Source organism: Lebetimonas sp. JS032 (assembly GCF_000523315.1).
GTDB lineage: Bacteria > Campylobacterota > Campylobacteria > Campylobacterales > Nautiliaceae > Lebetimonas.
Map to the genome: position 1 here is coordinate 439202 of NZ_ATHS01000001.1, position 115343 is coordinate 554544.

The 115343-nt window shown below is 31.5% G+C and carries 133 protein-coding genes, 1 tRNA gene, 1 other RNA gene and 3 pseudogenes (2 of these 138 running past the window's edge); 24 read left to right on the forward strand and 114 right to left on the reverse strand.

Annotated elements, in window-relative coordinates:
- The 7 genes from lpxB to thiC form a co-directional block, all read right to left on the reverse strand.
- Positions 1-241: the start of a lipid-A-disaccharide synthase gene (gene lpxB, locus DZ65_RS0102330; protein ID WP_024790659.1), read on the reverse strand. 791 nt of this gene lie to the left of the window's left edge; the window shows 241 of its 1032 coding nt (coding positions 1-241); it begins with the start codon at positions 239-241; its stop codon lies beyond the left edge, outside the window.
- Positions 216-374, reverse strand: a complete 159-nt coding sequence (locus tag DZ65_RS10690; RefSeq protein WP_156920209.1) for a hypothetical protein — start codon at positions 372-374, stop codon at positions 216-218. The genes lpxB and DZ65_RS10690 overlap by 26 nt, the downstream gene beginning before the upstream one ends.
- Positions 375-522: 148 nt before the next feature.
- Positions 523-3195, reverse strand: coding sequence for a RecB-like helicase (locus DZ65_RS0102345; protein WP_024790660.1), 2673 nt, complete (start codon positions 3193-3195; stop codon positions 523-525).
- 54 nt (positions 3196-3249) lie between these two features.
- A complete protein-coding gene (locus DZ65_RS0102350; protein ID WP_024791140.1) occupies positions 3250-5511 on the reverse strand; it encodes a PD-(D/E)XK nuclease family protein in 2262 nt (753 codons plus the stop codon).
- A gap of 14 nt (positions 5512-5525) precedes the next feature.
- Entirely contained in the window at positions 5526-6290 is a 765-nt protein-coding gene (locus DZ65_RS0102355) for a GTP cyclohydrolase I (protein WP_024787080.1), read from the reverse strand.
- 49 nt (positions 6291-6339) lie between these two features.
- A complete protein-coding gene (locus tag DZ65_RS0102360) occupies positions 6340-7455 on the reverse strand; it encodes a P-loop NTPase (RefSeq protein WP_024787081.1) in 1116 nt (371 codons plus the stop codon).
- Positions 7456-7551: 96 nt separating this feature from the next.
- Entirely contained in the window at positions 7552-8937 is a 1386-nt protein-coding gene (gene thiC, locus DZ65_RS0102365) for a phosphomethylpyrimidine synthase ThiC (protein WP_024787082.1), read from the reverse strand.
- A gap of 183 nt (positions 8938-9120) precedes the next feature.
- Between thiC and DZ65_RS0102370 the strand changes: the two genes are divergently transcribed.
- The 4 genes from DZ65_RS0102370 to DZ65_RS0102385 are packed head-to-tail and all read left to right on the forward strand — an operon-like array spanning position 9121 to position 12781.
- Positions 9121-10242 carry a bifunctional 2-C-methyl-D-erythritol 4-phosphate cytidylyltransferase/2-C-methyl-D-erythritol 2,4-cyclodiphosphate synthase gene (locus tag DZ65_RS0102370; RefSeq protein WP_024790662.1) on the forward strand — a complete coding sequence of 374 codons (1122 nt, stop codon included), beginning with the start codon at positions 9121-9123 and terminating at the stop codon, positions 10240-10242.
- Positions 10217-11083 carry a response regulator gene (locus DZ65_RS0102375; RefSeq protein ID WP_024790663.1) on the forward strand — a complete coding sequence of 289 codons (867 nt, stop codon included), beginning with the start codon at positions 10217-10219 and terminating at the stop codon, positions 11081-11083. Before DZ65_RS0102370 ends, DZ65_RS0102375 begins: the two co-directional genes overlap by 26 nt.
- Positions 11061-12236 carry a sulfate adenylyltransferase gene (locus DZ65_RS0102380; protein WP_024790664.1) on the forward strand — a complete coding sequence of 392 codons (1176 nt, stop codon included), beginning with the start codon at positions 11061-11063 and terminating at the stop codon, positions 12234-12236. Before DZ65_RS0102375 ends, DZ65_RS0102380 begins: the two co-directional genes overlap by 23 nt.
- Positions 12237-12292: 56 nt before the next feature.
- Positions 12293-12781 (forward strand): phosphatidylglycerophosphatase A, encoded by a 489-nt coding sequence (locus DZ65_RS0102385; RefSeq protein WP_024790665.1) that lies wholly within the window; start codon positions 12293-12295, stop codon positions 12779-12781.
- Positions 12782-12789: 8 nt separating this feature from the next.
- Here DZ65_RS0102385 and DZ65_RS0102390 read toward each other — a convergent pair whose 3' ends face one another.
- The 31 genes from DZ65_RS0102390 to pstS form a co-directional block, all read right to left on the reverse strand.
- The gene (locus DZ65_RS0102390; protein ID WP_024790666.1) at positions 12790-13416 is read right to left on the reverse strand and encodes a ribonuclease T; all 627 of its coding nucleotides are present in this window, start codon (positions 13414-13416) and stop codon (positions 12790-12792) included.
- Positions 13413-13967 carry a YigZ family protein gene (locus tag DZ65_RS0102395; protein ID WP_024791141.1) on the reverse strand — a complete coding sequence of 185 codons (555 nt, stop codon included), beginning with the start codon at positions 13965-13967 and terminating at the stop codon, positions 13413-13415. Before DZ65_RS0102395 ends, DZ65_RS0102390 begins: the two co-directional genes overlap by 4 nt.
- Positions 13967-14893 (reverse strand): ribose-phosphate pyrophosphokinase, encoded by a 927-nt coding sequence (locus tag DZ65_RS0102400; RefSeq protein ID WP_024789317.1) that lies wholly within the window; start codon positions 14891-14893, stop codon positions 13967-13969. Before DZ65_RS0102400 ends, DZ65_RS0102395 begins: the two co-directional genes overlap by 1 nt.
- An 83-nt stretch (positions 14894-14976) precedes the next feature.
- Complete coding sequence (mnmA, locus tag DZ65_RS0102405) at positions 14977-15996, reverse strand: tRNA 2-thiouridine(34) synthase MnmA (protein WP_024790668.1); 1020 nt, start codon at positions 15994-15996, stop codon at positions 14977-14979.
- On the reverse strand, positions 15993-16766 hold the full coding sequence (locus DZ65_RS0102410; RefSeq protein ID WP_084021772.1) for an ATP-binding protein: 774 nt from the start codon (positions 16764-16766) through the stop codon (positions 15993-15995). Before DZ65_RS0102410 ends, mnmA begins: the two co-directional genes overlap by 4 nt.
- Positions 16763-17953 (reverse strand): hypothetical protein, encoded by a 1191-nt coding sequence (locus tag DZ65_RS0102415; RefSeq protein WP_024787092.1) that lies wholly within the window; start codon positions 17951-17953, stop codon positions 16763-16765. Before DZ65_RS0102415 ends, DZ65_RS0102410 begins: the two co-directional genes overlap by 4 nt.
- A 134-nt stretch (positions 17954-18087) precedes the next feature.
- Positions 18088-18777, reverse strand: a complete 690-nt coding sequence (locus DZ65_RS0102425) for a 5'-methylthioadenosine/adenosylhomocysteine nucleosidase (RefSeq protein WP_035908065.1) — start codon at positions 18775-18777, stop codon at positions 18088-18090.
- Positions 18777-19517 (reverse strand): nitrilase-related carbon-nitrogen hydrolase, encoded by a 741-nt coding sequence (locus DZ65_RS0102430; protein ID WP_024787094.1) that lies wholly within the window; start codon positions 19515-19517, stop codon positions 18777-18779. The genes DZ65_RS0102425 and DZ65_RS0102430 overlap by 1 nt, the downstream gene beginning before the upstream one ends.
- Positions 19514-20419, reverse strand: a complete 906-nt coding sequence (gene fabD / locus DZ65_RS0102435; protein ID WP_024787095.1) for an ACP S-malonyltransferase — start codon at positions 20417-20419, stop codon at positions 19514-19516. Before fabD ends, DZ65_RS0102430 begins: the two co-directional genes overlap by 4 nt.
- 213 nt (positions 20420-20632) lie before the next feature.
- Positions 20633-21121, reverse strand: a complete 489-nt coding sequence (locus DZ65_RS0102440) for a peptidylprolyl isomerase (RefSeq protein ID WP_024790670.1) — start codon at positions 21119-21121, stop codon at positions 20633-20635.
- 35 nt (positions 21122-21156) lie between these two features.
- Positions 21157-22023, reverse strand: coding sequence for a tetratricopeptide repeat protein (locus DZ65_RS0102445; protein WP_024787097.1), 867 nt, complete (start codon positions 22021-22023; stop codon positions 21157-21159).
- Between the two features lie 31 nt (positions 22024-22054).
- A complete protein-coding gene (locus tag DZ65_RS0102450) occupies positions 22055-22648 on the reverse strand; it encodes an OmpA family protein (RefSeq protein ID WP_024790671.1) in 594 nt (197 codons plus the stop codon).
- 10 nt (positions 22649-22658) lie between these two features.
- A complete protein-coding gene (locus tag DZ65_RS0102455) occupies positions 22659-23822 on the reverse strand; it encodes a translocation protein TolB (RefSeq protein WP_035908067.1) in 1164 nt (387 codons plus the stop codon).
- On the reverse strand, positions 23819-24502 hold the full coding sequence (locus DZ65_RS0102460) for a hypothetical protein (RefSeq protein ID WP_024790673.1): 684 nt from the start codon (positions 24500-24502) through the stop codon (positions 23819-23821). Before DZ65_RS0102460 ends, DZ65_RS0102455 begins: the two co-directional genes overlap by 4 nt.
- Positions 24499-24876 (reverse strand): biopolymer transporter ExbD, encoded by a 378-nt coding sequence (locus DZ65_RS0102465; RefSeq protein ID WP_024787101.1) that lies wholly within the window; start codon positions 24874-24876, stop codon positions 24499-24501. The genes DZ65_RS0102460 and DZ65_RS0102465 overlap by 4 nt, the downstream gene beginning before the upstream one ends.
- Positions 24863-25414 (reverse strand): MotA/TolQ/ExbB proton channel family protein, encoded by a 552-nt coding sequence (locus DZ65_RS0102470; protein WP_024790674.1) that lies wholly within the window; start codon positions 25412-25414, stop codon positions 24863-24865. Before DZ65_RS0102470 ends, DZ65_RS0102465 begins: the two co-directional genes overlap by 14 nt.
- A complete protein-coding gene (atpC, locus tag DZ65_RS0102475) occupies positions 25401-25775 on the reverse strand; it encodes an ATP synthase F1 subunit epsilon (RefSeq protein WP_024787103.1) in 375 nt (124 codons plus the stop codon). Before atpC ends, DZ65_RS0102470 begins: the two co-directional genes overlap by 14 nt.
- Before the next feature lie 9 nt (positions 25776-25784).
- Positions 25785-27188, reverse strand: coding sequence for a F0F1 ATP synthase subunit beta (atpD, locus tag DZ65_RS0102480; RefSeq protein WP_024787104.1), 1404 nt, complete (start codon positions 27186-27188; stop codon positions 25785-25787).
- A 9-nt stretch (positions 27189-27197) separates the two neighbouring features.
- Positions 27198-28073 (reverse strand): ATP synthase F1 subunit gamma, encoded by an 876-nt coding sequence (atpG, locus tag DZ65_RS0102485; RefSeq protein WP_024787105.1) that lies wholly within the window; start codon positions 28071-28073, stop codon positions 27198-27200.
- Positions 28074-28076: 3 nt separating this feature from the next.
- Positions 28077-29576: a F0F1 ATP synthase subunit alpha gene (gene atpA, locus DZ65_RS0102490; protein ID WP_024790675.1), complete on the reverse strand. Its 1500-nt coding sequence runs from the start codon at positions 29574-29576 to the stop codon at positions 28077-28079.
- A gap of 15 nt (positions 29577-29591) precedes the next feature.
- Positions 29592-30107, reverse strand: coding sequence for a F0F1 ATP synthase subunit delta (locus tag DZ65_RS0102495; protein WP_024787107.1), 516 nt, complete (start codon positions 30105-30107; stop codon positions 29592-29594).
- Positions 30107-30610 carry an ATP synthase F0F1 subunit B gene (locus DZ65_RS0102500; RefSeq protein WP_024787108.1) on the reverse strand — a complete coding sequence of 168 codons (504 nt, stop codon included), beginning with the start codon at positions 30608-30610 and terminating at the stop codon, positions 30107-30109. Before DZ65_RS0102500 ends, DZ65_RS0102495 begins: the two co-directional genes overlap by 1 nt.
- Entirely contained in the window at positions 30607-31032 is a 426-nt protein-coding gene (locus DZ65_RS0102505) for an ATPase (protein WP_024790676.1), read from the reverse strand. Before DZ65_RS0102505 ends, DZ65_RS0102500 begins: the two co-directional genes overlap by 4 nt.
- Positions 31033-31064: 32 nt before the next feature.
- Entirely contained in the window at positions 31065-31880 is an 816-nt protein-coding gene (locus tag DZ65_RS0102510; RefSeq protein WP_024791142.1) for a ParB/RepB/Spo0J family partition protein, read from the reverse strand.
- Complete coding sequence (locus DZ65_RS0102515; RefSeq protein ID WP_024791143.1) at positions 31877-32656, reverse strand: ParA family protein; 780 nt, start codon at positions 32654-32656, stop codon at positions 31877-31879. The genes DZ65_RS0102510 and DZ65_RS0102515 overlap by 4 nt, the downstream gene beginning before the upstream one ends.
- Positions 32653-33303, reverse strand: coding sequence for a biotin--[acetyl-CoA-carboxylase] ligase (locus DZ65_RS0102520; RefSeq protein WP_024787112.1), 651 nt, complete (start codon positions 33301-33303; stop codon positions 32653-32655). Before DZ65_RS0102520 ends, DZ65_RS0102515 begins: the two co-directional genes overlap by 4 nt.
- A 95-nt stretch (positions 33304-33398) precedes the next feature.
- Positions 33399-34292 carry a methionyl-tRNA formyltransferase gene (gene fmt, locus DZ65_RS0102525; RefSeq protein WP_024787113.1) on the reverse strand — a complete coding sequence of 298 codons (894 nt, stop codon included), beginning with the start codon at positions 34290-34292 and terminating at the stop codon, positions 33399-33401.
- A 51-nt stretch (positions 34293-34343) separates the two neighbouring features.
- Complete coding sequence (pstB, locus tag DZ65_RS0102530; protein ID WP_024791144.1) at positions 34344-35123, reverse strand: phosphate ABC transporter ATP-binding protein PstB; 780 nt, start codon at positions 35121-35123, stop codon at positions 34344-34346.
- Positions 35123-35932: a phosphate ABC transporter permease PstA gene (pstA, locus tag DZ65_RS0102535; RefSeq protein WP_024787115.1), complete on the reverse strand. Its 810-nt coding sequence runs from the start codon at positions 35930-35932 to the stop codon at positions 35123-35125. The genes pstB and pstA overlap by 1 nt, the downstream gene beginning before the upstream one ends.
- Entirely contained in the window at positions 35929-36963 is a 1035-nt protein-coding gene (pstC, locus tag DZ65_RS0102540) for a phosphate ABC transporter permease subunit PstC (RefSeq protein WP_024787116.1), read from the reverse strand. The genes pstA and pstC overlap by 4 nt, the downstream gene beginning before the upstream one ends.
- 58 nt (positions 36964-37021) lie before the next feature.
- Entirely contained in the window at positions 37022-38023 is a 1002-nt protein-coding gene (gene pstS, locus DZ65_RS0102545) for a phosphate ABC transporter substrate-binding protein PstS (RefSeq protein WP_024787117.1), read from the reverse strand.
- 117 nt (positions 38024-38140) lie between these two features.
- Between pstS and DZ65_RS0102550 the strand changes: the two genes are divergently transcribed.
- Genes DZ65_RS0102550 through DZ65_RS0102560 form a run of 3 tightly spaced genes read left to right on the forward strand, consistent with a single transcriptional unit; the run spans position 38141 to position 40121 of the window.
- Positions 38141-38701, forward strand: coding sequence for a PhoU domain-containing protein (locus DZ65_RS0102550; protein WP_024787118.1), 561 nt, complete (start codon positions 38141-38143; stop codon positions 38699-38701).
- Complete coding sequence (locus tag DZ65_RS0102555) at positions 38698-39330, forward strand: response regulator transcription factor (protein WP_024787119.1); 633 nt, start codon at positions 38698-38700, stop codon at positions 39328-39330. The genes DZ65_RS0102550 and DZ65_RS0102555 overlap by 4 nt, the downstream gene beginning before the upstream one ends.
- Before the next feature lie 20 nt (positions 39331-39350).
- Positions 39351-40121, forward strand: a complete 771-nt coding sequence (locus tag DZ65_RS0102560) for a sensor histidine kinase KdpD (RefSeq protein ID WP_024791145.1) — start codon at positions 39351-39353, stop codon at positions 40119-40121.
- On the opposite strand, the gene DZ65_RS0102565 is transcribed toward DZ65_RS0102560, so the two are convergent.
- From DZ65_RS0102565 to DZ65_RS0102590, 6 genes are read right to left on the reverse strand one after another with little or no spacing between them, the layout of a single operon-like run.
- Positions 40084-40197, reverse strand: a complete 114-nt coding sequence (locus DZ65_RS0102565) for a hypothetical protein (RefSeq protein WP_024791146.1) — start codon at positions 40195-40197, stop codon at positions 40084-40086. The genes DZ65_RS0102560 and DZ65_RS0102565 overlap by 38 nt on opposite strands.
- The gene (locus DZ65_RS0102570) at positions 40190-40474 is read right to left on the reverse strand and encodes a hypothetical protein (protein WP_024791147.1); all 285 of its coding nucleotides are present in this window, start codon (positions 40472-40474) and stop codon (positions 40190-40192) included. The genes DZ65_RS0102565 and DZ65_RS0102570 overlap by 8 nt, the downstream gene beginning before the upstream one ends.
- The gene (mnmG, locus tag DZ65_RS0102575) at positions 40471-42339 is read right to left on the reverse strand and encodes a tRNA uridine-5-carboxymethylaminomethyl(34) synthesis enzyme MnmG (protein WP_024791148.1); all 1869 of its coding nucleotides are present in this window, start codon (positions 42337-42339) and stop codon (positions 40471-40473) included. The genes DZ65_RS0102570 and mnmG overlap by 4 nt, the downstream gene beginning before the upstream one ends.
- Positions 42326-43072, reverse strand: a complete 747-nt coding sequence (locus tag DZ65_RS0102580) for a flagellar biosynthetic protein FliO (RefSeq protein WP_024791149.1) — start codon at positions 43070-43072, stop codon at positions 42326-42328. Before DZ65_RS0102580 ends, mnmG begins: the two co-directional genes overlap by 14 nt.
- A complete protein-coding gene (gene fliN, locus DZ65_RS0102585; protein ID WP_024787125.1) occupies positions 43072-43377 on the reverse strand; it encodes a flagellar motor switch protein FliN in 306 nt (101 codons plus the stop codon). Before fliN ends, DZ65_RS0102580 begins: the two co-directional genes overlap by 1 nt.
- Positions 43377-43775: a hypothetical protein gene (locus DZ65_RS0102590; RefSeq protein WP_024791150.1), complete on the reverse strand. Its 399-nt coding sequence runs from the start codon at positions 43773-43775 to the stop codon at positions 43377-43379. Before DZ65_RS0102590 ends, fliN begins: the two co-directional genes overlap by 1 nt.
- A gap of 43 nt (positions 43776-43818) precedes the next feature.
- Here DZ65_RS0102590 and DZ65_RS0102595 point away from each other — a divergent pair, with 43 nt between their 5' ends.
- The 5 genes and pseudogenes from DZ65_RS0102595 to DZ65_RS0102615 all read left to right on the forward strand — a co-directional run bounded on the left by DZ65_RS0102595 (position 43819) and on the right by DZ65_RS0102615 (position 48898).
- On the forward strand, positions 43819-44550 hold the full coding sequence (locus DZ65_RS0102595; RefSeq protein WP_024791151.1) for a sulfite exporter TauE/SafE family protein: 732 nt from the start codon (positions 43819-43821) through the stop codon (positions 44548-44550).
- An 8-nt stretch (positions 44551-44558) separates the two neighbouring features.
- The gene (locus tag DZ65_RS0102600; protein WP_024791152.1) at positions 44559-45014 is read left to right on the forward strand and encodes a hypothetical protein; all 456 of its coding nucleotides are present in this window, start codon (positions 44559-44561) and stop codon (positions 45012-45014) included.
- Positions 45015-45176: 162 nt separating this feature from the next.
- Positions 45177-47952, forward strand: a pseudogene (uvrA, locus tag DZ65_RS09740) (excinuclease ABC subunit UvrA).
- A gap of 66 nt (positions 47953-48018) precedes the next feature.
- On the forward strand, positions 48019-48294 hold the full coding sequence (locus DZ65_RS0102610; protein WP_024787129.1) for a DUF134 domain-containing protein: 276 nt from the start codon (positions 48019-48021) through the stop codon (positions 48292-48294).
- A 10-nt stretch (positions 48295-48304) separates the two neighbouring features.
- Positions 48305-48898 carry a NifB/NifX family molybdenum-iron cluster-binding protein gene (locus tag DZ65_RS0102615; RefSeq protein ID WP_024791153.1) on the forward strand — a complete coding sequence of 198 codons (594 nt, stop codon included), beginning with the start codon at positions 48305-48307 and terminating at the stop codon, positions 48896-48898.
- 10 nt (positions 48899-48908) lie between these two features.
- Here the strand turns inward: DZ65_RS0102615 and DZ65_RS10310 are convergent, their stop codons facing one another.
- The 5 genes from DZ65_RS10310 to DZ65_RS0102640 all read right to left on the reverse strand — a co-directional run bounded on the left by DZ65_RS10310 (position 48909) and on the right by DZ65_RS0102640 (position 52517).
- A complete protein-coding gene (locus tag DZ65_RS10310) occupies positions 48909-49220 on the reverse strand; it encodes a YfaZ family outer membrane protein (RefSeq protein WP_051428458.1) in 312 nt (103 codons plus the stop codon).
- A gap of 228 nt (positions 49221-49448) precedes the next feature.
- The gene (gene accA / locus DZ65_RS0102625; RefSeq protein WP_024787131.1) at positions 49449-50351 is read right to left on the reverse strand and encodes an acetyl-CoA carboxylase carboxyl transferase subunit alpha; all 903 of its coding nucleotides are present in this window, start codon (positions 50349-50351) and stop codon (positions 49449-49451) included.
- Positions 50352-50368: 17 nt separating this feature from the next.
- Entirely contained in the window at positions 50369-51586 is a 1218-nt protein-coding gene (locus DZ65_RS0102630; RefSeq protein ID WP_024787132.1) for a beta-ketoacyl-ACP synthase II, read from the reverse strand.
- Between the two features lie 76 nt (positions 51587-51662).
- Entirely contained in the window at positions 51663-51899 is a 237-nt protein-coding gene (gene acpP, locus DZ65_RS0102635) for an acyl carrier protein (protein ID WP_024787133.1), read from the reverse strand.
- 363 nt (positions 51900-52262) lie between these two features.
- The gene (locus DZ65_RS0102640) at positions 52263-52517 is read right to left on the reverse strand and encodes an RNA-binding protein (RefSeq protein ID WP_024787134.1); all 255 of its coding nucleotides are present in this window, start codon (positions 52515-52517) and stop codon (positions 52263-52265) included.
- 93 nt (positions 52518-52610) lie between these two features.
- Here DZ65_RS0102640 and DZ65_RS0102645 point away from each other — a divergent pair, with 93 nt between their 5' ends.
- Positions 52611-53039 carry a hypothetical protein gene (locus tag DZ65_RS0102645; protein WP_024787135.1) on the forward strand — a complete coding sequence of 143 codons (429 nt, stop codon included), beginning with the start codon at positions 52611-52613 and terminating at the stop codon, positions 53037-53039.
- Here the strand turns inward: DZ65_RS0102645 and DZ65_RS11265 are convergent.
- The 22 genes from DZ65_RS11265 to DZ65_RS0102775 form a co-directional block, all read right to left on the reverse strand.
- Entirely contained in the window at positions 53036-54409 is a 1374-nt protein-coding gene (locus DZ65_RS11265; protein WP_255327415.1) for a hypothetical protein, read from the reverse strand. The two genes, DZ65_RS0102645 and DZ65_RS11265, sit on opposite strands and share 4 nt — an antisense overlap.
- 28 nt (positions 54410-54437) lie before the next feature.
- On the reverse strand, positions 54438-56402 hold the full coding sequence (gene dnaE / locus DZ65_RS11270) for a DNA polymerase III subunit alpha (RefSeq protein WP_255327416.1): 1965 nt from the start codon (positions 56400-56402) through the stop codon (positions 54438-54440).
- Positions 56377-56997, reverse strand: a complete 621-nt coding sequence (locus tag DZ65_RS0102655; RefSeq protein ID WP_024791154.1) for a Crp/Fnr family transcriptional regulator — start codon at positions 56995-56997, stop codon at positions 56377-56379. The genes dnaE and DZ65_RS0102655 overlap by 26 nt, the downstream gene beginning before the upstream one ends.
- A complete protein-coding gene (locus tag DZ65_RS09755) occupies positions 56994-58109 on the reverse strand; it encodes a homoserine dehydrogenase (protein ID WP_328286461.1) in 1116 nt (371 codons plus the stop codon). The genes DZ65_RS0102655 and DZ65_RS09755 overlap by 4 nt, the downstream gene beginning before the upstream one ends.
- Before the next feature lie 79 nt (positions 58110-58188).
- Positions 58189-59358 (reverse strand): LL-diaminopimelate aminotransferase, encoded by a 1170-nt coding sequence (locus DZ65_RS09760; protein ID WP_035907035.1) that lies wholly within the window; start codon positions 59356-59358, stop codon positions 58189-58191.
- Positions 59359-59482: 124 nt separating this feature from the next.
- Positions 59483-59686, reverse strand: a complete 204-nt coding sequence (locus tag DZ65_RS0102670) for a hypothetical protein (protein WP_024787137.1) — start codon at positions 59684-59686, stop codon at positions 59483-59485.
- Complete coding sequence (locus DZ65_RS0102675) at positions 59644-60087, reverse strand: hypothetical protein (protein ID WP_024787138.1); 444 nt, start codon at positions 60085-60087, stop codon at positions 59644-59646. The genes DZ65_RS0102670 and DZ65_RS0102675 overlap by 43 nt, the downstream gene beginning before the upstream one ends.
- A gap of 713 nt (positions 60088-60800) precedes the next feature.
- On the reverse strand, positions 60801-61469 hold the full coding sequence (locus DZ65_RS0102700; protein WP_024791156.1) for an RNA methyltransferase: 669 nt from the start codon (positions 61467-61469) through the stop codon (positions 60801-60803).
- On the reverse strand, positions 61456-61890 hold the full coding sequence (locus tag DZ65_RS0102705; RefSeq protein WP_024787142.1) for a hypothetical protein: 435 nt from the start codon (positions 61888-61890) through the stop codon (positions 61456-61458). The genes DZ65_RS0102700 and DZ65_RS0102705 overlap by 14 nt, the downstream gene beginning before the upstream one ends.
- Positions 61887-62171 carry a nucleotidyltransferase domain-containing protein gene (locus DZ65_RS0102710; RefSeq protein ID WP_024789362.1) on the reverse strand — a complete coding sequence of 95 codons (285 nt, stop codon included), beginning with the start codon at positions 62169-62171 and terminating at the stop codon, positions 61887-61889. The genes DZ65_RS0102705 and DZ65_RS0102710 overlap by 4 nt, the downstream gene beginning before the upstream one ends.
- 203 nt (positions 62172-62374) lie before the next feature.
- Complete coding sequence (locus DZ65_RS0102720; protein WP_024787144.1) at positions 62375-62602, reverse strand: hypothetical protein; 228 nt, start codon at positions 62600-62602, stop codon at positions 62375-62377.
- A 73-nt stretch (positions 62603-62675) separates the two neighbouring features.
- Positions 62676-63896 carry a major outer membrane protein gene (locus DZ65_RS0102725; RefSeq protein WP_024787145.1) on the reverse strand — a complete coding sequence of 407 codons (1221 nt, stop codon included), beginning with the start codon at positions 63894-63896 and terminating at the stop codon, positions 62676-62678.
- A 169-nt stretch (positions 63897-64065) separates the two neighbouring features.
- On the reverse strand, positions 64066-64848 hold the full coding sequence (gene fabI / locus DZ65_RS0102730; protein ID WP_024787146.1) for an enoyl-ACP reductase FabI: 783 nt from the start codon (positions 64846-64848) through the stop codon (positions 64066-64068).
- On the reverse strand, positions 64845-65531 hold the full coding sequence (locus DZ65_RS0102735; protein ID WP_024787147.1) for a triose-phosphate isomerase: 687 nt from the start codon (positions 65529-65531) through the stop codon (positions 64845-64847). Before DZ65_RS0102735 ends, fabI begins: the two co-directional genes overlap by 4 nt.
- Positions 65528-66724, reverse strand: a complete 1197-nt coding sequence (gene pgk / locus DZ65_RS0102740) for a phosphoglycerate kinase (protein ID WP_024790688.1) — start codon at positions 66722-66724, stop codon at positions 65528-65530. The genes DZ65_RS0102735 and pgk overlap by 4 nt, the downstream gene beginning before the upstream one ends.
- 63 nt (positions 66725-66787) lie before the next feature.
- Entirely contained in the window at positions 66788-67771 is a 984-nt protein-coding gene (gap, locus tag DZ65_RS0102745) for a type I glyceraldehyde-3-phosphate dehydrogenase (RefSeq protein ID WP_024790689.1), read from the reverse strand.
- Positions 67772-68098: a ribosome silencing factor gene (rsfS, locus tag DZ65_RS0102750; protein ID WP_024789369.1), complete on the reverse strand. Its 327-nt coding sequence runs from the start codon at positions 68096-68098 to the stop codon at positions 67772-67774.
- Positions 68076-68618: a nicotinate (nicotinamide) nucleotide adenylyltransferase gene (gene nadD, locus DZ65_RS0102755; protein ID WP_024789370.1), complete on the reverse strand. Its 543-nt coding sequence runs from the start codon at positions 68616-68618 to the stop codon at positions 68076-68078. The genes rsfS and nadD overlap by 23 nt, the downstream gene beginning before the upstream one ends.
- Positions 68606-69028 (reverse strand): DUF523 domain-containing protein, encoded by a 423-nt coding sequence (locus DZ65_RS0102760; RefSeq protein ID WP_024790690.1) that lies wholly within the window; start codon positions 69026-69028, stop codon positions 68606-68608. Before DZ65_RS0102760 ends, nadD begins: the two co-directional genes overlap by 13 nt.
- Before the next feature lie 47 nt (positions 69029-69075).
- Positions 69076-70668, reverse strand: a complete 1593-nt coding sequence (argS, locus tag DZ65_RS0102765) for an arginine--tRNA ligase (protein ID WP_024790691.1) — start codon at positions 70666-70668, stop codon at positions 69076-69078.
- The gene (gene gmk / locus DZ65_RS0102770; protein WP_024790692.1) at positions 70665-71282 is read right to left on the reverse strand and encodes a guanylate kinase; all 618 of its coding nucleotides are present in this window, start codon (positions 71280-71282) and stop codon (positions 70665-70667) included. Before gmk ends, argS begins: the two co-directional genes overlap by 4 nt.
- Before the next feature lies 1 nt (position 71283).
- Positions 71284-72414 carry a response regulator transcription factor gene (locus DZ65_RS0102775; RefSeq protein ID WP_024790693.1) on the reverse strand — a complete coding sequence of 377 codons (1131 nt, stop codon included), beginning with the start codon at positions 72412-72414 and terminating at the stop codon, positions 71284-71286.
- 111 nt (positions 72415-72525) lie between these two features.
- Between DZ65_RS0102775 and DZ65_RS0102780 the strand changes: the two genes are divergently transcribed.
- Complete coding sequence (locus DZ65_RS0102780; RefSeq protein ID WP_236617337.1) at positions 72526-72987, forward strand: phospholipase D-like domain-containing protein; 462 nt, start codon at positions 72526-72528, stop codon at positions 72985-72987.
- Here the strand turns inward: DZ65_RS0102780 and fliR are convergent.
- The 4 genes from fliR to rpsB are packed head-to-tail and all read right to left on the reverse strand — an operon-like array spanning position 72977 to position 76246.
- Positions 72977-73744 carry a flagellar biosynthetic protein FliR gene (gene fliR, locus DZ65_RS0102785; protein WP_024790695.1) on the reverse strand — a complete coding sequence of 256 codons (768 nt, stop codon included), beginning with the start codon at positions 73742-73744 and terminating at the stop codon, positions 72977-72979. The two genes, DZ65_RS0102780 and fliR, sit on opposite strands and share 11 nt — an antisense overlap.
- A gap of 32 nt (positions 73745-73776) precedes the next feature.
- The gene (locus DZ65_RS0102790) at positions 73777-74433 is read right to left on the reverse strand and encodes an ABC transporter ATP-binding protein (protein WP_035908293.1); all 657 of its coding nucleotides are present in this window, start codon (positions 74431-74433) and stop codon (positions 73777-73779) included.
- 57 nt (positions 74434-74490) lie between these two features.
- Positions 74491-75414: a translation elongation factor Ts gene (gene tsf, locus DZ65_RS0102795; protein ID WP_024790697.1), complete on the reverse strand. Its 924-nt coding sequence runs from the start codon at positions 75412-75414 to the stop codon at positions 74491-74493.
- Position 75415: 1 nt separating this feature from the next.
- A complete protein-coding gene (gene rpsB, locus DZ65_RS0102800) occupies positions 75416-76246 on the reverse strand; it encodes a 30S ribosomal protein S2 (RefSeq protein ID WP_024790698.1) in 831 nt (276 codons plus the stop codon).
- 154 nt (positions 76247-76400) lie between these two features.
- On the opposite strand from rpsB, the gene luxS reads away from it, so the two are divergent.
- Positions 76401-76934, forward strand: a complete 534-nt coding sequence (gene luxS / locus DZ65_RS0102805; RefSeq protein ID WP_024790699.1) for an S-ribosylhomocysteine lyase — start codon at positions 76401-76403, stop codon at positions 76932-76934.
- 135 nt (positions 76935-77069) lie between these two features.
- Here the strand turns inward: luxS and ffs are convergent.
- Together ffs and DZ65_RS0102810 are read right to left on the reverse strand one after the other, a co-directional pair.
- Positions 77070-77167, reverse strand: an RNA gene (gene ffs, locus DZ65_RS10535) — signal recognition particle sRNA small type.
- A 13-nt stretch (positions 77168-77180) separates the two neighbouring features.
- A complete protein-coding gene (locus tag DZ65_RS0102810) occupies positions 77181-79094 on the reverse strand; it encodes a thioredoxin domain-containing protein (RefSeq protein ID WP_051428169.1) in 1914 nt (637 codons plus the stop codon).
- Positions 79095-79388: 294 nt separating this feature from the next.
- Here DZ65_RS0102810 and DZ65_RS0102815 point away from each other — a divergent pair, with 294 nt between their 5' ends.
- Positions 79389-80798 carry a SagB/ThcOx family dehydrogenase gene (locus DZ65_RS0102815; RefSeq protein ID WP_024791157.1) on the forward strand — a complete coding sequence of 470 codons (1410 nt, stop codon included), beginning with the start codon at positions 79389-79391 and terminating at the stop codon, positions 80796-80798.
- Here the strand turns inward: DZ65_RS0102815 and DZ65_RS0102820 are convergent.
- From DZ65_RS0102820 to DZ65_RS0102855, 8 genes are all read right to left on the reverse strand, one after another.
- A complete protein-coding gene (locus DZ65_RS0102820) occupies positions 80785-81678 on the reverse strand; it encodes a hypothetical protein (RefSeq protein ID WP_024789380.1) in 894 nt (297 codons plus the stop codon). The genes DZ65_RS0102815 and DZ65_RS0102820 overlap by 14 nt on opposite strands.
- 1 nt (position 81679) lies before the next feature.
- Positions 81680-83374: a mechanosensitive ion channel family protein gene (locus tag DZ65_RS10315; RefSeq protein WP_024791158.1), complete on the reverse strand. Its 1695-nt coding sequence runs from the start codon at positions 83372-83374 to the stop codon at positions 81680-81682.
- Positions 83375-83396: 22 nt separating this feature from the next.
- Entirely contained in the window at positions 83397-83993 is a 597-nt protein-coding gene (locus DZ65_RS0102830) for a MarC family protein (protein ID WP_024791159.1), read from the reverse strand.
- Between the two features lie 119 nt (positions 83994-84112).
- Positions 84113-85696 (reverse strand): EAL domain-containing protein, encoded by a 1584-nt coding sequence (locus tag DZ65_RS0102835; RefSeq protein WP_162147621.1) that lies wholly within the window; start codon positions 85694-85696, stop codon positions 84113-84115.
- A gap of 166 nt (positions 85697-85862) precedes the next feature.
- Positions 85863-86093, reverse strand: a complete 231-nt coding sequence (locus DZ65_RS0102840; RefSeq protein WP_024791161.1) for a hypothetical protein — start codon at positions 86091-86093, stop codon at positions 85863-85865.
- A gap of 2 nt (positions 86094-86095) precedes the next feature.
- Entirely contained in the window at positions 86096-86266 is a 171-nt protein-coding gene (locus DZ65_RS10695; RefSeq protein ID WP_156920211.1) for a hypothetical protein, read from the reverse strand.
- Positions 86263-86475: a hypothetical protein gene (locus tag DZ65_RS0102850; RefSeq protein ID WP_024791162.1), complete on the reverse strand. Its 213-nt coding sequence runs from the start codon at positions 86473-86475 to the stop codon at positions 86263-86265. Before DZ65_RS0102850 ends, DZ65_RS10695 begins: the two co-directional genes overlap by 4 nt.
- Entirely contained in the window at positions 86462-86899 is a 438-nt protein-coding gene (locus DZ65_RS0102855) for a type II toxin-antitoxin system HipA family toxin (RefSeq protein WP_024791163.1), read from the reverse strand. The genes DZ65_RS0102850 and DZ65_RS0102855 overlap by 14 nt, the downstream gene beginning before the upstream one ends.
- Here DZ65_RS0102855 and DZ65_RS0102860 point away from each other — a divergent pair.
- The 3 genes and pseudogenes from DZ65_RS0102860 (at position 86892) to DZ65_RS09770 (ending at position 88692) form a co-directional block, all read left to right on the forward strand.
- Complete coding sequence (locus DZ65_RS0102860) at positions 86892-87152, forward strand: hypothetical protein (RefSeq protein ID WP_024791164.1); 261 nt, start codon at positions 86892-86894, stop codon at positions 87150-87152. The genes DZ65_RS0102855 and DZ65_RS0102860 overlap by 8 nt on opposite strands.
- Positions 87153-87727: 575 nt before the next feature.
- Positions 87728-87928: pseudogene (gene tnpA / locus DZ65_RS0102870) on the forward strand (IS200/IS605 family transposase); the annotation flags it as partial.
- Positions 87929-87951: 23 nt separating this feature from the next.
- A complete protein-coding gene (locus DZ65_RS09770; RefSeq protein ID WP_236617389.1) occupies positions 87952-88692 on the forward strand; it encodes a transposase in 741 nt (246 codons plus the stop codon).
- 592 nt (positions 88693-89284) lie between these two features.
- Here the strand turns inward: DZ65_RS09770 and DZ65_RS11275 are convergent.
- The 5 genes from DZ65_RS11275 to DZ65_RS0102920 all read right to left on the reverse strand — a co-directional run bounded on the left by DZ65_RS11275 (position 89285) and on the right by DZ65_RS0102920 (position 91055).
- Positions 89285-89410: a hypothetical protein gene (locus DZ65_RS11275; RefSeq protein WP_255327417.1), complete on the reverse strand. Its 126-nt coding sequence runs from the start codon at positions 89408-89410 to the stop codon at positions 89285-89287.
- A gap of 55 nt (positions 89411-89465) precedes the next feature.
- A complete protein-coding gene (locus DZ65_RS0102900; RefSeq protein ID WP_162147622.1) occupies positions 89466-89930 on the reverse strand; it encodes a hypothetical protein in 465 nt (154 codons plus the stop codon).
- 152 nt (positions 89931-90082) lie between these two features.
- Positions 90083-90286 (reverse strand): DUF488 family protein, encoded by a 204-nt coding sequence (locus DZ65_RS11445; RefSeq protein WP_024791169.1) that lies wholly within the window; start codon positions 90284-90286, stop codon positions 90083-90085.
- 48 nt (positions 90287-90334) lie between these two features.
- Positions 90335-90622, reverse strand: a complete 288-nt coding sequence (locus DZ65_RS0102915) for a hypothetical protein (RefSeq protein WP_024791170.1) — start codon at positions 90620-90622, stop codon at positions 90335-90337.
- Positions 90600-91055, reverse strand: a complete 456-nt coding sequence (locus tag DZ65_RS0102920) for a hypothetical protein (RefSeq protein ID WP_024791171.1) — start codon at positions 91053-91055, stop codon at positions 90600-90602. Before DZ65_RS0102920 ends, DZ65_RS0102915 begins: the two co-directional genes overlap by 23 nt.
- Positions 91056-91825: 770 nt before the next feature.
- Here DZ65_RS0102920 and DZ65_RS0102925 point away from each other — a divergent pair.
- A complete protein-coding gene (locus DZ65_RS0102925) occupies positions 91826-92053 on the forward strand; it encodes a hypothetical protein (protein WP_024791172.1) in 228 nt (75 codons plus the stop codon).
- Positions 92054-92245: 192 nt separating this feature from the next.
- Here the strand turns inward: DZ65_RS0102925 and DZ65_RS0102935 are convergent, their stop codons facing one another.
- The 18 genes and pseudogenes from DZ65_RS0102935 to DZ65_RS0103030 form a co-directional block, all read right to left on the reverse strand.
- Complete coding sequence (locus tag DZ65_RS0102935) at positions 92246-92545, reverse strand: hypothetical protein (RefSeq protein ID WP_024791174.1); 300 nt, start codon at positions 92543-92545, stop codon at positions 92246-92248.
- Positions 92546-92742: 197 nt separating this feature from the next.
- Positions 92743-92901, reverse strand: a complete 159-nt coding sequence (locus tag DZ65_RS10700; RefSeq protein WP_156920213.1) for a hypothetical protein — start codon at positions 92899-92901, stop codon at positions 92743-92745.
- Positions 92902-93156 (reverse strand): type II toxin-antitoxin system RelB/DinJ family antitoxin, encoded by a 255-nt coding sequence (locus DZ65_RS0102945; protein WP_051433535.1) that lies wholly within the window; start codon positions 93154-93156, stop codon positions 92902-92904.
- Between the two features lie 149 nt (positions 93157-93305).
- Positions 93306-93470: a hypothetical protein gene (locus tag DZ65_RS10705; RefSeq protein ID WP_156920214.1), complete on the reverse strand. Its 165-nt coding sequence runs from the start codon at positions 93468-93470 to the stop codon at positions 93306-93308.
- A gap of 173 nt (positions 93471-93643) precedes the next feature.
- On the reverse strand, positions 93644-93850 hold the full coding sequence (locus DZ65_RS0102960; protein WP_156920215.1) for a hypothetical protein: 207 nt from the start codon (positions 93848-93850) through the stop codon (positions 93644-93646).
- Positions 93851-93978: 128 nt separating this feature from the next.
- Positions 93979-94428: pseudogene (locus DZ65_RS09775) on the reverse strand (IS256 family transposase); the annotation flags it as partial.
- 202 nt (positions 94429-94630) lie between these two features.
- Positions 94631-95812, reverse strand: coding sequence for a CHASE4 domain-containing protein (locus DZ65_RS0102970; RefSeq protein ID WP_024791178.1), 1182 nt, complete (start codon positions 95810-95812; stop codon positions 94631-94633).
- A gap of 136 nt (positions 95813-95948) precedes the next feature.
- Positions 95949-96039 (reverse strand) — tRNA-Ser (locus DZ65_RS0102975).
- Positions 96040-96121: 82 nt separating this feature from the next.
- The gene (locus DZ65_RS0102980; RefSeq protein WP_024787184.1) at positions 96122-96493 is read right to left on the reverse strand and encodes a NifB/NifX family molybdenum-iron cluster-binding protein; all 372 of its coding nucleotides are present in this window, start codon (positions 96491-96493) and stop codon (positions 96122-96124) included.
- On the reverse strand, positions 96490-96867 hold the full coding sequence (locus DZ65_RS0102985) for a NifB/NifX family molybdenum-iron cluster-binding protein (RefSeq protein WP_024790711.1): 378 nt from the start codon (positions 96865-96867) through the stop codon (positions 96490-96492). The genes DZ65_RS0102980 and DZ65_RS0102985 overlap by 4 nt, the downstream gene beginning before the upstream one ends.
- Positions 96868-96911: 44 nt before the next feature.
- Complete coding sequence (locus DZ65_RS0102990) at positions 96912-97502, reverse strand: 6-carboxytetrahydropterin synthase (protein WP_024787186.1); 591 nt, start codon at positions 97500-97502, stop codon at positions 96912-96914.
- Positions 97502-98209 carry a 7-carboxy-7-deazaguanine synthase QueE gene (locus DZ65_RS0102995; protein ID WP_024789397.1) on the reverse strand — a complete coding sequence of 236 codons (708 nt, stop codon included), beginning with the start codon at positions 98207-98209 and terminating at the stop codon, positions 97502-97504. Before DZ65_RS0102995 ends, DZ65_RS0102990 begins: the two co-directional genes overlap by 1 nt.
- Positions 98184-99161, reverse strand: coding sequence for a fumarylacetoacetate hydrolase family protein (locus tag DZ65_RS10960; protein ID WP_084021909.1), 978 nt, complete (start codon positions 99159-99161; stop codon positions 98184-98186). The genes DZ65_RS0102995 and DZ65_RS10960 overlap by 26 nt, the downstream gene beginning before the upstream one ends.
- A gap of 284 nt (positions 99162-99445) precedes the next feature.
- Entirely contained in the window at positions 99446-99862 is a 417-nt protein-coding gene (locus tag DZ65_RS0103010) for a secondary thiamine-phosphate synthase enzyme YjbQ (protein WP_024787191.1), read from the reverse strand.
- On the reverse strand, positions 99852-100892 hold the full coding sequence (locus DZ65_RS0103015; protein ID WP_024789400.1) for a ribonucleotide-diphosphate reductase subunit beta: 1041 nt from the start codon (positions 100890-100892) through the stop codon (positions 99852-99854). Before DZ65_RS0103015 ends, DZ65_RS0103010 begins: the two co-directional genes overlap by 11 nt.
- A gap of 71 nt (positions 100893-100963) precedes the next feature.
- Positions 100964-103393, reverse strand: coding sequence for a ribonucleoside-diphosphate reductase subunit alpha (locus tag DZ65_RS0103020; protein ID WP_024789401.1), 2430 nt, complete (start codon positions 103391-103393; stop codon positions 100964-100966).
- Between the two features lie 99 nt (positions 103394-103492).
- A complete protein-coding gene (gene feoB, locus DZ65_RS0103025; RefSeq protein ID WP_024787194.1) occupies positions 103493-105565 on the reverse strand; it encodes a ferrous iron transport protein B in 2073 nt (690 codons plus the stop codon).
- Positions 105552-105788, reverse strand: a complete 237-nt coding sequence (locus tag DZ65_RS0103030; protein ID WP_024787195.1) for a FeoA family protein — start codon at positions 105786-105788, stop codon at positions 105552-105554. Before DZ65_RS0103030 ends, feoB begins: the two co-directional genes overlap by 14 nt.
- Before the next feature lie 97 nt (positions 105789-105885).
- Between DZ65_RS0103030 and DZ65_RS0103035 the strand changes: the two genes are divergently transcribed.
- The 3 genes from DZ65_RS0103035 (at position 105886) to DZ65_RS0103045 (ending at position 108872) form a co-directional block, all read left to right on the forward strand.
- Positions 105886-106422: a Uma2 family endonuclease gene (locus tag DZ65_RS0103035; RefSeq protein WP_035003079.1), complete on the forward strand. Its 537-nt coding sequence runs from the start codon at positions 105886-105888 to the stop codon at positions 106420-106422.
- Between the two features lies 1 nt (position 106423).
- On the forward strand, positions 106424-107593 hold the full coding sequence (gene purT, locus DZ65_RS0103040) for a formate-dependent phosphoribosylglycinamide formyltransferase (protein ID WP_024791179.1): 1170 nt from the start codon (positions 106424-106426) through the stop codon (positions 107591-107593).
- A 109-nt stretch (positions 107594-107702) separates the two neighbouring features.
- Positions 107703-108872 carry an ammonium transporter gene (locus DZ65_RS0103045; protein WP_024787198.1) on the forward strand — a complete coding sequence of 390 codons (1170 nt, stop codon included), beginning with the start codon at positions 107703-107705 and terminating at the stop codon, positions 108870-108872.
- A 6-nt stretch (positions 108873-108878) separates the two neighbouring features.
- Here DZ65_RS0103045 and DZ65_RS0103050 read toward each other — a convergent pair whose 3' ends face one another.
- Positions 108879-110855, reverse strand: coding sequence for a methyl-accepting chemotaxis protein (locus DZ65_RS0103050; protein WP_024787199.1), 1977 nt, complete (start codon positions 110853-110855; stop codon positions 108879-108881).
- A gap of 52 nt (positions 110856-110907) precedes the next feature.
- On the opposite strand from DZ65_RS0103050, the gene bcp reads away from it, so the two are divergent.
- A complete protein-coding gene (gene bcp / locus DZ65_RS0103055) occupies positions 110908-111357 on the forward strand; it encodes a thioredoxin-dependent thiol peroxidase (protein WP_024787200.1) in 450 nt (149 codons plus the stop codon).
- Here bcp and DZ65_RS0103060 read toward each other — a convergent pair.
- The 5 genes from DZ65_RS0103060 to rpmA all read right to left on the reverse strand — a co-directional run.
- On the reverse strand, positions 111354-112487 hold the full coding sequence (locus DZ65_RS0103060; protein WP_024787201.1) for a CHAP domain-containing protein: 1134 nt from the start codon (positions 112485-112487) through the stop codon (positions 111354-111356). The two genes, bcp and DZ65_RS0103060, sit on opposite strands and share 4 nt — an antisense overlap.
- A gap of 20 nt (positions 112488-112507) precedes the next feature.
- Positions 112508-112963 carry an SsrA-binding protein SmpB gene (gene smpB, locus DZ65_RS0103065; RefSeq protein ID WP_024787202.1) on the reverse strand — a complete coding sequence of 152 codons (456 nt, stop codon included), beginning with the start codon at positions 112961-112963 and terminating at the stop codon, positions 112508-112510.
- Positions 112964-113189: 226 nt separating this feature from the next.
- A complete protein-coding gene (gene proB, locus DZ65_RS0103070) occupies positions 113190-113945 on the reverse strand; it encodes a glutamate 5-kinase (protein WP_024787203.1) in 756 nt (251 codons plus the stop codon).
- Positions 113926-114990: a GTPase ObgE gene (gene obgE / locus DZ65_RS0103075; protein ID WP_024791180.1), complete on the reverse strand. Its 1065-nt coding sequence runs from the start codon at positions 114988-114990 to the stop codon at positions 113926-113928. Before obgE ends, proB begins: the two co-directional genes overlap by 20 nt.
- A gap of 175 nt (positions 114991-115165) precedes the next feature.
- A protein-coding gene (rpmA, locus tag DZ65_RS0103080) for a 50S ribosomal protein L27 (protein ID WP_024787205.1) crosses the window boundary here: on the reverse strand, positions 115166-115343 show its 3' portion. The gene runs 80 nt beyond the window's last position; the window shows 178 of its 258 coding nt (coding positions 81-258); its start codon lies off the right edge, out of view; the stop codon is at positions 115166-115168.

Below are 115343 nucleotides of genomic sequence, written 5' to 3' on the forward strand. Positions count from 1 at the left end.
TATCAGCGCTTTCACTCATATCAGTTAATTTTTCAATTGTTTTTTTAGCTAACTTTATTTTTGGCAATACATCAAAAAACCCCATTACATTAAATTCATTGCTGTCAATTACTGGCTCTCCCAAACTTTTATCAAATACACCTTCTATTTCACAATTTATATTTTTTTCATCCAGTTTTTTTAAAACTTCTTTTAAATGAAGGTTTGCACTCGGCTCAATCGCGCTTGTCAGTATCTTCATCTTCAAATTCCACGCTTGCCTGATTTATATTTTTACTTTTTACATTCTTTTTTTCATTTTTTGCATTTTCTTTTTTCTTTTCTATGACTTTTCCGTCAACCGTTTTTTTTCCAAAATATCTGGGCATACACATCAAAACTCCTTAATCAATATGGATGTTTTTTATTATTTAAATTTTACAACTTTAATTCTTTTTTACTAACTTGCACCGTTTTTATATTTTTCAATAGCTTTTATTATATCATCTTTACTTATTTTCTTAATTTTCCATTTTTCCTTTTTCATTTTCCATTTTTATCCACCTCCCTAAATTCCTGCTCATCTACATAAAAAAGATACCCTTTTGCATTTTTGCCTGTAAATTTTTCTACAACTTCCATATAATGTCTTACCTGATTTAAATAACCGTTTTCATCTTTTGGTTTTGTGGATTTATAATCAATTATCTCAAACCCTTCATCTGTTTCAACTAATAAATCTATTCTTCCAACCTGTTTTTCATAAATAAAAGGCAACTCTTTTTTGCCGTTTTTTAGTTTTTCTTTTGATTTTTTATATAGTTTTTCAACTTCATCTATATCGCAAAAATCACCGTAAATATTATTTACCGCTTCAATATCACTGCATTCAAAAGAATAATGCAAAGCATTACCAAAAAATATAGCTTCATAATCGTTTGGTTTGTACTCTTCTTCATCTACTTTTAGTTCCTGTTTTCCGTAATTTTTTAAATTAATCCTCAGAGGTTTTATCTCATTTTGGTCTTTTTCATCATTTGAAGGAATAACTTCTCCTCTCACCTCTTTATTTAGTTCAGTTACAAATGCCGATTTTTCATTTTTTTTGAGAATTATTAATGAATTTTTAGCCCTTGTAAATGCCACATATTCCACATTTTTTTTATCTTCAAGAGTCAATCGGCTTTCTACGTTTTTTATTCTTTTATATTCATCATCAATATATTCCCTGTTTGCAATTTTAAGTTTAATATCTTTTAATTTCGCATTTTCGTAATAAAACAGAATATTGCTTCTGTCACTGTTTTCTTTTGATAGTCTGTCAAGCACTATTACATTGTCAAATTCAAGCCCTTTGCTTTTGTGAATAGTTATAACGGTAATCCCGTCAAATTCTTTATACGGAAGTTCGTCTTTATAATTATCAATCTCGCTCACAAAGTCTTCTAAAGTGTCATATTTCGAGGAGTGATATAAAAGTTTTAAACTTGCTTCATCTGTTAAATCATATTTATCAATAATTTTTTTTATCATTTTAATCGGCCTGTCTTTATCTATTTTTATCACTTCATCGCTGTATTTTTTTCCTATTAATGAGAGAAAATTTAATTTTTCTATTTTTTGGGTATTGTCATTTAGGTATTTCATAAGGGAAATTATTGCTTTTGCACTGGGTTGTGAAATTACTTTTGCTTTTTTTGCGGTAACTACTCTTTTACCTTTATCTTCTAAAAATTCAGATAAAGCTAAAATATCGTCATTTGTATATACGAGTACCGCTATATCTTTGTCCTTTACCCCGTTTTCATTTAAAAACTTTATTTTTTCATATACGCCCTCAAACGCATCTTCTTTAATTTCATCCACCTCCACATATCCCTTTTCATCTCTGTTTGCTTCTTCTCCCAAATTAAATTTGCTGTTTACAAAATCGACTATATTTTTTGCACTTCTGTAGTTTACTTTTAATTTTTCAACCTCAAGCCCGTTGGCTCTGTATCTTTTGGCAACCTCGCTAAAAAGCTCTTTTCTTCCGCCCCTGAACCTGTAAATGGCCTGTTTTATATCCCCCACATAAAAAAAACTTCTGTTTTCTTTCCTTCCAACCCCGCTTGCAATCTCATCCACAAGCGGCTCAAATATTTCCCACTGCGATGTTGATGTATCCTGAAATTCATCCATTAATATATGGTTTATTTTTGAATCGAGCCTGAAATACAAAAAATCTTTATCAACGGGATTTTCCCTTAAAAGAAAATATACCAAATGTTCAATATCTTTAAATGAAACAATGTTTTCCTCTTTTTTGATTTTGAATTTTAAATTTTTGTATTTCTCATAAAAATAAAACAGGTTTTTAAAAAAAATTTTTTCTTTTAAATTAAAATAATGTTTTATATTTTCTAATAATTTATTAAATTCATCATCCATCCAAGGTTCATAACATTTCTTAAATCCTCTTACTTTTTCTAAACTTCCAATATCCAAAAAAGAAGGAATTGTTTTTACTTTTAACATTTCGTAAATATTTTTTCTAAAAAAATTATTTACTTGTTTACACTCTTGTGTTGCTAAAATAAATTTATTTTTTATCTCTTCAATTTCTTTTAAAACCTCATCAATTTTCCATTCTCCATTTTCAATTTTTAATTTTTTTAATTCTTTGTCTTTTTCATACAAATCTTCAAAAAGATTTAATAATGAAGAAAATTTTTCCTCTTTTTTGGCTATATCGATTAATAACTTAAATTCATCTGTTTTTAAATCTTTTAAAAATTCTTTAAAAATTATCTCCCTGTCAATATCTCCCACATCGAAATTACTTCTAAATCCGGCAAAAAAGCTGAATTTTCTTAAGATTTTATTTATAAACGAATCAATTGTCTGAATATTTACATCGTTTGTAAGAAATTTTTTAATTAAAATATCTGTCTTACTTAACAAATCGTTTTCATTTATTCCCAACTCGTTACATATCATTTCAATAATATTTTTTTTCTCTTTTCTTTTTTTTTCATCTAATTTATCATCACTTTTTTTAAGCAGGTTTAAAAACTTAACAATCCTCTCTTTCATTTCATTGGCGGCTTTGTTTGTAAAAGTGATGGCAATAATATTTACAGGATTATCTAAATTAAGAAGTGCAATATATCTGTTTGCAAGCCTGAATGTCTTACCGCTTCCCGCACTCGCCTCAACACTTAATAATTTTTTCATTTCTTTTCCTTTCTTTCACCGTTCACCATTCACTATTCACCACTCACTTTTATTTTAATCTCTTCCGCAGGCTATTTTATAATCGCAGTATTTACAGATACTGAGTGCTTTTTTTGTTTTTTCTTTTCCGTTTTTATCTGTATAAATAATGTCCTCGGCGGCTTTTATTTTTTTAGGAAGATTATTTAAAACCTCCTTCAGTTCTTCCATTTTCACGACACCTTCAATTTTACCCGGTTTTTCGCTTCCCAAATCCCAAATTACAGTTTTTATATTTTTATCTGGATAGTTTTGTTTGGCCCAAAGAAAATAAAACGTTGTTTGAAAATCATAAATATATTCTTCATTTTCCCCTGCCTTGGAAGAAGTTTTATAGTCTATTAAAATTATTTCATTTTCTTTATAATCAATTCTGTCCACCCTGCAAGCCAGCTCTTTGCCTTCAAAAATAAATTTTTTTGTAGCCTCTGTTTCGTTTTTTGAATATTTCATCTGATCAAAATCTATTTTGCAAAAAGTTTTAATATTATCTTCCCATTTTACCAATACGTCAAAAAGCAATTTTTTATTGTTTATTCTTTTTGTAATTTCTTTCATTAAAATATCAAAATAATCTTTATCATTTTCCATTTTTAACTTTTTATTTCTAACAATGTCGGCAACCGCTTCATGAAAAATATTTCCAAAAAACTCCTCTTCATCTTTTTCGTTAAATATTCCCAGTATTTTGGAAAAATAATATTTTTTCGGACATTCCACAAGATTTTTCAACTGAGTCGGATATAAAGGATATAATATTTCAAATTCATCTGAATATTTTGTAATTTCTTTTGGTTTGGAATATTTAAAAGCAATTTCCCTGTATTTTTCATCTCCGTTTTTTCCCAAAGAAAATCCAAGCTCATATAAAAACCGGCTTGGCGATTTTTCTTCGTTTTTTACATAACTTATTGCCACTTTTTTTGCACTGTTTATTAATTGATAATAATAATGTTTTTGCAGATTTTCCCTGTCGTTTCTTGTGGGAAGTTTTGCCTGGCGTCTTATAAAAGTATTCAAGAACAGATCACTTTCATTTACCCTGGGTACAATATCTTCATTAAAATCAACTATTATCACCCCGTCAAATTCCATTCCTCTGCTCTCTAACACACCCATAGAGGTAACTTTTCCGCTGTAAACATCATCAATCTTTAAATTTTTAAATCTCTCCAGTACAAAAAACAAAAAGTCTTTTTTATTTTCAAACATATTTTTAAACTTTTCAAGTTTGAAAAGTTCTTCGTCTATAATCTTTAATTCTTTATTGGCAGCGGTTTTTTTTATAAAATCACTCAGCTCTTTTTTTTCAAAAGCCTCAAGGTAATCTTTGCATTTTTTAAAAGCAATATCACTATTTGAAGTTATAAATTCATAAATTGATTTTAATAATATATATAAATTGCTTTTTGTAAAACTCTCCCCCATTGCAAAATTGAGATTTTTATATTCATCAAACAGTTTCAAATATTCGCTGAATTCTTCATCAGGCAAAATTACTGCTATTTTTTCAGGTTCAATTCCCTCATTAACCATTTGAGAAATTTTTGCAAATACAAAATTCACCTGATTTAATCTTTCAGAAAAATAAGCAATTTCAATCTCAGGTGAATTGATTTTTTTATCCAGTTTTTGAAGTTTACTGTTATGAAAATCAAGTTTATAAATATAACCTTCAGGGGCTGCGATTTTTAATGATTTTTCAATCAGTATTTTATTGAATCTGTCTACACTGAAAGTAATTTCAACAGGAATTTTAATTTTTTCCAAAACTTTTAAATCAAACTTGCTAAGATAGCCGTCTAACACCATCTCAATTTTATCAATACCTTCAAGCAGGCCTTTGTTTATTCTAAAATCCTCAATTAAAAACTTATCTGTATATCCGTCTTTTTCAATTAAATTTTTATAATTTTTTCTAATTTCCTTTAAAATTTCCAAATGTTCGGCATAATCTAAATAAACATCGCTTAAAATTACATTATCAATATCCACATCTTCTAAAAACAGCTCGTTAAAAAAAGAAAAAATAAAACTGCTGTCATCAAAAAAATTTATAAATTCCCTGCTTATTCCGAGTTTTTCAATATCTACATTTTTAATTGCTTCAAAAAGATATTTTTTTCTTAAATCCTCATCAATGAATTTTCTACCCTCAACCACAACTATTTTACCTAAAAATTCCCCTAACGTATAAAATTTATCCAGAAACTGATTATCCTTATCTTCAAGCCATTTTCTTATTTGACGCGAGGTTGTGAAAATCTTGAGGTTCATCAATTGCCTTTATATTAATAATTTCTTACAAAATCCAAAAGTTCCCTATTTTTTCTGAATTTTCCCCCGAAATATTCCGTTGTAAATCCGTCCGCATCGCTTAGGGCACCTCTAAGGAATTCGCAGGAATGTTTTATGTTTTTCAGTTTTACATAAACATCCTCTGTTTTAGCCGTATCTGAAATTTCTTTATAGATTGCTTTTGTCAAATCTTCCTGAAGCCAGCCGCGCTGGGCAATAAACCTGACCACTCTTTGAAGTTTTGAAATTCCTAAAACATATTCTTTTGGAATGTAAGAAATTATTACCTTTGCATTATTAAATTTTGTAGAAAACGGGGCAAAATGATGACTGCAGACCGCCGTTAAATCAACTTCTTTTATTATTGGATTTTCAAAATCAGAACTTATTTCATTTGGAAATTTGGCAAGTCTGACGGGTTTATTGAATCTTCCGCCCATTAATTCCCTGTCGTCTTTTGTATCAGTCCCGCTCCACATTTTAATGATTCTTCCTGCCGTCCCAATATTTCCCTCTTTTAAATTTTCAGCGACATTCGGGTCGTTCACATCGATTTTAAGTGCGTCAAAAACCTCTTTTAATTTTTCGGTTGCTATAAGTCTCATCAAATAATGAACATCGTCATTCCAGTCATCGTTAAAATCATACACATTTTCATTTATTTTAAATTTAGGGGTTTTATTGTATATTTCGAGAGCTTTTTCAAAAGGCGTGGATAAATTTTTCGATTCATAAATTTTTTTTATTTTACTAAACAATTTTAAACCTTTTTTATAAATTTAAAAAGCCTTAAAAAGGCTAAAGAGTTTAATGCATACTGCAAGCACTTGGAGCCCCGTTTACTCCGTAAATAGGCTGAATCATTTCATTTCCGGCCATATCTTCCTCTAATACATAATCAATAAATTCAATAAGTTCTTTTGCTGCTTTTTGAAATCTTTTTGCACTTTCACTCTCAGGCCTGTTAATAAGTATAGGTTTCCCCATATCCCCGCCTTCTCTTATTTCCGGCTCAATCGGAATCTGGCCTAAAACTTTGGTATCATAATCTTTTGCTAAAGTAGCGGCCGCACCTTTTCCAAAAATATCATATTCCATTCCGCAGTTCGGACATATAAATCCGCTCATATTTTCAATAACACCTGCAATTGGAATATGAAGCTGTTTAAACATATCAAAACTTCTTTTTGCATCATCAACCGCCACTGTCTGAGGAGTAGTTACCGCTACACCTGCAGTTACAGGAACCTGCTGAGCCATAGTCATTTGAGCATCACCTGTTCCCGGAGGCATATCAATTACCACTATGTCAAGCTCTCCCCATGCCACATCTTCCATAAACTGCTGAAGCGCCTTAACAAGCATTGCACCTCTCCACATTAAAGCCTTTCCTTCCGGAAGCAGATTTGCCATAGACATAAATTCTATTCCGTATACATCAAAAGGTTTAACTTTATTTCCAACAACTTCCGGTTTTCTGTCCTGCATTCCAAGCATTCTTGCAACATTTGGGCCGTAAATATCACCATCGAGTATTCCTACTTTTTTCCCTTCTTTAGCCAAAGCCAAAGCTAAATTTACAGATGTGGTTGTTTTTCCCACACCTCCTTTTCCGGATGAAACCATTACAAAACTTTTGACGCTTGGCATTTTATTAACGCCCCTGCTTGATGTTTCCCTTGGTTTTTTAGGCCTTATTATCTGAGTTGTGGCTTCAATTCCTGCTTCTTTTAAAACCTCAACTGTTGCATCATTAAGTTTTTTTGCTATTTCATCATCGGTTGATGGTATCTGATATGTAATAATTGCTTTTTTATTATCATCACTGACTTCTATATCTTTTACAAATCCAAAATCAACAACCGATTTTTTAAAACCTGGATATACAACTTTTTTTAAAGCTTCTTTAATTTTTTCTTTCACTTCAACTCCTTAAATTATGATTTTTGATTGTTTATATTACTTTTTTTTAATTTTGTCAACCATATTTTACTATCACTACTCACTACTCACTACTCACTAATTACTATTCTCACTCTTTATTTTTTCCATCGCTTCTTTTTTAAACTCGTCCCAGTTAAATTCTCTCATTGCTTCCTGGGTTACTTTGTAAGAGCAAAATTTAGGCCCGCACATAGAACAGAATTCTGCTTCTTTAAATACCTCCTGCGGAAGTGTTTCATCGTGATATTCCCTCGCCCTTTCTGGATCAAGTGCTAATTCAAATTGTTTATTCCAATCAAAATGATATCTTGCATCGCTTATTGCATCGTCTTTTTTCCGTGCATAAGGTATTTTTCTTGCTATATCAGCCGAATGTGCTGCAATTTTATATGCCATCATTCCCTCACGCACATCTTTTTCATTCGGAAGTCCCAAATGTTCTTTTGGGGTTACATAACAGAGCATACTCACCCCATACCATGCAGCCATTGCGGCACCTATTGCACTTCCGATATGGTCATACCCCGCACCGATATCAAGCACAAGCGGCCCCAATACATAAAAAGGTGCTTCGTGGCAGTAAATCTGCTCCAATCTCACATTTCTTTCTATTTCATTAATAGGCACATGCCCGGGACCTTCTATCATAACCTGAACATCTTTATCCCAGGCTTTAAGTGTAAGCTCTCCCAATGTTTTAAGCTCTTCAAGCTGAGCTTCGTCGCTTGCGTCATACAGACATCCGGGTCTTAAACCGTCTCCCAAAGAAAGTGAAACGTCGTATTCACGGCAAATATCGAGTATTTCATCAAAAACGGTATAAAAAGGGTTTTCCTTATGGTGTTTTAACATCCATGATGCGGTTAAACTGCCGCCCCTGCTGACTATTCCCATTTTTCTTTTTGCAATAAGAGGCATATGCCTGAGAAGCAGCCCCGCATGAATGGTAAAATAACTGACCCCCTGCTTAGCCTGTTTTTCAAGCACTCTTAAAATATCATCGTAAGTCAGTTTTTCAACATCACCGATTTCATCAATAATCTGATACATAGGGACAGTTCCGATAGGAACCGGTGAGGCGTTAATAATGGCAACTCTAATTTCATCCATATTTTTAGCCCCCGCCGTCAAATCCATAACGGTATCAGCCCCGTATTTCACGGAAGTTTGAAGTTTTCTCACCTCTTCATTTACATCGCTTGCCAAGGCGCTCGCCCCGATATTTGAATTTACCTTTGTTTTGCTGACTCTTCCTATTGCCATAGGTTTTAAATGCTTATGATTTATATTTGAAGGGATTATCAGCCTTCCTCTTGCCACCTCGCTTCTTATTAATTCGGCGGGAAGATTTTCAATTTCGGCCACATATTCCATCTCTTCAGTTATAATGCCTTTTTTTGCGTAATACATTTGAGTTTTTATTTTATCTTTTTTTCGTTTTTCCAACCATTTTCTTCTCATAAATTTCCTTTATTTTATTTTAAATACTTTTTACAAAAAAAACCTTAAAATAAGCTTAATTTTTCAATTTTTCACTTGAAACTTGGCTTCTTGGCTTCTTGGAACTCACCACTCACTACTCACCATTTACCATTTGTAACATTTTTTTGTATAATTTCGTAACATATTTACAAAAGGAAACATTTGAGTGTTACTTTAATAATTTTAAGCGCAGGCAATTCCACAAGATTTAATTATACCGTAAAAAAACAGTGGATAAGAATTAATTCAAAACCCCTCTGGCTGTTTGTAGCTGAACGGTTAAACAGTTTTTATAATTTTAAAGACACGATTATTACGGCAAATCCTGATGAAATAAGGCTTTATAAAAAACTGAGCGATTATAAAATAGTAAAAGGAGATAAAGAAAGACAGTTAAGCCTTCAAAACGCTTTAAAAGAAGTAAAAACACCTTATGTAATGGTTACGGATGTGGCAAGAGCGTGTATTCCAAAAGAAATTATTTTAAATTTAATAAAAAACAAAGAAAAAGCCGATTGTATAGTGCCTTTTTTAAAACCGGTGGACACTGTTGTATTTGAAAATAAAACAATTGACAGAAACAGCATAAAACTTATTCAAACACCTCAGCTAAGTGTTAGCGAAATTTTAAAAAAGGCGATTCAGTGTGATAAAATATTCACAGACGAAAGAGCTTTGATAGAACATATAGGCGGAAAAATTTTATATATTGACGGAAGTGAAGAAAGCAGAAAAATCACATATTTTAAAGATTTAAATCTTCCATGTCTAAAACCTCCAAAAAAAGTTTTTTTAACAGGAAACGGGTATGATACCCATAAATTTATAAAAAATAAAAAAATGCTGCTTGGAGGAATTCCAATAGACGTAGATTACGGATTAAAAGCCCACAGTGACGGTGATGTGGTAATACATTCGCTTATTGATGCACTCCTTGGAGCTGCCGGATACGGAGATATCGGGGAATTTTTCCCGGACAATGATGAAAAATACAAAAACGCCTCTTCGGTTAATTTGTTAAAAGAAATAATTGAAATTTTAAATAAAACAGGTTTTGAAATTATAAATGCCGATATTTCCATCATAGCCGAAAAGCCGAAACTGCAAAATTATAAAACAAAAATAGCCAAAAATCTCTCAAAACTTTTAAGAGCGCCTGTAAACGTAAAAGCAACTACAAACGAAAAAATGGGATTTACCGGCAGAGGCGAAGGAATAGCCGTTATTTCTACAGCCACATTAACATATAAGGACTGGTATGAAGATTACAATTGTGGAAAATGAATTATACCTGGCTCAAAGTATTCAGAATAATTTAAGCGAAAAATTAAATGCAAAATGTGAAATTTTTGCTTCTTACGACGAAGCGGCAAATTCAAATGCCGATATATTTTTGGTAAACACCAATCTTCAGGGAAATTTAAAAAATTTTATTTCAAACCAGAAAGAAAAAATAATTATTCTTTTAGCCCCTTATGTAACTCATTCAAATGTTACCCAGCCAATTGAACTCGGTGCGGACGATTATATTCAAAAGCCTTTTTCAATAGAAGAGCTTATAAGAAAAATAAACCATTTAAAAGAATTTTATTACCTAAAAAGTAAAACAACATGTTATAGTAATTTTATTGAATATTTACTAAAAGATATTGAAATAACACTTCCCAAAAACATATCTTACCCGCTTCTTATAAAAACAAATTTTATCAGAGCCGTGGATAAAATAGTGTTTGAAATAGCAAAAAAAGAGAATCTTCCCATTAAAATAATTGATTTGAATAAAAGCGATGAAAAAGATTTCTTAAATACTAATACTATTTATTACTGTTTTAATATAGAAAAAAACTGGCAGAATTTACCTAATCTTTTTTTTAAAAGAAAAGTCATTATATCCGTCAGTAAAGATTTTGATAATATTTTGGACGAATTTAATGAATTGGATATCGATTATCCTAAAAAAATCTTTTTAAATGATGAAATTCTTTCCATAGAAGAATATATCAAATTTGTAATTAACAATCACCAGCATAAATTCCCCGATACGGAGCTCAGCAAAAAACTTGGAATAAGCAGAAAAAGTTTATGGGAAAAAAGGAAAAAATATGGCATTTTCAAACAAAAATAAAATTTTTATAGACAAAGAGGCATATTATACACTTGCAATGGTTCAGGCCCGATTGCTATCGCCTATAGATAAATTGATGAATAAAAAAGAAGCCGAAACTACAAATAATGAAAAAAAATATAAAGGGAAATCCGTTCCTTTTTCTTTTATACTCGCACCTGCGGGAAAAAGAAACGAAGAGGTTTTAAAAAATAATCCGAAAAAAATAGAACTTTTTTACAACAACAGAAAAATAGGAGAAATTAACGTTGAAGAAATTTATGAAATTGACCCGCTAAAAAGAGTAGAAATTATTTACGGAAGTAAAGATTATAAAAATTACCCGCAAATAGCAAAAACATTAAAAAGGCTCGGTAAATATGCAATTGCAGGAAAGTTTTGGGTCGAAGATTACGGAATAAAGAAAAAAATAGATTATGTAAAAGAATTTATAAAAAATAAAACAAATGTAGTAGGTATGACCATGCATGCAAAACCTGTTCACAGGGTGCACGAAAAAATAATGCGCCAGGCGATTGAAAGAAATGATTTATTAATAGTCTTTTTAGTAAAAAACATACAAGAAGAAGAGGTGCCTTATAAATTAAGGTTTGATACGTTAAAATATTTGGTGAAAACATACTTTCCAAAAGACAAAATAATAATTATTCCTTTGGTGAACACGTATATATTTTCCGGGGTAAACGAAGCGATACTGGATGCCATAATTGCAAAAAACTTCGGTTGCAATAAATTCATAATGGGCCAGACACACAAAGGACTTGGAATATATTATCAGGCAGACCATTTAAAAAGTATTTTTGATTCTATGAATTTGGAAATAGAAGCAAAAACTATTAACGAATATGTTTATTGTAATGTTTGCAAAACAATTGTAAGCGTAAATTCATGCCCGCACGGAAGTCATCACCATATCAGCTATCACAGTGATTCTATTTTTGAACTCTTGAAAACCGGTCTTATGCCTCCCACTATTCTTATGAGAAAAGAAATCAGCGCCAAATTTTTGGCGAATATGTTTCCAAACAGATTTAAAAACCTTGAAAAACTGTTTTACGACATTTCACCTAATAAAGGGCTTATTGAAGAGAGCAGCGATGAAGATTTTTATATTTCTTTAATGAAACTTTATCAGACAAGTTCACTTACATAATAGTAAATAGTGAATTGTGAGTAGTGAGTTGTAAAAAATAAATTAAAAGGAGTTTAATGAAATTTAATACATTTAAATGGTTTATGTTAACAGGTTTTTTTAGTGGACTTTTGCCAAAAGCGCCGGGAACCTGGGGAAGTTTTGCAGCTACAATTTTAGCGTATATAATAATAAAATTTTTTCCAAATCCTTACATAACAATTTGGCTTTTAATAATATTTTTTAGCATTACAGGAGTTAGATTTACAAACGATTATGAAAAAGCGGGCGGGATACACGATGACAAAAGAATTGTGATTGACGAATTTGCAGGAGTTTTGATTTCAATCGGGATGTTTGGGGATTTAGAAAAAGACACGTTAATTAAATTATTTTTAGCATTTGTTTCTTTTAGGTTATTGGATATAAGCAAGCCTTCCATTATAGGGAAGATAGATAAAAAAGCCCCCGGCGGACTCGGAGTAATGGGAGATGATATTGTCGCCGGAATTTTTGGGGGAATTATGGCTGGAATTTTATATATCGGATATATTAAATTGTTTTAACACTGTTTTTACGGAAAAGCTATAACACCTCTTTGACACTGCTTTTTATGCATATCTTTAGCATTGTCTATAAGTTCATATAAATCTTCCTTAACGGGATTGCCTCTTAAATTAATCCTGATTTCCGTAATAAATCCGTTTTTGCAAACAAGCTGAAATTTTCTTGAATTGCTTTTTCCGAAAACCTGCCCGAATATCCATCTTATTCTTGCCAAAGATACGCTGCTTCCCATATGCATTACAAAAAACTGCTGAATAAATGTTTCATTAAACTGCTGATCTAATTTAATGGCCGTAGTAAAATATGTTTTAGCATCGCTTCCAAAACAGGTTCCATGTTTTTTCCATTCATGCTTTGCAAGAGAAAATTCTGCCCCGGGCATATATTTAATCAAAATTTTCATAAAATTTTTATCCAGATTCATAGGTTTGTAAGAACAATATTCTTTTTTCGGCCAAAGCCCGTGCACACTAAAATGCGTCAGCGAATAATCCCCTCTTTTCCTTGTCAAACACACAGGATTTTTTGGATGAACCCTGCAAAATCCGTTTTGCCAACTGAGTGCCAAAATATTATTTTCAGAAATTGCAAAAAGGGAACTTAAAAATATTAACAGTAAAAATAATTTTTTCACAGGTTTTCCTTTATAAGATTAATTTTTTCAATATCGTCTCTTATTATATATTCAATCCCCTCTGTTCCAAAACCCCTCTCAATTACAAAAATATTGAATTTTTTAATTAAATATTCTATTTTTTTTATTTTATCATAATCAACTTCGAAAGTATATTCAAAAATATCTTTGTATTCAATAATTTTAGCATTTAAAACAGCATTTTTTGCTACGTCGCTGTATGCCCTCGCAAGGTTTCCCACACCGAGCAATATCCCTCCGAAATATCTTATCGTAATAACCCCTACATTTATCAAATCATATCCCTGAAGTACTTTGAGAGTGGGCCTGCCCGCGCTTCCTCTTGGCTCTTTGTCATCATTTGAATGTTCTATAATCTGATTGCTTTTATTTAAATATCTAAAAGCTGTTACAAAATGATTTGCTTTTTTATGGATATTTTTAAGCTCTTCAAGTTTTTTTTCAATTTCATTGTAAGAGACAAGAAAAGAGTGAAATTTTGAATTTTTTATTTCAATGCTTGCCGCACTTAGATTTTTAACAGTATACATTAACTAAAAAGTTTGTTTACACTTTCATTGTATACGATTCTTCTTATCACCTCTGCGAAAAGTTTTGCTGTTGAAAGAATTTTTATTTTTTTACAGGTTTTTTTGAAAGGTATTGTGTCACTTATTATAACTTCATCCAAAACAGAATTTTTTATTCTGTCAATTGCGGGACCGCTAAGTACACCGTGGGTTGCAAAAGCCATTACGGAAACTGCACCTTTTTCCTTAAGTGCTTTTGCGGCATGGCAGATGGTTCCGGCAGTGTCAATCATATCGTCTATTAAAATTACGTCTTTGCCTTTAACATCGCCTATAATATTCATAACTTCGCTTACATTGGCTTTTTCCCTTCTTTTATCAACTATTACCATATCAAGACCCAATTTACTTGCAAAATATCTGGCTCTTGCAACACCGCCTATATCAGGAGAGGCAATTATAGGATTTTTTAAATGTTTTTCTTTAAAATATTCAAAAAAGAGAATACTTCCGTATAAATTATCCACAGGTATATCAAAAAAGCCCTGAATTTGACCAGCATGCAGGTCAATTGTAACAACTCTGTCAATTCCTGCTTTTTCCATCATATTTGCAACAAGCTTTGCACTGATTGGAACCCTAGGAGCGGCTTTTCTGTCCTGTCTCGCATAACCGAAATAAGGGATAATTGCGGTAATACTGTTTGCACTGGCCCTTCTCATGGCATCTGTAATAATAAGAAGTTCCATTAAATTATCATTTGCCGGAGCACATGTCGGCTGAACAATAAAACAGTCAATTCCCCTTACACTTTCACCTATTTGGACATTGATTTCCCCGTCGCTGAATCTGTTAACAGTAATTTTACTGAGCGGCCTGTCTAAATAATCGGCTATATCCTGAGCGACTTTCGGATTGGCTGTTCCGCTGAAAAGTTTAAATTTCATTTTTCTCTCCTTCATTTTGTTATTGAAATGTTACCAAAATTTTTTCCTACATTCACTATTCACCATTCACAACTCACCACTCACTATCTCTTCGCCCCTCTTATCCATCCACCGCCGAGAAGTTTTTCTCCATCATAAAATACACACGCCTGACCTTTTGCAACTCCAATTGCAGGTTCAAGAAATTTAACCACTGCTTTGCTTTTTGTTTCCATCTTTACAACAGAAGGTAATTTTGGGGCTCGGTATCTGACTTTTGAAAGAGCTGCAAATTCATTTTTTTCTACAAATAAATTTACACCTTTTAAAAAAACCACTCTTTTTTCCAAATCCGCTTTATCGCCTACAATCAGTTTGTTCATTTTTGAATCAATGCCGATAACATACTGGGGCTTGTGTGATTTAAATAAATTAAAGCCTTTTCTCTGACCTATGGTATAAAAAGCATAACCCCTGTGGTACCCTATTTTTTTGCCTTTTTTGTCTATCACCGTTCCTTTTTTTTCGGGTTTGAAATGATTTTTAAGAACATCTATATAATTCGTGTCTATAAAACAGATATCCTGAGATTCTTTCTGGGACGCAAATTCATCAAGTCCTATTTCTTTTGCAATTGCTTTTATTTCATCTTTGCTGTAATTTCCCAAAGGAAAAATAAGTTTGGGAAGCACTTCTTTTTTTATACCGAATAAAAAATAACTTTGGTCTTTGTTTTTATCTTTTGCTTCATATAGAAATTTCCCGTCGTTTCTTACATAATGCCCTGTCGCCGCTTTCTCGCATTTATATTTTTCCAAAAATTTCATAAAAATTCCAAATTTTATTTTTATATTACACATAGCACAGGGATTGGGGGTAGAACCTTCTTCATAACTTTTTACAAAATATTCATACACTTCTTTTTTAAATTCTTCCTCCACGTCCTCAACAAAATATTCAAATCCGATTTTTTTAGATAATTTTTCTATTTTTTTTAAATTTTGAGAATGATTGAGTTTATGCATTTTCATATATATGCCGATTACTTCATAACCTTTTTGTTTTAAAAGATAAGCACTTACAGCACTGTCCACCCCTCCACTAATTCCAAGCAATACCCTCATTTTAAATATTCCTTCATAAAAAAAGTATCACAGTCTATATTTGAAAATGCGCTCTCAAGTCTTTGAAAGAGTTTTGGATTTTCTTTTTCCATAACTTTAAGCCAGTTTTTTATTTTTTCCCTTGCATACGGTTCTTTGCCGTCACTTGCTTTAAATGCAAGACAGCTCTCTTCTCCACTGATTATTGGAAAATTATTTTTATTTGCCATATATTCTATCCATTTTTCCCGAACTTTTATCATAGGCCTGATTACATCAAGCCCTGTATAAGCTCTATATTTTGGAGGCATTGAACGCATTATACCGTTATAAAAAAGTCCCATAAAAAAAGTTTCCACCGCATCGTCAAAATGATGCCCTAAAGCCAATTTATTATATCCAAGCTCTTTTGCTTTTGTATAAAGTGCACCTCTTCTCATTCTTGCACAAAAACTACAGGGAGACGACCCGGGACGCTTTTTTTCTTCCAAAATTTCAAAAATAGGTGTTTTATACCAGATATATTCAATTCCGAATTTTTCACAATGCTCTTTCAAAGGGGTATAATCTATTCCACTCCCTGCATCTATAGTAACAGCAGCCAAATCAAAATTAAAAGGTGCAATAAGCTGCATTCTTTTTAACACATGAAGTAATACAAAAGAATCTTTTCCTCCGCTAAATGCCACTAAAACCTTATCGCCCGATTTAATAAGCTCAAACTCCCCCTGAACACGCCCTACAAATTTTGTAACTTTTTTAGAAAAAAATATATCTTTTATGGGATTCACTTAATTTCTTCCCCATTGACAAACAGTTTTGAATTTTTCAAATTTATATTAAGTATAACTTTTCCGCCCTTTTTATTGGCAAGAGCAAAAACAAATGCGCTTTTAGGAAATAAATTCATAAGAACTGTGGCTATTTCTGGCGAACTCTCGTAATAAATATGGGAATTTAAAAAACTTAAATTATTTTCCTCTAAATCTTTTTGCAGATTATTATCAGGTTTTATTTTTAAATCGGCATCAATCAAAAAATATCCCAAATCTTTTTTTGTAACCTCAATATTTTTAATCTTGGAATTTAAATTAATTTCAAATCCTTTTTTTAAAAGTTCAAGTGTCAATTCTTTAGTTATATTGACATCATTTGTATTTGCAATTGAAATTAATGATTTCGTATCTAATTTTGAAATATTTACATTTAACATAAATTGGTTTATATTTAAATAATCGCTTATAAATTTATCAAAAGAAAATTTGCTTATTATATTTGTTTTTTCTTTAAAATCTGTATTAGTAAGGGTATGAATGTTTTCTATTTGAAACCTGTTTTTTCCAAAATTTAAAAACACATTAAAATTATTTTCACTTTTAAAATTGTCTTTTTTATAAAATGAGCTGTTTTTGATATTTTTAATTTCCAACAACACATTTTTCATTTTTAAATACACATCACCAATATTTAATTTATTATTGACAATTTCACTGTATTCAAGAATTCCTTTAATATCTTTAACCCCAGCATTTATGTGGTTAAACGGCAAATTTATATCTTCAAATTTATAAGTATAAACCTTAAAATTAGGAGTAGTTGCAAAAAATTTGATTTTTTTGTCAAATAAAGTGTTTATTTTGGCTTCGTCTGCTTTATCATTTAAATCAATTTTTTCCAAAACACCTTTAAAATTAACTTTTGTAACAGGCAGATTGTTAAATGTTGTTTCCACTTTAAAATATAAATCTTTAATAAAATTATTATTCAGTTTTTTACCAGGAATATCCACCAAAAAAATCCTGTCTGTTTTTAAATATCCGCTTTTATTTTTAATTTCTTTTATTTTTATCCCCTGTTGCTGTTGCAAGCTCAAAAGCATGGTGTCAAATTTTGAATTCATAAGTTTTGAAAAAATAAAAGGCGTTATTGCCATCATTATCAAAAGAGTCAAAAACATTACAACTAATTTATTTTTCATAAAATTCCTTTTTTAATTTTACTTTTTTCACTATGACCGCTTTCAAGGAGCAAATCCCATTTTCCATTTTCCACCATGGCCGTTTTTCAAACGGCCAGGTGAGCTTTATTCGCTTTGTTCATTTTCGCTCATTTTCAATCTTCCATAACTTTCAGCATTTCTATCAAAAATTTGGCGCTAACTTTGCTGCTATCTTCTAAAAATTTATCAAAATCAACCCCGGCACCTTCTTCTGCGCTGTCACTTATGGCCCTTAACATAAAAAAAGGAACATTTTCATTAAAACATACACATCCTACCGCCCCGCCTTCCATTTCAATGGCACTTGCTTTAAATGTTTTGGCAATCCACTCTTTACGCTCACGTGAATGGATAAACTGATCTCCGCTTGCAATAATTCCTTCTTTTAATTTTATATTTAAATTTCTTGCAACTTTTTTAGCAATATTATTTAATTCTTCATCACAGTCAAAAAAAACCTGACTCTCAGGAATAAAACCCGGTTCATAACCAAACACAGTTAAATCAATATCATGCTGGCATGTTTTTGTGGCAATAATTAAATCCCCTATTTTCAAATCCCGTTCAATTACACCTGCAACACCGCTGAAAAGTAAAATTTCGGCATTGAATTTTTCTATTAAAACAGCGGCGGTTAAAGCGGCATTTACTTTGCCTATTTTAGAATAAGCCAAAACCAAATTAATATTTCTAAATTTGGCAATATAAAACTTATTATTTGCGTATTCTACAACTTCTTTTAATTTTAAATATTTTAAAATAGGCTCAAGTTCCTCCCTCATAGCACACATAATAGCTACCATCAGTTTTTCCTTAAAAAATATTTTTGGGTAAAAGTAAGTTTATTGTTTAATTCGCATTCAATCAATTCTTCTTCAAAATATTCCGCTTTTATCTCAATTTCGCCCTTTGGATTAACAACCCTGCTTCCCCCCCAAAATCCAAGACCGTCTTCAAATCCTACACGATTGCAAAAAGCAACATATCCACCGCTTAAAATAGCCATTGTTTTTAAAATACTTTCCCACTGTTCTTCAATTAACAGTTTTTTTTCTTTAAATTCCCTTGCGGGGGAAGCTGAAATTACAATAATTAAATCCGGTTTCTCTTTTGCCACAAAATCAATTGCATCGCCGCTAAATACATCTTCGCATATAAACATAACAGTTTTCCCAAATTTAGTATTAAAATATTTAAAATCATCTCCTCTGAAGAAAAATCTGCCTTCTTCAAACACCCCGTAAGTTGGCAGATATTTTTTATTATGAATTATTAATTCTTTTTCCAAATAAACGGCACTATTATATATTCTGCTGTCTATTTTTAAAGCAGCCCCCAATACCACATCTTTATTAAATTGAAGCCTTTTAAAAAAATCTACATTAAAAGCATCTTCAAGCAGGGCGTCTTTTATTTTATATCCGTTCATACTGAGTTCCGGGAAAATAATTAAATCGGCATCCGTTTTATTTACATATTCAATGTGTTTATTTAAATTATCGGGGCTTAGTTTCGGTTTTATCTGTGCAAGTGCTATTTTCATAACGCCAACACCTTCTCAAGACTCACCATATCTGTAATAGGATATGTTTTTTTCTTTGTAATTTTTCTGTTTATACCCATTAAAACTTTTCCTCCGAATTCTACAAAAAAGTCTGTTTCATCTTCATAATTTTTGATTGACTGTTTATATAAAACAGGCTTTGTAAGCTGAATCGGTAAAACTTCCAACGCTTTTTGTTTAGTATTATATTTTTTTGCAGTTACATTGCTTACAACATCTTTAAATTCATTTTTCAATGATTCTCCCAATAATTCCCTTAAAGGTTCGGTTGCACTTTCAAGCAATGGACAGTGACTTGCCACGCTCATATTAAGAAGCATTACCCTTTTAGCACCTTTTTCTTTTAAAACTCCTTCCAATTGAATTAAATCATCTCTGATTCCGGCTATTACAATTTGACCGTCACTGTTATAATTTGCAGGCCACACCTGTAAGCCTGATTTTTTACATACTTCTTCCACTGCATTGTCATCAAGCCCCAAAACCACCATCATACTCCCGATTTTATCTTTAAAGGCCGCATTCATTAATTTGCCTCTACTGTGCACTAATTTAATGGCATCAGCCAAATTAAAGGCGCCGGCACTGAAAAGTGCACTAAATTCGCCCAATGAATGTCCAAGAGAAAAATTATAAGTAAAATCCCTGTTTTGCTCAAAAAGTTTAAAAGCTATTGCTGAATACAATAAAATTGCCGGCTGGGTGAATTCGGTTTTATTAATTTCATCATTTTCCTCAAACATCAGTTTTTTAAAATCAATTTTTATTGCATCGCTTGCAATTTCAAACATTTCACGGGCTTTTTCTGAATTTTCATAAAAATCTTTTCCCATTCCAATAAACTGGCTGCCCTGTCCCGGGAATAAAAGAGCGAGTTTCATTTCATTCCTTTTTTTATATAATTATAACAAAGTGAAAAGTGAAAAATGAAGGAACTGATTAAATGGAAGTAATATATAAAAATTACTTCAAAGATAAAAATTAACAGCTCAGTGCACGATATAAAAAATAAAAGAAGAATTAATTAAATTAATAAATATTATTTCTCTTACATAATAGCGTCAGACACTAATTAATATAAAAAGAGCGGCAGCCTAATGGCATCCGCATCCTTCCCCACATTCACACGCATTTCCGCCGACCTGACCTGTTAAAGCTTCGTCTGCTGTTGCATCTCTTTTACCTACAACTTTTACGTCAAAATATAAATCTTCTCCCGCTAACGGATGATTATAATCTATTGTAACATTTTGATCGTCGAAATCTTTTACTGTTACCGCAATAGTTTGCCCGTCAGGAGATTGACCGTAAAGTGTCATTCCTTTTTGAAGTTCAATTCCTTCGAATTGTTCTCTTGGAAGAGTTTGAACAGCTTCTTCGTTTCTTTCCCCGTAAGCTTCACCCGCAGGTACAGTTACGCTTTTTTCTTCTCCGGCTTGCATATTTACTATTTCTTTTTCAAGACCAGGAATAATTTGTCCTTTTCCTGCTACAAATTCGAGCGGAGCCTGTCCTTTATTGGTATCAACAACTTCACCTTCTTTATTTTTCACTGTATATTCTATTGAATAAACTTCTGCCATAATGTTCCTTTATTATTTTTAAGCAGTATAACATATTATTTCAATTTTTCCAACTCTTTTTTTGCCAACTTTAAATATTTTGAATTTTTAAAATCATTAATCAGTTTTTCAAATGTAAGCAAAGCCTCTTTTTTCATTCCGAGTTTTTCAAAACTTATACCTGTATGATATAAAAGCTTATCGGTAAAAGAGGTTTTTTTAGGATAAAGGGTTATACTTTTTTTATAAAATGCCAAAGCATCTTTATAATTTTTGTTTTTAAAAGATATTTCACCCAGATAAAAGCTGCTGGTCGCCGGCATATAATTTGAATTCAGTGATATTAAAAACAAATTTTTAGCCTTCTTTAATTTACCTGAAAAATATAATTTTTTTGCTTTTTTATATGCAGCTTTAGGTGAAATATTTTGTTTTTTTATCTGATTTAAAATATCCTGAATAGAAGATGTTAAGTATTTAAAATTCTGATTTTGTATTTTCACTATTTCATTTATACTCTCTTTTAATTTGGAATAATTGTTGTTTAATACAGTAATATTGTTTTCCATACCGCTGATATTGGCCTCAAGATTTGATATACGCTTTTTTATATTAACCATATTGTTATTTAATAAATCTATTTCATCAAGCATTGTCTTGATTGCCTGGGATTTGTCTTTCAAATCGTTAATAGTTTCGTCATATTGGACAAATTTTTGTGTAAATTCGTTTTTTATTTTTTTTAACTCATTTTTTAATGAATTTATATTTTTCAGTACGTTGTTTATTGATTTTTTATTATTTAATATAGCTTTTTCATCAGGTGTTAAACCGTAAGGATTGGGAGAATTTAAATTACCAGCATTAAAAGGGTTAACATCTGCAAATAATAATAACGGAAGTAAAAAAAGAAGTTTTTTCATACAATTCCTTTTTAAAGGAATTGTATCTAAATTATGGAAGATAAGTAAAATTATCCCTTCTGTTTAATCTCCAGCACCATTTGGCATGAGCTGTACATACCGGATTTAATTCACCATAACTTATTACAGTTAATTTTTTAGGATCAACACCAAGTTTTATAAGCGCATTTTTTACACTGTTTGCCCTTTTTAACCCTAAAGCGTAATTATATTCTTCTGTTCCCCATTCGTCACAGTTACCTTCAATTCTTATAGTGTAATTAGATGGATTGCTTTTAATAAGTTCAGCTAATTTTTCCACTTTCGGCCACTGGTCAGCTCTTATATTGTATTTGTCAAAATCAAAATAAATTACTATACCTGAGAGTTTTTTTGCAAATTCTTCATTTGCGTTTTGTGCACTAACTTTTGCTCCTCCCAATGTTTCTTCTTCAACGTTTGCATTTTCGGTATTTACACTCGCATTTTGCTCTGAAGCATTTGCATTTGCATTTACATTTTGTTCTGTTTGCTGTGACTGTGCCCCGGTATTTACATTTTGGGCATTTTCCAAACTCGGCTGTTTAGAACATCCTGCTAAAAACAAAACTGCCGCTGCTACACCTACCAATAATTTTTTTTTCATTTTTTCTCCTTTACCAGTCAAATGATTGTAATATTTTTGGCAACTTATAATAAAAAACCTTGTTTTCATTTAAACGTATTATACCAATTTTACTGAAAAAATTCTCTCTTTTTATAAACATTATTGAATTTCCATCCACTGAAAAATTGGCATACATATTCTGACCGCCGAATGTAAGTCTTTTTAAGCTGTCATCATCTTTATTAATCAAAAAAAGATTAAATGTATTGCTTTTAAAAGCGTTGTTTGTTTCTCTTACACTCACAACCAGATAATTTTTATATGTATCAACACCTATTTGATTTTTACCCTGATACAAAACTCTCGATACATTCCCGCTTTTTAAATCTTTTGAAAAAACAAGGGGTATACCGTATCTGTCACTTACAAATACTATTTTATCATAATTATCTCCCCAAAATTTGCCGCTTACATCTATACCAGAATATGTTGTAAGCCTTATTAATTTTTTAGTGTTTATATCATATTCATAAACATCCGGGAGCCCTTCAGGGGCCAATGTCAATAAAATTTTATTTCCTTTTACATCAGATACAATTGCAAGGCCCGGTGAAGTTAAAATTTTTTCTTTTTTCCCGGTATAAATATTATATTTATATATTACGGCATATCTTCCGAGTTTTGTATAATAAATTGTGCTTTGTTTTTTATCCGCCCATTTAGGGAAAATATTGAGCCCTCCACTAATCAATCTTTTTTTATAAGAAAGCGTATAATCGGATATATAAATATTTGCTTCTTTTGGCGCAACAAGCATGGAATAAACAACTTTTCTGATTAAAAATTTTGCATCGGGCAGATTAAAATATCTGTTTAAATCATATACGGCTTTATGTACCAAAAAAGGGAAAAACGCATATGTATTTGATTTATAAATTTTGGTTAAAACAATATTATTGTTGTTTATATATTTTACTTTTAATGTTTTATTTTTATATTCAAAATCAAATTTAAAAGAAGTGTTATTGTCATTAAAAGAGTAATTAAAATGATCAAGCACATTTAAATCCATTTTAAGAATTTTAAAAACATTTTTATCTCCTCTGAATTCTATCGATATATGAGGCTTATTTTGCAGATATTTTGTAATTACAATTTCATTTGCAAAAAGTGATATTGCAAATATAAAACATAATAGTAATTTTTTAATCATTTATTGGCCTTTGTTATAAATTTTACCGTAATATCAAATTTTTTATCAAATGTTAATTTTTCTATCTCCCCAATCAATTCCCGCTGTCTGTTTTCATCCAGATTACTTTCTAATATATAAGCATTGGTTTTACTGCCGTCAAATACAATGTTTATTTTAGCATATTCTCCGATTATATTGGAAATGTTATTCCAAAGAGGAGAGAGCTTTTTAACTATTAAATTTTCAATTTCTTTATCACTTAAATTTCCCCCTCCCCCGATTAAAGAAACATTAAAATTAATGGTTTTCACTTTTTTTAATTCTTCTTCAATCCCTTTATACCTGCTCATATCAAGCTGTGATTTACGTTTTATTTTTTCTGTATCGACATTATAATTAACTGTTTTGAAAATATCGTTAATTTTTATATTTTTTCCGCCTTTTGTAAAAGCTGAAATTGAACCTTTTTTTATTTTTTTTACAATTTTTTTTACCGGTTTATTTTTTTGTTTATTAATCTGCTTTTTGACAGTACTTTTAGGAGTGTTTATAATAGATTTTTTATTTGCAGGAACTACAATTGCGGTATGTATTAAAACTTCTTTTTTTTTCTTGGGTTGATTAAAAATAAGCACAAAAAAAAAGATAATTATAGAATATACAATTAATGTGAGAAAAAAAGATACAAAGATTCTCATTGGGTAAGAAGCCCTATTTGTGTAAAGCCTGTTTTAACAACAGCCGCATATATTTTCATAAAATCTTTATATTTTATATCTTTATCTGCCGCAATATAAACTAAAGCGTTTTTATTAAAATTTCCGTATTTTAAATTGAAATTTTCCAAAAAATCTTTAAACGGTAATTCTTCCTTATTGACATAAACTTTTAAATTTTTATTAATAACTATATTAATGGCCGCTTTTTTCACAGCCGGTGATGTTCTGCTTCCTTTTGGCAGATTAACGCTTTTTTCCTGATATGTGTTCATGGTGACTGAAACCATTAAAATTGCCAACAACACAAGCATAATGTCCACAAAAGGAGTAATATTAAGTTCAGGTTTTTTCATCTGCTAAGAAAACATCCTTTTGTATTTTTAAAATACTTTCCAAATCTTCTATTTTTTTAGAGAGAATCTGATGAAAACTGTAAGCGGGAACAGCGGTAATTATACCAACGGCCGTTGCAATTAAGGCATCTGCAATAGAAGGTGCAATCATATTGATAGTGGTAACCTTTTCCATAGAATTAAAAGCGTCAAGTATACCTATTACAGTTCCGAAAAGTCCGATAAAAGGGGCTGTAGATGCAACAATACTTAAAAAAACTATAAAACTGCTTGCCTTTTTTTTGGCTGCTTCAATACATGCGTCAAAAGAATATTTATTTATCTCTTTTGAATTTTCAATACAGCTTTTTAAAGAAGATTTAATAGAAAAATTATTACTCATAAGCAAAGAATTTAAAGATTCCTCTTCATTTTTTATCCAGGAAGACAAAGTTAAATATTTATAAAAAAAAACAAAAAAAACAAAAAAAAGATAAATTCCCAGCCATCCCAAAACAACGATGTTTACAGGATTGCTAAGAACCTTATCTAATAGCATTCTCTATCTTTGCTTCAACATCTGCGTAAAGAGCGTCACTTGAAATAGCTTCTTTTAGAAGTTTTTTAGCCTCTTCCATTTTTTTGGCAATTTCACTTTCATCGGGTCCCGTAACAGGAACGGCAGATGAAATTAAAACATTGGTATGATCGGGGGCTACTTCAACATATCCTTTATCAATAGCGATAATCTCTTTTTTACCGTCAGGTTTAATTAAAGTGATAATTCCGGGATGAAGAGAAGTAACAAGCGGTGCATGATTGTCCAATACACCGAATTCCCCTTCTATTCCGGGGAAATATGCTTCTTTAACTTCACCTTCATAAACTTTGCCAAGAGGTGTTACAATTTCTACTTTCATATTTTACCTTTATTTAGCCTTCATTTTTTCGGCTTTTTCCTTAGCTTCGTCTAAATCTCCCACCATATAGAACGCATTTTCAGGTAAATCGTCAACTTTTCCTTCAAGAATTTCTTTAAATCCTGCAATAGTTTTATCATGTTCTACATATCTACCGTCTGCACCTGTAAATACTTTAGCTACAAAGAACGGCTGAGATAGGAATTTTTCAATTTTTCTGGCTCTTGCAACAATTAATTTATCTTCTTCACTAAGTTCATCCATACCCAAAATTGCAATAATATCTTGAAGATCTTTATATTTTTGCAATACTTCCTGAACTTCTCTTGCTACTTTATAATGTTCTTCTCCGACAATTTGAGGGTCAAGAATTCTACTTGTTGAATCAAGCGGATCAACTGCCGGATAAATACCTTTTTCAGCAATTTTTCTGTTAAGAACGGTTGTCGCATCCAAGTGTGCAAATACATTTGCAGGCGCCGGGTCTGTCAAGTCGTCAGCAGGTACATATACTGCCTGGATAGATGTAATTGAACCGTTTTTAGTTGATGTAATTCTTTCTTGCAGTCTTCCCATTTCTGTTGCAAGTGTAGGCTGATAACCAACCGCACTTGGAATTCTTCCAAGAAGCGCTGACATTTCCGCACCCGCTTGGGCAAATCTGAAAATATTGTCGATAAACATCAATACATCCCTGTGCTCTTCGTCTCTGAAATATTCAGCCATAGTAAGACCGCTCATAGCAACCCTGTTTCTACATCCTGGAGGTTCGTTCATCTGACCGTAGCACAAAGCAACTTTATCCAAAACGCCGCTTTCTTTCATTTCGTTATAGAGGTCGTTTCCTTCCCTTGTTCTTTCGCCTACTCCGGCAAATACTGAATAACCGCTGTGTTTATATGCAACATTATGGATAAGTTCCATAATAATAACTGTTTTACCGACACCTGCACCACCGAACAGACCTGTTTTACCACCTTTCATATAAGGGCATAACAAATCCACAACTTTAATACCTGTTTCAAAAATTTCCATTTTTGTTGACTGGTCTTCAAACGCAGGAGCGCTTCTGTGAATAGACCATCTTGGCGCATCCGCAGGGACCGGTTCACCTTCATCAATCACATCACCGGTAACATTAAAGATTCTTCCAAGCACTACTTCACCTACAGGAACAGATATAGGTGCACCTGTTGAAACCACTTTTGTACCTCTGACAAGCCCGTCAGTCAAATCCATTGCAACTGTTCTTACGATATTGTCTCCTATTTGAGCGGCGACTTCCAATACCACTTTTTTCTTTTTACCTTCTGCTTCAAACTCTACATATAAAGCCTCGTTAATAGCCGGTAGATTTTCTTCAAATTCTACATCAACTACAGGACCTAAGACTTGTAAAACTTTACCTTCCATATTACTCCTTTATTTTTTCATTGCTTCAATAGCAGTCACTATTTCAATCAATTCTCTTGTAACATTTTCCTGTCTGACTTTATTAAACTGAAGTGTCAATTGATGAACCATATCTTTTGCATTGTTTGTTGCCGCATCCATTGCCTGCATTCTGGCACTGTGTTCCGCAGCAAGAGAATCAAGCAAAGCAAAATAAAGTGAATATTCCAAATACTGTTTGACTAATGTCTCTAAAATAATTTCGTAATCCTGATCTGGTTCAACCTCAAGATAAACATTGCTTTCTTCTTCTTCCACTTCAATTGGTAAAAGTTCTTTTACTTCTACTTTTTGAGTCAGTTTGTTCACATATCCGTTATGAACAAGTATAATGTTATCTATATTGTTTTGAATAAAGTCATGATAACTCGTTTCTATAATTTCTTTAGCCTTTTCGTAATCAGGGGCGGAACTGAGGCCTATAATTTCCTCACTCATTTCTATTCCCATAAATTTAAAATATTCAATCGCCTTTTTCCCTATTACCTTTAGTCTGATTTTAACTTTTTTTTCTTTTAATTCTTTTATAAGATTTAAGGTTTCCTTGATTGTATGGATATTAAATCCTCCACAAAGACCTTTATCGGCGGTAATGACAATTAAATCGATTTTTTGAGTGTTTACTTTTGCAAATGCCCTTAAATCGATAACATCCTTAACTGCGCTGAGTTTAGATGATATTTCATGCATTACTTCATCTATCTTTTTGGCATATTCCCTTGAGCGAATCAACGCTTCTTCCGCTCTTTTTAATTTAGCGGTGGAAACCAGCTTCATCGCCCTGGTTGTTTTTTGAGTATTTTTAACACTGCTTATTTTTTGTTTTAATTCTTTTAAGGTTGCCATTTATTATCCCTCAAACTGAGTTTTAAATTCTTCTAGGGCTTTTTTCAATATCTCTTCTGTTTCGGCATCAAGAAGTTTTTTACTTCTGATATTTTCAAAAATCTGAGGATATTTTGCTTCTACAAACGGATAAAGCTCATCTTCAAATTTTCTTATACTTCTTACAGAAATATCATCAAGATACCCTTTTGTTCCCGCATAAATAATTACGACCTGTTTTTCTACCGGTAAAGGCTGGTTAGCAGGCTGTTTTAGAATTTCAACCAATCTTTGTCCACGCTCTAACTGTTTTCTGCTCGCTTCATCCAAATCACTTGCGAATTGTGCAAATGCCTCAAGTTCTCTGTATTGAGCCAAATCCAGTCTTAATGTACCGGCAACCTGTTTCATCGCCTTAATCTGAGCGGCTCCTCCAACCCTTGAGACTGATAAACCGACATTAATTGCAGGTCTTATACCTTTATTGAATAAATCTGTTTCAAGGAAAATTTGTCCGTCTGTAATTGAAATTACATTTGTCGGAATGTATGCCGCAACATCCCCGCCTTTTGTTTCAATAATAGGCAAAGCTGTTAAACTTCCCGCTCCTAATTTATCGCTTAATTTCGCAGCTCTTTCAAGAAGTCTTGAATGCAAATAAAATACATCCCCAGGATATGCTTCCCTTCCCGGTGGTCTTCTAAGTAAAAGTGACATTTCTCTGTATGCATCCGCATGTTTGCTTAAATCGTCATATACAATCAATCCGTGTTTTCCGTTGTCTCTGAAATATTCTCCCATTGTAACACCTGCATAAGGTGCCAAAAATTTAAGAGACGCAGCTTCACTTGCACTTGCGTTTACAACAATTGTGTATTCCATAGCACCGTGTTCTTCAAGTGTTCTTACTATATTTGCAACAGTTGATTGTTTCTGACCTACCGCAACATAAATACAAACAACATCCTGACCCTTTTGGTTGATTATAGTATCAATCGCAACAGTGGTTTTACCCGTTTGTCTGTCCCCGATTATAAGTTCTCTTTGTCCCCTTCCAATCGGTACCAAGGCATCAATTGCTTTTAAACCTGTTTGAAGCGGTTCGTGAACAGATTTTCTTGCCATAATTCCAGGCGCTTTTTCTTCTACATATCTGTATTCGGCAGCTTCAACAGGCCCTTTTCCGTCAATCGGCTCACCCAAAGCATTTACAACTCTACCGATAAGCGCATCCCCAACCGGCACGGAAATTAATCTTCCAAGTCTTTTTACAGAGCTTCCTTCGGTAATATCTGTTCCACTTCCGAGAACAACGACACCTACATTGTCTGCTTCAAGGTTGAACACCATACCTTTTTCACCGGTTTCAAATTCAACCATTTCACCAGCCATAACATTTGTAAGACCGTAAACTTTAGCAATACCGTCAGCTGAATAAATAACTTTACCTACTTCTTCAACATCTACTTTCAAATCGAAATTTTCGATTCTCTCTTTTATTATTGAAGTGATTTCTTGTACCACATATACTCCTTTCTTTTAGATTGCTTTTAATATATCTGTAATTATATCTTGTTTAATTCTGTTTTCGTCTATGGAAACTTCAACATTCAACACATCAACAAAAACTTTAATTCCGTTAATATCTTTTTCCTTTAAACTAAGTTTTATTGCAGCATTAAATTTTGAAGAAAGTTTATCTTCAAGCGCTTTTAGAGTTTCTCCACTTATATGACCTTCCGCGGTTCCGTCGAAAGTATTATTGGAAATTGAAAGCTTGGCATGGTAATTTTTAAAAATATCTTTAATTATGTCTATTCTTTTATTTTCATTTAAAATTCTAACAAAATTAATAAATTTTTTATTTTCACATTCTGTAACAGTTTGTATAAATTTCAATTTTTCTTCTGTACTTAAAAGGGGAGATTTCAATATAAGCATAAATTTTGGGTTTTTGCTTAAAAAAGCCAGTTTTTTTAAAGCTTCAAATATTTCTTTTTGTTCTTCTTTGTTTAAAGAAGCCATAAGAGCTTTTGTATATTTTTCAACTATCATTATGCAGCCTTTAAAATAAGTTTTGCAGCGTCTTCACTGCTTATATGTATATCTTTAAAGATTTCATTCATAAATGATTTAACAACATCTTTTTTGGCTTTTCTGAGTTCACTCTCTTTATAAACTTCAAACAGTTTATCCATTGCCGCAAGTTCACCTTTTGTATCTTCCATAATTTTATTGGAGATAACAACAGCTTCGTTTTTTGAATTTTCAATTATCTCTTTGGCTGTTATTTTAGCTTCTTCAAGTTTTGCTTCCAATTCTTCTTTTTTAACTTTGGCTTCTCTTAATTTATTTTCAACTTCCTGAAATCTTGAAGCTATATTTTCTTTTCTTTTTTTAAAAAAATCAACAGCCCTGTTTCCGACCAAATACCATAAAATTGCAACAAAAATTAAAAAGTTAATCGTTCTTGGAATAAAATCGGTTGAACTTATCCCGCCTTCCGCTGCAAATGAAAACACACTTAAAATCAATGTTAAAAAGGATATTTTTTTCATGCCACATTCCTTATTTTATTTTCAAGTATTGTTTTAATTTCATCTTTTCCTTTTAAGAGTTCATTCAAAATTTTCTCTTTTTCAATTTCAATTTCTTCAGCAAGTTTTGCTTTTGCTTCTTCTATTTGAGCCTGTTTTTGAGCTTTTTGCTCTTCTGAGAGGGCTAAAGCTTTTGCTCTTGCTTCTTCTCTTATTTTACCGGCCTCAGTTTTTGCTTTCTTTAAAATTTCTTTAATCTCATTTTCCAGTTTTTCTGTTTCTTCGGAATTGACATTAATCATTTTCATCTGTTCGGCAAGTTTAATTTCTCTTTCTTCCATAAAATTAATCAATGGTTTAAAAAGCCATTCGTTTAACAAATAAAGCGTAATTAAAAAAATAACAGCTACACCGACCATCAACCAGATATTCAGTTCAAGCATTAATTCTCCTTTTTTGAAATTTTAACATAATTTTAACTTATTATTTCAATTAATTTTTTTAATTTTTCAATATCTTTTTCATTTTTCCACATAATTTTAATAAATTTATTCCCTATTTCTACTTTTATGCCTAATTTTTTTAAATTATCGGCCAACTTTGTAACTTCTGGTAGTATTGTTTCTTTGTTTTTTATTTTATTAACGAGTTTTTCCGTTTCTCTTACATTTAACTTTTTATTATTAATTTCATTTATAACTTCTTCCAATTCTTCTTTATTTAAATTAGACATAATTTTTGCATGTCCGACACTGATTTCGTTATTTTTTATTTTTTCCTGAACAAATTCGGGTAAGCTCAAAAGTCTTAATAAATTTGTCACATAACTTCTGCTTTTTGAAACAATTTTTGCAAGCTCTTCATGGGTGTAACCGTGTTCGCTCATTAAATTTTGCAATGATTTGGCTATTTCAACAGGATTTAAATCTTCTCTTTGTATATTTTCAATTAAAGCATATTCCCTTAGTTCATTAATGTCCAAATCCAATATCAAAGCTTTTATTTCTGTTTTGCCAAGTTTTTTAAAAGCCCTCAGTCTCCTCTCTCCGGCTATTAAAATGTAATTATCTTCGTTTTTTATAACTACTATAGGCTGTAAAAGTCCGTATCTGTCAATAGAAAGTGCAAGTTCTTCAATAGATTTTTCATCAAATTCTTTTCTTGGCTGAAATGGATTGGGTTTTATTTTTTCTACTTCAATTTCTTTTAAACCCTCATCCGGCAGATCTTTTAAATACCCGGCCTCCACGTCTTCTAAGATAGCTCCAAGCCCTTTACCCAGTCTTTTCATCTGTTTTTCTCCAGGATGGATTTTGCCAACAGTTCATAAGCAAGGGCGCCTGAGCTTTTAATATCATATGTAATTACAGGCATACCAAAACTCGGAGCTTCTGCAAGACGGACATTTCTCGGTATTACTATAAATTTATTATCACTTTTAAACATATTGTCTCTGAAATGTTTGATTATATCATGCAAAACCTGTTTTGAAAGATTATTGGATTTTGTGTACATAGTAGGAAGAATCCCTTTAATTTCAAGCTTCGGATTTTTGGTTCTTCTTAAAAGTTTTATGGTTTGTAAAAGCTGCCCCAGTCCTTCAAGCGCAAAATATTCTGTCTGGACAGGAATAATCACACTGTCGCTGGCGGAAAGCGCGTTTATTGTAATAATTCCGAGTGTGGGAGGTGTATCTATAATTATATAATCGTAATTATTTTTAATTTCTTTTAATTTTTTCTTTAAAACTAATTCTTTATCTTCTAAATCGTCAAATTCTCTTTCAATCCCTATAAGTCCTATGTTGGAAGGAATTAAATCAAGAGTTGAAATTTTGGTATTTAATATTACTTCATTTATAGATTTGGAGCCTATTAACACATGATAAAGGTTAAATTCATAATCGCTTTTATAAAAACCGAGAGATGATGTTGTATTTGCCTGAGGATCAGCATCTATCAAAAGAACTTTTTTTTCATTTATTGCAATAGATGCCGCCAAATTTACAGCGGTGGTGGTTTTACCAACGCCCCCTTTTTGATTCGCTACAGAAATTATTTCTATCATCTTCTTGAATAAACCCTTTTATTTTTTATTTTCAAACTTCCATCATCCTCTAAGATTCCATCTATATCAAATAAATTTTTAGTTTTTTCAAATTCTTTTTGATACTCATTAATAATTTCTTCCCAGCTGTAATTATATATGTTTTTCAAAAAGCCTTTTAGAATTTTATCATTTTTTATTTTCAAATCCAAACCGGCAAAATTATTTGAGGGTGATTTTTTTGTATTAACTCCTATACCTACTGTTAAAATATCTTTTTTAAATTGGCTTAAAACCCCGCAAACTTTTTTTAAATCTTTTGTATATAAATCATTTGGCCACTTCATAAACAAATTTAAACCAAAATTTTCCAATGTTTTTTTCATTACAAAAGCAAAAAAAATCGAAAGACTCTGAATCGGAATATTAAGATTATTCTTTAGGGCAAATGAAAAAAACAAATTTCCCCTCTCCCCCAGCCATCTGTTTCCCCTGCTTCCAATCCCTTCTGTCTGATATTCGCTCCAAACACAAACAGGCAGTTTGTATTTATCTATATTTTCAATCAAATATTTCTGGGTTGAATCAATCTTATTAAAATATATTATCTCCCATACAACATTTACAATTCTCCATTTTTCGCATTGCTCATTTTCGCCCATTTTCATTTTACACTTTTCACTTTCCACTTCTCTCTTGGTTTCTTGGCAAATTGTTTACTCACCACCCCGCCGCTTTACAAGCGGCCGGGCAAGCTCACAACTCACAACTCACTTAACATATTGTCTCCTATTTTAAGTCTTTTTCCATTGATATAATCAACCGCTTTTACTTCTTTTTTACCGGGAACCTGAATTTTAATAAGTTTAATTTTACCCCTTTTACATCCGACAACAACGCCTTTATTATCAATCTTAATTATTTTGCCTTTTTCATTTTCTGAATCAATATCAATAAGTTTCATTTCATTTATTTTAAACTTTTCACAAAATATCCCGGGCCAGGGCTGGAATGCCCTGTATTTTCTGTCTATAATAAGGGCTGAGCTGAAATCAACAAAACCGTCTTCTTTTTTTATTTTAGGAGAATAAGAGCTCAATGCATCTATTTGAGGGAGCGGTTTTATATTATTAAAATTTTTAATAGTGTAAATAATTTGATTTGCTGCAATATCCGCCAGTTCATCAAACAAATCTATACTTGATTTATTTTTAACTTCTGTATAATCCCATGCCAGTATATTGCCGGTGTCAAGCCCTTCATCCATAAGCATTGAAGTAACACCCGTATATTTATCCCCGTTTAATACAGCACTTTGAATAGGACTCGCACCCCTGTATTTTGGAAGTAAAGATGCATGCAGATTAATACATGGGGCAATTTCCAAAACATCTTTTTTTAATATTATACCGTAAGCAGCCACCACAATAAAATCGGGCTTAAAATTTTTTAAATCATGAGCATTAAGTTTTGTTGGTGTAAAAACCGGTATACTATGTTTTAGGGCATATTTTTTAACAGGCGTCGGAGTTAATATTTTTTTTCTGCCGACAGGTTTGTCAGGCTGGGTATAAACCGCCAAGACATCAAAATATTTGTTTAAATTATCAAGTATTTTTACCGCATAATCGGGGCTTCCCATAAAAACAATATTCATTTAAAACCTTTTTTAACATTATACTAATTATTGCCGGTTAATCTATAAATCTTATCCGAATTTTCCTGCAATATAATCGGCTGTATGTTTTTGTTTAGGTGAAAGGAATATCTGCTCGGTAGTTCCAAATTCAATAAGTTCGCCCAAATACATATAAGCGGTATAATCACTGACCCTGCTTGCTTGCTGCATATTATGAGTCACTATTACAATAGTTACAGTATCTTTAAGTTTTGTTACAAGTTCTTCAATAGCTACAGTAGAAATCGGATCGAGCGCACTTGTAGGCTCATCCATCAATAAAACCTCTGGTTCAACTGCAATAGCCCTTGCAATGCAGAGTCTTTGCTGCTGACCTCCGCTGAGGCCCCTTGCATCATCTTTTAATCTGTCTTTTACTTCCTCCCATAAAGCGGCGCCTTTTAAGGCCTCTTCCACTTTTTCATCAAGGTTTTGTTTTTTACCCATAAGTTTAAGACCGTAAGCAATATTATCATAAACACTCATCGGAAAAGGAGTGGGTTTTTGAAAAATCATACCTACTCTTTGACGAAGAGCTATAAGTTCATTTTCTTTTTTAAATTCTAAAATATTTTCCATTTTATTAGTTTCTTTGTTTTTAAGTAAAATTTCACCTTCATATTTATTACCCGGATATAAATCGTGAATTCTGTTAAAACTTCTTAAAAGGGTGGATTTTCCGCATCCGCTAGGCCCAATCATAGCCGTTATTTTTTTTTCATAAATTTGCATATTTATATTTTTAAGGGTCTGTTTTTCCGCCCCGGCGTAAGTAAAATAAAAATTTTTGACATCCATTACTTTTATCATTATTTTTTCCTTTCTCTGATAACATATCTTCCAAGCAGATTAACAATTAAAACAAAAATGGTAAGTAAAAAAGCGCCCGCCCAAGCAATATCCACCAAATGTTTATCCGGCATTGTTGCAAGATTGTAAATAGCAACAGTCAGACTTGGAAACTCCTCATTTAAATTAAGTGTAAAATAAGCACTGTTTCCGCTTGTAAAAAGTAGTGGCGCAGTTTCCCCGGCAATCCTTGCAAATGCAAGTAAAAGTCCTGTCATTATACCAATTTTTGCAGCTTTTATTACTATATCAAAAATCACCTTATATTTCGGTGCACCTATTGCCACTCCGGCTTCCCTTAGCTCTTTTGGAACGAGCCCCAGCATATCATCGGTTGTTCTTACAACAATAGGAAGCATCATAATGGCAAGGGCAATTGCACCAGCCCATCCGTTCATATGACCCATGGGATTTACAACGATTGCATAAACAAATACGCCTATAACAATGGAAGGCGCACTCATCATAACATCACTTAAATTTCTTATAAACTGGGCATATTTATTCCCAAAAGAATACTCCTGCAGATAAATTCCAGCTAACATTCCGATAGGAACTCCGATTATTACAGCAATAAAAGCTAAAATAAACTGCCCGATAAAAAGATTTCTAAGACCGTTATCAACCAAATCGTGAGTAAAAATATACAAATCAAGCGATTTGACACCTTTAATTGTCAATGTAATTAATATCCAAAATAAAAAAACAAGCCCTAAAATTGCAGCAAGAGTTGAAAGCAAAAGAATTAATTTATTAATTATAAGTCTCATTTATTTTTCCTTAAAAAATAAAATTTTGCTGTTACTATCACTATAAAAGATACAACAAATAAAACAAGTGATAAATAAAAAAGAGCCGCCAGACTCATACCGCTGCTTTCTGAAAAAGAGTTTGCCAAAACCACAGGGATGGAAACCGTCGGGTCGGTAAGTTTTTTAGGATAGTTAAATACTCCCCCTATTACAAACGCAACAGCCATTGTCTCACCAAGAGCCCTTCCTAGGGCTAAAATAATACTTCCTATTATTCCGCTTTTTGCATAAGGAAAAATCACATCTTTAATTACTTCAAATTTTGTAGCCCCCAGAGCATAAGCGGATTCTTTCAATACATCGGGAGTTGTATTCATACTGTCACGCGTTAAAGAAGCCATAAATGGAATTATCATAACGCCAAGCACCAGTCCGGCCACCAGTAAATTGACGCTCGGACCTCCGAAAATATGTGAAATAAAAGGACCAAAATAAAAAAGACCCCACATACCGTAAATAATACTCGGTATTGCAGCAAGAAGTTCTATTGCTATTCCAACCGGTTTGGCAAGCATCGGCATAGCAATCTCGCTTAAAAATATAGCAATACCCATTGCAACAGGAACCGCAAAAAGCATAGCTATAATAGTTGATAGAATAGTTCCTACAATAGGTATCAATCCGCCGTAAATTTCTTTTGTTTTATAATTTTGGCTATTTTCTCCTCCGCCTGATATTGCACTGTCAACATCATCCCCGCCAAGACCGAGAGACGCATCAACATTATCGGAATCGGACATATTGTCTGAATTGTCTTGATTATTTCCCACAGATACAGAAGCATTGGAATTAGTACTGTTTTGAACAGTTGCACTGTTTTTTACAGGTATTTGAATAGTTACACCCCATCTCGGATCAACCAGAAAATGCAGTCCGTATTCTTTAATGGCGGGTTTTGCATAAATAAACAAAACAATAAAAATAGCTGAAAGGATTAATAAAATAACCGTGGCGCTTATTGAAGTTAATTTTCTGAAAAGAAATTCCATATATGGCCTTTTTAACTAAAATTATAGAAAAAAATAAAAAGGATTTAAAGTCCTTTTTTTATTTTTCCGGAGAAATTCCTTTTTCAGCCCAGTATTTTTTAACCAACGCTTTTACACTGCTTGGAAGCGGAATATATCCAAGTTTAGAAGCAACTTCGTCATGGTCGTATGCATAAGAGAAAAATGATGTAACCCTTTTAGCTGTTTTTGGATTATCATAATGAACTAAATCAAATGTAGGGGCTAAAATCGGATAACCTTTTTTAGGATAAGCAATCAATTTAAAAAAATCATTTTTAGGTGAAAATCCTCCGTAAGCCGCACCTTTTGCAAAATTTGCCGGAGTTGCCGCATAAAATGCCCCGTCTTTTCCCTGAACTTCTGCCAAATTTAACCCGTTTTTAACAGCATCCGCATAATCAACATAACCTATTGAATATGGATTTGTTTTAATAGCAGTACTTACACCGAAGTTTCCTTTTCCTGCGACACCTCTGCCCTGTGCGTCGGTAGGCCAGTTAACTGCTTTATGAACACCGAAATGATGAAACCAGGTTGTGCTTAATTTACTTAGATAATATGTAAAGTTAAAAGTTGTTCCTGATTTGTCGCTTCTGTGAACAAAAATAATTTTTTTATGAGGCAGTTTTTCATTCGGATTGTATTTTACTATCCAAGGGTTGTCCCAGTATTGAATGCTTCCAAGGGCTATACCCTCTATTGCAATTTCGCTTAGTTTTAAACTGTGAACACCAGGAATATTGTATGCAAGTGTAATTCCCCCTATTACAGTAGGAAACTGTGCCAAATGATATTTTCTCAATGTCCTGGGAGTCAAAGGTTTGTCTGTTCCGCCGAAATCGACATGTCTTGCCTCTATTTCTTTAATACCGGTCCCGCTTCCTGTTGCTGTATAGTTTACCCTGTTTGAAGTTTCAGAATAAAAACCTTTTATCCACGCTTTGTTTACCGGATATTGAAATGAAGATCCAGTACCGTTAATTGTCCATGCAAATGCGCTTGCACCAAGTAATGCTCCAAAAGCCAATTTTTTTAACATTCTCTCTCCTTAATTTTTTTGTCTTGAAATTATAAAAAAATAAAATAACATTTTGATAACAAAATTTTTTTTACATTATTATATAATTATACATAAATATATAACAAAGGATTTAAAATGCTTTCAAAATTTGAAAAAGAACTAAATAAAATAGAAAAATTATTTGAAAAAACAGTTGAAATTTTAAGCACCACACTTAAAGAAAAAGAGATAAAAGATGATTTTTTCCTTATTGACCTGAAAGACCTTGATGACGAAGTTATAAAATTCATTGCCCTTCTCCATCCGCAGGGTGAATTTTTACGAGAAGCGATAGCAATACTTAAAATCACCCCTTTTTTAAACAAAATAAAACGCTCAATCAAATATTTTATTAAAAAATACGATTTTAAAAACGAAAAAATTGACGCACTTCACCAAAGTGCCATAACATCGCTTGAAACGCTTAAACTTGCCATAAAGGGGGATACTATTGAAGATGCATATTCAACAATTATTTCCCAGGAAAAAATTGCCGATGAAATATACAAAGAACTGTTTAAAGAGATAAAATCAAAAGAAAATATAGATGAAATTTTAAAAATTATGAATGTTGCAAAAAGACTTGAAAGAATTACAGACAGCGTAAAAACAATTACAAAATATCTGCTTTTTGCAAAAGAAGGAATGGATTTTTGATAAAAATTGCCCTAATAGAAGATGAAGAGGATTTACTTGATTTACTGGAATTTAATTTAATAAAAGCTGGATTTGATGCAGTAGGATTTTTAAATACAAAAAAAGTAAGAGATTTTATTATAGAGGAAAATCCTGACCTTTTAATAGTGGACAGAAATTTGCCGGATATTGAAGGAAGCGAATTTGTTAAAAATTTAAAAGACGAGGGTTTCAATATTCCCGTTATTTTTTTAACCGCAAAAACAGCTGAAGAAGATGTATTGGAGGGCTTTGAAAAGGGTGCGGATGACTATATTAAAAAACCGTTTTCCATAAAAGAACTGATTGCAAGAATTAAAGCCGTTTTAAAAAGACACAATAAAAAGAGCAATTTCTTATCATATAAAAATTACAAACTTGATTTAATAAATAAAAATTTACTGATAGATAATGAAACAGTCGATTTAACAAAATCAGAATTTAAACTGTTAAAAATATTTTTTGAAAATCCAAAAAGAGTAATTTCCAAAGATGAAATAGCTGAACTTTTAGAAATAAATGAAAAAAGCGTAAATGTCTCCATTAACAGATTAAACCATAAAATTGATTTAATAGAGTCAAAAAGAGGAATCGGATACACATTAAAATAATATAAAATGGATAATGTATAATGAGAAATTTAAAAGTAAAAATTAAAAAATTTGTTTGTAAAAACGAAAAAAAAGAGATAGAAAAATTAAAAAAACAGCTTAAAAAAATAAAACTCGAAAATAAAAAACTAAAAATTCAAAATGAATTTAAAGACGATATCATTTCAGCAATTTCCCATGAATTTAAAAATCCCATATCAATAATCAACGGTTATATCGAAACTATCTTAAATAACAGACTTGATGTAAACACAAATCAAAAATTTCTCGAAAAAATACATAAAAACTCACTAAGACTTACAAATTTAATAGACAGGTTATATTTAGTTACAAAAATAGAAAATCAGAAATTAAAACCAAATTTTAAAGAAGTAAAATTAGACAATTCAATAAAAGAGCTGATAAAATCGTTTGATGAAGAAAGGCTGGTTTTAAATTTAAAGCCTGTAATAATAAAAGCAGATAAAAATCTGATAGATATCGCCGTTTCAAACCTTATTTCAAACGCCCTGAAATATTCAAAAGAGAAAGTTATTATAGATTTAAATGAAAATTTTTTAGAAATAACAGACAAAGGAGTAGGCATAGAAAAAGACAAAATAGATTTAATAACACAGAAATTTTACAGAATTGCAAAAAACGACTGGGACAATTCCCTGGGGCTGGGACTTTATATAACAAAAAAAATTATCAATATGCACAATTTTAAATTAAAAATCCAAAGCGAAAAGAAAAAAGGAAGTAAATTTTCTATTATTTTGAAAGAAGATAGGGAACACCGATTACAATAGATGTTAAAACCAAAAGCGCTATAAAAATTCCGCCCATAAAGAGCCAGAAATTAAACGGTTTTTCATTATTATTCATTACAAAACTCCTTAACATTTTTAAAATTTGCCTTAATTACAGTTTTATCCTCAGGCGTACACAAATATATATTATCATCTGCGCCGCAGACATTTAAAATATCAATAACAGCATCTATATTCATAGCTTTAAAATTATATTTTTCTTTTAAATAAGCTATTGCTTCAATATCATTTACACCAAAAACAAATTTATCCAAATTATTAGCTATTAAAGCGGCTTTATCAATTCTTTCAAATTTTTTTCCATCAGCCGTATAAACATAAATATAATTCATTTTTTTTTCCTCATATTGATATACATATGTATTATATCGATAGCGGCAGGTGTAACCCCGCTTATTTCGCTTGCCTGAAAAAGAGTGACGGGTCTGTGTTTTTCAAGTTTTTCAACTATTTCCCTGCTTAGACCGGGAATCCCTTTATATTCAAAATCTTCCGGAATTTTAACTTTTAACATTTCTTTCATTTTATCAATCTGTGCTTTTTGCCTTTCAATATAATGGTGATATCTTGCCTGAATCAAAATCTGCTCAAGCGCTTCATCACTTAAAAAAGCGAACTCAGGAAACATTTTAAGAAGTTTCTCTTTTGTAAACGTATGTCTTGCGACTATTTTTCTTATTTCCATTTTGTTTTGTATTTTCTCTTCTCCAAGTTCTTCAAGTTTTGTATTTATTCCTTTGTTTGGAGTCACGAATGTTTCATTTAATATTTTTAGGCCTTTTTTTATTTCTTCTCTTAGTTTTAATACCTTCTCATATGTTTTCAGCTCAAGAAGACCAAGCTCATACCCATAATCTGCAAGTCTTAGCATCGCATTATCTTCTCTTAGTAAGAGTCTGTATTCACTTCTGCTTGTAAACATTCTGTAAGGTTCATTTGTTCCTTTTGTAACCAAATCGTCTATCAATACTCCTATATATGCCTCATCTCTTCTGAAAATTATCGGTTCTTTCCCTTCAACTTTAAGCGCAGCGTTAATTCCGGCCATCACCCCCTGTGCCGCCGCCTCTTCATAACCGGTGGTTCCGTTAATCTGTCCTGCAAAAAACAGTCCTTCAATCTCTTTTGTTTCCAAGGAATGCTTAAGGTTTGTAGGCTGAATAAAGTCATACTCTATGGCATAGCCGTATCTTACTATTTTTGCATTTTCAAGTCCCGAAATTGAATGGATAAACGCATCCTGCACATCCATAGGAAGCGAAGTTGAAAGACCGTTTAAATAATATTCTGTCGCTTCTCTTGTCTGAGGTTCTATAAATACATGGTGTCGTTCTTTATCCGGAAATTTATTCAGTTTATCCTCAATACTGGGGCAGTATCTAGGCCCTATTCCTTCAATCTGGCCGGTAAAAAGAGGAGCTCTGTAGAAATTGCTTTTAATAATATCGTGTGTTGTTTCATTTGTATATGTTATGTAACATGGGAGCTGCTTAGGATTAAATGTTTTTTTGTCTGTTCTGAATGAAAACGGTTTTGGATTTTCATCACCTTCTTGCAGTTCCATTTTAGAAAAATCGATACTTCTTGCATCAATTCTTGCAGTAGTACCTGTTTTTAACCTTTCCAGTTTAAAACCCAGATTTTCAAGTGATTTTGATATTTTTTTTGCAGGAAGTTCATGAAATCTGCCTCCTTCGAGTTTTACAGGGCCGAAATGCATTATCCCCCTCATAAACGTTCCGGTGGTTAAAATCAGTGTTTTTGTCTTATAAACATTTAATAAATTTGTTTTAACGCCTACGACTTTTCCGTTTTTTACTATTATTTCATCCACAATTTCCTGGGCTATTTCAAGATTGGGGGTATTAAGCAGGGCGGTTCTCATCCAAATTCTGTATCTGTCCATATCAATTTGGGCTCTGCTTCCCCTGACAGCGGGGCCTCTGTTTTCATTTAAAATTCTAAACTGAATTCCGGCATTGTCGGTGGCAAGGGGCATAAGCCCCCCAAGTGCGTCTATTTCTTTAACAAGATGCCCTTTTGCAAGTCCTCCAATTGCCGGATTACAGCTCGGAGCTCCAATCTGCTCTACAAGCATACTTAAAAGAAGGGTTCTTTTACCCATTTTCGCCGCAGCTGCGGCAGCTTCTATTCCCGCATGGCCTCCACCGACAACTACACAATCAAATTGTTTCATCTAACTCCTTTATATTGTCTGCAGTTTTTATATATTTTTCTATATCATTTATTTTGTTGTTCAGTTTTAACATTTCATCAAATTCAGCCTCATTTTTCGGGGCTTTAAAATTTTTCTCAAAAACATCCAAAAGTATATTGGTGTTTCCGATAAGCATTAAATATTTTTTATTCTGATATTCAAACAAAACAACTTTGTTTTTGGCATCAATAAATTTTTGTGAAAGAACTTTCATATCATTTTTTAAAGCCGGTAATTTTGACGAAAATCCTCTTTTTTTTAAATAAAGCAGGATTATAGCCAAAATTATTAAAATTGTAACTACAATAATATACCTCGTAAAAGAAAAATTTTCTTTTGGCATGGTGGGCAGATTTGTCTGAAGAGGTTTTAAAGATTGAATTCTAAACCTTATTCCGTAACCGTCCGGCGTAAGCGCCACATTTACATTATACTTTTTTTTTGAAGCTATTTCCACTTCAACAGAATTTTTTACCGGAGTTATAATAACAGATTTTACAAAAAAATTATTAAAATTTTTTTCTACTGCATTATCGGTTTTTATATTTTTTATTAAAAATTTGTTTTGTGCAAGTTTTATAATTTTACCGTCGAATTTGGAATCGAGAGAAAAAAGAATATCCAGCATATTTTTGTTTTCAAAAAAATTAACGTCAATCAGATTTGCCCCGTAAATTAAACACGCCAAAAATAAAATAATTATTTTTTTCACTATTTTTCCTTTGTCAGATAATATACCAAAGAATTCGCATCCAAAACCTCGTTTATTCTTATGGCAAGATTTTTTTCATAAACCATTACTTCGCCTTTTCCTATTATCCTGCCGTTTATATAAACTTCTGCACTTTCCCCGGCGGGTTTGTTTAAATCTATTACACTCCCTTTTTGAAGGTTTAATATTTCCCTTAAACTCATTTCCACTCTTCCCAAATCACTTTCAAACAAAACCTCGGTATCCAATAAATGGCCGTAATCCGGAATTAATTCATAAATTCTCTCTTCATTTGGATTTTGCATTATTTTTCCTTAAACAGAATATAAAAACATACCGTTTTGTATTTAAACGCCAACACATCGTCATATTCAATATTTTTATTAAATTTTCCTAGAAACTCAGGGGTAGATATATTAAAATTTATTTTTTTCTTTCCGGCAATAATTTTGGCATTTCCCACTATCAGATTTGCAATTTCATTAGTTAAATCTTTCGGGTCGTAATTTTTATCTCCGAACCAGTATAAAGAAACCATATCAAGCTTTTCGGCAGGCACAACTATATAAATATCGGCTTTTTTATGCCCGTCAATTTCTATTTTACTGACAAATCCGTTTATTTTCTCTCCGCCACATTCATCAAATTCAGTGTTTAGCGAATTTAAATAGTTTTTTACGGCTTCTTTTATAATTTCAATCATATCTTTCCCTTTTGGATATAATTTTATCAAAAAAAGGCTGATTTTGATAAGTGCTATCCTAATAGGAATATTTACAGGCTTTGCAAGCGGATTTTTTGGAATTGGTGGAGGGACTATTTTGGTGCCCGCTCTTTTATTTTTGGGATTTGAATTAAAAGAAGCAATAGGAATCAGTGTTATACAGATGATGATGAGCTCTATTTTTGGAAGCTATCTTAATTACAAAAAAGGGCTTCTTAAAATAAAAAACGGTATTTCCCTTGGATTAGGCGGTGCGCTCGGGGCAATGCTCAGCGGAATTATAGTAAAATATACGCCCAAAGAAATTTTGGGTATAATTTTTTTAATGCTTGTTTTTATTGCAATAATCAGGTTTTTTATAACCGTCGAAGAGCCTCAGCACGAGCCTCCGATAGACAACAAAAAGCTTTTTTTTATCGGAATATTTGTTGGAACGATAGCAATAAGCGTCGGAGTAGGAGGGGCTATTTTAATAACCCCGATACTTGTAGGTTTTTTAAAATACAAATTAAAAACAACAGTAAGTCTTAGTCTCTTTTTTGTGGTATTTTCTTCCGTTTCGGGATTTATTTCACAGTCCCTTGCCGGCCATATTGATTATAAAGTCGGATTTTCAATAGGTATTGCAAGCTTAATCGGTACTTTTTTTGGTATAAAATTATATCACAAACTTCATCCCAAACATCATAAAAAATTACTCTTAATCTGGTATATAGGGGTATTTGTTTCTATGATATACAAACTTTATTTTTAAGGATTTTAATGGATATTAAATTAGTAGCGGAAATTATAGTTTTTTTACTTATTGTTTTTAGAATTTATATTTTGGAAAGCTTTAAAATAAAAAGTGCATCCGATAAACTTTTTGCACTTTATTATCTAAAAAACCATAATCCTTTTTTGGGATATATAATTATTTTTTATATATTTGAAATTATAATTATAGAAATGGCATTGTTGCACAAAATAGACATTGCGTTAATCATACTTGCAACATTGGAAACTTTTATGATATACAGGCATATATTTATTTCGCTCAAAACAGACGATAAGGATGATTATCTCGACACGGTGATAAAAAGAATGTTTTCTACACTTACATATTCTGAATATATTGAAATAAAAGACCAGCTTTATAAAATACAGCCGAAATGGAAACTGTATGCCACTGAAATGTTTGTATTTTTATTTGCCGTATGGAGTATAGAAATAGGATAATTTTAAATTATGAGTTATGAATTATGAGTTATGAGTTTTGAGTTATGAGATGAGTAATTTATAAATTTTAATAATTCATAATTCACTACTCACTACCCTGCCGCTTTTCAAGCGGCCGGGCGGGCTCACAATTCACTACTCACCATATTTTAAAGGAGATTAATGGATAAAATAAAAGTTATAGGTGCCAGGGAAAACAATTTAAAAAATATAAATTTAGAAATACCTAAAAACAAGCTCATTGTTTTTACAGGTCTTTCCGGAAGCGGAAAATCAACTCTTGCATTTGACACTCTCTATGCCGAGGGCCAAAGAAGATATATTGAGAGTTTAAGCTCTTATGCAAGACAGTTTTTGGAACAGGCCGGAAAACCGGATGTGGATAAAATAGAAGGGCTCACCCCGGCTATTGCAATAGACCAGAAGACAACCTCAAAAAACCCGCGCTCAACCGTGGGAACTGTTACGGAAATTTATGATTATCTGAGACTTTTATATGCAAGAATAGGGATTCAGCACTGTCATATATGCGGTAAAAAAATAACTAAAATGACTCCCCAGGACATCATTAACGAAATTTTAAAACTGCCAAAAGGGGCAAAACTTATAATTTATGCCCCAATAATTAAAGAAAAATTAAGGCATGATGGAATAATCAGGGCTTATATAGACGGAGTTCTCATCAGGCTTGATGAGGAAGTTGAACTTAAAACATACAATCAAAGCGGTAATTGACAGGGTTATCATAAAAGAAGAAAACAAAGCAAGAATAGCCGAAGCTGTTGAAAAAGCGCTGAATAAAAGTTTCGGGGAAGTCGAAATAGAAATACTTAACGCCAAAGAATTAGGAATGGAAAAAGATTTTATTCATTACAGCGAACATAAGGCATGTTTTAAATGTAAAGTCAGTTTTGAAGAGCTTGAGCCTACTTCTTTTTCTTTCAATTCCCCCAAAGGTGCATGCCCGAAATGCGACGGACTTGGGGTTGTTTATTCACTCGATATTGAAAAAGTAATAAAAGATAGACCTTTAAATAAAGGTGCAATTCCTCTAATATGGGGTTTTAATAAAAAATATTACCAGGAGTTTTTTAAAGCATTTTGCAAAGAAGTGGGAATAGATATGAATAAAAGTTTTTACGAACTTGACGAGCTTCAAAAAAAACTGATTTTAAACGGCACCGCTTATGACATTACATTTATTTACGCAAAACACACCATTTCCAAACCATGGCCCGGACTCAGACAAATAGCGCTCGATACCTACAAAGACGATATAAGCGAAATAATGAGCGAAAGCACCTGTCCGGTATGCCTTGGATATAGACTTAAACCGGAAAGCCTGGCGGTAAAAGTAGCCGGAAAAACAATTGCTGAGATTATTTCTATGCCGATAGAGGAAGCATATAAATTTTTCAGCAATAAAAAAAATTTTGAATATTTATCCGACAAAGATAAAAAAATATCCGAACCTATTTTAAAAGAGATAAAAGAAAGACTCTTTTTTTTAGTGGATGTGGGGCTTGGATATTTAACACTGAGCAGGGATGCAAGAACAATAAGCGGTGGCGAAAGCCAGAGAATCAGAATCGCCAGCCAGATAGGAAGCGGACTGACCGGGGTGCTGTATGTATTGGATGAACCGAGCATCGGCCTTCACGAAAGAGATACTTTAAAACTTATCAATACACTGAAAAATTTAAGAGACAGGGGAAACACCGTTATTGTGGTAGAGCATGACAGGGAAACAATTTTAAATGCGGATTTCATCGTAGATATAGGTCCAAATGCAGGAAAAAACGGAGGAGAAGTTATTTTTGCGGGAAATGCGGACAAACTTATAAAAACCAATACATTAACAGCACAGTATTTAAGATATGAAAAAGATATAAATTATCAAAAAAACCGCCCCCAAAATGAATGGCTAAAAATTAAAAATGTCAATATACACAATATTAAAAATTTAAACACTAAAATTCCTTTAAGGAACCTTGTATGTGTTACAGGTGTAAGCGGCAGCGGGAAAAGTTCTCTTATACTTCAGACACTTCTTCCTGTGGCAAAAGAAATATTAAATCATGCAAAAAAGATACAAAAAGTAAAAGGAGTGGAAATAAAAGGCCTCGAACAGCTTGATAAAGTCATATATCTTGACCAAAGCCCGATAGGCAGAACACCAAGAAGCAATCCAGCAACTTATACGGGTGTTTTTGATGATATAAGGGCACTTTTTTCCTTAACTCCCGAAGCCAAGCTACGCGGTTACACTCCGGGCAGATTCAGTTTCAATGTAAAAGGAGGGAGATGTGAAGTTTGTAAAGGTGAGGGACAGATAAAAATAGAAATGCATTTTTTACCCGATATAATGGTAACCTGTGAAGCATGCAAAGGCAAAAGATACAACGATCAGACACTTGAAATTAAATACAGGGAGAAATCCATTGCGGATATACTTGAAATGAGTGTGGATGAGGCTTATGAATTTTTTGAAAAAATTCCTAAAATCAAACAAAAACTAAAGACTCTCAAAGATGTGGGGCTTGGATATATAACCCTTGGACAAAACGCCACAACACTAAGCGGCGGAGAAGCCCAGAGAATAAAACTGGCAAAAGAATTAAGCAGAAGAGATACCGGAAACACCCTTTATATTCTGGATGAACCCACAACCGGTTTACATTTTGCGGATATAGATAATTTAATGAAAGTTTTATCACACTTGGTAGATTTAGGAAACAGTGTCATTGTAATCGAGCATAATCTTGATTTTATAAAAAACGCCGATTATATAATAGATATGGGACCTGAGGGGGGAAGCAAAGGAGGAAAAGTAATAGCAGCCGGAACAATAAAAGAAATAATAGAAAAATATCAGGATGTCAGTTATACGGCTAAATATTTAGCTAAAGAATTAAAAAGAATTAACAAATCTAAATAATTTTTCTTGACATATGTTCAAAAAAGTATTATAATTGTATTGAACATATGTTCTAAAGGATTTAAATTGCCTAAAAAAATCAGAAGAAGAATAAGAGGTAAATTTCATCATAACTGTTTTAAACCCTGCGGAATGCCGGGACATAATTTGGAATATATTAATTTATCCAGAGATGAAATTGAAGCCATCAGACTTGCCGATTATAATGAAATGTATCAAGAAGATGCGGCAAAAGAGATGGAAATTTCCAGACCGACATTCAGCAGAATTTTAAACAATGCAAGAAAAAAAATAGCTTCTGCCTTACTTGAAGGCAAAGCAATAGAAATAGAAAACTTTTAAGGAGTGAAAAATGAAAATAGCATTTCCAACAAACAATAAAGAAACTATAGCAAGTCATATTGGACTTTGTAAAGGTTTCTTGATTGTAGATACAAAAATAGGAGAAAGAACTTATATTGAAAACCCTGTTATGAAAACAATTCAGGAAGAACATATTAATTTAAAAGGAACAAAAGAACATCAAAGAGGCCTTGGTACAGGCAGGCTCATACCTCCACTATTGGCAGAAGCCGGAGTCAATGTTCTGGTATCACATGAATTTGGTGAAGGTATGGGAGTAAATCTTGAACGAGAGGGAATTATTCCTTATGAAACTGATGAAAAAAATATCGAAAACGCATTAAATCAAATTAAGGAGGAAGATATGAGAGAATTTGAAAGAGGATATGGAAGAGGTTTCGGATATGGAAGAGGTTTCGGATACGGCAGAGGATACGGTTACGGAAGAGGTTTTGGAAACAGAGCATTTGATGAAAGAGATGAGCAAAGAGGATACGGATACGGAAGAGGGGCCGGATTTGGACGTGGTTACGGATGCAGAGGCAGAGAATTGGGCCGTGGCTACGGAAGGGGGTTCGGTTTTAGAAGAAGATGGGAGGATTAATTCCATCTTCTTAAAAATTGTAACCTATTCCTCCATAAATAGAGTTGTTATAATTCTGATTAAAACTTATATCTCTATAACCAAGAAAAATTTGGGCATTATCTATTGGAAAATATCCGATTTGCGCATCTATTCTGCTAAATCTGTCGGCTTCGTCAAAACTTAATATTTTTGGAGCGTATTCACCTTCTGCTTTTACATATACAGGCAAAGAAACATTGGGTAAATACGTAAAAATTCCTATTCCCACAGGTATTGCGGTATTGCTTTTAGTATGGACTGCATCTATTATTACAGAAAATTTGATATTTTGATATTCCATACCTATTAAATTTCCTTCGGCTTTAACACCTGCCGAAAAAAAATTGTGTTTATTAGAATTATTGTTATATATAAACTGCGCCCTGGCTTTTATATTATTGTCTATTATTCCGCTTTCTGTGCCTATTGCAGCAGTAGAATTGCTTATCTGTAAATTAATATTATTGGCAACCGAAAGTTAAAACACTTAAAATTAATTTTCTCATTTTTTAATCCTTGTTTTTTGTTGTTATTTGGCAGATGTTTCAAAAGAACCGTAGTTTAAATATTTTTCAAATCTTTGTTGTAATAATTCGTCAGTTGAGAGTTCTTTCAAATTTTTTATGTTTTTGAGAAAATATTCCTTTATGTTATCAGCGGTAGTTTTATAATCTCTGTGGGCACCCTCAAGAGGTTCATCAATAATATCATCTACAAGACCTAATTTTTTAAGTTCCTGAGCAGAAATTTTAAGTGCTTTTGTAGCTGTTTCTGCTTTGCTTCCGTCACCCCACAAAATTGCTGCACATCCTTCAGGAGATATTACACTGAAAACTGAATATTTAAGCATTGCAAATTTGTCTGCCACACCTATAGCAAGTGCGCCTCCGCTTCCGCCTTCCCCTATAACAATAGAAACGGTAGGTGTTTTAATTCTGCTGAGTTCAAATAAATTTTTTGCAATTGCTTCGCTTTGTCCTCTTTCTTCTGCCCCTATACCCGGAAATGCCCCTGGGGTATCTATTAAAAAAAGTATAGGTAAATTAAATTTTTCAGCTAATTTTGCGACCCTGAGAGCCTTTCTGTATCCTTCGGGATGGGGCATACCAAAATTTCTTGTTATTTTTTCTTTTGTATTTCTACCTTTTTCTTCTCCTATTACCACACATTCAACATCACTGATTTTACCTATATAACATACAATTGCCGGGTCGTCTCTAAATTCCCTGTCTCCGTGAAGTTCGTATTTTTCATTCATAATAAGATTTATTATATCCTCAGCATGCGGCCTGTCAGGATGACGGGCAAGTTGAAGCTTTTGATATGGAGTTAGGTTTTCTATCTCTTTTTTAAGTTCTTTCTCGAGTGTTTCGGCTGCATGTATATCGCCTTTTATTTTTGAAATATCTATCTGAGATTTAATCTCTTCCAAAATCCAAACTTGCCAAATTATACCTTTTTAAAAATTACAACGCCGTTTGTTCCGCCAAATCCAAAAGAATTGCTCATAGCTACATTAATTTCGCCTTCTCTTGCCACGTTAGGTACGTAATCCAAATCACATTCCGGATCCGGTTCTTCATAATTAACAGTAGGAGGTAAAATGTTTTTTTCCATTGCCATAAGCGTAATAACAGCTTCTATTGTTCCCGCAGCTCCTAAACAATGGCCTGTGGCGCCTTTTGTTGAACTAACCGGAGGACATTTTTCTTTTCCTCCAAACAATGCTTTAATAGCCATTGTTTCGTATAAATCATTATATTTAGTAGAAGTTCCGTGGGCATTGATATAATCTACTTTTGGCTCTCCCGCCATTTCATAAGCCATTTTCATGGCTCTGTATGCACCTTCTCCCCCAGGGGCAGGAGTGGTGATATGATTTGCATCTGCACTTTCCCCTATTCCCATAATTTCTGCATATATTTTAGCGCCTCTTTCAATTGCATCTTCATATTTTTCCAATATTAAACAAGCTCCGCCTTCACCCATTACAAAACCGTCTCTTTGTGCATCAAACGGACGTGATGATTTTTCCGGTTCATCATTTCTTGTTGAAAGCGCTTTCATTGCTGAAAATCCGCCTACCCCGACAGGACATATACAGGCTTCGCCTGCAACAACCATCATTTTATCTGCCATTCCGGCTTTCATTGTTTTAACAGCCTGAGTAATGGCATGGGTTCCCGCCGCACAAGCGGTTACATTTGCGAGATTTGGACCTTTTAATTTATATTCAATGGAAACAAATCCACCAAGCATATTAACAAGTGCACTTGGAATAAAAAACGGGGAAATCCTTCTTGGACCCCTCGTTTCTACAATAACACTCGCTTTTTCAATCACCGGAAGTCCACCTATTCCGCTTGCCGCACTCACACCGAATCTATTCTCATTATAACTTTCAAGCCCGCTGTCGGCCATGGCCTCTTTGGCAGCGGCAAGTCCAAAATGAATAAACCTGTCAGCTTTTTTTACATCTTTCGGATTCATTATGGTTTTAGGATCGAATCCTTTAACTTCCCCTGCAACCTGAGAAGCATAACCGTCAGGGTCAAAATGCGTAATTCTCCCAACACCTGTTTTTCCGGAAATTATATTATCAAAACTCTCATTTTTGTTTAAACCAACCGAATTTATCATTCCTATACCAGTTACAACTATTCTCATAGACATCCTTTTAAAGTAGTAGGTAATAAATAAAAAATTTATTTATTACTTACCACTCTCAAAAAGAGAGGGGAAATTAAGAGTTTTTAGCTTTTTCTATATAATCAACTACGTCTTGGACAGTCTGGATTTTTTCAGCTTCGCTGTCCGGAATTTCAATTTCGAATTTTTCTTCCAAAGCCATAATCATTTCAACTACGTCTAAGCTGTCAGCACCCAAATCTTCTACGAATCTCGCTTCCGGTTTAACTTCTTCTGGGCTTACATTTAACTGCTCAACTATTACTTCTTTTACTTCATCAAATAATGCCATTATTTCTCCTTTTAATTTTTTAACATTTTACCAAAAATTAACATTCTTTTACAAATTTTTGAAAAATATAAATATAAAAATAATATAACATAGAGAAATAATTATGCCAATCCCCATAAATAATTTTACAATTATTGAACAGTTACTAATTATAAATTACTAATAACTTTTCACGACTCACTATTCACCCATTGCGAAATTGTCAGAATAATTATCAATTTTAATATTATTATGATTGTTAATTTTTCAGAAAATCAAAAACAGATATTAAGCAAATAAAATTTAATCAAAAATAAAAAAAGATTTTACATGCTACCAATATAGTGACAGACACTTTTTCTTTAAGGTATTAAAGAGAAGAAATTATTCTCCTCTTGGAGCTCTTGGTCTAGCTTCGTTTACTCTAAGTCTTCTGCCTTGGAATTCTTTGCCGTCAAGTTCTTCTACAGCTGTGTCGGCTCCGCTTTCCATTTCAACGAATCCAAATCCTTTGCTTCTACCTGTTTCTCTGTCATTAATAATCTTAACTGAAACTACTTCCCCATATTCTGCGAATAAAGGTTTTAAATCTTCTTCAGTTGCTTGATAGTTAATGTTTCCTACGTAAAGTGTTTTCATGTTTCTTTTCCTAAAATTAAATTTGCAGTGACATTATAACACTGTTTGAAAAAAAAAGCAAATAAAATGTTAAAATTTCAAAAAAGGACAAATATGTCAGTAAAAACACATTATATTGAATTCAGAAACGCCTTAAGCAAAAACGATATCCAAAAAGCCCGGGAAGAATTTGAAAAAGCTTTTAACGAAAGCTTTTTATATTATCAGCAAAAAATGGCAAACAATGAAAAGTTCGATGTTTCCAACGAAGAAGAATTATTTGTTTTAGTTACACTGTTTGATAATATTGTAGGATATTATAAAGAAAAAATGTATGAGGAAGGGATAAGCTACTGCGAAAATTTAATCGAACTTATTGATTCTCCAAAACTTAAAGAGATGTTTAAAGGTTTTTCTCTTGGAATGCAAAAAGGAATAGATATAGATACTTTTTTTAGGGAATATGTGGATTTAAGTAAAGTTGATAGTGAATTTCCAATGTTTTTGTGTAATTTTAAAGAAAAGATAAAAGAATTGATTTAATTAATTGAGGTTCTTAGATTTGTATTTACTTTTAAACTGAATCCAAAAGGAGTTTTTAAAAGTAAAACAGCTCTTTTTTCTCCTGGATTTTTTATAATTTCATTATAAATTTTTATCAAATCTTCCTCATAATTTTTACCAATTTCCTTTTCTATAACACATATCTGTTCTTTTTTTGCACCTTTTTCATTTTCCGCTTCTTTTAATGGAAGAATTTTTTTACAGGTAATTCTTAAATAATCGGCAACCTTATCCACATGTGCCTTGATTGCCAAAGGTTCATCAAGATTTAATTTTTCAAGATGTTCTAAATCCCTTTCAAATATCATAATATCTATTTTACCGTGAAAATCCATTAAAGTTGCAATTGCAAATTTATTGCCTCTTTTTGAAATTCTAACTTTCATAGTATCAATTTTACCTACAAAAAGCGCTTCTTTTCCTATAATTTCCTCTATATCGCTTGAAAGGTTATAATCAAGCTTTTCTATTTCTTTTTTAAAAGGGTCAAGAGGATGTGCCGATACATAAAACCCAAGTGTTTCATATTCGCCTTCAAGAAGTGTTTTAATATCAAATTCGGCTAATTTTGGGATTTCCAATTTTTCTTCAATTTCCTCATCTTCCATATCAGCAAATAATGAATTTGCATGATGCATGGCATTTTTTCTCTCCTGCACCCTTTTTTTATATTCCAACATATCTTCAATTGCATTTAAAAGGGCTTTTCTTGAATAACCGAAATCATCCATTGCCCCTGATTTCACAAGCTGTTCAAGCACTTTTTTATTTACTTTGCCTGTATCGATTTTTAAAATAAAGTCATTTAAATCGCTAAACGGCCTGTTTTGAGTAATACTTTCAATAGCTTTGCTGCCGACCCCTTTTATCGCACTGAGCCCAAATAAAATTTTTTCACCTGTAGGGGTAAACTCGGCATTTGATTTATTTACATTAGGAGGTAGAATCTCTATATTGAGTGATTTGGCTTCTTCTATATATTTAGCAATTTTATCGGTATTATCCGCTTCATAGGTTAAAAGTGCCGCAAAAAATTCTGCGGGATAATATGCTTTTAAAAAAGAAGTCTGATATGTAATATATGCGTAAGCGGCCGAATGTGATTTGTTAAATCCGTAACCTGCAAATTTTTCTATTAAATTAAACAGATTTTTGGCATTTTCATAAGAAAAACCCCTCTGGGCTGCACGGGTTGCAAATTCTTCCGAATATTTGGCCATAACATCCGCTTTTTTCTTTCCCATCGCCCTTCTTATGATATCCGCTTCCCCCAAACTGAATCCGCCTATTGCCTGAACTATCTGCATAACCTGTTCCTGATAAACAATAACACCGTATGTAGGTTCCAAAATAGGCTTTAGGGCTGTTTCGAATTCATCATTTTCCGTGTTTTCTTTCTATATAATCATCAAGCATTCCGCTCTCCATTGGTCCGGGGCGGTAAAGGGCAAGCATAGCTATAATATCTTCGAATGTAGTAGGTTTTAATCTTTTTGCCAAATCCCTCATACCGTCCGATTCTATCTGAAACAGACCCAGAGTTTTACCCGATTGGATTAATTTAAATATATTTTCATCTTCCAGATTTAAATTATCTATATCCACATCTGTGTTTTTGTTCATTTTTATATTTTTAATAGCCCTGTCTATTACCGTTAACGTTTTTAATCCTAAAAAGTCGAATTTAATCAAATCCACAGGCTCAAGATAATTCAGTGAATACTGCGTTACAATCGTATCATCATTTTCTGAGGGCCTGTATAAAGGGGATTTTTTCCAAAGCTCTTCATCGCTGATTACCACTCCGGCGGCATGCATACCCGTATTTCTTTTTAAACCTTCAAGCTTTCTTCCGAAAGAATATAATCTGTTATATAACGGCTCTTCTGTAATAATATCTTTTATTTTAGGTTCAATATCAAGGGATTTGTCAAGCGTGATACCGAGCTGGTCCGGAATCAGTTTTACAAATTTATCCGCTTCGTCATATTTTATTCCGAAAATTCTTGCAACATCACGGAGCACTCCTTTTGCAAGAAGTGAACCGAAAGTTACCACCTGGGCCACATTTACCTTGCCGTATTTTTCCCTTACATATTCGATAATCTCCCCTCTTCTTTCCTGACAAAAATCCATATCGATATCCGGCATTGAAACCCTCTGGGGATTTAAAAACCTCTCAAACAAAAGCTGATACCTGATGGGGTCTAAATTTGTTATTTTTAGCGAATATGCGACCAGGCTTCCGGCTGCACTTCCCCTTCCGGGGCCCACAGGAATTTTTCTTCTTTTAGCCTCTCTTACAAAATCCCAGACAATCAGCATATAACCGGGAAATTTCATTTTTTTAATAATGTCAATTTCATATTCGAGCCTATCTTCATATTTTTTATGCAGCTCTTTTGGAATCTGTTTCAATCTTTCTTTTAAACCTTCACGGCATTTATATTCAAAATATTCCACATCTTTTTCAAAATTTAACCCTTCTTTGGAAGCATATTCTTTTGTAAATTTAAATGTAGGGGGTGTAGGATTCCCAAGAGGAATTTCCAGATTAATACCCTCGGACAGTCTGTCCGTATTTTCAATAGCCTCCGGTAAATCGGCAAATTTTTTTTCAAATTCTTCAGGGGAAGGAAAATAATTTTCTCTTACTTCGAATTTTCTGTGCAAATCGTCAAAGAGTTTATTGTTTTCTATGCATTCAAGTGCGTCTTTATAGATATAATCCCCTTTTTGAAGATAAAAAATATTACTGCTTGCAAGAATAGGTATATCAAATTCATTTGAAATGGTTAAAAAATCATTTTCAACAAGTCTTTCTTTAAAAGAATCACGCCTTATTTCCAAAAAGATTTCATTTAAACTGTTTTTATAAATTTTTATAATTTCCTTTGCCTTTTCCAATCCGCCGGCACCTTTTAAAACATTATCTTCATCAAACAGATTCAGATGAAAACCTATTTCACTCTCCATCATCGGAAAAACTGTAATAAGACCCTGCTGATTTTTAATTAGTTCTTCAAAAGGGATAAAAGGAACTTTTTTATAATAATACAAATAGGCAATTGAGCTTAAATACATTAAATTATCATAGCCGGTTTTAAGCAGAATCATTCTTGAAAAAACATCATCTCTTTTTATAATTACTTCGCTTCCTATAATCGGTTTTATTTCAAATTTTTTGCATTCTTCATAAAATTCAATTGCGCTGAACATATTGTCAAGTTCTGTTATTCCAAGCGTTTTGTATCCATACTCTTTTGCTTTTTTAACAAGCTCTTTTATTTTAATGGTTGAATGTAAAAGCGAATAATCACTGTGTATATGAAACGCTACCATTTATAATATCCCTTAATTTTTCTTTATCCGTTACTTTTATTGATTTTTCACAATAACATATAATTCCGTCATTTTTGAGCCTGCTTAAAATTCTGCTGAGAGTCTCCGGGCTCATGCCGAGTTCTTTTGCCAGCATATATTTTTTCAAAATAACCCTTTTTGTTGCATCATATTTTTGAAGTTTATTAAATTCCACTTCCTGTAAAATCTGATTACTGAGCATTTTTATGATTCTGTCGCTGAAAGGGGGTTTTGAAATATATTTTGAAAAATTTGAAAAATCTATTTCTATCAAATCACTTTCGCTTTGAGCTACTGCGCTAAGACAATAAGGCCTGTTTTGTATCTGAGAAATAAGCCCGAAAACATCTCCGCAGCCAAACTGGTTTTTAGGTATAACATCCCCTTTTTCATTTGAATCATACATTAAAATATGACCTTTTATTATTGCAAAAAATTTATTTCTTTTTTCCCCTTCAAAAAATATTATTTCATTTTTAGTATACTTTTTTATTAAGCAAAAAGAGGCAATTTCTTTTAAAAGTTCGTCTTTTACGTTAAAAAAAAGAAAGATTTTTCTCAGTTTATTTATCATTCTTCTATTCTGATATAATTAATCGGTTTTAATACAAATTCTTCTTTTTCTATTTCGACCACTGCTTTTTTTATATTTTTTTCAAGAGACTTATGGGTTGCAAAAAGGAGAAAACTTTCAACCGAAATATCGTTTTTTGCCAGAATATGCGCAATTTTCTCAAGTACTCCAATTTCATCGTTTACTGCAATTCTTAAATAATACTTTGTTTCAATTTCATCAGGAGTTTTTAAAGTTAATTTTTCAATTTCAAGAGGTCTTTTGTATCCGAGCATAGGTTTGTTTTGGCCTCTGACAATTTCTATTATATCACTGATTACGGCACTCGCTGTTGCATTTCCTCCGGCTCCGGGACCGTAATATACGCTTTCTCCGACAACATCGCCTATTACACTGACGGCGTTCATAACACCCCCAACCTTTGCAATCATTTTATTTTTTGGAATAAGTGTCGGATGAACCCTGAGTTCCACTTCGTTATCTATTTTTTTGGCAATTCCGAGAAGTTTTATTTCATAATCAAATTCCCTGGCAAATTCAATATCTGTTAAATTTATATTTTCTATTCCCTCAATTAAAATATCTTCCGGTTTTGCATCAATATTATAGGCGATACTTGCCAGGATTAAAAGTTTATGGGCAGTGTCAAAACCGCCGACGTCAAAAGTGGGGTCGGCTTCTGCATAGCCAAGCTTCTGGGCTTCTTTTAAAACTTCATGATAATCCCTGCCTTTTTTCATTTCGGTTAAAATATAATTGCACGTACCGTTTATAATACCCTGAATTTCATCAATATGATTTGCACTGAGTCCGTCTCTTAATGCTTTAATTATAGGAATTCCGCCCGCCACACTCGCTTCATATTCAAACGGTGTTTTAGCCAATTTCTGAAGCTCGAATCTGTGATAAGCGAGAAGTGCCTTGTTTGCGCTGACAACCGCCTTATTATGTTTTAAGGCATCACTAACCACTTCATAAGCTTCTTCTACTCCCCCCATTAATTCCACAACTATATCAATATTTTTATCTCTTGTAACTTTTTTATAATCATCGGTAAGTTCAATATCAACATCTCCCCCCTTACGGGAATTATTTCTTTCCCCGCCCTTGATGTTATTATGTCAAAACCTTAACAACACTGCTTCCGACAGTTCCAAGACCCACTATCCCGATTTTAACCATTGCTTTCCTTTAAATAGCGGCCTGTCGAATTCTTTTTTCATTTTCAATTAAAGCAATTCTTACATACTCGTCCCCGTAAGCCCCAAATCCTATTCCAGGGCTAAGCGCAATATGGGCTTCCGTTAAAAGCCTTTTGGAAAACTCTAAACTTCCTAAATGCCTTGCAACTTCTGGAATTTTAGCCCAAACAAACATTGTGGCTCTCGGTTTTTCTATCTCCCATCCCGCATTTGCAAAACTTTCAATCAGGACTTCTCTTCTTTTTTCATATGTTTCAACCACATCTTTGACCAAATGTGTATAATCCCTGAGTGCCACTGTTGCAGCCACCTGAATAGGTGTAAACATTCCATAATCAATCCATGATTTATATTTTTGAAGAGCGCCTATAAGCACAGGATTTCCTACCATAAAGCCCACTCTCCATCCAGCCATATTGTAACTTTTTGAGAGGGTAAAACTCTCAACCGCAACTTCTTTGGCTCCATTGGCCTCGAAAACAGACGGCGTTTTATATCCGTCAAACGTAATATCCGCATATGCAATGTCGCTTATAATATAAAGTCCTTCACTTTTTGCAAAATCAACCGCCTTTTGCCAAAAATCTTTATTTACAGTTACCGTTGTGGGATTATGTGGAAAATTTAAAACCAAAAATTTAGGTTTAGGCACTGATTCTATCATGGCCTGTTTCAACTGGGCAAAAAAATCGTCTTCATTTAATTCATACTCTTTATTGTATGTAAGTTTTACTTTTCTGACACTTGCCCCAGCAAGCATAAAGGCATATGAATGAATTGGGTAAGTTGGATCGGGCACAATGGCCACATCCCCCACGTTTGTAACGGCCTGGGTCAAATGGACATAACCTTCTTTGCTGCCCATTGTCACAACAGCTTCTGTTTCGGGATTAAGGGTCACATTATATCTTCTTGCATACCAATTACAGACGGCTTCTCTTAATTTATAAATACCTTTACTGACTGAATATCTGTGATTTTTAGGCTTTCTTGCCGCTTCAACAAGTTTATCAACAATCGGTTTTGGAGTAGGACCGTCGGGATTTCCCATTGAAAAATCGATAATATCTTCCCCCGCCCTGCGTGCTTGGAGTTTAAGCTCGTTTATTACGGCAAAAATATAATTTGGAAGTCTTTCTATTCTTTCAAAATGATTCATTTTATTCCTTTAATTAAGATACCTCTTTTAAAATTAATTTTCGAAAAGTTGTCTTTTATTTTTATATACGCTGTATATTCCGGTATATCTACCGCCATACTTTTAAATGTTTTTTTATATGAAATTATATAAAAACAATATAAGGATACCAATTGTCAAATTTTGAAGTAACTATTTTTATTTTTTTAAATCCGTTTGGGTTTACCCAGTATTCTCCTTTTGCATTAATAAGTTTTTTTTCTTCGCCTGTTAAAGGAAAAGCCGGCAGATAAGCATTTTCACAGTCTATATAATATTTTTGTTTTTTATTATATTTTTCACTTTGCATCCGTAATTTTTTAGAGTGTTTATAAAAATCAGAGGATTGATATAATGATTTGTTTTCATTTCTATATTTAGAGTATAATTTCCGTTTATTAAGGAAATATGTGAAGGGTAAAAATAATAATAACCCATTAAATTCAGTGTTTTATATAAAATTTTAGCTTCCAGAACAGGATTGCTGTTTTGAAAATCAAACTCAGTGTTTATAATTTTCGGTTTATCAAAAAAAAGATTTACAAGCCCCAGATTTTCAAGTTTTTTTACCGTGTCTTTCAGGGATAAATTAGTGTCAATACTGTTTAAAAGTTTTTCATAATTTTTGTATTCTCTCTCACCTATTAAATTGACTATATACATATTTTTGGCAAATAAAACAATTCCTATTAAAAAAATCAGTTTTTTCATTTTTCAAACCTGTTTGGTTTTTTCAAATATTCAAATTTTCCGTTTTTTAAAAGAATCCTGAGAATTTTTTTTGTATTCGGCGTAATGTTTTTATCATTATAAATAATAGTTAAATTTCCATGCCCAAATTTAATATAATAATTTCCCTTTAATATTTTAGGATTGGTTGTAAGAAATTCCACACTTTTATTGTTGTCAATGTTTATTGCCCTGAACCATACTTTTTCATTTGGAATAATTGTAATATTGTATTCTTTGGCAATTTTTTTATCTCGGCGGTATTTAAAGAAACATTTGATTCATTATTTTCAATATTTTTCTGTATTGTTTTTTCGCTCACACTGTTTTTGAATGTTTCATTATTCTCTGTAATGTTATTTTCCAAAACCTCGTTTTTTTCACTGTTGTTAATTTCGGCGGTTTTAATATTTGTTTTTGATTTTATAAAGCTGAAATATAAAAAAGCGCTTAATACAAATAAAATTATTATTAAAACCCATAAATAACTTTTTCAGTATCAACATCATCTTTTTTATTTTCATTATAATAATTTTCATACTCCTCAATCAGTTCACCCAAATCAACTCGATAAGTCTAACAAATCCTATAAATTTTACCCTTGGCAGTTTATCAAATTCTCTGTTTTTAATAAATCTGAGCGAAATAGGTGAAATTTTTGATTTATTTCATCTATTGAATGATTTTCAAAAAACTCATCTGCATTCATTGCTAATCCTATCTATTAATATTGCAGCGGCACTTGCAACGTTGAGCGAATCAAAATCCCTTTTCATTTCAATTGTAATTATATCATCTAATTTTTCTTTTACCCTTTTGCTTAAGCCCTCTCCTTCGCTTCCCAAAACCAAAGCTGTTTTATCAGGTGTATCAACCCTGCATTTTCCATTCATATCGGCACCAATAATTTTATAATCTTTTGTTTTTAAAATATTAAGCAGTTCCAGTATATTAAAAAAAGAAATTATCCTCATATCAATTGCTGCACCAGCACTTGCGCGAATAATATTTGGCCATTTAAGCTCTTTAATTCCAGTTATTATAACTAAATCTATACCTAGAGCATAAGAAGTTCTAACTATATTTCCAATATTTCCCATATCTGTAATATTATCCAAAACAACTATTTTTTCACCTGTTATTTCATATTCATTTGGAGTAAAATCTATTTTTGCAAAGTATCCTTGATGATTTTGATTATGGGAGAGTTTTTGTGCTAATTTATTGTCTATAAATTTAATTCTAAAATTTTTAAATTTTTTTAGTTCATTTTTAGATTTTTTTTTACTTATTAAAATTTCTTTTACTATTTCTGGATGTTTTTTTATAATATATTCAACTACTCTTTTGCTATATACTATCACAATAACCTTCTTTTTTTATATAGTCTAAAGTTTTATTAATAATATCAAATAATTTTGGAGTATATTCTAAAATTTCAATAAAAATTTCTTCTAATTCTTCTTCAATATACTCATTTACAAGTTCATTTCTTAAATTTTTCATCTCTATTAATAATTCATAATTATCAACAAAACCCCTTTTTTCCGCTCTAATTACAATATCAAGTTTTTTATTAATATCTTCCAATTCAACTAAATCCAAACTTCTTAAAACTCTATTTATTAAAATATCAACACATCTTCCAAATCTGTTTGCCAATGCTTCAAAAAGTTCATATTCTTCTTCGTTTAAATCAATTTTAGAAACTTTTTCAAATGACTTTTCAAGCCAATATTTTGACTTTAGAAGCATCTTTACATTTTCACATAAAACATCTTTCAAATTTCAACTCCGTTATTTGTTATAAATCTGTAAAAAGCACTTTTATTTATATTGTTAGTTATAATTAAATCAATTTTTCTATCCCCAAATAATAAAAAAAATTTTATTTTTATTTTTTGTTTTATTTTAAAATTTATTTTATCGGAAAGTACAAAAATATCAATATCTCCTCCTTTTTTTCTATCATCAATTCTGCTTCCAAAAATATAAATTTTAGCTTTTTTATCATATAATCTAATAATATTTTTAATAATTTTAATTTCTTCTTTTTTTAATCTCATTAACCTTCTTTTTTAATGAATTTTATCATAAATGAAACATATTTTCAATTTATTTTTGTGTCTGTCACTATTTCTAAATATTATGAAATTATACAGATTTTAAATCTAGCTGATTATTTCATTATATTTTAGTGGCTTTAAAAGCACTAAATGCTATTGAAATTATAAAAACTATCAATGCTAAAATAAAAAGCAATTCCATATTATAAATCCTTTAAACTCTTAATTTTTTTAATTATAGCATAATTTATTAACACAATTATAAATGACAAAATAATTATACCAACAACATCTAAAATTAATAATATATTACTTACCTTTCCTATATTTGAAATACCCCATCCAACCATTCCTAATACTGTAACAATTAATATACTAAGCCATACTTTTAAAAAATTTATTTCTTCTTTTATTTCATCAATTTTTGCCAAAATCAGCCTTTAAATTTTAACAAATTATGTCTGTCACTTTTTTTATTAAATAAAAGCCCAAAAGGGCAAGAAATTAGAAACTGTAAATAAATTGCGCTCTAACTTCTTGTTGGTCAGGATTTCCTAAATTATTTCCATCACCGTTATAATTTAAATTAGCATAATATGCTGAAACACCGAATTTTTTATTGAATTTATATCCTCCGCCAACATCAAATTCATTACTGTCAACATTTTTGGTTGCATTTATAGTTCCGGCATTTTTACCGTTACTTTGATTAATACTTACATATGAAGCCCAAACATTTGTTTTTTCATTTATATTATATCCAGCTTTTGCATACCATACATCTACATCAGTTAAGTTTGCTACATTATATCTTAATTCTGCTGGAACTTGTCCAATTACAGCATAGTCACTTGTAGCAATTACTCCGGCTTTATCGTTAGTTGAAGCGTATCCAACCTCACCATTAATTCCTGAAACATTTGCATTTAATGCTATATTGAAATAATTATGATTACTTACATTTGTTAAACCTAATGATTTATCATCTAATTTTGAAGTAGCAAAATCAGCTTTAATTCCAACACCATAATCTTTTAAGAAGTTTAAGTTTGTCATCACAATAAATGCGTTTTTAACAGCATCTGTTATATGATAATCCCAAACCTGAGCACTTCCGAATGCATCGTTTGCATAAATAGCACCGGCTGTATAAACATCTTTTGCCCCATTATTTGTTGCTGCACTGATTGGAAGATTTAAATTACCTTGATCAACTGTTCCATTAGCATTAAAGATATGATCAACCCATCCACCAGCTACTGTTAATCCATTTCCTGCATTATACATTGCAACTACACCTGCACCGTGAGCAGTTGTATATGGATCGCTTGAAGCAAACGGTAATGAACCAAGAGGAACAACACCCACATTAGCAATTAATCCGTTGTTTGCATAGTTTAAGTAGAATAAGCTATCTCCCAATCCAGTTGTTCCAGCTGTAGAAACATTTGAAGAAGCTTTATCTAATACATTTGTTTGTGCATGAACCCTCCAAACGATTTTCATATTTTCTGCAACAGGAATACCAAATACTAATTTAGCATTTGTTCTCCATCTGTTGTAATCAGTTGTAGCTGTATTTGTTTTATCTTGATGATAATAATATCTGATTCTCATAAATCCGTTAAGACTCACACCTTTGATTGCATCTGTTAGAGGAGTTGCACTTGCAACACTCATTGAACCCATTGCCACTAAAGCCGCTAAAGATAATTTTTTTAGCATCTTCTCTCTCCTTTAATTAATTTTTTTGTCTCACAATTATAACGTCAAATTTAAAAAAAATCAAATAATTTTGGTATTTTTTTGAAAAATTTTCAAATATGTTAACATTTTATTAACAAATTTTCTAACACTCATAACTTTTTCCAACATTTTCACCACTCACCACTCACTACTCACCATATCTTGGCATACCCATTATATTATATCCGCTGTCAACAAAATGCACTTCTCCCGTTACTCCGCTTGAAAGCTCACTTAGTAAATACATTCCGGAATTTCCGACTTCATCAATTGTAACATTTTTCATTAATGGAGAATTTTTTTCATTATATTTAAGTATTTCGCTAAAATCTCCTATTCCGCTTGCCGCAAGTGTTTTAATAGGCCCTGCGCTTAAGGCGTTTATTCTAATTTTTCTCTCCCCTAAATCCACTGCTAAATATCTTACGCTTGCCTCAAGTGCAGCTTTTGCCACACCCATTACATTATAATGTGGAATATATCTTGTGCTTCCAAGGTAAGTTAATGTCAAAATACTTGCCCCGTCATTTAATATTGGCTCCATTTTTTGAACAAGCTCTATTAATGAATAGACACTGATTTCCATTGCTATGTTAAAAGCATCTTTTTTTGTATCGATAAATTTTCCGTCAAGAGCCTCCCTTGGGGCAAAAGCTACAGAATGGACCAAAAAATCAATTTTTCCGTAATCTTTTTCAATATTTTCTTTTAAACTAATTAACTCTTCTTCTTTTGTAACATCAAGAGGATAAATATTTTTAACATCAAGTTCGTTTGCAACTTTTTCAACCCTTGATTTTAATTTATCATTTTGGTAAGTAAGAATTATTTCAGCCCCTTGCGATTTACAAGCTTTTGCAATCCCGTATGCAATCGAGCGGTTGTTTGCCACACCTACAACTAAACCTTTTTTTCCCTGCATTAGACTCATTTACTCTCCTTTGTTTTTTGTATCATCTGTTTAAACACTTCAACATCCAGACTTGCACTTCCGACCAAAACCCCGTCCACATTTTCGATTTTTAAAATATCTTCAATGTTACTTAATTTCACACTTCCGCCGTATAGAATCGGCCTTTTGGTAAATTTTCTGATTTCTTTATGAGTTTCTTGGATTTGTTCTAGTTTTGCACTGACCCCTGTGCCTATCGCCCAAACAGGCTCATATGCAACTATTAATTTTTCATATTCTAAATCTATTCCTATAAGCTGCTCTTTTAAGTATTCTACAACTGCTTCTATTCCTTTTTTTCTAATTTCAAGCGGTTCGCCAATACAGTAAAATATTTCAAAATTATGATTTTTAAAAAAATCAAATTTTTTTGCTATAAATTCCTGGCTTTCACCTAAAATATGCCTTCTCTCGCTGTGGCCTATAAGGATTCTTTTTATATTAAATTCATTAAGCTGCTCTAAACCGATTTCCCCGGTATATGCACCGCTTACTGTAGGATATGCATTTTGGGCACCAACGACTTTGTCTTCAAATAAAGCACTCTGAGGAGGAAAAACGGCAACTTTTACCCCGTTAAATTTTATTTTTCCAAGTTCTTTTAAATATCTTTTTGTCTCTTTTCTTGTTTTATTTGTTTTAAAATTTGCTGCTACTATCATTTTATCTCCAATGCTGCAATTGCAGGAAGTTTTTTGCCTTCAAGAAGTTCCAGACTCGCTCCTCCACCGGTAGAAATAAATGTCATTTCTTCATCATCTCCGGCTCTGGCAACCGCATCTGCGGTATCTCCGCCGCCCACCACTTTAATTCCGTGACTTCTTGCAATTTCATGGGAAATTTTAAACGTTCCCCTTGCAAATTTATCCATCTCATATACACCCATAGGTCCGTTCCACAAAATTGTCTGGGCATCCCAAAGTACCTCTCCAAAAAGCCTAACACTTGCAGGTCCTATATCAAGCCCCATCCAACCGTCCGGAATTTCCTGGGATGGGACATATTTAACCATTGCATCTTCAGCAAATTTATCGGCTACCACTATATCAACCGGCAGATAAAATTTAACCCCGAGTTTTTTGGCTTCAGACATAATTTTTAAAGCTTCATCTATCAAATCCTCTTCCACCAAACTTTTTCCTATATCATATCCGAGCGCCTTTAAAAATGTAAAGGCCATTCCCCCGCCTATTATCATTTTATCCACTTTTTCAAGCAGATTAATAAGTGCCTGAAGTTTTCCGCTTACTTTACTTCCCCCTACAACCGCTACAAACGGCCTTACAGGCTTTTTAAGCAGTTTATAAAAGAAATTGATTTCTTTTAAAAGTAAAAATCCCGCCGCTCTGTGTAAATTGTCATAAAACCTTGTAATTGCCTCGACACTTGCATGCGCCCTGTGGCTGACTCCGAATGCATCGTTTATGTAAAATTCGCCGTATTTGAAAAGTTCTTTTGCAAATCCCTCATCGTTTTTGGTTTCTCTCGGATCAAATCTCAAATTCTCAAGCAGTAAAACTTCTCCGATATTTAAATTAGAGGCCTTACTTTTTGCATCAGGTCCAACAACATCATTAGCCATAATAACTTCTTTATCCAGAAGCTTAGAAAGTCTTTTTGCAACAGGTTTCAGGGAATATTTTTCATTAAATTCGCCTTTTGGCCTTCCAAGATGGGAGCCTATTACTATTTTACACCCGTGGTCAATTAAATATCTGATAGTCGGAAGCGCCATTCTTATTCTTCTGTCATCCGTTATATTGCCGAATTCATCCAACGGTACATTAAAATCACATCTTAAAAAAACACTGTTTCCTTCTTTTAGATTTAAATCTTTCGGTGAATTTAATTTCATCTCACTCCTTTTTATAAAATTTTAACATACATTTAATTTAATTTAACATTTTTCATTTTACATTTACCATTTATATATGTATTCCGCCATTTCAATCATTCTGTTTGAATATCCCCATTCATTATCATACCAGCTAAAAATTTTTACTAAATTTAAATTTACTTTTGTCAAATCAAGGGCGACAATAGAGCTTGCCGGGTTTGAATTTATATCAGAGCTTACTTTATACTCTTCATCCACTTCTAAAATACCTTTTAAATCGGTAAGTGAATGAAATTTTATAACTTCGTTTATTTCTTCTTTTGTGGTTTCTCTATTTAATTCAAGCGTCAAATCCATAAGTGAAACATTGGCAACAGGAACCCTTACACTAACCCCGTCAAGTTTACCTTTTAAATTTGGTAAAACTTTATAAATTGCTTTTGCAGCGCCAGTAAATGTTGGGATAATATTTTCCGCCGCAGCGCGTGAGCGTCTTATATCACGTATATTTGGAGCATCAAGCAGTTTTTGGTCCATCGTATAAGAATGAATGGTGCTCATAAAACCTTTTTTTATTCCAAATTTCTCATCAATAATTTTTGCAACAGGCCCAAGACAGTTTGTAGTACAGGAAGCGTTTGAAATAATATTTTCACCTTTATATTCTCTGTAATTCACCCCCAATACATAAGTCGGGGTGTTATCATTTGCCGGGGCTGAAATAATTACTTTTTTTACATTTCCTTTTAAATGTCCTTTTGCAAGATTTGAACTTAAAAATTTACCTGTGCATTCAAGAACAACATCCGCTTCATCAAAAGGTATATTAAGAGGATTTTTTTCTTGAGAGTAATTTATAATATTTTCACCTATTTTTAAAGTATTTTTATCAATAACTTCAACGTCTCTTTCTAACATTCCCCTTGTTGTATCATATTTAATTAAATATGCGGCTAGATTAATATCCATTAAATCATTAATAGCAACTATTTCTATATTTTTATTTAACGCAACCCTTAAAACACTTCTTCCGATTCTTCCTATTCCGTTAATTGCAATTTTCATTTATTGCCTCATTTTTAATTTTAAATCTTTAAGAAATTTATCCATCTGATATCTTGCCCTGTATTCTTCACTCATTAAATGAATTAAAATATCCCCTAAATCGATGGCAATCCAGTCATTACTTTCATCAACCCCCAGAAATGTTTCGCCCATCGGTTTTAAAGTTTTTTTAAGATAATCAAGCAGTGCCTGAGCGTGTTTATCGGCCATAGCAGTGGCCACAATTACATAATCCACAAAATAATCCTTATCTCTTAAGTCATATTCCATAACATCAAGTGCTTTTTTCTCTTCCAATAAATCTTTAATTTTTGCAATTCTGTCCATAAAACTCCTTTATTTCATTTTCTATTATTTTTGGTAAATATTTGAAATTACAGTTTCTAATTTCCGTGGAACTGATTGGAACGTTAACATCTAAAACTTTTTTAATATTATACTTCTTAAGCAAATCTAAATCAACTTTTCCTCTTTTAGCAACCACCAGATGGGTTTTTTTTAAAATTTCATCAATATTTTTCCATTTGCCGAGTGTTTTTAAATTATCGCTTCCTATAATAAAATATTTCGGCTTAAATTTTTTAATTGTTTCTATTGAATAAACAGGACGATTTTGTTTTATTTCAAAATCGCTTATCTCTACTTTTGGATTGTTTCCAAAAAGCTTTTTCAGCCATTTAACCCTAAGCTCAGCCGGCGCATGAAAATTTTTTTTAAGTGGATTTAAATAATTTGGCATTATTATAAGTTTATCTATATCAAGCTCTTTTAATACTTTTTTGGCAACTTCAACATGCCCCAAATGAACAGGGTCAAAGCTGCCCCCGAAAATCGCTATATTTCCCATTCGCTGATTAATTCAATTCCGTTTTCTTTTAAAATTTTAGAAGTTAATCCCGGTGCATTGCACATGCATTCACACCCGTTTATATAGGCACTTGTTTTTTTAATACCGCAGCTTGGAGACTTTTCTTTTCCTATAAAAATTTTAATTCCCTCTTCCCTGCAAATTCTAAGAGCCTCATTTGCCCCTTTTAAAAAAGCTTCTGTTTTATCAACTCCGTTTATATCCACAATTTTATCCCCTATAAATCTGGCTGCGGGACGGGGGGTCGGAAGAGAAAAAGCCTCCGGACAAAAAGGAATCAGCTCATAATTTTCATTTAATTTTTCTAATTTTTCATCATTTAAAGGTTTTGATTTCCCGTCATATCTGCAGGGCTCACCCAACATACATTTGCTAATCATAGCTTTCATATTCAATTACCTTTTTTTCACTACTCACTACTCACCATTTTCACTATTTACATTTTCTCTTTTGCATTTATCCCGAGAAGTGAAAGCCCCAGTTTTATAATAATTCCTACAACCGCCAAAATTTTTAGCCTGATTTCTTCCCTCTCACTTCCAATAACTTTATTTTTATTATAAAATTTATGAAATTCACTTGCCAAATCTATTAGATAATTTGTCAGTCTGTGAGGTTCCCTGTTGATAAACGCATCTTCTAAAACATAAGGCAAAGTCAAGGCAAAAAACAGAAGTTCTTTTTCATCTTCTTCCAAATTTTTAAGTTCTATATTTTTTACATCGTTATAATCCATATTTTTATTTCTAAAAATAGAACGGATTCTTGCATGGGCATAATTTACATAATAATTTGGATTCGAACTGTCTTCTTTTTTCAAATCCTCAACATCAAACTCAAGATGTGTATCCGCTTTTTTAGTCAGAAAGATAAAACGCAGGGCATCCGCCCCCACATCTTCCACAACATCTCTTACCAAAATAAAATTCCCGGCCCTTTTACTCATTTTATAAGGTTTGCCGCCTTTTAAAAGTTTTACCATCTGGGAAAGTAGTATTTCAAGTTTATCCGAATCAAACCCCAAAAATTTAATTGCCGCTTTTACCCTTGCTATATATCCGTGATGGTCCGCTCCCCAGATATTTATGTATCTGTCATAATTTCTTTTAAATTTATCCCAGTGATAAATTATATCCCCGGCTAAATAGGTAGGTCTTCCATCTTCCCTTACCACGACTCTGTCTTTTTCATCTTTAAATTCACTTGATTTTATCCAAATTTTACCTTCTTTTTCATACAAAGCAGAGTTTTTTTCTAAAATATTTTTAACTTCATCCCAATATTTATATAATTCTTTTTCACTTACCCACTTATCAAAAGGGGTAACATTTAAAGAAGCGATATCTTTTTTTATTTCATTCAACATTTTATCCTTTGCCCACATATTGAGCTTTTCATCATTAAAACTGTTTTCTTTGTTTGTGAAATAATCTTTGCCAAATTCTTTTATAGCCTCAGATGCCAAATCTTTTATATAATCACCTTTATAATACTCTTCGGGCCAGGTCACATCAAAACCTAAAATTTCCCTTGCCGTCAAATAAACAGAAAGCCCAAGAAGTGTAATCTGTCGGCCAGCGTCATTTACATAATATTCGGTATCTATTTTATAACCTATATGTCTTCCTATTCTGGCGATAGAATCCCCGTAAATGGCGCCTCTTGCATGACCTATGTGTAATGGGCCTGTCGGATTTGCGGAAATATATTCAAGCAAAATCCTCTCTTGTTTTTGACCTCTGCCAAAATTTTCTTTTTCTTCTAAAACCTTATTTGCAAATTCATCCAAAAATTTATCGCTGAGTTTAAGATTTACAAATCCGCTCAGTGCTTCAACTTTTTCAAATTCAGCACATCCTCTCAATTTTTCACAAAGGCTTTTTGCAAATTCGTTCGGGTTTATTTTATTTTCTTTTGCATATTTAAAAACAGGTACGGCAAAATGACCAAAATCTTTTTGTTTCGGTTTGTTAATAGAAGGATTTTCACCTAAATGTTTTTTAAAAATATCTGCAACTTTTTTCTTCATTCATTTCCTTTCCACTCGTTTATAAATTCATTTACATTATATTTGCTTCTTTTTATAAGAGACGCAATTGCAACAGCTTTTAAAAATTCTTTGGATTCATCGAATTCATTGTTTATTAAAAGATAATCATATTCATCTATTTTTTTCATTTCATTTAATGCATTAATAAGTCTTATTTCAAGGGATTCTTTTGTTTCAGTTCCTCTTTTTTCAAGTCTTTTTATCAATGTATTCATATCTTTTGTAGTTATAAATACGCCGGTTGTAATATTTGGATATAATTTTTTTACATTTTCATATCCCTGAACATCAATATCCAAAAACACTATTTTACCTTCACTTAAAGCTTTGTCAATCTGTCTTTTGCTCGTTCCGTAAAAATTTCCGTGAACTTCCGCCCATTCCAGAAAATAACCCTCTTCAATGTCTTTTAAAAATTCTTCTTTACTTACAAAAAAATAATCAACACCGTCAATTTCCCCTTTTCTCATAGAACGTGTTGTAGATGAAATACTAAAATACGCCTTTTTTTGAAGCTCTTCACATGCGCTTCTCGCCAGACTTGTTTTTCCGCTTCCGCTGGGACCAGATACTACTAAAATACTTCCATCCATTTTAATCTCCAAAATCTATAGTAATGGTAACTTTTGCTTTTGCTTTTTTCAGTTCGTCCCAATTTATATTTAAGATACTTCCGAGTGTTTTTTCATGGATATTTCCATTATCTTCTTGAGTACTTGTAACTTCTTCATTTGGAGCTTTTTTATTTTCTTCTATTTCAGGCAGCTCTTCATTTTTAACTTTTAACTTTTCACTTTTTTCCTGAGTGCTTGGTTCTTGGCCACTTGGAACTTCTTCACCCCCTTCAATCTCTTCTCCCAAAGCTTTTGCCAAATCCTTTTCATTTATACTTTCTAATTCCAAATCTTCATTATTTTCATCTTTTTGAGTGTTAATATCTTCTTTTGTTTCAATTTCCGGCATTTCTTCCTCCTCCTCACTTGGAACTTGGCTGCTTGGAACTTCTTCACTTTCTTCTTGGCCGCCCGGCACTTCCTCATTTTCACTTTTAACTTTTAACTTTTCACTTTCTTCTTGGCTGCTTGGAACTTCCTCACCTTCTTCATTTTCATCTTCCAGATTTTGCAATTCTTCCTCACTGATGGAAATAGTGTCTTCTATATCTGAATCGGGTGCTTCTTCCAACAGTTCATCTTCTGTAATCAGCACTTCGTCTTCAGGTAAATTTTCTAACTCTTCGAGTTCTTCAAAATCCGGTTTTTCATCGCCTTCTTCCACCAATTCATCTATATCATCCAGGGCAAAATCGTCTATATCTTCTTTTTGGGTATTCTCCAAATCAAAATTTTCTTCTTCCAAATCCAAATCTTCATTAAAATTTTCAATATCGAAATTTTCTTTTGTTTCATTTTGCATATTCGGCAGTTTTTCCAAAATATCCATTAAATCGGTAGGTAAAAACGGTTTTGTAAGATATGTATCAAAACCTGGTAATTTTTCATCTTTTTTAGAAAGAATCAAAACAAATTTTGCATTTTTGAACTTTTCTTTCAAAGAATTCAAAAATTCTTCATCATACAAATCTTTTTCCAAAAAAACAGCTTCGAAATTATCTTCCGGAACAAACTCCCTGTTTCCGATAATTACATCATCACCTTTCTTTTCAGCACTCAGCGTAAAAAGTTTTTCTATAGTCGGATTGGCAGAAATTAAAAGTATTTTCATGGCTGACCTCGTTTTTTTATTATAATTATATTAAAAAAGGTGGCAAAATTGAAAAAAATCCTGTTTTATTTGTTATTTATCCTGTTTTTAAATGCTAACAATGTTTATTTTATGCCCTTTGAGGGAAAAAATGCTCAAAAAGAATTATGCAATATTTTCACCCATGCCAAAAAAAATATAAAAATAGCAATGTATACATTTACCAATAAAAAAATTGCAAAAGCCCTGAAAATAGCTGCAAAACACGGAGCAAAGATTTATATTATAGGCGATTTGGAAGAATCAAAATATAAATATTCCGTTATTCCAAACCTTGCGGCAATAAAAAAATTTAATATTTATCTTTTAAGCGGTAAAAATTACAAAAACGGCAACAAAGCAAAAATGCATGTAAAAATGTCTATTATAGACAATAAATATCTAATTATCGGAAGTGCAAATTATTCTTACAGCGCTTTTTTTAAAAATTATGAATATATCTTAATCACTCAAGATAAAAATTTAATAAATAAATTCAATAAATATTTTTATATGTTGAAACAAAATGCCAAACCATACAGGCTCAGCCGATAATTTTTAAAATTACATTAAAAGCATGAATAAATTCTTTTTGAAATACATTTGCAAAAGAAGCCATAATCGCAATCAAAATTAAAAAAGAAAGTCCAATTTTTATAGGAAACCCTACTACCAGCAGGTTAAACTGAGGCATTGTTTTCATAATCATTCCAAAAATTATGTCGCTTAAAATAGAAACGGCCAAAACAGGAAAAGCCATTGCAATTCCAAAAACAAAATATTTAAACATATAAACAACAAAAAACTGATATATTGAATGAATATCAAAAACAGCCCCAAACGGCAGGCTTCCTAATGTTTTACTTATTAAAAATATTTCTAAATGATCCCCTCCGAAAGCAAAAAATATCAACAGTGCAACCCATGTAAAAAATTCACCTATAATATTTGTATTCAGCCCGGAGTTTGGATCTATTACATTTGCCAAAGTAAATCCCATCACAAAACTTATCTGTTCGGCTGCATATTTTAAAATATCAAAAATAAGCGTAAGGGCAACTCCTACAAAAAAAGCAAAAGCACTCTCAAACAAAACAGCCGATATCACATTTATAATATTAATTTCAAATGTTATTTTCGGGCTAATGGGGAAAAACAGTATTGTAAGCCACAGGGCAAAAGCCGCCTTTGCTTTCATGGGAATGGTTGGATATGAAAAAAAAGGCAAAAACGCCAAAAATGAGCTTAATCTTATAAATAAAAGTAAAAAAGTCACTGTATTTACAGGCGTTAAATAATTAATTAACTCCATTTCTACCCACTACTCACCATTTTCACTACTCACTACTCATAATTTTCACTACTCACCATTTTCACTAATTGTTTGTTTTTCAGTTCATAAATTTTATCAAATTTTTTAGCTATTTCCATATCGTGGGTTACAGTTACAATAGATGCACTGTTCTCATCAGCATATTCTTTTAAAATTTCTATTACTTCGTTTGCATTAACATTATCTAAATTTCCGGTAGGCTCGTCAGCAAAAATTATTTTCGGCTTTTTAACTAAAACCCTTGCAATACTAACTCTTTGCTGCTGGCCGCCGCTTAAGGTTTGAATATTCTGATTTATCACATCTTTTATCTTAAGTCTATCAAGCAAATCAAAATCAACTTCCCTGTTGCATAAAATTGCAGCAGCCTGAATATTCTCAAGTGCTGTGAATGTGTTAAAAAGATAATGAAACTGAAAAATTACACCTATTTTATTTCTTCTAAATTCAATTAACTCTTTTTCTTTTAGTTTATAAATTTCTTGTTTATCAATAAAAACTTGTCCCTCATTTGGTTTTAAAAATGAAGATAAAATATGTAGAAGTGTGGATTTTCCGCTCCCGCTGGAACCTATTATGGCAATTTTTTCTTTGGGTTTTACTTCAAGATTTACATCTGAAAAAAGAAGATAATCAAATGAGTGTTTTAAATTTATTGCTTTTATCATTTTTTTCACTACTCACTATTCACTATTTTCACTTAAGCGCCAAAAGGCGCTAAGTAATTATTGTAAAGCTGCCGCTACTTCATCAGCTAAAGTACATCCGTTTTTAACCAAACCTTCTCCGACTTCAAATCTGATAAAGTCAACAAGTTTTGCACTTCCTCCGGCTTTTTTTGCCGCATTTTCAAGTGCTTTGGCAACATTTTCTTTTTTCTCGGCTTTTACGAATTCTTGCTCTGTAAGACAGTTTTCTTCATAGAATTTTTTAATTTTTCCGGGAATAATTTTTTCAATTACATTTTCAGGTTTACCCTCTTTTAGAAGCTGGGCTTTTGCAATGTCTTTTTCTTTTTCAATTACATCAGCCGGTACACTCTCAGGATTTAGAAAAGAAGGTTTCATAGCGGCAATATGCATGGCAATATCTTTTAGAGTATCTTTAATTGCTTCACATGTTTCAGCTCTGTCACATTCAGCCGCCACAAGTACTCCAACTTTTCCCCCTGCATGGATATATCCGTTAACAATTCCATTTTCACTAGCAGTAATTGTAGCCATTCTTCTGACAACAATATTTTCACCTATTTTTGCTATTTTTACTTTTAATTCTTCTTCGAATATACCCTCACCAAATTTTGTGTTATTCAAGCTTTCAACATCGGTGATATTTTCAGTATTAACAGTTTTAACCGTTTCACTTACAAATTCAACAAATTCATCTGTTTTGGCAACAAAATCTGTTTCACAGTTTACTTCTACAATGCTTCCTTTTTTCATATCAGGAGTAATATGAATTTCCACTCTTCCCTCAGCCGCATTTCTGTCCGCTTTTTTAGCGGCTTTTGCAAGACCTTTTTTTCTTAATATTTCAACCGCTTTTTCTTCATCGCCGTTTGCTTCAACCAATGCTTTTTTACAATCCATCATTCCGGCACCGGTTTTTTCCCTTAGCGCCTTTACCTGAGCTGCTGTAATGTTTGCCATATTATGCCTCCTCTTTAATATCTTCTGTTTCTTTTTCGATTTCTTCTTCGCTTTTAGTTTCTGCCGCTGCTTCTTCTTTTACTTCTTTAATTTCTTCATTAATTTCTTCAGGTGTAATCTCTTCCATTTCTTCTCCTGCGCTTCTTGCCATTTCTTTACCTTCAATTATAGCATCTGCAATTTTTTCACAGAAAAGATTTACACTTCTGATTGCATCATCGTTTCCCGGGATTGGATAATCAACCACGTCAGGATCGCAGTTTGTATCAAGCGGAGCAACCACAGGAAGTCCCAGTTTATTTGCTTCTGCAACTGCAATTCTTTCTTTAACCGTATCAATAATAAACAACATATCCGGCAATGTTTTCATATGTCTTATACCGCCGAGAACTCTTTCAAGTTTTGCTTTTCTTCTGGCTAAGATTAATCTTTCTTTTTTTGTTAAAAGGTTAATTTGACCGCTCTCTTCCATTTTTTCAATTATTTCAAGTTTTCTAATTGATTTTTGAATTGTCGGAAAGTTTGTAAGCATACCGCCGAGCCATCTGTGGTTAACATACGGCATACCGGCTCTTTCGGCATGAGTTTTTACAGCATCAATTGCTTGTTTTTTAGTTCCGACAAAAAGAATTGTTTTTCCTTCAGCCGCCGCATCTCTAACTATGCCGCATGCATATTTAAAAAATCTTAATGTTTTTTGTAAGTCAATAATATAAATATTTTTTCTGACACCGAAGATATATTTCTTCATTTTTGGATTCCATCTTCTTCTTTGATGTCCGAAATGAACACCGCACTCCAATAAATCTTTCATTGTTACATTACACGCCATTGTTTCTCCTTGAATTATTTTTTTATTTTGGCTGGGTTTAGCCTCCCTCTCCGTTAACAGCATAGCTGCAACCCGACCAAGGAATAAAGAGGTGAGAACTAGAGATGAAATTGTATCAAAGTTACGATATAATTTCAACAAAAAAGGATAAATTATGCCAATGCTTGATAGTTTTTTAGTTGATCATGTAAAAATGCCGGCCCCGGGCCTAAGAATTGCAAAAAAAATGAAAACACCAAAAGGAGATGTAATTACAGTTTATGACGTAAGATTTGCGAAACCGAACAAAGAAATTATTGATGAAAAAGCAATGCATACGCTTGAACATCTGTTTGCCGGATTTATGAGAGATAATCTACCTGATTTTGAAATAATCGATATTTCACCTATGGGATGCAGAACAGGATTTTATATGAGCATAATCGGAGAACCAAATGATAAAGAAGTAATTGAAGCGTGGAGAAAATCTATGCAAAATATTTTAGATACTGATATTATCCCGGAAGCAAATATCTATCAATGCGGCAGCTGTTATATGCACTCCCTCCCAGGTGCTAAAAAAGTTGCTAAACATATAATAGAAAGCGAAATCGTTATAATGGACAATAAAGAGCTGGCACTAAATCCTAATAATATTCCAAATATATGCGATGTAAATCCTAATGAAGTTAAAATTTTAGGGATTTAACTTCTTCTTTTATTCATTTATAATAATTAGTGTTTGACACTAAACTTAGCTAAAAATATTAATTTATAATTCAATATTTAGCATTTATAATTCACAATTCAACACTCAACATTCATAACTTATAATTATTTTTCAGGCGCCCCAGGAACCTGCGGCACAAGGACATAAGAGGTGCTCTGCTCCCTTCCGGGCCTGAAGCGTTGCCTCTTACACCCCTTGCACAGGGCTGGGACAGGTGAAATTATATCATAAAATATTAAAAATTTCTTTTATTTCTTCTAAATTCTTACTTTTTTTAATACATTTATAAATTGTACATATTTCAAAACTTTCACCTTTTTTCCATAAAACATAAGGATATGAAAAATCTTCTTTATATAAAGGAGTTTCAGAAGTTATTATATATTCACCCAAAATATTTTTTATAGCGGCTTTTGTAATACTTGCATAAAAAAGAGGATAATTTTTTACATAATAGCTTCCCTCTTCAATGATTTCATCAGCTTCTTTTTTTAATTCAATATTATAATTTAAAAGCGATAAATCCAAAAAATCATTTGCCAAAACACCCAAAGAACTTGCATATGATGAATCACTGAAATCAGCTTTTATGCTTTTATCTTGATTCATATACCAGTTATCTTTTTTAAACAAAAATACCTCTTTACTAAGTTTATTTGCAAATTTTAAATATTTTTCTTCGTAAGAATACTCATAAGCTGTAATTAAAGCATTAATTAAATATGCATAATCTTCTAAAAATGCAGGTTTTTTATTTTTTTCATCCTTATTAAAAGAATGATACAGTTTATCTTTATACATAACTTCGATTAATTTTTCTAAACTCTTTTTTGCAGTATCTAAATATTTTTCATCAAATTCACCTACTGCAAAAAGAGTTTTTATCATCATTGCATTCCATGATGTTATTTTTTTAGAATCAATAAACGGAAACTCTTTTGTTTTTCTTATATCTTTTAATTTTTGCAAAGCTTTTTCATAATTTTTAGGTCTTTCTCCTTGAATCGTAGGATTATTTAATCCGTTAAAATTACCATATTTTTTAATTCCAAAATAATTTAACAATTCTTCTTTATTTTCAAACTCACTAAATGCTTCATTAACCTCATCAAAATCATATACAAAATATTTACCCTCACCCCCATTACTGTCCGCATCGCTAGCTGAGAAAAAAAGCCCGTTTTCATAATATTTATTTAACATTTCATCAATACTTTTAAATGCTACTTCTTTATAAAAAAGATTTTTTGTAATTTTATACATCCTGAGATATATATAAGGTAAATTCGCATTATTATAAAGCATCTTTTCAAAATGAGGAATTTCCCATTTGTTATCTACCGAATATCTATAAAATCCGCCTTCAACCTGGTCAAAAATACCGCCTTTTGCCATTTTTGTAAGAGTTAAATTTAAAATATCTAAAATATCTTTGTTTTTTGTAATAACATATACATCAATAAGTAAATCTAAGCTGCTCTCCATCGGAAATTTAGGTGCTCCCTTTACTCCTCCATATTCCAAATCAAACTCATTTTTTGCTTTTTTTATAATATTCTCAATTATACTTTTATCCACATTCTCTTTTGGCAATTTTTTATTTTCATTTTCTTTGTAATATTTTTCGAAATTATCTGCAATTTCCAAAATTTTTTTGGGATTTTCCATCCAGTCGTTTGCAATAGATAAAAGTATTTCTTTAAGTCCCGGACCGTATTGTGAATAATGAGGCGGCACATAAGTTGCAGAATAAAACACTTTCTTTTCAGGTGTCATAATAATAGTAAGAGGCCAACCTCCCGAGCGTCTGTGCATTAACTGATAAGCTTTTTGATAGTATTTGTCAATATCGCTCATCTCTTCCCTGTCCACTTTTATTGACACATAATATTTATTTAAAATACCGGCAATTTCTTTGTTTTCAAAACTCTCCCTCTCCATTACATGGCACCAGTGACATGTTGAATAACCTATACTTAAAAAAATAAGTTTATTTTCTTTTTTTGCCTTTTCAAAAACTTCTTCACCCCATTCATACCAGTCAACAGGATTGTCTGCATGCTGCTTTAGATAAGGACTGTCAGCATTTTTTAAATGATTTGCCATAATTGCTCCTATAAATAAAAAAATTTTTTTCATTACATTCCTTATAACAAAAAAGATAAAATTTGTCCAATTTTTGATATGATGATACTGACTAAATAACGAAAAAGTAAAAATATGACAGCGTAGCGGAATTTAGCGAAAATTTTGCGTTAAAAAAATTGCACCGAGTCCTTAGGGCCTGCGAAGCTGTTTGCAATTTTTAGCAAAATTTGAGCGTTGCATTAGCAAAATGAAGCTCGAAGCTGTCATATTTTTATCTTTGTAGTTATTTTTATGAATTTTTACTATTTAGTCATTGCCGATATTATATTAATAAAAAGGATTTTTATGAAATCAATTGAATATCATCAAACAACTCGCCACTATCCAAATAAATTTGCAAAAAGCCTTGGATACTTAGACTGGGCAAACCAGCCAAGCCCTTATAAAGAATATATAAATGCCAAAAAAATTCCATTACCTAATCCTGAAATAGAAAAATTAACTTATGAAAAACTGTATTTAAAAAACTCTTCTAAGGAAATAAATATTCAAAATTTAGCTGCTTTTTTAAGATATTCAGCTGCTATCAATGCTAAAAAAGTTTTAGGAATGAATGAGTGGTATGTAAGGGTTAATCCGTCAAGCGGAAATTTACACCCGGAAGAGACTTATATTATTTTAAAAAACGGAGTTTACCATTTTAATGTAAAAGAGTTTTGTTTAGAAAAAATTGCAAAAGGTGAAAATCTGGTTGAAAACGGCTTTGTTTTGATTTTTACTTCAATTCCGCTTAGAGAAAGCTGGAAATACGGAGAAAGAGCCCTGAGATACTGCCTGCTTGATACAGGACATTTAATAGCTTCAAGTAGATTTTCTTCAAACATGCTTGGATGGAAAATGGAATATATAAACGATATTGATGAAGAAAAACTAAGCAATCTAATTAATCTAAACAAAGCAAAATTTTATGAAAATGAGGATGAAATTTTTGAAGCGGGTTTTTATGTTTATCGTGATAAAAAACCAAAAATTAATTTTGAAAATTTTAAAAACTTAGAATTTCATTTAGAATATAAAAAACTTGCAAATGATTCAGTAAAATGGGATATTATTTTTGAAACTGCAAAAGAATTAAAAAGAAAAGAGCCTTTTAAAACTTTTCTAAAAGATGAAATTCCTAAATTTATATCATCTCCTTTTAACGCATATGAAATAATTGATAACAGAAGAAGTGCACTGGGATTTATTCCAAGCTACATTGAAAAAAAAGATTTTCTGGATATTTTAGATAAAACCCTGCCAAGAAATATACCTCCGTTTGATGTAAAAGTTACTCTAAACAGAGTTGATTTCATAATTTTTGTAAACAGGGTTGACGGAATTGAAGAAGGGATTTATTATTTTTCTAGAAAAGAAAATTCCCTTACCCAAATTCATAAAGGTGATTTCAGTGAGGCTAGTAAATTTGCGAACTGCATTCAGGATTTGGGAAAAGACTCAGCATTTACTATTAATATGGTATCGCAAAAACCCAAAAAAGAGTATGAATATAAACTGTTAAATTTTGAAGCGGGAATAATAGGAGAGGTTTTATATCTTGAAGCCGAAGCCAAAAATTTAAGAGGTTGTGGTATCGGATGCTTTTTTGACAATTTAATTACTGAAGAGATTTTAAATAATGTTAATTATTTGGCACTTTACGGATTCAGTGTAGGAAGCCCGAAAACTGATGGGAGGATAGTTAAGCTAAATTGAGCCTGTCCTCTTTTTTTTCCATTACATAATGAAAAATACTCAAAATTCCAAAAGCCGGTGCATAAAAATTTAAAACCGGAATAAAGTTTAAAATTACACTTAAAATACAAAAAGCCCAGATTTTCTTTTTATCAATTTCTTCTTTTCCAAAAAGCATAAAAACACTCTGTAGCAGTGATTCTTTAATCAAAACCGCCCAGAGAAAAACAATTATTAAAATATTTACAAAAGGAACAAACATCAAAGGATAAAAAATTATCATTCCAAATAAAAATATTAGAAAATCCCTTATGTTTATAAAAATAATTTTTAATAGATTAAATTCTTTTTTAGTATCAACCTGAGGATACTGCCCTTCTTTTATCTCTTCTAAAATTTTCACGCTGAAAATTAAAAAAATAAAATAAAAAGCCGCAATATAAAAAGAATAAAACATAAATGCCAAAAGTATATTCGAGACTGCCTCTTCAATGCTCTGATATGGAAAAATTCTGAGAAGATTTTTTACATAGCCTGAAATTGCAGAATGATAAACAAAAAAAACAAATGTCCAAAAAAAAGTTATGATACTTACAAGTGCAATTGAAGAAAATATATTTTTAAAAAATCTGCCGAATAAAGAATAAATGATTCCCAAACTTGCCAAAATAATTTGTATCCACACAATCATTATAATAAACTGGCTTCCTGCGTTTTGTAAAAATTTAAAAGGCATAATGGAAATCAGGAAATTTGTTAATATTAATCCCCTGTTCCAAAACCACAAAGCCATAATAATCCAAAAAGCCGCCAAAACACTGCCTAAAACAATAGATAATTTTTGCATTTTTGTATTTTTTAAATCCTTAAATGCTTCACTTATTGAATAAAGAAATTCCATATCAATCCTTTTTTATTTTAATTTCAAACGGTACTGTGTCTTTTATATGCAAATCCTGCTGAGGAAAAGGAATTGTAATTCCAGCTTCATTTAATGCATTATAAACTACTTTTAAAAATTTGCTTCTTGTTCTTCTTGGCATCATAGCATATTCACCTCTTACCCAGACAAACAGTTCAAAATTTAAGCTGCTATCTGCCATTTCTATAAAAACAACCAACGGTTTATATTGCTCTTTTCTTAAAAAAGGGAGAGACGATTTATCTATAGCTTCAAGAACTATTTTTTCAACTTTTTCTATATTGCTCCCGTAAGCCACTCCAAAAGGAATTCTAAATCTAACAATTTCATCTCCAAGTGTCCAGTTTATAACCTTGTTTTGTATAAAATCCTGATTGGGAATAATTAAATCAATGTTGTCATTTGTTCTTATTACAGTCGAGCGCATTGAAATGTCTATAACTTTTCCTCTTGTATTTTCATCAATCTCAATATAATCATCCACTTTTATCGTTTTTTCAAACATTAATATAATTCCGCTTACAAAATTACTTACTATATTTTGAAGCCCAAAACCGATACCAACTGAAAGTGCTCCGGCAATTATTGCAAGGGAGCTTAAATCGAGTCCGGCTATTTTAAGGGAAAAAATAAAAGAAAGAAAAATAATTGTGTAATATCCTATATTTGCAAGCAGCGTTGCGCTTGAATAAGAAATTTCATATTTCTTTCTAAGTGAATAAATCAGTTTTTTATAATATTTGCCGATAAACCAGCCTATAAATAAAATAAAAATAACTAATACTAAATCAAGAGGCGTTATAAAATTGTTTCCTATTTTGAAAAGGGGATATTTAATTAAAGAAATAAATTTTTCTAACGTATGTTCCAACTCTTTTTTTGAATTATAAATGATAGCTTTTGTCCCAAATCTGAATGTTTCAAAATCATTTATTATTTCTCCTAATTCATTTAAATCAAGTTTATTGGCATAATAATCTATACTTTGGGCTGTTTTAAAGGCAGTTTTATCTTTATTTTTTAATTCATCAAGAAACAATATTAAATAATTTTTTAAAAGATTTTTATATATGTTTTTTTGTTTTTGAATATTTATGTTTATAAGATTTTGTATGTTTTCAATATTTTTTTCGTTATTTAAAATCTGCCATTTTTGAAGATTTATTTTTAATTTTTCAAGCTCTTTTTGTTTGTCATTCAACAGCTTATTCCAGTAATCAATATTATTTTGGGCCAAAACAGAATTAAATTTAATATCAAAAAGTTTTTGATAAACCTCTTTTTCAATATTTTGAAAATTTTTATCTAAATAATCATATTTTTTATTGTATATATCTAAAAGCTTTTGATAATACAATGTCTGAAGTTTGGAAGTTATATCGTTATCTGATGAAAGAATATCAATTTTTTTATTAGTTTCTTTTATAATGGAAGGCAGATTATTATATTCTTTTTTTAAATCAGTTAATTTAAAAAATAGTGATAAATATTCATTTTGATTTGAAATATTTAAATCGATAGCAGGATTATTATAATTCAATTCTTTTATTTTTTTAACTAAAGCTAAATCTAAAGTATAATCAGGTGAATTTTTATTTATTTGTTTAATAAGCCCGTTTAAATCACCGCCAAACAGATTAATAAAAAATAAAAATAAAATAAAAATAAATCTCATTATTTTTCCCTTCGAATTAAATTTAAGATATTAGCCATAACGCCTTTACGCCTCCTATCAAAAACAAAAATGAAATAGCGCCTATTATAAGTCCCATAATCCTTGTAACTATTTTAATTCCGTTAACACCTAAAAATTTCGAAATAAAAGAAGCATTTTTTAAAGTAATATAAACAATCAATGCAGATAAAACAATGGCTGTAAACAAAACACCTTTATCAATCAGCTTTTTACTTTTTTCACTTAAAACAATAATAGTGGTAATTACCCCGGGGCCGAACAAAACGGGAATTGCAAGCGGAATTATCGCTATATTTTCTTTTTCCTGAGCCGCTTCATGCTCATCTTTTGTGGTATTTGTAGGAGAAATTTCTTTACCCTGAATCATATTTAAAGCAATAATCAAGAGTACCACCCCGCCTATTGCTTTAATAGAAGGCAGATTAATACCGAATATTTTAAGAACCCATCCGCCTGCAATCATTGTAATAATAGAAGCAATTAATACGGTAAAAGAAATATCTGAATATTTAACAAGAGATATCATAACCGCCGCAGCGGCGATTGGATTTAAAATAGTTATCAAAGAAATAGTATCAAAAAGGATAGCTTTTAGCATTAACGGCCTTTTTGATAATTATACAAAAAAAAGAAGAATTAGTAGATAATTTTAGCTACCACTCTTCTGTTTTTTGCTCTTCCCTTAGGTGTGGCATTTTTCCTTAAAAAAAGGAAAAATCACATATTCTTTTTTAAATATTCAACCGCTTCTTCAAAAGGCATAGGTTTTGCAAAATAATATCCCTGGATATAATCTACACCCAATTCTTTTAAAATATCCAGCTGCTCTTTTGTTTCAACGCCTTCCGCAATTGTTTTTACATTTAACATTTTTGCAAATAAAATAATGGTAGAAACAACTATTTTAATTCTTTCTTCAAATATTCTGTCTACAAAACTTTTATCAATTTTCAATACATCAAAATCTATACTCACACTTTGTTTCAAATTGGAATAAGCAACCCCAAAATCATCTATTTCAAATTTAACCCCAACCTCTTTTAATTTTTTAACAAAATTTTGAGTTAACTTGGTATCTTCAATAGATTCCCTCTCTGTTATTTCTAAAGAGAAATTTTTAAAGTTTAATTCGTTTGATATTACTTTGTTTTTAAAAAATTCTAAAAAATCACTTTCCATATCAAGTTTTGAAACATTAATAGAAACTCCTATATCAGGATTTGCAGTTTTAAATATTTTTAAATGTTTAACTACATTTTCTACTACAATTTTTGTAATCTCCGGAATAATTTGAAGCTCGGTTGCTATATTCATCAGTTTTTCCATATTAACAAATTTTCCGTTGTCTTTTAGCCTTGAAAGTGCTTCGAACTGAACTATTTCATATGATTTTATATCAACTATAGGCTGAAAATATACTTCAAACAGTTTTTCCCTGATGGCTTTAAACAATAATTCTTTTAAATGAACCCTGTACTGAACTTCCTCACTCATCCATAATTCATAAATTACAAATTTATTAACAACATTTTTTGCAAAAACATATGCATAAATCAAACCTTCAAGCGCTTTTTCCTTTTTAATATTTTTTGAATCAACCAAACTGCCGTTTATTTCCAAAAAAACTTTCTGTCCGTTAACTTCAATACCTTCATTTGAAAAAATATTATAGATTTTGTTTGTTATATTTTTAATGGTTTCTATATTCCATATATTGGCTTTTAAAAACAGTAAAAACCTGTCATCATACATTCTGTAAACTTCATCAATCTTTTTAATATGTTTTTTTAGCTCAATACCTATTTGTTTTAACAATTTATTACCAAACTCAAAACCGAAATTTGCATTAATTGAAGTAAAATCTTTTATATTAATCATACATAAAGTATATTCACCTTCGTATTCATTAAAATCTTTTTTAAATTTGTTTAAGTTTCCTAAATTTGTTATTTCATCATAAAAAGTCAAATATTTAAGTTTACTAATATATTTATTTTTTTCATAAGCCATCATTATTGACGTTCTGATTGATAAAATAATATTAACAATTTCCTCTGTGTAAAAATCAGTAAATTCAGAATATAAATTAATTGTCAAATCATCAATCAGTCTAACAGAAATTGAAGAATAAAATCCGTTTTTTATTTGGTTGTCTTTCCATGGGGCAACCTTTTCATTTGTACAAGTATTAGGATTTATTCCTAAGATATTTCCGTTATATAGTGCTTCTCCGGTAGGACCCTTTGACAATACACCGTTATTTATCTCGATGATTAAATTATTTGCAGCCGTTTTTATCAACACCGACATAAAATTTATGATAAAAGATAAAATCTATATTTTCCGGAGTTGTCACTATCCCTCTTTCAATTGAATAATAATCAAGCGTATTATCAATGTCCCACTTGGTTTCTAAATGGTTTTTTTCATTTTCGTCAAGTTTTTTAATTTTTTACTCCTTTGTGTTTTAATTTAATTCAAAATTCCCGTTTTTTTCAAGTATAACAGGAATTCCGTTGTTATCAACAGTTATTGCTTTGAATCCATCGACTATCAAAAGATACGCTCTTTCTTTTCTTGTTTCATTCCAAATAAAGATAATTAGCTTATAAGCCGTAAAAAGAGTGATAAACAATAACGCCATAAACAAAAATGCCCCAAGTATTGCACTGATTGCCATTTCTATATTATTATTCATTTTTAACCTTTATAAACTACCAACTTTGGAGTTTTCCATTTGCACGAATAGCATATATCAAACGCCTTTTTATGCAAAATCTGAGAACACTCTGCCTGAATATCATAATTTGGCAGATACTTGCTTGTGAATGCAAATAACAAAAACGGAATTAAAAGTAATAATTTTTTCATTGTTTTACCTCCATCGGCACAAAATCGTTTACTTCTAAACAAGCATTTATACATCTTTTATCATTAACTATATAAGAGATTAGATTTACAAATTCTTTATTAATTCCTAATTTTACTGCTCTTTTTTTAAACTCTAAAAATTTATTTCCTATTTCCTCAACAATTGAATTAACTTCCTTTTCAGAAATACCTATTTTAGCACACTTCATATAAATCTTTCAGTTCAATATCATCTGTTTTACCGTTTATTGTCATTTGATGATGTTTTGTATAACCCGTTCCAAATGCGTATGTAATATCATACGCAGGGGATAGACGCCAATTTCCATTTTTATCCATCATAAAGGAAAAATTTTTTGCGTGGTCGTCTTGATTTCTTCCTATAATATTAAAAACCATTCTTTTAAACAATTCTTTTATTTGAGAATAATCCTGTGTCAAATAATCGGTTAAATTCAATACGCTTAAATAACTGTAATGAGCCGGTATCCTGAAATCCAGATGTTCCATTGTAGCAATGGTATGAAGATGTAATTTTTCATTATTTTCTTTTCTGTCAAATCTTTTAACAGCGTAATGGATTAACCCGTTTTTATCATAAATCAAATCTATTTCAGGAACGTCTATGCCCACTTCAAAAGAGAAAGAATATTTTATTGCTTTATGGGACAATTTAACTAAAAATCAAAAAATAGCTTTAAAAATAATTCTTTTAAGCGGTGGAGAAAATATTTATTCTGATGAATATGTTCCTGAAATGATAAAAGCCCCTTCTTTGCAAACAGCTATTAAAAATTTAATTAAAAAAGATATTACAGAAAAAAATATATATTATTTTCAAGACCCGTTTTTTGAGTTTTGGTTAAAGAAGAATATATTTTTATGATTATTTAAATAAGTTAAAATCATTCTAGTGATGGTATACTGAGAGGGAGAGGGGAACTCCCTCTTGGTATCTTACTATCACAATTATATCACAAATTTTTTTTCCTTAAAACTACTTTTTTATTATTTCTCGTGTTTTGGTTTGTGTTTGGTCTGTATGAGTTACCCAATAAGCAAATATTAAAGCTCCTGTTGCAAATAAAGCCCAAAATATATAAATACTCATATTTTATTTTCGTGGCGTGGTTTGTGTTTACTTGTTTGAATTACTGAATATATTGCTAATATTGCTAATATCACTCCAAAAGTAGTCCAGATTATATGTCCCATTTGCTTTTCCTTTCCAAGTATATACCTGATAGTATTAAAATTAATCCTAATATTGCATCTACCCAGTTGATTATTTGGATATTTGATAGACTTATTCCATAACCTGCATTTACAAAAAAAACGCCGTAAAGCCCTTGCCTTTAGGCATAGGGATATAAGGCGATAAAAGAGTTGATAGGAAATTTAATTTCCTTGAAACTCTTTTATTAATTTGTATTATATTAAATAATTTGATATAATACAAATATGAAATGCGTAGATAAATATAAATCAAATAGAAATATTGTTTATTCCTGCAAATATCACATTGTTTGGTGCCCTAAATACAGGAGAAAAATATTAGTTGGAGAAGTAGAAAAAAGATTAAAAGAAATAATACAAGAAGTAGCTAAAGAGTGTGATGTAGAAATAATAGAAATGGAAACTGATAAAGACCACATTCATATTCATATAAAATAGATAACAATATTATCTGGCTTAACGGCTATAAGTTTAAATTCTGGTTAAGCAGAGAAATAGACGGAAAAATAAAAACTGTAACCGTTAAGCGAGATAATATCGGGGATTATTGGATTTGTATTGCAATAGAAAAGGAATATAAAAAAATCAGTGCCACATCGGGTAAAATCGTGGGCATTGATTTTGGATTGAAAACTTTTCTAACTTTATCAGATGGAACACAAATCCAAGCTCCAAGATATTATCTCCAAACCTTAAAAGAACTTCAAAAACTTCAAAAACAGCATTCTAAAAAGAAAAAATCATCTAACAATAGAGAGTTTGCAAGAAAAAAACTTGCAAAACTACATAAAAAAGTCGCAAATTCAAGAAGAGATTTTTTTCATAAATTAGCAAACAAATTAGCAAAAGAATATGAATATATAGCAATAGAAGATTTAAATTTAAAAGCAATGCAAAAGTTATGGGGTAAAAAAATTATTGATTATGCTTTTAGCGAATTTGTAAATATTCTCTCTTATAAAGTAAATGTTATAAAAATAGACAGATATTATCCTTCGAGTAAAACCTGTTCTAACTGCGGATATGTAAAAGAGGATTTAAACTTAAAAGAGAGAGTTTGGATATGTCCTGTATGTAAGACAAAACACGATAGAGACATAAACGCAAGTATAAATATTTGCAAGGTTGGGGCATCAACCTTTGGCATAGATGGTGTAAGACCTATTATTAAACAGGCTACCATCGCTTAAAGCCAGAATCCCCCGCCTTTAGGCGTGGGGAGTATGTCAAAAAAAATCCAAGTCCAATATTTTTAAAAATTTCTCCTCGTGTTTCTATATCATACCACATTTTTTTGATTATTTTCATATTATGACCTCTTCTCTTGCTTGTTTTTAATATTTTGTATTTTAATCGTGGTAGGTTATAGAGTGGTTGTTCCACTACCGCAAGTGGCGGTAGGGTGGGGATATGCGGTTAGATTACCGCAAGGTGTAGAAAATGAGATTAATTATTATTCTCATTTTGGTAGCGGTGGTGGCGACACCGCTCTACTAAAAAGTGCGGGTTTTCTCCCGTGCCATCTCCTACACAATTATATCACAAATTTTTTTCTTCCTTAATATTGCTTTTTAATTATTTCTCGTGTTTTGGTTTATGTTTAACATCGCTATTAAAAATTATTATTATTCCGATTAGTGTTATTAATCCTCCAATTATTCCCAATAATATTCCATTCATTGTAAATCCTCCAATTTGTCAGTTTCTATTTTTAATTTCCAAGTTAAATATAAAACTATAACTATTATAGCAAAAAATACCAAAAAACTACTAATCATTTTTTCAAAAAAACAATTTATCAAATGCATTAAAAATAAAAGCTATCATACCAAATAATGCAGTTAAAACAATTCCCCAAGCTAATCGGTAATTTGATACTTTTTCTTTTTGTTTATCTAATTGGCTCATATTATCCTCTCTTCTTTTGCTTGTTTTAAATATTTTGTATTTTAATCGTGGTAGGTTACCATCGGCTAATCCGGCAAGGGTGGCGGGTAGGGAGTTGGGATAGCCCAACTGAAAGGTAGCCGATGGATAGGATAGTTATAGTCCTATTGATAGTGACTCTTGCCCTGTATCTTACTATCACAATTATATCACAAATTTTTTTATTACTCACTTTTTTATTTTCCATCTTTTTTTTATTTTCTCTGTCAATAAAGGTTAAAATTTCTTTTAAAATAAAATCTTTTAATTTATTAAACGTAGGAGCTTCTCCTTTTATTAACCCTTCTAATTTTTCATCTTCTTTTTCCTGTTGTTTATATTTCAAAATGGTTGTTATATAATCGTCTGTATAGGTAATATAATATTTTCTGACATTATAAAGGAACTCTTTTGGAGTTAGGATTTTTTCTTTTAACATATAAGCAATATCATAAAAATCCCTTATTTTAGTTACCTTCTTTTGTAAAAATATTATATGCAATATCCCTGTCTCTTAATATATAGGCTTCATTTAATTTCTCTTTTTCGGATATATTCTCAAATAAGTTTTTTTCAGGCAAAAATTTTTTATATTTTTTTATAAGCTTTTCTTCAAGTTCTTCTTGAGATATTAATTTATCCGGATAAATATGATTAATACTTAATTTGTTTCTTAAAAATCTTGAAATTGTTTTTCTTTAAGAAAAAAAATAAAATTTGCTTATCAAACCAATCAACATATTTTGAATAAGGCATACTCCTAACATCAATAACTACATCAATATTATATTTTTTTAGTAAATTAGTAAAATTATCTAATGTGTGAATAGAATGTCCTATTGTAAAAATTGTTTTCATTTTTTTTTACTTTTGTGTTTAATTCAAAACAGGGGCAGCCTACCCCTCTTACCATCTGCTTATCATATTCCTGTCTATTGAACCGACCTGTCTGCTTACAGAACTGATATTTGAATTGACGCTTGCCAAATCGGCTGAGATGACTTTTTGGAGTTTTAGTATATCTCCTCTTATTGTTCCTGTACTATCGCCTAAAAGTTCTGCTATATGAACAATATTATTGCCTAACGCTTCATAAAGCTCATCGCCGTTTTTGTCTATATATTTTTTCAATTCCTCAACAGCTTTGTCTATTTTGTCAAGTTTTTCTTCGTCAATATCTAAATTCTCTTTCATCTATTTTTTTCATGATGAGATTAAAGGCATTGTCAAGGGCCTGCAATATTTTCATCTGTTTTTCTCTTTGTTCCTTGTTTTCTTCCATATCCATTTCAGCTTTTTCTTTAACGATTTCCATTTTATTTTTAACGACATCTACCGCTTTGCCTATCGTTTCAGTTAAAACGCTTTTAATCATAGTGTTTATATCCTGGGATATGAAAGACTGCATTTCCATTCTTAATCTTTCTTTTTCTTCTGATAGGGCGTTATACATTTTTTCCCTGTTTTCGTAAAGATGTTTGCTTAATTTTTCGTCTAATTTTTCTTTTTTGTCTATCACCTCTTCGACTATTTGGGCTAATTTTTCTTCGCTGCATTGTATCATAGCGTCTCCTTTTTTTCTAATTATATAATTTTTTTTTTGTCTAAAAATTATAATTCTTCTCATTAGCTTTCCTTTTTTCTATTAACTCGTTAAATTGAATTCTCTTTTGTGTTAGTTTAGCAAATAATTTTTTAATTATACAACCTGCTTTGATTTTTAAATTGTAAAAATCATCTTCAAGCTCTTTAATCCTTTGCTCGTATTCTTCTATTATTTTTTTGTATTCTTCAGTTCCCGACGCCGCTTTTTTAAGCTCCTCGTTTTCGGTTTTTACGTTTGCGTCTTATCTCTTCCCAATACAACTATTCTTAAAGATAAATTTTATCTTTCTCTAGATATAAAACAATCTATTATTCCTAAATATACTTTATTAGAAGAATTAAAATATCATAAAAAATCAAATTTAATAAATAAAGAAGTAAGGCCAATAGGTAATCAAAATATAGGTATTATAAAAAAAATTTTGTATCCTAATGTAAATTATTTTAAACAAAAAGGTAAAAAAATACAAATCCAGCAAGAACCTATTGTAGGAATAATATTTAAAAAGAATAATAACAATATAATATATTCTTACCTTGCAAGTCATTTAAAATTTTACTATTCGCCTAAAGATATAAATAATTCCAAATGTTGAAAGAAAGAGTTTTATTGAAAATGCCATAAAAAAGAGTAATATTGCTTATTTAAATATTCAGCCTTATCAAAAACAATTTTATAGATTTTATCCTGTAAAATTTATAGGTTTTAAAAAGGTAGATTATATAACAAATTTATTAGTTAAAACGAATGAAGATATTATAACTATTTATCCTAAAAGGATACCTACTATTTTGAAAAAAGAAAAAAATATAATAAAAACTATTATTCTAATTGATGGAACGATTAATACTTCTAAAACCACATACATAAAAAATCTTTTTAAAGGAGTAAAATCAATTTATGAAAAAACAAATGTAGAATTCAAATTAATAAATAAAAAAGATTATTCCATTGAAGAATTTAATTCTCAAAATATTGTAAATAAGGTTTTACAATATAAAAATGATAATGTTTGGTGATTACAATCGGATCAGAAAAAAATTTAGATTATTATGAAGACATGAAAAGAAAATTATTTAAATATGGATTTATTACTCAAAATATAATATATGAACATTTAATTACTTCCAAAAATTATGAAATAAATAATTTACTTTTGCAAATTTTAGTTAAATATGGGATGATACTATTAAATTAGTTCGCAAATACTATTAAATTAGTTTTCTTGCAGTGTTATAAGAAACTCCGCTTAATTTTGCCACCTGATAAGCGTTTACCGGTTTGCCTTGTAATCTTAAAAGATTAACAGCGTTTTGAATCTTCTCTTTTGTCTTTGTAGTCTTAACAGCTCTTGCCTTTTCCGGATTTCTTAACCTGTTAATAACTTTTGAATTTATTAACAGCATATTAATTGCGTTAACAATCTCAACATCGCTTATTTTGCCCGTTATTACTGCGTCAATCAGTCTGTTAGGCAACGTAAATTCTATGTTTTCAAGCTTTAATCTCATTTCAATCCTTTCATTTTATATTATAGTTTAACTATTTAATGTATATTATATAATAACTATAGCTAAAAATCAAGTATAAAGACTGCATACACTTAAAAAACAATAAAAAATCGTTAAAAAAATAACGAAAAAACGGCAAAAGATGATAAAAAATAATCAAAAATTGATTAATTTAGCTTAAATGCTTATTTATATTGTTATAGTTTATATAAAAAATAATAAAGTATAAATATAACAACTATAATATAACTTGCTTGTAGTTTTTCAACAATTTGTTTTAAAGTTTCAAAATCTTCTTTTGAATATTTACCACTTTTCTTTACTTTTTCAATATCTTTTTTAAAAATTTTTAACATTTAAATACCTAAATCGTCAAATAATTCTTTAGTAGTTTCATAGGTTTGAATATTTTTATTATTTTCAATGTTGTTAATTCTTTTCTCTAATTCTTTACTTGGAACTTTTAAATCAAATGGAATACCTTTCTCCATAGCAACTTTTGCTAAAAAGATATTTACAGCGTCCCCAAAAGATAATCCTAATTTTTTAAATACTTCTTTTGCTTCATCGTAAAATTCTTTTTCAACTCTTATACTGGTTTGCATTCTCATAGCAATCCTTTTTTTTATTCATTATACACCAATTGGAGTATAAAATCAAGTTTATATAGATTTGAATTGTGTTAAGTTTTAATAGAGATTTTTTATGAAAAAAATTGCAATTAATAATAATTTATTAAGTTGACTATAAGAATTACAATTTAAAAAAACTTATCCACTAAATCTTTTTTCTTTTCAAGATAATTAAGCCCTGCAACACCAATTAAAAGCAATGAGCTTACCTTAAAATTGCCCTCTATTCCATAATAAACAGCTGGAACTATAAAGCAAAAAAGAATGTAGATATATTTAAGTTTTTCTATCATTTTTATTTCTCGTGTTTTGGATTGTGTTTAGTATCCGGTTTTACTAATAAAGCAAATATAAGACCTGCTAATAAAAATGCTCCAACTCCTAAATAAGTCATTAATACGCTATTCATCGCTTGCTCCTTTATTTATTAAATTATATCACTTATTGTCAATTAATTATTATTATCCTAAAAGTTACTTTTAAAGTAAATTTTAGCTTTAATAACTTTACCAAATTTAGCTGTTATAATAGAAAAGGCTGTTTCAATACCTTTTCTTATTTTTCTTTTAATAAAATATTCTTTATCTTTTTTCATATTGTTTCTAAAAACAGGATTTATGATTTTATCAGTATTTAAACTTCTGTTGAGCTCATCTTCTAACTTCTTCTCCATAATCTTCCACAAACTGTCTAAAAAAGATGAAAGATTAAACTTTTTATAATTCTTTTTATATTTCAAATAAATTTATTTAAAAAGGATAAAAATCCTTCAACAGTATTGGTAGTGTAGTACTTAGAACCAACATATTTCATTGAATATCTAATTTGATGAATAATACACCTTTGTACTATAGTTTGAGGAAAAACAGAGTTTATTGCTTCACTAAACCCTTTTAATCCGTCAACAGAAGCTATTAAAATATCTTTTACTCCTCTGTTTTTAAGCTCTGTTACAATGTTTAACCAAAATTTTATTTTAAACACCATAGCATCCATATATACTATTGGATATATGTTATCTATTATTCTTGAAATTAAGCTATCACTCATTTCTACATCATACATCTCTTTTACCTGTTTTTCTATATCTCTTAAACTCATCCCTCTCGCATACATTGCTATTATCTTATCATCTATCCCACTGATAGTCCTTTGGCCTTTTTTTACTATTTGAGGCTCAAATTCACTCTTTCTGTCTCTTGGAATATTTAACCTAATCTCTCCACTGTCACTACGAACTGTTTTTGAGCTTTTTCTAATTTATATATTTGTTACATATATATTCGATTATTTCTTTTTCATTTTTTGCTTTAATTAAAAATTTATTTATATCTCCTAAAGCAATATTTAGTCTTTTTGAAATTTCTTCGATGGTATAATCTTTCCAAAAACCAAAAATATCTTCGCATCTGTTTTTTTGATAAAAAGTATTTTTCTATATTTTTAGAAACATTTATAATTTCTTTATTAGTACATTTTTTTCTTTTAAAGTTATTTTTTCTCCGTTTAATCTTTTTTGATTTATTTTTCTGATTTTTTCTCTTATGCTTTCATTTTCTATATAATCCAACGGATTTATTTTATTAAAATCTTTTCTATCTATATTTAAAATATTTAATAAAATTTTATTGGCATAAAGCAGATTTTTTCTATAAATAGCCACACCAAAAGGTGCATATTCATCCAAAATTTTATATATTTCTTCATAGTTATAAAGTTTTTCATACATTTTTTCAAAAACAGAGGCAATTTTTTCAAATTCTTTTAAAAAATATTTATACTTTGTAACTTTTTCCAATTCTTTGATATCATCTAATCCTTTAACTAAAGTATTAAAGACAAAATCAATATCGTTAATTATCTTTTTAAGAAAAATCAATCCAAAAATAAATAATAAAATTAAAACTATTATCTCAGCTAAAAACATTTTTAAAAAATGTTTTTCAAAAATCAACAGTTTTTTACTGTAATCAATAGAAAGAGCCAAAATAATTTTATTATTTAGAGGATAATAAATTATTAAATTTTCATTTTTAATGTTATATAGTCTATTTTTATTTTTTATTACAATATTAACAACATTAAACCCGTTTTTTTCAAAAATTTTTTTACTTAATATTTCATAAACTACTAATTTACCGTATTTTTTAGTCTCATTGGTATTTGTAATATCTGTTATATAAACAAAATATATATTATTATTTATTAAATAAACACTAAATCCATTTTTTTTGTAGTTAAAAGGGGGCAGTTTTTTTAAAATTATCTCTTTATTGTTTTTTACAGCTCTGCCATAAACTAAATTTAAATTTTTATCTAAAAATATCATGCCATCAATTCCAAGATTTAATAATGTATCTCCTCCCCCGAAATTTGATTTGATAAACTCATTGTTTCTATTTTGTATAAAATTATATGCATCATCCCACTCAGCCCAGTCATTTGTTATTTTTTCCAGAAACTGTTTTTCTTTTTTTATAATAAAATCAACCTGGGATAATTTTTCCTGAACATAATCTTCAGTAAAATTATTAAACAAATTATGGTAAGAATATGAAAAAAACCCGACAATCAATAAAATGGAAATAAATACATAAAAAATATAATACTTTAGCAGCTTTCGGTAAATATTCATTACTAACCTTTTCACAAATTTTTTAAATATATTTTTATAATAATACCAAAACAAATATTCATTTATCCATCTTAATAAGATTATTAACAATAAAATGAGAAATATTAGTGACAGACACTTTTAGTATAAGAAAAAATGGCGGAGAGGGCGGGATTCGAACCCGCGGTACCCTAAACGGGTACAACGCCTTAGCAGGGCGCCGGTTTCAGCCACTCACCCACCTCTCCGTTTGTGGAGTAAAATTATACCAAAATTTTTATTTATTGCAAGAAATATAAAAAAGGATTTAATAAATTTTAAATCCTTTTATTAAAATCTGTGATGGGAACAGGATTTGTCCAAACTCATTTTTTCTGTTTTACCTTTTAAAAATCTGTTTACTGCCTCTTCTACCGTATTTGTAGAATCATCATAATATACATCTATTCCCTCATTTATAAATCCTTCAAGGGGTCTTGGGCCGATTCCCGCAACAATCAAGGCATCAGCTCCGAGATTTTTAATATTGCTAACGGCATTACCGCATGCCCCATCGCCATGGCCTGAATTTTGAGCAAAATCAACATCTTTTATTTCACCGTTTTCAATATCAACCATTACATAAAAAGGCGCTCTTCCGAAATGAGCCCCTCTTTTCGCCATTAATCCGTCAGGGGTATTTGTAGGAATTACTATTCTCATTTTAATTCTCCTTTTATATTTTCTAAAATTTCAGGTGCCCTCTCACCTGCGTTTTTTCTAACTTTTATTATTTTTATACCTTCAAGTTCCAACGCATCTTTCATATTCGGTCCGACCGCTCTTACAACAATATAATCACACCCGTCAACTTTTGATGCTTTTACATGTTTGTGATGATGGGCAACTTCATCTTCGCTGTGTTCCTCCTGATGCCCTTCTTCATGTTCGTGCTCTTCTTTTGCGTGAGTGTTTTCATTTAAAGAAAGTAATTTAAAATTATTTCCTTCATATTCAAATATTGCAAAATACGGTGCCCTGCCCGTTCTTGTTACAATTTCTAAATTTTCACCCTCTACCGGAACTGCTATTTTCATTATCATCCTTTTTTTATTTAAAATAACACAATTTTATTTATAAGTCAATTTTTAAGAGGCTTTGGATTAATAAAGTTCTCACCTTTAATAATTTTATCCCACATATAATAATCACTCCATTCCTTTTTTATCTGATCGCTGAAAATAATCTCTTTTAAATTAATTTCTCCCATATTTTCAATATTATACGCATCTTCCCTAAAACACCGGGCATATCCCGTATCCGTTTCGTGGACTATTACAGAATTAACTTTTATGTTTTTTTCATTGTTTCGAAACACAGTTAAACCTAAAACTCTATCAACCATTAAAAAGAATACCCTGCTAAACTGTTCGGCAGATGGATTTACGGGCAATATTATCCATCTTTCGCTAAATTTTTTAGCAAATTCAATATATTCGGAGTTATCATATTTCCATAATGTTATGGCATGGTCAAAACTGTCTATTAATTCTTTAATAGTAGTTTTCATAAGACCGAAATCATATACCATCCCTCCGTTATCCAAAAAATTTGATTCAAGCAAAATTTCCACTTTATAGCTGTGCCCGTGAATTGAGCGGCTGCAACGTCTGCTTGTACAGTTTCTTACAATATGTGCATTTTCAAATTTAAAAAGTTTTCTAATAATCATCAAACTCCCTTTTTTTTACCAAAAATTCTGATATGAAGCCTGTCGGAATAGCAAAAATTGTTTTTCAGACAAAATTCAAATACGCTTTTTGCATTATTTTCAAGCTTTTCTTTACTTTCTCCCATAGGCATACAGTAAATATCCAAATTTATTCCTTCGGTTATATCAAAAATTTCTTTCTTTAATTTTTCTAAATTGTTTTTATCCACAACAAATTTAAAAAAACTTTTTTTTGCGTTTTTTGCAATATTTTTTATAGCCTCTTTTTTTACTCTTTTATCATACATTTCCCCGCTGTTAGATAATTTAACACTCATAGCAAAAACAACATCTTTATATCTTGGATATTTTTCAAAATCTATATTAATAGTGGCATTTGTTTCAACGGTAATATTTCCTCCGTAATTTTCTACCAAAGGGTAAATCTGTTTATAATAAAGAATAGGCTCGCCGCCTGTAATCACCAAATCTTCATTTTTTTGTTTTAAAGAATTTATTCTGTTTATTATTTCGTCAATATCAATCTTTTTCCATTCTTTTTCGTATTTTTTATTAACGGCATAATAACTGTCACACCCCTTTTCACCAAATCCCGGACACTTAAGGTTGCATCCCCCTAGTCTTAAAAAGATACTTACTCTTCCGGCATATTTTCCCTCGCCCTGAATGGAGCGGAATATTTCAGATACAGGTAAATTCTTTTTCAATCAAAACCTTTTTGTTTTTTAAAATTCTTACTGTAAATTTATCTCCTTTTTCTACCCCTCCGACGCCTTTTGGCGTTCCGCTCATTATAATGTCTCCATCTGCAAGCCCAAAAATTTTATCAATATCTTTAACTAAAAAATCCGGCTTATAAATCATTAAAGAAACATCGCCTTTTTGGACTAATTTTCCATTTTTATAAACCTCTATTTCCAAATTTTCAGTTTCATCAATTTCAACGAAATCACTAAAAACTGCGGCATTTTTAAACGCTTTTGCCCTCTCCCATGGAAGTCCTTTTTGTTTAAGTCTGCTTTGAATTTCTCTAAGAGTTAAATCAAAACCAAAACCGACACCCACTATTTTTTTATTTTGAATTAAAAAAGAAATTTCCCCCTCATAATGTGTGTTAAGCTCTTTTATATGTTCAACATAATTTCTTCCGACACAATTATCCATTTCACAAAGTCTCGCATATCCTTTTCCAACCCTTGCAACCGGTTCAAATTCTCCTTCAAAATACATTTTTTTTATTTCAAGAAAAAAAGCGACATTTACCATTTCTTCTTTTTCAAAAGTTCCGTATAATGTGGTTAAAAATGCCCTTTTACATCCTTTTACAATCGGTGGAAAATCAGCATCAATTTTTTCAAGTTCTATTCCGAATTTTTCCGCTTCGTTTACCCCGTATGGCAATACTTCGCTTGTTTTATCCATCTTTTCGGTTAGTTCAACTGGCACTAAACATACTGTCGCTTTTTTTGTCTGTTTAATATTTACCAGAGTATCTTTTGGCTCATTTATATCATGTCTTTTTTTCTTTGCCACACTTACCATAACAATGGAAGGCTCCCCGCATACACCCATAAAATAACTAAACGGAGCCAAATTAACTAATCCGTTGTTTTCTGTTACTATCCAAGCAATCGGACGGGGGATTATATTATCCGACATTAATTTGTATTTTTTAATTTTTTCAATTTTAGAAAAATCTATTATCTCATTTTTTTTATTTTTAATTATGATGAAAATAACAAAAAATTTGAAAAAACATTATCCGCCATTAGTTTGGATTTAAATAAAAATGATAAAACCAAACTGATTAACCTCTTTTGCTTTAAAAGATGCAAAAAATTTATCAAAAAAATTAAAATTAAAATGTTATCCCACAGATATTAAAATAAATTCCAATCCTGTAAATGTCAAACCGATGTTCAAACCTATGTATAAGACTTTTTTTAAATGCCCCACACGGTAATTACAATTTTTCTAACACCCGGGCGGTTTCTGTGTTCATTTAAATAAATCCCCTGCCAAGTCCCAAGATTTAATTTTCCATTGGTTATCGGAATATTCAGACTTACCCCGAACATAGAAGATTTAAAATGGGCGGGCATATCATCCGCCCCTTCCAATGAATGGTTATAATTATATCCGTCAGGCACTAAAGAAGAAGAAATTTCTTCCATATCAATTCTGACCTCAGGGGAGACGTTTTCATTGATAGTAAGGGATGAGGAGGTATGCTTTAAAAACAGATTTATTATTCCGACATTTACATCGCTTATGTTTACTGAATTTAAAATTTTATCCGTAACAATAAAAAAACCCCGACTTGGGACTTTTATAGAAATTTCTTTTTGTCTAAAAATCATCGAAGCTTAAACTGCCTTTGGAATAGTTTACAACATTGCCTTCGAAAAAGTTGGTTTTTTGCTCATTAAAACTAGAAAAGCTGTCAAACCAGCTGATAGGATTTTTAAGTCCCGCTTCTGGAAATAAAAGCTCGATTCCCATGGCATTTGCCCTTTTATTTGCAAGATATTTGGTAAACCTGTCTGTTAATTCCCCGCTTGTTCCCAAAATCTGGTCTTGTGTAATATACCATCCCCAGTCTCTTTCAAGCTCATAAGCCGCATAAAGCATATCTTTTATATTTTTTATAACTTCAGGAGTAAAAAGCTTTGGAAATTCTTTTTTTATCTCTTTAAAAATATTTGCAAAAAGGGCTGTATGCGTCACCTCATCCCTTTGGATAAATCTTATCATCTGGGCACTTCCAATCATTTTACCTGCTCTTGCCAACACATAAAAAGCGGCAAATCCGTTATAAAAATAAATACCCTCTAAACACTGATTGGCCACAATCATATAAATCTTTGCCTCGTCATCGCCCGCGAGAGCTTTAGCTCCCCACTCTTCATATACATTGCCTATAAATTCGTTTTTCTTTCTAAGATTTTCATCTGTTCGCCACATCTCATATATTTCATCCGTATTAAGGGAAATACTGTCGACCATTACGGCATAACTCTGGGAATGAAGAGCCTCTTCATATGCCTGCCTGACCAGACACATATTAACCTCAGGTGCTGTAATCCAAGGGTTTACATGGTCGGGCGTATTGTTTGTCTGAATTGAATCCATAAAAATCAGTTGGGCCAATGCCTTATCGTACATATTTTTTTCCGCCGGCAGTAAATTTTTATACTGTCTTGCATCATCTGTTAAATCAACTTCCCTTGGAAACCATGTGTTTGCAAGCATCATCTCCCACAGATTATATGCCCAGGGATATGAGAGTTTATTAAGATTAATCATCCCTTCGGTACAACCGTTAATTATAGAGGTGGTTGAACCTCTGTGCATCGGACAGTTGTAATTAAACAACTTTTTTATTTGCATTTTTACTCCTTATATTCAATAGTTTTTTATATTTTTTCATTTTACATTTTCCATTTTAAATTTTACATTAATTACTGGCACCCGAAGCATTCAACACTTCTGTCCATCACCTCTTCTTTTATTTCAGGAGACTGGCTTCTTAAATAATAAAACGATTTTAATCCCAGTTTCCATCCAAGTATATAAATTTCATGGAGATACTTCCCGCTTGCTTTGTCTGTAGTAATAAATATATTCAGACTCTGCCCCTGGTCTATCCATTTTTGCCTTATTGCGGCGGCTTTTACCAAAACTCTCTGGTCAAGCTCATACGCCGGAGTATAAAACATATAGGTTTCGGCACTGAGATTTGGCACAACTACAGGAATAAGTCCGCTTAAATTCTCCTCATACCATTTTCTTTTATAAACAGGTTCTATTGTCTGGGTTGTTCCTGTCAAAATAGAAATGGAACTCGTAGGCGCAACGGCCATTAAATATCCGTTTCTAATTCCGCCTTTTACCTTTTCCCTTAGACCTTCCCAGTCATACTTCATTGCCGTAAACAAATCTTTTTCAACAAGTTTTTTAGCTTCTTCATTGGCTGTATCCATAGGAAGTATGCCTTTAGACCATCTGCTGCCCTCAAATTCGGGATATTTTCCTTTTTCCCTCGCCAAATCACAGCTTGCACTGATTGCATGATAACTGATGCCTTCAAATATTTCATCTATTATTTTAAAATGCTTGTCGCTTCCCCAAAAAATCTGTCTTTCGGCCAGCATCTGGGCTTCACCCATTGCCCCGAGACCGATTGCCCTGTTTTTAAGATTCGTATCTTTTGTTTTTCTAACCGGATAATAATTCAAATCAATTACATTATCAAGCATTCTGATAGCAATCGGTACAACCTCGCCAATTTTTTCAGGTGTATTTACTTTGCTTAAGTTTACACTCGCAAGGTTACAAACAGCTGTTTTCCCGCCAAATGGCACTTTTTCAACAATATAAACTTTTTTACCTTCAATTGAATCAAGCGAAGTTATTTTTTTGGCTTTTTTAGTTACTTTTACACCTCCGCTTTCCACCTCAATTTCGTCATCTTCTTCAAAAACAGAAAAACTCTCATCTTCAAAAGTTACTTTTACCTTATAATGGTTCGGCTCGGTATTTTGAAATATTTCTGTACAAAGGTTTGAACTTCTGATAATTCCTGAATGGTTATTTTGATTACGTCTGTTGGCATTGTCTTTAAAACAAAGAAACGGATTGCCTGTTTCATAATATTCAAGCAAAATTTTTTTCCATAATTCCTTTGCTTTTATTTTTTCTTTTGTAATATTCGGGTCGTTTTCATATTCTATATATTTTTTTTCAAATTCCTCCCCGTATAAATCAGTCAAATCTTTAGTTTCATACGGGTCAAACAGGCTCCATAGTTCATCGTTTAAAACCCTTTTCATAAATAAATCAGGAATCCATAAAGCGGGAAATAAATCATGCGCCCTTCTTCTCTCTTCCCCTGAATTTTTCTTTAAATCCAAAAAGTCCATAATATCCATGTGCCATGGTTCAAGGTAAACGGCTATTGCCCCTTTTCTGGTTCCGAGCTGATCCACCGCAATTGCCACATCATTTGTAATTTTTAGCCATGGAATTACTCCGCCTGCAGCATTTTTATGGTTGTCGATAAAACTTCCGAGCGCCCTTATTTTACTTACATCCCATCCAATTCCGCCTCCAAATTTAGATAAAAGTGCCATCTCTTTATAATCATCAAAAATACCTTCTATATTATCGTTCATACTTCCTACATAACAAGAGCTGAGCTGATGCCTTGTAGTTCTTGCATTAGATAAAGTTGGAGTTGCTACCATTACTTCAAATTTAGAAATTACATCATAAAATTTCTTAGCCCAATATCCTCTAATTGATTTTACATCATTTAAATTTATTTTTTCCTTATCTTCTTCTGGAATAGAAGAAAGATTTGTTTCATTTTGAGCAAGAAACATGGCAACGCCCATAAAAAGCTGCTGAGGCAGTTCTATAGGGTTATTTTCCCTGTCTTTAATGATATATCTGTCATAAAGCGTTTTTATTCCAAGATAAGTAAAGAGCAAATCCCTTTCGGGTTTTATATAATCATTCAGTTCATTTAAATCATATTTTTCTTTAAGCCCCGGTAAAATCCTGCCTGCAGTTTCGCCTTTTTTAAAATATTCCTCTAAAGAGTTATAACCTGTAAAGCCTGAGACTTTATGATACAAATCGTATAAAAAAAGCCTTGCGGCAACAAAATTCCAGTTTGGCCTGTCTATATCGATTTTATCAACAGCTGTTTTAATTAACGTCTGCTGAATCTCTTCTGTTGTAATTCCGTCACGAAATTGGAGCTTTGCATCAAGCTCTAATTCGCTGTAATCCACACCTTCAAGACCTTCACAGGCAGCCATGGTATATTTTCTAATTTTAGAAATATCTAAAAGTTCTCTTCTGCCGTTTCTTTTAATAACAGTAATTCCTGAATACATTATTCTCCTTTGAATGTAGAAAAAATTTTATGAAGTCTAAAAGAAATAATATCAAAAAAAACTTAAAAAAAAATAATGAAAAAGAGATTAAGAGAAGAGTTTTATCAAACTAACCCCTATAAACGCCGCAATATAGGCAAATACGTTTGGATAAACCGTATAAAAAATTCTCCAGGCCCACTGTGGCACTTCTGCATAAAATGTACTCATGGCTGCAACACACGGGGAATAAAACATAACAATTATAATCATTGCAACCGCAGCAGTAAACGGCATAGAATTTTTTATTTTTTCTATTAATGCTTTACTTGTTTCATCCGCTTCACCAATTCCGTATAATTCGGACATAGTTCCGACAACCGCCTCTTTTGCGGCAAGTCCCACAAGAAGACTGACATCTTCCTTCCATCCCAAATCAAGAGGCTTTGTAAAAGGTACCATTAATTTTCCCACTCTGGCTATATATGAATTTTCTAAAATTTCCTGCTGCATTTTATTTGCTAAAACTTCTTTTTGATTTGCGTTTGCACTTTGAATCAAAGGCTCATATTTTTTAACAATATCGGCTCTCGGATAAGCGCTTAAAAACCAGATACCAAATGCTGTAATACCGATAAAAACACCCGCTTTTCTTAAAAACAGTTTTGTTTTTACCCATAAATCAAAAATAACAGCTTTTATTTTTGGAAATCTGTATTTTGGAAGTTCCATAACAAACGGCTCCGGCTCCCCTTTGAATAAAACTATTCTTAATATTTTTGCAACAATAAGCCCCGTCAAGGCACCGCCCAGATAAATGGCAAACATAACATCGCCCTGGAGTGAAGGTGCAAAAAAAGCACTTACCAATAATACATAAATAGGAAGTCTGGCCCCGCAGCTCATAAATCCTATAACAAGCATTGTTATAAGTCTGTCTTTTGGATTTTTGAGCGTTCTTGCCGCCATATATGCAGGAACTGAACAACCAAAACCTGATACAAGAGGAATAAATGCCCTCCCCTGCAGTCCAAATCTTTTTAAAACACCGTCCATCACATAAGCGGCCCTTGCCATATAACCGGTCTGCTCAAGCAGATTTAGCCCCAAAAACAAAATCAGGATATTTGGCAAAAACATAACAACCGCCCCGACTGCCGGAATTACACCTTCAACAAGTGCTTGTTTTATCATACTCTCGGGCATTGCATTTCCAACCCAACTTCCAAAAATATTAAATCCGGCATCAATCCAGTCCATTGGAACTGCACCCAAAGAAAACGTTAACTGAAAAATAGCCCACATTACAAATAAAAATATAGGAAGCCCTAAAATAGGATGAATTAAAATTTTATCTATTTTTTCTGTTAAAGTCTCTTTTTTTGCTTTTTTTGCTATCTGGGTGACTATTCCTTTTGCTAAAGCAAGTCTTTCTTCAAAAAGAATGGTTTTTGTATCTTCTTCAGAATATTCACCCCTTAAAATATCTTTTGATTTTTTAAGTTCGGGCATTAAGTCCGCAAACCATGGTTTTTCATGAATTATTTTGTAAATATCCTCATCATCTTCAAGAAGTCTTATCGCCACAAATCTTTTTGAAAATTTATCACAGTCTTTAATAAAAGGTTTTAAGTTTTCGATTGTCTCTTCCACTGTTTCAGAATAATAAATTTTTGGAATGTTCTTTTCTTCATATGCTTTAATTACTTTTTGAAAAAGTTCTTCCAATCCAAATTTCTCTTTTGCCGAAACGTTTTCGGCCTTTATGTTTGTAAGTTTAAAAAACTTGTCTGTATCAATTTCCCCGCCCTGCCTTGAATATTCGTCATACATATTAAAAGCGATTGCCATAGGCCTCCCTAAATCCGCTATCTGAAAAGAAAAAACCAGATTTTTTTCAATCTGATTTGAATCAACTACATTTAAAATTAAATCATATTCCTCATTTAGTAAAAATTTTTTGGTTACATCTTCTTCCGGTGTATATGTATGAAGAGAATAAGTGCCCGGTAAATCGATAAGCTTTATTTTGTAACCGTCTCTAACAAACTCCACTTCTTTTTTTTCAACCGTAACGCCTGAAAAGTTTCCGACATGAAGCGTTGCGCCCGAAATGGAATTGATTAAATGGCTTTTCCCGACATTGGGCTGACCGACAAGGGCTACTTTAATCTCTTTCATTTTCTCTCCTTACTTCAATCTCTTTAGCTTCTTCTTCTCTTAATGCTACCGGGATATTGTTAACTTCTACTTCATAAGTGTTTTTTGCAAGTGTGTGTTTTAAAACCTTTACCTCTTCTCCTCTTGCAAACCCCATCGAAAACAGCCTGCTTTTTAAAGGTTCTTTTGCCAAAATTTTTTTAATAATTCCGCTTTCGCCAATTTTTAGTTCATTAAGCCTCAAGTCATCTCCTTTTTTTAAAACAATATTACCACTACTTTAAAAAAACTTTTTTGATATACATCAATAAATGGTATAATTATTTAAAAAAAGGTAAATTATGGCAGCACCTATTTTAAAATATACCTATGAAGATTATAAACTATGGAAAGGCGATTGGGAATTAATTGAGGGTTTTCCAATTGCTATGGCACCTAGCCCCATTATCAATCATCAATATCTTTCTACAATGTTTGCAATTCAAATTGGAAATTCCATAAATGACAATAAATGTGAAGAGTGTATTGTAATAGTTGAAGAAGATTATATTGTAAATGAAACTACTGTTTTAAGACCAGATGTTGCAATGATTTGCAATGAAGAAAATAATTTTATTACAAAAGCACCGGAAATAATTGTAGAAGTAATTTCTACTTCAACCGCAAGAATTGATGAAAATGAAAAATTTAAAATTTACGAAAAAGAGGGAGTGAAATTTTATATACTTGCATATCCGGATTTTAAAATGGCAAAAGTTTATGAAAACAAAGATGGATTTAAAAAAATAGGTGATTTTTCAAATGAAAAAATAACCATTAATGCAAAATGTAAAATTGAAATAAATTTTAATGATATATTTAAAAAATTAAGGGGATAAAATGAAATTGACTACTCCACTAAAATCCAATTCAATAAAAATAATGCTTCTTGGCTCAGGTGAGCTTGGAAAAGAAGTGGCGATAGAAGCCAACAGACTGGGATGTGAGGTAATTGCGGTGGACAGATATCCAAACGCACCGGCAATGCTTGTAGCTGGGAGGAATTATGTAATTAATATGAAAAATAAAGATGAAGTTCTTGATGTAATAAGAAGGGAAAAACCCAATTTCGTATTGCCCGAAATTGAGGCTATTAACATAGAAGCTCTTTTTGAAGCCGAAAATGAAGGTATTCATATCATTCCAAACGCCGAAGCTGTTAATAAAACAATGAACAGAAAAAACATAAGAAAATTCGCGGCTGAAACTTTAGGACTTAAAACAAGTAAATACAAATTTGTAACAAACTATGAAGATTTAAAAAAAGCCTGCGAAGAACTCGGCTATCCGGCTGTGGTAAAACCTGTTATGAGCTCTTCGGGGCATGGACAAAGTATAGTAAAATCTTCTGAAGAAATAATAACCGCCTGGGAATTTGCAAAATCAGATGCCAGGGGAAGTGCAGATGAACTGATAGTTGAAGAGTTTATTGATTTCGATTATGAAATAACCCTTCTTACAGCTAAAAATGACGAAGAAATTGTTTTTTGCCCTCCAATTGGACATATTCAAAAAGGGGGAGACTATATTTTTTCCTGGCAGGAAATGAGAATGAATGAAACAGCCTTAAATAAAGCCCAATACATAGCTAAAACAATAGTTGAAGGTCTTGGAGGAAGAGGAATTTTCGGAGTAGAAATGTTTGTAAAAGGCGATGAGGTATATTTTAGCGAAGTTTCTCCCCGCCCTCACGATACCGGACTTGTAACAATGATTACCCAAACGCAAAGCGAATTCGCCCTTCATATAAGAGCCGTTTTAAATCTGCCTCTTGGTTTTGAATTCCTTACACCTGGGGCAAGTGCCGCTTATAAAGCAGATAAAACTTCTTATACTCCTGTTTTTAATTTTGATAAAGAAATTTTCAGCACTAATTCAAGATTTATAGTTTTTGGAAAACCTTATTCTCATCCTGGAAGAAGAATGGGAGTATTATTAGTAAGCGACAAAAATTCAAAAGACGCTTTAGAAAAAGCCGAACTTCTAATATCCAAAATTTCAATTGATTAAAATTTAATCACTTTTTTCTTTTCTTTATCTTCATCTTGTGAGTTGTGAGTTGTGAGTTGTGAGTAGCCAAGTTACAAGTGGCCAAATAGCCGAATAAAAGGAGGGCAAAATGGATATGGCATGGGTAGTCGACACCTTTTTTGCACTGTTTGCATTTACATTAATTATTTTAATGGTACCCGGTTTTGCAATGCTTGAAGCCGGGCTTGTCAGGACAAAAAATGTATCAACCGTTTTAACGGTTAATACCATGATTTATATTGTTGCAAGTTTGGTGTTTTTCTTTTGGGGATATACATTGGCTTTTGGAGGCTGGAATGAAAGCTCTATGAGTATGTATGCCGCATTTTTGTTTCAAATGGCATTTGTAGGTAAAACCGTTAATATTATGAGCGGAGGAGTTAGTGAAAGGACAAGGATAATTCCACTTGCTATTTTTACAGTTTTTATGGCAGGGCTCATATATCCTCTAATTGTTAATTTCACATGGGGAGCCGATTTGCTTAAAGGAACATTTCTTGATATTTCAAATATGCATGACCTGGCAGGTTCAACAGTAATCCATTCAACCGGTGCATGGGCACTTTTAGCTGCAATATTAATTATTGGCCCTAGAAAAGGAAGATATAAAGATGGCAAAGTAAAAGTGGTTCCTGCCAGTAATATTCCTTTGGTAGTATTGGGCGCTCTGCTTTTATGGATAGGCTGGTTCGGATTTAACGGCGGAAGCGTGGGAAGCATTTCAAGCAAAAATGCCGCTGACACAGTGGCGATGGTTGTTATGAATACAAACAATGCCGGTCTTATCGGCGGACTTGTTGTTATGATTTTGAGTTATCTAACATATAAAAAATTTGATATCACAATGATTTTAAACGGAGCTTTAGGAGGTCTTGTGGCAATTACGGCGGGTGCGGATGTGTTAAGCCCTGTTGCTTCAATTATAGTTGGGTTAATAGCGGGAATTTTGGTATTTTATGCCGTGCCTTTTTTTGATAAATTAAAAATTGACGACCCGGTGGGGGCACTTTCAGTTCATTTGGTAAACGGAATTTGGGGAACAATTGCGACCGGAATCTGGGGAAAAGGTGTAAGTTTAGCTGCTCAAATCAAAGGTGTTATAGTAGTTGGAATTTTTGCATTTATTGCTTCTTATATTATTCTTTATATTATAAACAAATTTATACATTTCAGAGCAGGCGAAGATGAGGAGGTGGAAGGACTTGACGTAAAAGAATGCGGAATAGAAGCTTATCCGGAATTTAAAAGGGCAATTTAAGCTCTTTTAAATTCTAAACTGTGAGAGTTCTTTCATTAAAGCATCTGCTAAACGGTAAATATTGTCAATAGTTTTTGCATTATCTTCTATATATTTTTCATTATTGGCTGAAAGTTCTAAAATTTTATTCATATGAACACTGAATTCCTGCATTTTTTTAACAATATCATTAACGGCGTTTACATTTTCTTCCACACTATTAACAACATTGCTCATTTTAGTCGAAACATTTTCTATTTTTCCCTGAACATCGTTTGCAACTCCGGCAATTTCATTAACTTTTTGAACATTTTGGTTCATTTCCTCATTTGCATCGCTGATTCCCTGAACAATTACATTAATAGTCGCATCTATTTCGCTCAAACTTTTCTGGGTTCTCTCAGCTAATTTTCTAACCTCATCCGCAACAACGGCAAATCCTCTTCCGTGTTCACCCGCCCTTGCCGCTTCAATTGCGGCGTTAAGCGCCAAAAGATTAGTCTGTTCGGCTATTTCTTTTATTACTGATAAAATACTTTTTACACCTTCGGCATTATTCGTAAGTTCATTCATTTTCATGGCCAAATCGTTTTCATTCTGGGAATTTTCCTGAATCTGTTTTATGACCCGTTCTATTTCAGAAATGGTATATCCCAATGCATCATTTGCTTTTAAAATAAGATTTTTAATCTCCTCAGAAGAATTTGCCTCATTGGTTAAATTTTCTTCAATATGTCTGGATTCTTCGGCGGTGGAGATTATGATTTCATTTTCTCTGTTGATATTGTTTTCTATAATTTCAAAATCTTTTTTAAGCTTTACAGATACAGATTTATTTTGATTTGAGCTGTTATACGCAGAAGAGAGCACCTCTCTTAAACTTTCGACAAATTCTCTCAAACTTTTTCTTATGACTCCGAATTCATCATTTTCATATATTCTTATATCAATGGAGAGATCTTTACTTTTGGCAATCGTTAATATTAACGATTTTAAAGAATTAATTTTCATTTCAAGATTTTTTACACTTGTTATTCCAAGAATTATCATAAATATGTTTGCCAAAACTCCCAATATAAACACTAATGGATAAGCATGAATATTATTAATATCATTTTGAATAATATTAGCTATTTTATCGTCAATTTTTTCTAACCTGTTTATTTTTTCAGTAATAGTTTTAAACCAATAAACCGGATCAACTTCAAAATTTCCTGTTTTATGTTTAGAAATGGCAATCTCTCTTAATTTTTCGACTTCTTTAAATGAAGGGGCTTTTATTATTTTAAAATACATTTCTTTGATATTTTTATTTGCAAATGTTAAAAAATCATCATTGAAAGCCTTTTGTTCGGCAACCAATGTAACAAATTTGGTATACATCCCTGGCAAAAATTTATCTGCACCGAATGTTGCACTAAGAACTGCCCTTTCAATCCCCGCTCTTTCTTTTGCTTTTAAAAAACTTGAATAAGCGGCCAGCTCCATTGCAATTTTCGCATTAGGGGCAAGTTTGGCAGTATTTCCTATAATTTTCAGCATATATGAATTCATTGTTGTATACCATTTAACTTCATTTTTTAAAGAAATTTTTAAATTTTCTACTTTGGCTCTTATATTGTTGATATTTGAAAGATAATTATTCAGTATGTTAATATATTTTTTTGTTTCGTTATCCAAAAAAGAGACGTCAATACTTTTCAGTACTTTTTTATACATCGCTATTTTTTCATCTGTCAATTTTCTCTGTTTAGCAAGTAAATTAACAAATTTTTTTCCCTTACTTCCTATAAACCCGGCACTCATACCCCTTTCTTCTTGTGTTTCGTGAATTAAAAGGCTCAGGCTTCTGCTTAATTGCATTATGCTTGAAAGCTCTTTTTTTATGGTTAAAGTATGTTGCCAGTTTAAAAAATCCCTTACATTATAAAATGTTAAAAAAATTGAGGCTAACAATACAATAATAATCATTATGGTGCGTAATGTTAAATTTTTAATACCCATTTTAATCCCTTGTTAATATTTTTTTATTATTATATATAAAAAAAGGAAATTCATGAAAAATTTCTGCCTCCCAAATCAGGACAATATAGAAATATGTTTAAAAGATTTAAAAGGGAAATGGATAATACTTTATTTTTATCCAAAAGACAACACACCCGGATGTACCACTGAAGCAAAAGAATTCAGCCAATTATTGGATGAATTTGAAAAACTAAACGCCGTAATTTTAGGAATAAGTCCTGATTCTGCTAAAAAACACTGTAATTTTATTGAAAAACACGGATTAAAAATAACGCTTTTAAGCGACGAAGAAAAAAAAGTATTAAAAGAATTCGGGGCATGGGGCAAAAAGAAAATGTATGGAAAAGAATATGAGGGAGTAATCCGCTCAACTTTTATCATCAATCCTGAAGGTGAAGTTGTAAAAGAATATAAAAAGGTAAAAGCAAAAGGTCACGCAGTAAAAGTTTTGGAAGATTTAAAAAATTTAGTCAAAAATTAAAACCATGAAATTAATTTTTCAAAAAAACTTTCATTTTTTATTTTTTCTGAAGCTATAATATTATTTATTATTTTATTAAAAAATCTTTTTGTTACATAAAAAGAGTGATAATTTTGAAAAGGTTTTAATATTTTATTTTGCCACTTGTATAAATTTAAATATCTGAAATTAATCAGCTGCGTAATTAATTTTAAAAAATTTCTTTTAGTAATTATATAGGTTTTATCAACATAACAAGGGATACTCCACCCTATCACAGGCCCTATCCTTCCTATATAAGGACCTAATATCCCGCTTCCTATTTCTATCCAGTGACCGTTTTTTTTCAAAAAATTTATATGCCTGTTTACAGAAATTGTATGAGTTTTTTTCCTGATTACATTCTGTTCAAAACAGTATATTGTATATCCATTTTTTATTTTTACAACTTTTTTTACAATACAGGTGTGCCCAAAATATATATTAGATTTGGAATGAAAATTATTGGCAAAAGATAAAATACTTCCGTTTACAGGCGGATGTTCTTCAAAAATTCTATTAAATTTTTTAGAATAAATGTAATTATCCCCTTTTCTTTTTATATCATTGATATTTTTAAATGCAAAACTGGCTCTTGGTTTTACTTTAATATTAATATTCGATACCTGATAATAAATTACTTTTATTTTTTTAGAATTAAAACTTCCTGTCAGGTTATTATATTCTTTAGCCGTGGCAATCCCGTTTCTTTGAATAACTTTTATATGAAAAACTTTCCTGTAAAATCTGTTAACCAATTCTGAACATTGATATTTATCATTCATATTATAATTATTGGCTTTTTCTTTAACATTCATATAGCTTGAAACACATTCTCCGTAATGATTATATTTTACGAATTCTTTTTTGGTTTTTTGCTGAAAATCGAGAATTTGCACAGGTGTTAATTTTTTATAAGGCTTGTCAAAATATTTATTGCTTAATTTATTTATAAAATCTGAATAATTAGGTTCAAATTTTTCCATTTTAAATAAAAATTCTTCTTTTGTTAAAGAATTATCCAATTTGGAATGAAAATTTATCCAAAAATCGTTCCCGGCAAAAAGAAAATTTATTGTAAAAAACAGTATAAACAATATAAATTTTAACATCTTTTTATCCATATTTTAAATTAAAACCCGTATCTTTTCATAGCAGCTCTTGCTTCTCTTTGAAGCTCTTTTTCTTTCATTACCCTTCTTTTGTCATGAAGCTGCCTTCCTTTAGCAACCGCTATTTCGAGTTTTGCCCTGTTTCTTTTGTTAAAATAAATCCTAAGAGGAACTAATGTATAACCCTTTTCACTTGTATATCCGGCAAGTTTTGCTATTTCATTTTTATGAAGCAATAGTTTTCTGGGTCTTTTTTCATCATGCCTAAAGGCCTTATAAGTAGTGTCGAGATTGCTTATGTGCCCCTGCATCCACCAGGCCTCGCCGTCTTTTATTTTTACAAATGAATCTTTTAAATTCGCTCTTCCCTGTCTCAGGGCCTTTACCTCACTTCCTTTAAGCTCGATTCCGGCTTCGTATTTGTCAAAAATATCATAATCATGATATGCTTTTCTGTTCGTTGCAACCGCTTTCATTTTTCACCTTTTCACTTTACACTTTTAATTTTTCACCATAGCCGTTTTTCAAACGGTCAGGTGAGCAAGCTCACTTTTAACTTTTCATTTTTCACTCTAAACTTGACCTCTTAGCTTCTTGGCAACTTGGCTACTTGGAACTTGCATACTTAGAATTTGGCTACTTGGCAAGCTCACAACCCCGCCGCTTTTCAAGCAGCCGGGCAAGCTCACAATTCACCACTCACTATTCACTTATAAACAGCGTTCCTTTAATATGATTTCCTTTTAAAAATTCTTTTACACTCTTTAAATCATTGCCGTTGGTTAAGAACATAGGTATTTTTCTATCCATTAAAAATTTGGCCGCTTTAAGTTTTGTTACAATGCCCCCCGTTGCAAATTTATCATTGGGATTACATTCGGCATTTAACCAGGTGTCTTTTATTTCTTTTACAGTCTTAATAGGCAGGGCGTTAGGATTTTTCTTAGGATTGTCCGTATAAAAAGCATCAATATCGCTAAGCATTATAAGCAAATCACCCCCAAAATAATATGTTACATAAGCACTCAACTGATCATTGTCTCCAAAAATTATCTCTTCTACAGAAACTGAATCATTTTCGTTTATAATTGGAATAACTTTATTTTTTAGCAAAACATTTATCATTTTTTTTGCATTGCTGCTTCTTTTTCTACTGTCAAAATCTGCCGCCGTTACCAAAACCTGAGCTACTGTAATATTGTATTTATGAAATCTTTCTTTATATTCCCTCATTAATAAAGGCTGCCCTATCGCCGCAAGAGCCTGTTTGTTTTCCAGTTTATTTTTATCCATAGGACATTTCGTATAACCTGCCCCCACGGCACCTGAAGTGACCAAAATTATTTCATATGTTTTATTAAGTTTTGCTAATAAATCAACAATTTTATCCATTCTCTCTGAAAGTTTTCCGTTTTCATATAACGTCGCAGTCCCTACTTTAAATATCAGTCTCTTCATTGTTTACACTTTCTACTAAATTCATTAATGCATATTTTAAAGAATCTATATTAATATTACTTACAGAACTTATAGGCAAAACAAATGTGTCTTCTTGGAAATAGCAAGGATAATCAGGATTTGCCCTATATTTGCATTCTGTTTTTACAACTCCAAATTTTTCAAAAAATTCTTCTATTTTTTTCTTATCGGCAATATCTGATTTTGTTAAAGCTATGGCATATTTTCTATTAGCTAAAATCTCGGAATAATTTTTAAGCTCTTCTTTCAATGTTTCAAACTGATAAAAAGGCTCTCTAAAAGAAGCCATATCTATCATATAAAGAATTATTTTTGTTCTTTCTATATGTCTTAAAAACTGAAGGCCAAGTCCCTTACCTTCGTGAGCCCCTTCAATAATTCCCGGAATATCGGCCATTACAAAACTTCTAAAATCATCTACCTTTACAACTCCGAGTTTTGGAGTAAGTGTAGTAAATTCATAGTTTGCTATTTCGGGTTTTGCATTAGATAAAGTGGAAATGAGTGTTGATTTCCCCGCATTAGGAAAACCGACAAGCCCAACATCCGCTATTAATTTAAGCTCCATTATTATTTCAAGCTCTTTTCCCTCCTCTCCCGGCTGGGCGTATCTTGGAAGCTGCTGTCTCGGGCCTCTGAAATGCCAGTTTCCAAGCCCTCCTCTTCCGCCTTCAAGCAATATTTTCTTCTCACCGTCTTTTTTCATGTCAAGTAAAATTTCGCCTGTATTTGCATCTTTTATTATTGTCCCAGGAGGCACTTTAATTATTAAATCCTCGCCCCCACTTCCATGTTTTTTACGTCCTTCCCCTGGCCTGCCGTTTTTTGCTTTAAGAAGCTTTTTCCCTTTTAAATGAGATAAAGTATGGGTATTCTTGTCACAGATAATTGTAACATCTCCGCCTTTTCCCCCATCTCCTCCGTCAGGCCCGCCTTTTGGAACAAATTTTTCTCTTCTGAAACTGACACATCCGGCTCCGCCTTTGCCTGATTTGACTGTTAATTTGACATTATCTACAAACAAATTAATCCTTTTTTTGAGAATTTTAACATAAAAAAACAGAATCTTTAATTTCCGATTTTAAAAATTAAATGTTAGATATTTAGAAGTAAATGTTAAATGCTGAATTTAAAATTAATTTCATTTATAATTCAACACTCAACATTCAAAATTAAAAAAGGCAAAGCCTTTTAGAAGTTTATTTTGCAGGATAAACTGAAACTTTTTTTCTGTTTTTATCTTTAATTTCAAATTTTACAAATCCGTCTATTAATGCGAAAATAGTATGATCTTTTCCAAGTCCGACATTGTTTCCGGGATGAACTTTTGTTCCTCTTTGTCTGATAATAATATTCCCGGCTCTTACAAATTCTCCA

Excerpts from the sequence above, each read along its gene's own strand:
- dnaE (WP_255327416.1), bottom strand. The coding sequence starts at position 56,402 with ATGGTAGCGTTTCATATACACAGTGATTATTCGCTTTTACATTCAACC.
- DZ65_RS0102445 (WP_024787097.1), bottom strand. The coding sequence starts at position 22,023 with ATGAAAAAACTTCTTTTTTTACTTCCGTTATTATTATTTGCAGATGTT.
- DZ65_RS0102470 (WP_024790674.1), bottom strand. The coding sequence starts at position 25,414 with ATGCTATTAGATAAGGTTCTTAGCAATCCTGTAAACATCGTTGTTTTG.
- proB (WP_024787203.1), bottom strand. The coding sequence starts at position 113,945 with ATGAAGAGACTGATATTTAAAGTAGGGACTGCGACGTTATATGAAAAC.
- pstS (WP_024787117.1), bottom strand. The coding sequence starts at position 38,023 with ATGTTAAAAAAATTGGCTTTTGGAGCATTACTTGGTGCAAGCGCATTT.
- DZ65_RS0102640 (WP_024787134.1), bottom strand. The coding sequence starts at position 52,517 with ATGAAAACACTTTACGTAGGAAACATTAACTATCAAGCAACTGAAGAA.
- DZ65_RS0103045 (WP_024787198.1), top strand. The coding sequence starts at position 107,703 with ATGGATATGGCATGGGTAGTCGACACCTTTTTTGCACTGTTTGCATTT.
- DZ65_RS10700 (WP_156920213.1), bottom strand. The coding sequence starts at position 92,901 with ATGTTAAAAATTTTTAAAAAAGATATTGAAAAAGTAAAGAAAAGTGGT.
- rsfS (WP_024789369.1), bottom strand. The coding sequence starts at position 68,098 with ATGGACAGAATTGCAAAAATTAAAGATTTATTGGAAGAGAAAAAAGCA.
- DZ65_RS0102495 (WP_024787107.1), bottom strand. The coding sequence starts at position 30,107 with ATGATAGTTGAAAAATATACAAAAGCTCTTATGGCTTCTTTAAACAAA.
- DZ65_RS0102460 (WP_024790673.1), bottom strand. The coding sequence starts at position 24,502 with ATGAGAATCTTTGTATCTTTTTTTCTCACATTAATTGTATATTCTATA.
- DZ65_RS0102645 (WP_024787135.1), top strand. The coding sequence starts at position 52,611 with ATGTCAGTAAAAACACATTATATTGAATTCAGAAACGCCTTAAGCAAA.
- fliN (WP_024787125.1), bottom strand. The coding sequence starts at position 43,377 with ATGCAAAATCCAAATGAAGAGAGAATTTATGAATTAATTCCGGATTAC.
- fliR (WP_024790695.1), bottom strand. The coding sequence starts at position 73,744 with ATGGAGTTAATTAATTATTTAACGCCTGTAAATACAGTGACTTTTTTA.
- DZ65_RS0102725 (WP_024787145.1), bottom strand. The coding sequence starts at position 63,896 with ATGCTAAAAAAATTATCTTTAGCGGCTTTAGTGGCAATGGGTTCAATG.
- bcp (WP_024787200.1), top strand. The coding sequence starts at position 110,908 with ATGAAAAATTTCTGCCTCCCAAATCAGGACAATATAGAAATATGTTTA.
- argS (WP_024790691.1), bottom strand. The coding sequence starts at position 70,668 with ATGAAGAAAAAAGTTGCAGATATTTTTAAAAAACATTTAGGTGAAAAT.
- pstA (WP_024787115.1), bottom strand. The coding sequence starts at position 35,932 with ATGAGACTTATAATTAATAAATTAATTCTTTTGCTTTCAACTCTTGCT.
- pstB (WP_024791144.1), bottom strand. The coding sequence starts at position 35,123 with ATGATAAAAGTAATGGATGTCAAAAATTTTTATTTTACTTACGCCGGG.
- DZ65_RS11445 (WP_024791169.1), bottom strand. The coding sequence starts at position 90,286 with ATGAAAACAATTTTTACAATAGGACATTCTATTCACACATTAGATAAT.
- DZ65_RS0102985 (WP_024790711.1), bottom strand. The coding sequence starts at position 96,867 with ATGAAAATAGCAGTTCCGGTAGAGGGTGAAAATTTAGAAATTGTAACA.
- DZ65_RS0102570 (WP_024791147.1), bottom strand. The coding sequence starts at position 40,474 with ATGAATTATATTTATGTTTATACGGCTGATGGAAAAAAATTTGAAAGA.
- DZ65_RS0102735 (WP_024787147.1), bottom strand. The coding sequence starts at position 65,531 with ATGATAGTAGCAGCAAATTTTAAAACAAATAAAACAAGAAAAGAGACA.
- DZ65_RS10315 (WP_024791158.1), bottom strand. The coding sequence starts at position 83,374 with ATGAGATTTATTTTTATTTTATTTTTATTTTTTATTAATCTGTTTGGC.
- purT (WP_024791179.1), top strand. The coding sequence starts at position 106,424 with ATGAAATTGACTACTCCACTAAAATCCAATTCAATAAAAATAATGCTT.
- DZ65_RS0103060 (WP_024787201.1), bottom strand. The coding sequence starts at position 112,487 with ATGTTAAAATTTATATTGTTTATACTGTTTTTTACAATAAATTTTCTT.
- DZ65_RS0102600 (WP_024791152.1), top strand. The coding sequence starts at position 44,559 with ATGGATATTAAATTAGTAGCGGAAATTATAGTTTTTTTACTTATTGTT.
- DZ65_RS0102450 (WP_024790671.1), bottom strand. The coding sequence starts at position 22,648 with ATGAAAAAAAAATTATTGGTAGGTGTAGCAGCGGCAGTTTTGTTTTTA.
- DZ65_RS0102345 (WP_024790660.1), bottom strand. The coding sequence starts at position 3,195 with ATGAAAAAATTATTAAGTGTTGAGGCGAGTGCGGGAAGCGGTAAGACA.
- DZ65_RS0102515 (WP_024791143.1), bottom strand. The coding sequence starts at position 32,656 with ATGATAGAAATAATTTCTGTAGCGAATCAAAAAGGGGGCGTTGGTAAA.
- feoB (WP_024787194.1), bottom strand. The coding sequence starts at position 105,565 with ATGAAAGAGATTAAAGTAGCCCTTGTCGGTCAGCCCAATGTCGGGAAA.
- DZ65_RS0102430 (WP_024787094.1), bottom strand. The coding sequence starts at position 19,517 with ATGAAAATAGCACTTGCACAGATAAAACCGAAACTAAGCCCCGATAAT.
- DZ65_RS0102935 (WP_024791174.1), bottom strand. The coding sequence starts at position 92,545 with ATGAGATTAAAGCTTGAAAACATAGAATTTACGTTGCCTAACAGACTG.
- DZ65_RS0102710 (WP_024789362.1), bottom strand. The coding sequence starts at position 62,171 with ATGAGATTAAAAAAAGAAGAAATTAAAATTATTAAAAATATTATTAGA.
- DZ65_RS0102860 (WP_024791164.1), top strand. The coding sequence starts at position 86,892 with ATGCCCACTTCAAAAGAGAAAGAATATTTTATTGCTTTATGGGACAAT.
- DZ65_RS0102960 (WP_156920215.1), bottom strand. The coding sequence starts at position 93,850 with ATGGAGAAGAAGTTAGAAGATGAGCTCAACAGAAGTTTAAATACTGAT.
- DZ65_RS0102760 (WP_024790690.1), bottom strand. The coding sequence starts at position 69,028 with ATGAAAGCTATGATTAGCAAATGTATGTTGGGTGAGCCCTGCAGATAT.
- luxS (WP_024790699.1), top strand. The coding sequence starts at position 76,401 with ATGCCAATGCTTGATAGTTTTTTAGTTGATCATGTAAAAATGCCGGCC.
- DZ65_RS0102655 (WP_024791154.1), bottom strand. The coding sequence starts at position 56,997 with ATGATAAATAAACTGAGAAAAATCTTTCTTTTTTTTAACGTAAAAGAC.
- DZ65_RS10960 (WP_084021909.1), bottom strand. The coding sequence starts at position 99,161 with ATGTCGGATAATATAATCCCCCGTCCGATTGCTTGGATAGTAACAGAA.
- mnmG (WP_024791148.1), bottom strand. The coding sequence starts at position 42,339 with ATGAAACAATTTGATTGTGTAGTTGTCGGTGGAGGCCATGCGGGAATA.
- DZ65_RS0102630 (WP_024787132.1), bottom strand. The coding sequence starts at position 51,586 with ATGAGAATAGTTGTAACTGGTATAGGAATGATAAATTCGGTTGGTTTA.
- DZ65_RS10695 (WP_156920211.1), bottom strand. The coding sequence starts at position 86,266 with ATGAAAAAATTATTACTTTTAATTCCGTTTTTGTTATTTGCATTCACA.
- gap (WP_024790689.1), bottom strand. The coding sequence starts at position 67,771 with ATGAAAATTGCAATTAACGGAATAGGAAGAATCGGAAGAAGTGTTTTA.
- thiC (WP_024787082.1), bottom strand. The coding sequence starts at position 8,937 with ATGAGAAGAAAATGGTTGGAAAAACGAAAAAAAGATAAAATAAAAACT.
- DZ65_RS0102415 (WP_024787092.1), bottom strand. The coding sequence starts at position 17,953 with ATGAAAAATAAATTAGTTGTAATGTTTTTGACTCTTTTGATAATGATG.
- DZ65_RS0102395 (WP_024791141.1), bottom strand. The coding sequence starts at position 13,967 with ATGTATACTGTTAAAAATCTAAGTGCGGCAAGCATTGAAATAAAAAAT.
- DZ65_RS0102560 (WP_024791145.1), top strand. The coding sequence starts at position 39,351 with ATGAGAAATTTAAAAGTAAAAATTAAAAAATTTGTTTGTAAAAACGAA.
- DZ65_RS0102780 (WP_236617337.1), top strand. The coding sequence starts at position 72,526 with ATGCCCTTTGAGGGAAAAAATGCTCAAAAAGAATTATGCAATATTTTC.
- DZ65_RS0102790 (WP_035908293.1), bottom strand. The coding sequence starts at position 74,433 with ATGATAAAAGCAATAAATTTAAAACACTCATTTGATTATCTTCTTTTT.
- DZ65_RS0102375 (WP_024790663.1), top strand. The coding sequence starts at position 10,217 with ATGAAGATTACAATTGTGGAAAATGAATTATACCTGGCTCAAAGTATT.
- DZ65_RS0102500 (WP_024787108.1), bottom strand. The coding sequence starts at position 30,610 with ATGAAAAAAATATCCTTTTTAACATTGATTTTAAGTGTGTTTTCATTT.
- DZ65_RS0102815 (WP_024791157.1), top strand. The coding sequence starts at position 79,389 with ATGAAATCAATTGAATATCATCAAACAACTCGCCACTATCCAAATAAA.
- atpD (WP_024787104.1), bottom strand. The coding sequence starts at position 27,188 with ATGGAAGGTAAAGTTTTACAAGTCTTAGGTCCTGTAGTTGATGTAGAA.
- tsf (WP_024790697.1), bottom strand. The coding sequence starts at position 75,414 with ATGGCAAACATTACAGCAGCTCAGGTAAAGGCGCTAAGGGAAAAAACC.
- DZ65_RS0102920 (WP_024791171.1), bottom strand. The coding sequence starts at position 91,055 with ATGAGAAGAATTATAATTTTTAGACAAAAAAAAAATTATATAATTAGA.
- pstC (WP_024787116.1), bottom strand. The coding sequence starts at position 36,963 with ATGGAATTTCTTTTCAGAAAATTAACTTCAATAAGCGCCACGGTTATT.
- pgk (WP_024790688.1), bottom strand. The coding sequence starts at position 66,724 with ATGAAATTAAATTCACCGAAAGATTTAAATCTAAAAGAAGGAAACAGT.
- DZ65_RS0102550 (WP_024787118.1), top strand. The coding sequence starts at position 38,141 with ATGCTTTCAAAATTTGAAAAAGAACTAAATAAAATAGAAAAATTATTT.
- DZ65_RS0102675 (WP_024787138.1), bottom strand. The coding sequence starts at position 60,087 with ATGAAAAAACTGATTTTTTTAATAGGAATTGTTTTATTTGCCAAAAAT.
- DZ65_RS0102615 (WP_024791153.1), top strand. The coding sequence starts at position 48,305 with ATGAAAATAGCATTTCCAACAAACAATAAAGAAACTATAGCAAGTCAT.
- DZ65_RS09760 (WP_035907035.1), bottom strand. The coding sequence starts at position 59,358 with ATGAATCATTTTGAAAGAATAGAAAGACTTCCAAATTATATTTTTGCC.
- mnmA (WP_024790668.1), bottom strand. The coding sequence starts at position 15,996 with ATGAGGGTATTGCTTGGAATTAGTGGAGGGGTGGACAGTGCTGTAAGT.
- rpsB (WP_024790698.1), bottom strand. The coding sequence starts at position 76,246 with ATGGCGTGTAATGTAACAATGAAAGATTTATTGGAGTGCGGTGTTCAT.
- DZ65_RS0102425 (WP_035908065.1), bottom strand. The coding sequence starts at position 18,777 with ATGGTAGCTATTATGTGTGCTATGAGGGAGGAACTTGAGCCTATTTTA.
- fabI (WP_024787146.1), bottom strand. The coding sequence starts at position 64,848 with ATGAGTCTAATGCAGGGAAAAAAAGGTTTAGTTGTAGGTGTGGCAAAC.
- smpB (WP_024787202.1), bottom strand. The coding sequence starts at position 112,963 with ATGAAAGCGGTTGCAACGAACAGAAAAGCATATCATGATTATGATATT.
- DZ65_RS0102505 (WP_024790676.1), bottom strand. The coding sequence starts at position 31,032 with ATGCTTGAACTGAATATCTGGTTGATGGTCGGTGTAGCTGTTATTTTT.
- DZ65_RS11275 (WP_255327417.1), bottom strand. The coding sequence starts at position 89,410 with ATGAGCCAATTAGATAAACAAAAAGAAAAAGTATCAAATTACCGATTA.
- DZ65_RS0102945 (WP_051433535.1), bottom strand. The coding sequence starts at position 93,156 with ATGAGAATGCAAACCAGTATAAGAGTTGAAAAAGAATTTTACGATGAA.
- acpP (WP_024787133.1), bottom strand. The coding sequence starts at position 51,899 with ATGGCATTATTTGATGAAGTAAAAGAAGTAATAGTTGAGCAGTTAAAT.
- atpG (WP_024787105.1), bottom strand. The coding sequence starts at position 28,073 with ATGGCAACCTTAAAAGAATTAAAACAAAAAATAAGCAGTGTTAAAAAT.
- DZ65_RS0102455 (WP_035908067.1), bottom strand. The coding sequence starts at position 23,822 with ATGATTAAAAAATTACTATTATGTTTTATATTTGCAATATCACTTTTT.
- DZ65_RS0102840 (WP_024791161.1), bottom strand. The coding sequence starts at position 86,093 with ATGAATAATAATATAGAAATGGCAATCAGTGCAATACTTGGGGCATTT.
- DZ65_RS0102440 (WP_024790670.1), bottom strand. The coding sequence starts at position 21,121 with ATGGCAGAAGTTTATTCAATAGAATATACAGTGAAAAATAAAGAAGGT.
- DZ65_RS10690 (WP_156920209.1), bottom strand. The coding sequence starts at position 374 with ATGTGTATGCCCAGATATTTTGGAAAAAAAACGGTTGACGGAAAAGTC.
- DZ65_RS0102590 (WP_024791150.1), bottom strand. The coding sequence starts at position 43,775 with ATGATTGAAATTATAAAAGAAGCCGTAAAAAACTATTTAAATTCGCTA.
- DZ65_RS0102465 (WP_024787101.1), bottom strand. The coding sequence starts at position 24,876 with ATGAAAAAACCTGAACTTAATATTACTCCTTTTGTGGACATTATGCTT.
- DZ65_RS0102520 (WP_024787112.1), bottom strand. The coding sequence starts at position 33,303 with ATGAAAATGGGCGAAAATGAGCAATGCGAAAAATGGAGAATTGTAAAT.
- DZ65_RS0102830 (WP_024791159.1), bottom strand. The coding sequence starts at position 83,993 with ATGCTAAAAGCTATCCTTTTTGATACTATTTCTTTGATAACTATTTTA.
- DZ65_RS0102820 (WP_024789380.1), bottom strand. The coding sequence starts at position 81,678 with ATGGAATTTCTTTATTCAATAAGTGAAGCATTTAAGGATTTAAAAAAT.
- DZ65_RS0102850 (WP_024791162.1), bottom strand. The coding sequence starts at position 86,475 with ATGAAGTGTGCTAAAATAGGTATTTCTGAAAAGGAAGTTAATTCAATT.
- DZ65_RS0103015 (WP_024789400.1), bottom strand. The coding sequence starts at position 100,892 with ATGCAAATAAAAAAGTTGTTTAATTACAACTGTCCGATGCACAGAGGT.
- DZ65_RS10705 (WP_156920214.1), bottom strand. The coding sequence starts at position 93,470 with ATGATAGAAAAACTTAAATATATCTACATTCTTTTTTGCTTTATAGTT.
- DZ65_RS0102510 (WP_024791142.1), bottom strand. The coding sequence starts at position 31,880 with ATGAAAAGACTGGGTAAAGGGCTTGGAGCTATCTTAGAAGACGTGGAG.
- DZ65_RS0102980 (WP_024787184.1), bottom strand. The coding sequence starts at position 96,493 with ATGAGAATAGTAATTCCTACAAATACCCCTGACGGATTAATGGCGAAA.
- DZ65_RS0103035 (WP_035003079.1), top strand. The coding sequence starts at position 105,886 with ATGGCAGCACCTATTTTAAAATATACCTATGAAGATTATAAACTATGG.
- DZ65_RS0103010 (WP_024787191.1), bottom strand. The coding sequence starts at position 99,862 with ATGATTTTTAGACAAAAAGAAATTTCTATAAAAGTCCCAAGTCGGGGT.
- DZ65_RS0102400 (WP_024789317.1), bottom strand. The coding sequence starts at position 14,893 with ATGAAATTTAAACTTTTCAGCGGAACAGCCAATCCGAAAGTCGCTCAG.
- DZ65_RS0102810 (WP_051428169.1), bottom strand. The coding sequence starts at position 79,094 with ATGAAAAAAATTTTTTTATTTATAGGAGCAATTATGGCAAATCATTTA.
- DZ65_RS0102350 (WP_024791140.1), bottom strand. The coding sequence starts at position 5,511 with ATGAACCTCAAGATTTTCACAACCTCGCGTCAAATAAGAAAATGGCTT.
- DZ65_RS0102385 (WP_024790665.1), top strand. The coding sequence starts at position 12,293 with ATGAAATTTAATACATTTAAATGGTTTATGTTAACAGGTTTTTTTAGT.
- DZ65_RS0102565 (WP_024791146.1), bottom strand. The coding sequence starts at position 40,197 with ATGAATAATAATGAAAAACCGTTTAATTTCTGGCTCTTTATGGGCGGA.
- DZ65_RS0102970 (WP_024791178.1), bottom strand. The coding sequence starts at position 95,812 with ATGAATATTTACCGAAAGCTGCTAAAGTATTATATTTTTTATGTATTT.
- DZ65_RS0102990 (WP_024787186.1), bottom strand. The coding sequence starts at position 97,502 with ATGATTATTAGAAAACTTTTTAAATTTGAAAATGCACATATTGTAAGA.
- gmk (WP_024790692.1), bottom strand. The coding sequence starts at position 71,282 with ATGGATGGAAGTATTTTAGTAGTATCTGGTCCCAGCGGAAGCGGAAAA.
- DZ65_RS0103050 (WP_024787199.1), bottom strand. The coding sequence starts at position 110,855 with ATGGGTATTAAAAATTTAACATTACGCACCATAATGATTATTATTGTA.
- DZ65_RS0102775 (WP_024790693.1), bottom strand. The coding sequence starts at position 72,414 with ATGAAAATACTTTTAATTTCTGCCAATCCGACTATAGAAAAACTTTTT.
- nadD (WP_024789370.1), bottom strand. The coding sequence starts at position 68,618 with ATGGGAAATATAGCGATTTTCGGGGGCAGCTTTGACCCTGTTCATTTG.
- fabD (WP_024787095.1), bottom strand. The coding sequence starts at position 20,419 with ATGAAACTCGCTCTTTTATTCCCGGGACAGGGCAGCCAGTTTATTGGA.
- DZ65_RS0102915 (WP_024791170.1), bottom strand. The coding sequence starts at position 90,622 with ATGAAAGAGAATTTAGATATTGACGAAGAAAAACTTGACAAAATAGAC.
- fmt (WP_024787113.1), bottom strand. The coding sequence starts at position 34,292 with ATGAATATTGTTTTTATGGGAAGCCCCGATTATGCGGTAAAAATACTT.
- DZ65_RS0102670 (WP_024787137.1), bottom strand. The coding sequence starts at position 59,686 with ATGCAAAGTGAAAAATATAATAAAAAACAAAAATATTATATAGACTGT.
- DZ65_RS0102380 (WP_024790664.1), top strand. The coding sequence starts at position 11,061 with ATGGCATTTTCAAACAAAAATAAAATTTTTATAGACAAAGAGGCATAT.
- atpC (WP_024787103.1), bottom strand. The coding sequence starts at position 25,775 with ATGAAAGTAGAAATTGTAACACCTCTTGGCAAAGTTTATGAAGGTGAA.
- DZ65_RS10310 (WP_051428458.1), bottom strand. The coding sequence starts at position 49,220 with ATGGAATATCAAAATATCAAATTTTCTGTAATAATAGATGCAGTCCAT.